General features: G+C 62.6%; 86 protein-coding genes and 4 pseudogenes (1 of these 90 cut by a window edge). 31 read left to right on the forward strand and 59 right to left on the reverse strand.

Annotation, left to right across the window (positions count from 1 at the left end):
* The 6 genes from GHK62_RS15030 to GHK62_RS15055 form a co-directional block, all read right to left on the reverse strand.
* Positions 1 to 1,272, reverse strand: the 5' portion of a protein-coding gene (locus tag GHK62_RS15030; protein WP_153439950.1) for a xanthine dehydrogenase family protein molybdopterin-binding subunit. The gene continues 981 nt to the left of window position 1, outside the view; the window shows 1,272 of its 2,253 coding nt (coding positions 1-1,272); it begins with the start codon at positions 1,270 to 1,272; its stop codon lies beyond the left edge, outside the window.
* On the reverse strand, positions 1,272 to 1,772 hold the full coding sequence (locus GHK62_RS15035) for a (2Fe-2S)-binding protein (RefSeq protein ID WP_153439951.1): 501 nt from the start codon (positions 1,770 to 1,772) through the stop codon (positions 1,272 to 1,274). The genes GHK62_RS15030 and GHK62_RS15035 overlap by 1 nt, the downstream gene beginning before the upstream one ends.
* Positions 1,772 to 3,160, reverse strand: a complete 1,389-nt coding sequence (locus GHK62_RS15040) for a cytochrome c (protein WP_153439952.1) — start codon at positions 3,158 to 3,160, stop codon at positions 1,772 to 1,774. Before GHK62_RS15040 ends, GHK62_RS15035 begins: the two co-directional genes overlap by 1 nt.
* Positions 3,161 to 3,477: 317 nt before the next feature.
* Positions 3,478 to 3,714 (reverse strand): YjiS-like domain-containing protein, encoded by a 237-nt coding sequence (locus GHK62_RS15045; RefSeq protein WP_153439953.1) that lies wholly within the window; start codon positions 3,712 to 3,714, stop codon positions 3,478 to 3,480.
* Between the two features lie 489 nt (positions 3,715 to 4,203).
* Positions 4,204 to 5,220, reverse strand: coding sequence for an aldo/keto reductase (locus GHK62_RS15050; RefSeq protein ID WP_153439954.1), 1,017 nt, complete (start codon positions 5,218 to 5,220; stop codon positions 4,204 to 4,206).
* Positions 5,221 to 5,408: 188 nt separating this feature from the next.
* Complete coding sequence (locus tag GHK62_RS15055) at positions 5,409 to 6,815, reverse strand: FAD/NAD(P)-binding protein (RefSeq protein ID WP_153439955.1); 1,407 nt, start codon at positions 6,813 to 6,815, stop codon at positions 5,409 to 5,411.
* Positions 6,816 to 7,577: 762 nt separating this feature from the next.
* Here GHK62_RS15055 and GHK62_RS15065 point away from each other — a divergent pair.
* Positions 7,578 to 8,795, forward strand: coding sequence for an SfnB family sulfur acquisition oxidoreductase (locus GHK62_RS15065; protein ID WP_153439956.1), 1,218 nt, complete (start codon positions 7,578 to 7,580; stop codon positions 8,793 to 8,795).
* A gap of 66 nt (positions 8,796 to 8,861) precedes the next feature.
* Here the strand turns inward: GHK62_RS15065 and GHK62_RS15070 are convergent, their stop codons facing one another.
* Positions 8,862 to 9,869: an MBL fold metallo-hydrolase gene (locus GHK62_RS15070; protein ID WP_167528260.1), complete on the reverse strand. Its 1,008-nt coding sequence runs from the start codon at positions 9,867 to 9,869 to the stop codon at positions 8,862 to 8,864.
* Between the two features lie 334 nt (positions 9,870 to 10,203).
* On the opposite strand from GHK62_RS15070, the gene GHK62_RS15075 reads away from it, so the two are divergent.
* On the forward strand, positions 10,204 to 10,734 hold the full coding sequence (locus tag GHK62_RS15075; protein ID WP_153440048.1) for a GXWXG domain-containing protein: 531 nt from the start codon (positions 10,204 to 10,206) through the stop codon (positions 10,732 to 10,734).
* Between the two features lie 76 nt (positions 10,735 to 10,810).
* Here GHK62_RS15075 and GHK62_RS15080 read toward each other — a convergent pair whose 3' ends face one another.
* Positions 10,811 to 11,542, reverse strand: a complete 732-nt coding sequence (locus GHK62_RS15080) for a GntR family transcriptional regulator (RefSeq protein ID WP_153439958.1) — start codon at positions 11,540 to 11,542, stop codon at positions 10,811 to 10,813.
* A gap of 233 nt (positions 11,543 to 11,775) precedes the next feature.
* On the opposite strand from GHK62_RS15080, the gene GHK62_RS15085 reads away from it, so the two are divergent.
* A complete protein-coding gene (locus GHK62_RS15085; RefSeq protein ID WP_153440049.1) occupies positions 11,776 to 12,789 on the forward strand; it encodes an SIS domain-containing protein in 1,014 nt (337 codons plus the stop codon).
* A 164-nt stretch (positions 12,790 to 12,953) separates the two neighbouring features.
* A complete protein-coding gene (locus GHK62_RS15090; RefSeq protein ID WP_153439959.1) occupies positions 12,954 to 13,766 on the forward strand; it encodes a PfkB family carbohydrate kinase in 813 nt (270 codons plus the stop codon).
* 24 nt (positions 13,767 to 13,790) lie between these two features.
* Here GHK62_RS15090 and GHK62_RS15095 read toward each other — a convergent pair whose 3' ends face one another.
* From GHK62_RS15095 to GHK62_RS15115, 5 genes are read right to left on the reverse strand one after another with little or no spacing between them, the layout of a single operon-like run.
* Positions 13,791 to 14,543, reverse strand: coding sequence for an amino acid ABC transporter ATP-binding protein (locus GHK62_RS15095; protein ID WP_153439960.1), 753 nt, complete (start codon positions 14,541 to 14,543; stop codon positions 13,791 to 13,793).
* 17 nt (positions 14,544 to 14,560) lie between these two features.
* Entirely contained in the window at positions 14,561 to 15,445 is an 885-nt protein-coding gene (locus tag GHK62_RS15100; protein WP_153439961.1) for a DMT family transporter, read from the reverse strand.
* On the reverse strand, positions 15,435 to 16,406 hold the full coding sequence (locus GHK62_RS15105) for an amino acid ABC transporter permease (protein WP_153439962.1): 972 nt from the start codon (positions 16,404 to 16,406) through the stop codon (positions 15,435 to 15,437). Before GHK62_RS15105 ends, GHK62_RS15100 begins: the two co-directional genes overlap by 11 nt.
* An 18-nt stretch (positions 16,407 to 16,424) precedes the next feature.
* A complete protein-coding gene (locus GHK62_RS15110; protein ID WP_153439963.1) occupies positions 16,425 to 17,705 on the reverse strand; it encodes an NAD(P)/FAD-dependent oxidoreductase in 1,281 nt (426 codons plus the stop codon).
* Between the two features lie 60 nt (positions 17,706 to 17,765).
* Complete coding sequence (locus GHK62_RS15115) at positions 17,766 to 18,593, reverse strand: transporter substrate-binding domain-containing protein (RefSeq protein ID WP_184108604.1); 828 nt, start codon at positions 18,591 to 18,593, stop codon at positions 17,766 to 17,768.
* A gap of 224 nt (positions 18,594 to 18,817) precedes the next feature.
* On the opposite strand from GHK62_RS15115, the pseudogene GHK62_RS34300 reads away from it, so the two are divergent.
* A pseudogene (locus tag GHK62_RS34300) lies at positions 18,818 to 18,925 on the forward strand (Rieske (2Fe-2S) domain-containing protein); the annotation flags it as partial.
* An 83-nt stretch (positions 18,926 to 19,008) separates the two neighbouring features.
* Here the strand turns inward: GHK62_RS34300 and GHK62_RS15120 are convergent.
* From GHK62_RS15120 to GHK62_RS15140, 5 genes are all read right to left on the reverse strand, one after another.
* Positions 19,009 to 19,479, reverse strand: coding sequence for an RrF2 family transcriptional regulator (locus tag GHK62_RS15120; protein ID WP_153439964.1), 471 nt, complete (start codon positions 19,477 to 19,479; stop codon positions 19,009 to 19,011).
* Between the two features lie 532 nt (positions 19,480 to 20,011).
* Positions 20,012 to 20,776, reverse strand: coding sequence for an ABC transporter ATP-binding protein (locus GHK62_RS15125; protein WP_153439965.1), 765 nt, complete (start codon positions 20,774 to 20,776; stop codon positions 20,012 to 20,014).
* Positions 20,770 to 21,840: a FecCD family ABC transporter permease gene (locus tag GHK62_RS15130; RefSeq protein WP_153439966.1), complete on the reverse strand. Its 1,071-nt coding sequence runs from the start codon at positions 21,838 to 21,840 to the stop codon at positions 20,770 to 20,772. The genes GHK62_RS15125 and GHK62_RS15130 overlap by 7 nt, the downstream gene beginning before the upstream one ends.
* A complete protein-coding gene (locus GHK62_RS15135; RefSeq protein WP_153439967.1) occupies positions 21,837 to 22,976 on the reverse strand; it encodes an ABC transporter substrate-binding protein in 1,140 nt (379 codons plus the stop codon). The genes GHK62_RS15130 and GHK62_RS15135 overlap by 4 nt, the downstream gene beginning before the upstream one ends.
* A 55-nt stretch (positions 22,977 to 23,031) precedes the next feature.
* Positions 23,032 to 24,165, reverse strand: coding sequence for an ABC transporter substrate-binding protein (locus GHK62_RS15140; RefSeq protein WP_153439968.1), 1,134 nt, complete (start codon positions 24,163 to 24,165; stop codon positions 23,032 to 23,034).
* 106 nt (positions 24,166 to 24,271) lie between these two features.
* Between GHK62_RS15140 and GHK62_RS15145 the strand changes: the two genes are divergently transcribed.
* Positions 24,272 to 25,081: a class I SAM-dependent methyltransferase gene (locus tag GHK62_RS15145; protein WP_153439969.1), complete on the forward strand. Its 810-nt coding sequence runs from the start codon at positions 24,272 to 24,274 to the stop codon at positions 25,079 to 25,081.
* Here the strand turns inward: GHK62_RS15145 and GHK62_RS15150 are convergent.
* The 3 genes from GHK62_RS15150 to nirK form a co-directional block, all read right to left on the reverse strand.
* Complete coding sequence (locus tag GHK62_RS15150; RefSeq protein WP_234886904.1) at positions 25,073 to 25,840, reverse strand: Crp/Fnr family transcriptional regulator; 768 nt, start codon at positions 25,838 to 25,840, stop codon at positions 25,073 to 25,075. The two genes, GHK62_RS15145 and GHK62_RS15150, sit on opposite strands and share 9 nt — an antisense overlap.
* A 108-nt stretch (positions 25,841 to 25,948) precedes the next feature.
* Positions 25,949 to 26,863 carry an SUMF1/EgtB/PvdO family nonheme iron enzyme gene (locus GHK62_RS15155; protein WP_153439970.1) on the reverse strand — a complete coding sequence of 305 codons (915 nt, stop codon included), beginning with the start codon at positions 26,861 to 26,863 and terminating at the stop codon, positions 25,949 to 25,951.
* Positions 26,864 to 26,945: 82 nt separating this feature from the next.
* Positions 26,946 to 28,076 carry a copper-containing nitrite reductase gene (gene nirK / locus GHK62_RS15160; RefSeq protein WP_153439971.1) on the reverse strand — a complete coding sequence of 377 codons (1,131 nt, stop codon included), beginning with the start codon at positions 28,074 to 28,076 and terminating at the stop codon, positions 26,946 to 26,948.
* Between the two features lie 361 nt (positions 28,077 to 28,437).
* Between nirK and GHK62_RS15165 the strand changes: the two genes are divergently transcribed.
* Positions 28,438 to 29,661, forward strand: a complete 1,224-nt coding sequence (locus tag GHK62_RS15165; RefSeq protein ID WP_167528261.1) for an NnrS family protein — start codon at positions 28,438 to 28,440, stop codon at positions 29,659 to 29,661.
* 66 nt (positions 29,662 to 29,727) lie between these two features.
* Here the strand turns inward: GHK62_RS15165 and GHK62_RS33590 are convergent, their stop codons facing one another.
* Positions 29,728 to 30,198, reverse strand: a complete 471-nt coding sequence (locus tag GHK62_RS33590; protein WP_167528247.1) for a hypothetical protein — start codon at positions 30,196 to 30,198, stop codon at positions 29,728 to 29,730.
* Between GHK62_RS33590 and GHK62_RS15175 the strand changes: the two genes are divergently transcribed.
* Positions 30,101 to 31,582 carry a M10 family metallopeptidase gene (locus GHK62_RS15175; RefSeq protein WP_153439972.1) on the forward strand — a complete coding sequence of 494 codons (1,482 nt, stop codon included), beginning with the start codon at positions 30,101 to 30,103 and terminating at the stop codon, positions 31,580 to 31,582. The two genes, GHK62_RS33590 and GHK62_RS15175, sit on opposite strands and share 98 nt — an antisense overlap.
* Here GHK62_RS15175 and GHK62_RS15180 read toward each other — a convergent pair.
* From GHK62_RS15180 to GHK62_RS15190, 3 genes and pseudogenes are all read right to left on the reverse strand, one after another.
* Positions 31,567 to 31,904: pseudogene (locus GHK62_RS15180) on the reverse strand (metal-sulfur cluster assembly factor). The gene GHK62_RS15175 and the pseudogene GHK62_RS15180 overlap by 16 nt on opposite strands.
* Positions 31,891 to 32,421 carry a DUF2249 domain-containing protein gene (locus tag GHK62_RS15185; protein WP_153439973.1) on the reverse strand — a complete coding sequence of 177 codons (531 nt, stop codon included), beginning with the start codon at positions 32,419 to 32,421 and terminating at the stop codon, positions 31,891 to 31,893. Before GHK62_RS15185 ends, GHK62_RS15180 begins: the two are co-directional and overlap by 14 nt.
* A pseudogene (locus GHK62_RS15190) lies at positions 32,418 to 33,651 on the reverse strand (hypothetical protein). The gene GHK62_RS15185 and the pseudogene GHK62_RS15190 overlap by 4 nt, the downstream one beginning before the upstream one ends.
* On the opposite strand from GHK62_RS15190, the gene GHK62_RS34305 reads away from it, so the two are divergent.
* Positions 33,544 to 33,801 (forward strand): hypothetical protein, encoded by a 258-nt coding sequence (locus GHK62_RS34305; protein ID WP_234886913.1) that lies wholly within the window; start codon positions 33,544 to 33,546, stop codon positions 33,799 to 33,801. The pseudogene GHK62_RS15190 and the gene GHK62_RS34305 overlap by 108 nt on opposite strands.
* A 63-nt stretch (positions 33,802 to 33,864) precedes the next feature.
* On the opposite strand, the gene GHK62_RS15195 is transcribed toward GHK62_RS34305, so the two are convergent.
* Positions 33,865 to 34,146, reverse strand: coding sequence for a DUF2249 domain-containing protein (locus GHK62_RS15195; RefSeq protein ID WP_153439974.1), 282 nt, complete (start codon positions 34,144 to 34,146; stop codon positions 33,865 to 33,867).
* A gap of 226 nt (positions 34,147 to 34,372) precedes the next feature.
* Between GHK62_RS15195 and hemN the strand changes: the two genes are divergently transcribed.
* The gene (gene hemN, locus GHK62_RS15200) at positions 34,373 to 35,725 is read left to right on the forward strand and encodes an oxygen-independent coproporphyrinogen III oxidase (protein ID WP_153439975.1); all 1,353 of its coding nucleotides are present in this window, start codon (positions 34,373 to 34,375) and stop codon (positions 35,723 to 35,725) included.
* A gap of 288 nt (positions 35,726 to 36,013) precedes the next feature.
* On the opposite strand, the gene GHK62_RS15205 is transcribed toward hemN, so the two are convergent.
* The 8 genes from GHK62_RS15205 to GHK62_RS15240 form a co-directional block, all read right to left on the reverse strand.
* Complete coding sequence (locus GHK62_RS15205; RefSeq protein WP_184108605.1) at positions 36,014 to 36,460, reverse strand: type II toxin-antitoxin system VapC family toxin; 447 nt, start codon at positions 36,458 to 36,460, stop codon at positions 36,014 to 36,016.
* Positions 36,457 to 36,723, reverse strand: coding sequence for a type II toxin-antitoxin system Phd/YefM family antitoxin (locus GHK62_RS15210; RefSeq protein WP_153439976.1), 267 nt, complete (start codon positions 36,721 to 36,723; stop codon positions 36,457 to 36,459). Before GHK62_RS15210 ends, GHK62_RS15205 begins: the two co-directional genes overlap by 4 nt.
* Positions 36,724 to 36,863: 140 nt before the next feature.
* Complete coding sequence (locus GHK62_RS15215; protein ID WP_153439977.1) at positions 36,864 to 38,765, reverse strand: nitric oxide reductase activation protein NorD; 1,902 nt, start codon at positions 38,763 to 38,765, stop codon at positions 36,864 to 36,866.
* Between the two features lie 10 nt (positions 38,766 to 38,775).
* Complete coding sequence (locus GHK62_RS15220) at positions 38,776 to 39,588, reverse strand: CbbQ/NirQ/NorQ/GpvN family protein (RefSeq protein WP_153439978.1); 813 nt, start codon at positions 39,586 to 39,588, stop codon at positions 38,776 to 38,778.
* A 70-nt stretch (positions 39,589 to 39,658) separates the two neighbouring features.
* On the reverse strand, positions 39,659 to 41,005 hold the full coding sequence (locus GHK62_RS15225) for a nitric-oxide reductase large subunit (RefSeq protein ID WP_153439979.1): 1,347 nt from the start codon (positions 41,003 to 41,005) through the stop codon (positions 39,659 to 39,661).
* 24 nt (positions 41,006 to 41,029) lie between these two features.
* Positions 41,030 to 41,482: a c-type cytochrome gene (locus tag GHK62_RS15230; protein ID WP_153439980.1), complete on the reverse strand. Its 453-nt coding sequence runs from the start codon at positions 41,480 to 41,482 to the stop codon at positions 41,030 to 41,032.
* A gap of 157 nt (positions 41,483 to 41,639) precedes the next feature.
* Positions 41,640 to 41,918 carry a cytochrome C oxidase subunit IV family protein gene (locus GHK62_RS15235; protein WP_153439981.1) on the reverse strand — a complete coding sequence of 93 codons (279 nt, stop codon included), beginning with the start codon at positions 41,916 to 41,918 and terminating at the stop codon, positions 41,640 to 41,642.
* A 3-nt stretch (positions 41,919 to 41,921) separates the two neighbouring features.
* Positions 41,922 to 42,479 carry a cytochrome c oxidase subunit 3 gene (locus GHK62_RS15240; RefSeq protein ID WP_153439982.1) on the reverse strand — a complete coding sequence of 186 codons (558 nt, stop codon included), beginning with the start codon at positions 42,477 to 42,479 and terminating at the stop codon, positions 41,922 to 41,924.
* Positions 42,480 to 42,718: 239 nt separating this feature from the next.
* Here GHK62_RS15240 and GHK62_RS15250 point away from each other — a divergent pair, with 239 nt between their 5' ends.
* The 3 genes from GHK62_RS15250 to GHK62_RS15260 all read left to right on the forward strand — a co-directional run bounded on the left by GHK62_RS15250 (position 42,719) and on the right by GHK62_RS15260 (position 44,112).
* A complete protein-coding gene (locus GHK62_RS15250; RefSeq protein ID WP_153439984.1) occupies positions 42,719 to 42,874 on the forward strand; it encodes a hypothetical protein in 156 nt (51 codons plus the stop codon).
* Positions 42,875 to 42,974: 100 nt separating this feature from the next.
* A complete protein-coding gene (locus GHK62_RS15255) occupies positions 42,975 to 43,427 on the forward strand; it encodes a hemerythrin domain-containing protein (protein WP_167528262.1) in 453 nt (150 codons plus the stop codon).
* A complete protein-coding gene (locus GHK62_RS15260; protein WP_153439986.1) occupies positions 43,420 to 44,112 on the forward strand; it encodes an NnrU family protein in 693 nt (230 codons plus the stop codon). The genes GHK62_RS15255 and GHK62_RS15260 overlap by 8 nt, the downstream gene beginning before the upstream one ends.
* A gap of 33 nt (positions 44,113 to 44,145) precedes the next feature.
* Here the strand turns inward: GHK62_RS15260 and GHK62_RS15265 are convergent, their stop codons facing one another.
* Positions 44,146 to 44,721, reverse strand: a complete 576-nt coding sequence (locus tag GHK62_RS15265) for a UbiX family flavin prenyltransferase (RefSeq protein WP_153439987.1) — start codon at positions 44,719 to 44,721, stop codon at positions 44,146 to 44,148.
* On the reverse strand, positions 44,718 to 46,226 hold the full coding sequence (locus GHK62_RS15270; RefSeq protein ID WP_153439988.1) for a UbiD family decarboxylase: 1,509 nt from the start codon (positions 46,224 to 46,226) through the stop codon (positions 44,718 to 44,720). The genes GHK62_RS15265 and GHK62_RS15270 overlap by 4 nt, the downstream gene beginning before the upstream one ends.
* 106 nt (positions 46,227 to 46,332) lie before the next feature.
* Here GHK62_RS15270 and ubiT point away from each other — a divergent pair, with 106 nt between their 5' ends.
* From ubiT to GHK62_RS15295, 5 genes are read left to right on the forward strand one after another with little or no spacing between them, the layout of a single operon-like run.
* Positions 46,333 to 46,839: a ubiquinone anaerobic biosynthesis accessory factor UbiT gene (ubiT, locus tag GHK62_RS15275; protein ID WP_153439989.1), complete on the forward strand. Its 507-nt coding sequence runs from the start codon at positions 46,333 to 46,335 to the stop codon at positions 46,837 to 46,839.
* Complete coding sequence (gene ubiU / locus GHK62_RS15280; protein ID WP_153439990.1) at positions 46,830 to 47,807, forward strand: ubiquinone anaerobic biosynthesis protein UbiU; 978 nt, start codon at positions 46,830 to 46,832, stop codon at positions 47,805 to 47,807. Before ubiT ends, ubiU begins: the two co-directional genes overlap by 10 nt.
* Positions 47,808 to 48,731 carry a ubiquinone anaerobic biosynthesis protein UbiV gene (gene ubiV, locus GHK62_RS15285; protein WP_184108615.1) on the forward strand — a complete coding sequence of 308 codons (924 nt, stop codon included), beginning with the start codon at positions 47,808 to 47,810 and terminating at the stop codon, positions 48,729 to 48,731. It abuts the gene before it with no gap.
* Positions 48,732 to 48,784: 53 nt separating this feature from the next.
* Positions 48,785 to 49,174 carry a hypothetical protein gene (locus GHK62_RS15290; protein ID WP_153439992.1) on the forward strand — a complete coding sequence of 130 codons (390 nt, stop codon included), beginning with the start codon at positions 48,785 to 48,787 and terminating at the stop codon, positions 49,172 to 49,174.
* A 42-nt stretch (positions 49,175 to 49,216) separates the two neighbouring features.
* A complete protein-coding gene (locus GHK62_RS15295; RefSeq protein WP_153439993.1) occupies positions 49,217 to 49,585 on the forward strand; it encodes a YbaN family protein in 369 nt (122 codons plus the stop codon).
* A 17-nt stretch (positions 49,586 to 49,602) separates the two neighbouring features.
* Here GHK62_RS15295 and GHK62_RS15300 read toward each other — a convergent pair whose 3' ends face one another.
* The 7 genes and pseudogenes from GHK62_RS15300 to GHK62_RS15330 form a co-directional block, all read right to left on the reverse strand.
* Complete coding sequence (locus GHK62_RS15300; RefSeq protein ID WP_153439994.1) at positions 49,603 to 50,298, reverse strand: NapC/NirT family cytochrome c; 696 nt, start codon at positions 50,296 to 50,298, stop codon at positions 49,603 to 49,605.
* Positions 50,299 to 50,302: 4 nt separating this feature from the next.
* On the reverse strand, positions 50,303 to 50,761 hold the full coding sequence (locus tag GHK62_RS15305; protein ID WP_380786594.1) for a nitrate reductase cytochrome c-type subunit: 459 nt from the start codon (positions 50,759 to 50,761) through the stop codon (positions 50,303 to 50,305).
* 17 nt (positions 50,762 to 50,778) lie between these two features.
* Complete coding sequence (gene napA, locus GHK62_RS15310) at positions 50,779 to 53,283, reverse strand: periplasmic nitrate reductase subunit alpha (RefSeq protein ID WP_153439996.1); 2,505 nt, start codon at positions 53,281 to 53,283, stop codon at positions 50,779 to 50,781.
* Positions 53,258 to 53,545: a chaperone NapD gene (locus GHK62_RS15315; RefSeq protein ID WP_153439997.1), complete on the reverse strand. Its 288-nt coding sequence runs from the start codon at positions 53,543 to 53,545 to the stop codon at positions 53,258 to 53,260. Before GHK62_RS15315 ends, napA begins: the two co-directional genes overlap by 26 nt.
* A complete protein-coding gene (locus GHK62_RS15320) occupies positions 53,538 to 54,038 on the reverse strand; it encodes a ferredoxin-type protein NapF (protein ID WP_153439998.1) in 501 nt (166 codons plus the stop codon). The genes GHK62_RS15315 and GHK62_RS15320 overlap by 8 nt, the downstream gene beginning before the upstream one ends.
* Positions 54,039 to 54,046: 8 nt before the next feature.
* Positions 54,047 to 54,241, reverse strand: a complete 195-nt coding sequence (gene napE, locus GHK62_RS15325) for a periplasmic nitrate reductase, NapE protein (protein ID WP_327791022.1) — start codon at positions 54,239 to 54,241, stop codon at positions 54,047 to 54,049.
* A 319-nt stretch (positions 54,242 to 54,560) separates the two neighbouring features.
* A pseudogene (locus tag GHK62_RS15330) lies at positions 54,561 to 55,002 on the reverse strand (pseudoazurin).
* A gap of 319 nt (positions 55,003 to 55,321) precedes the next feature.
* Between GHK62_RS15330 and GHK62_RS15335 the strand changes: the two are divergent.
* The 4 genes from GHK62_RS15335 (at position 55,322) to GHK62_RS15350 (ending at position 63,078) form a co-directional block, all read left to right on the forward strand.
* Positions 55,322 to 55,930: a TetR/AcrR family transcriptional regulator gene (locus GHK62_RS15335; RefSeq protein WP_153440000.1), complete on the forward strand. Its 609-nt coding sequence runs from the start codon at positions 55,322 to 55,324 to the stop codon at positions 55,928 to 55,930.
* Positions 55,931 to 55,981: 51 nt separating this feature from the next.
* Positions 55,982 to 57,127 (forward strand): efflux RND transporter periplasmic adaptor subunit, encoded by a 1,146-nt coding sequence (locus tag GHK62_RS15340; protein WP_153440001.1) that lies wholly within the window; start codon positions 55,982 to 55,984, stop codon positions 57,125 to 57,127.
* 35 nt (positions 57,128 to 57,162) lie between these two features.
* Positions 57,163 to 60,315, forward strand: coding sequence for an efflux RND transporter permease subunit (locus tag GHK62_RS15345; protein WP_153440002.1), 3,153 nt, complete (start codon positions 57,163 to 57,165; stop codon positions 60,313 to 60,315).
* Positions 60,316 to 61,017: 702 nt separating this feature from the next.
* On the forward strand, positions 61,018 to 63,078 hold the full coding sequence (locus GHK62_RS15350; RefSeq protein WP_153440003.1) for an ATP-dependent helicase: 2,061 nt from the start codon (positions 61,018 to 61,020) through the stop codon (positions 63,076 to 63,078).
* A 71-nt stretch (positions 63,079 to 63,149) separates the two neighbouring features.
* Here GHK62_RS15350 and GHK62_RS15355 read toward each other — a convergent pair whose 3' ends face one another.
* Positions 63,150 to 63,581 (reverse strand): EF-hand domain-containing protein, encoded by a 432-nt coding sequence (locus GHK62_RS15355; RefSeq protein WP_153440004.1) that lies wholly within the window; start codon positions 63,579 to 63,581, stop codon positions 63,150 to 63,152.
* Between the two features lie 340 nt (positions 63,582 to 63,921).
* Here GHK62_RS15355 and nuoH point away from each other — a divergent pair, with 340 nt between their 5' ends.
* The 3 genes from nuoH (at position 63,922) to GHK62_RS15370 (ending at position 66,172) form a co-directional block, all read left to right on the forward strand.
* Positions 63,922 to 64,908, forward strand: coding sequence for an NADH-quinone oxidoreductase subunit NuoH (nuoH, locus tag GHK62_RS15360; protein ID WP_153440005.1), 987 nt, complete (start codon positions 63,922 to 63,924; stop codon positions 64,906 to 64,908).
* Between the two features lie 116 nt (positions 64,909 to 65,024).
* A complete protein-coding gene (locus tag GHK62_RS15365) occupies positions 65,025 to 65,591 on the forward strand; it encodes an NADH-quinone oxidoreductase subunit I (protein WP_153440006.1) in 567 nt (188 codons plus the stop codon).
* Between the two features lie 140 nt (positions 65,592 to 65,731).
* Positions 65,732 to 66,172: a CBS domain-containing protein gene (locus tag GHK62_RS15370; protein WP_153440007.1), complete on the forward strand. Its 441-nt coding sequence runs from the start codon at positions 65,732 to 65,734 to the stop codon at positions 66,170 to 66,172.
* An 83-nt stretch (positions 66,173 to 66,255) separates the two neighbouring features.
* Here the strand turns inward: GHK62_RS15370 and nuoG are convergent, their stop codons facing one another.
* From nuoG to GHK62_RS15440, 14 genes are all read right to left on the reverse strand, one after another.
* Positions 66,256 to 68,808 (reverse strand): NADH-quinone oxidoreductase subunit NuoG, encoded by a 2,553-nt coding sequence (gene nuoG / locus GHK62_RS15375; protein WP_153440008.1) that lies wholly within the window; start codon positions 68,806 to 68,808, stop codon positions 66,256 to 66,258.
* Between the two features lie 84 nt (positions 68,809 to 68,892).
* Entirely contained in the window at positions 68,893 to 70,158 is a 1,266-nt protein-coding gene (nuoF, locus tag GHK62_RS15380) for an NADH-quinone oxidoreductase subunit NuoF (RefSeq protein ID WP_153440009.1), read from the reverse strand.
* Between the two features lie 4 nt (positions 70,159 to 70,162).
* A complete protein-coding gene (nuoE, locus tag GHK62_RS15385; protein ID WP_153440010.1) occupies positions 70,163 to 70,675 on the reverse strand; it encodes an NADH-quinone oxidoreductase subunit NuoE in 513 nt (170 codons plus the stop codon).
* Between the two features lie 14 nt (positions 70,676 to 70,689).
* Positions 70,690 to 71,904 carry an NADH dehydrogenase (quinone) subunit D gene (nuoD, locus tag GHK62_RS15390; RefSeq protein WP_153440011.1) on the reverse strand — a complete coding sequence of 405 codons (1,215 nt, stop codon included), beginning with the start codon at positions 71,902 to 71,904 and terminating at the stop codon, positions 70,690 to 70,692.
* Between the two features lie 80 nt (positions 71,905 to 71,984).
* Positions 71,985 to 72,521, reverse strand: coding sequence for an NADH-quinone oxidoreductase subunit C (locus GHK62_RS15395; RefSeq protein ID WP_153440012.1), 537 nt, complete (start codon positions 72,519 to 72,521; stop codon positions 71,985 to 71,987).
* Positions 72,518 to 73,021: a NuoB/complex I 20 kDa subunit family protein gene (locus tag GHK62_RS15400; protein ID WP_153440013.1), complete on the reverse strand. Its 504-nt coding sequence runs from the start codon at positions 73,019 to 73,021 to the stop codon at positions 72,518 to 72,520. The genes GHK62_RS15395 and GHK62_RS15400 overlap by 4 nt, the downstream gene beginning before the upstream one ends.
* A complete protein-coding gene (locus GHK62_RS15405) occupies positions 73,009 to 73,374 on the reverse strand; it encodes an NADH-quinone oxidoreductase subunit A (RefSeq protein ID WP_153440014.1) in 366 nt (121 codons plus the stop codon). Before GHK62_RS15405 ends, GHK62_RS15400 begins: the two co-directional genes overlap by 13 nt.
* A 230-nt stretch (positions 73,375 to 73,604) precedes the next feature.
* Positions 73,605 to 75,044: an NADH-quinone oxidoreductase subunit N gene (locus GHK62_RS15410; RefSeq protein WP_153440015.1), complete on the reverse strand. Its 1,440-nt coding sequence runs from the start codon at positions 75,042 to 75,044 to the stop codon at positions 73,605 to 73,607.
* Entirely contained in the window at positions 75,041 to 76,516 is a 1,476-nt protein-coding gene (locus GHK62_RS15415; protein WP_153440016.1) for an NADH-quinone oxidoreductase subunit M, read from the reverse strand. The genes GHK62_RS15410 and GHK62_RS15415 overlap by 4 nt, the downstream gene beginning before the upstream one ends.
* Positions 76,517 to 76,525: 9 nt before the next feature.
* Positions 76,526 to 78,286, reverse strand: coding sequence for a Na(+)/H(+) antiporter subunit D (locus GHK62_RS15420; protein ID WP_153440017.1), 1,761 nt, complete (start codon positions 78,284 to 78,286; stop codon positions 76,526 to 76,528).
* Positions 78,279 to 78,533, reverse strand: coding sequence for a hypothetical protein (locus GHK62_RS15425; RefSeq protein ID WP_153440018.1), 255 nt, complete (start codon positions 78,531 to 78,533; stop codon positions 78,279 to 78,281). The genes GHK62_RS15420 and GHK62_RS15425 overlap by 8 nt, the downstream gene beginning before the upstream one ends.
* Positions 78,530 to 79,993 (reverse strand): monovalent cation/H+ antiporter subunit D family protein, encoded by a 1,464-nt coding sequence (locus GHK62_RS15430; protein WP_153440019.1) that lies wholly within the window; start codon positions 79,991 to 79,993, stop codon positions 78,530 to 78,532. The genes GHK62_RS15425 and GHK62_RS15430 overlap by 4 nt, the downstream gene beginning before the upstream one ends.
* A 4-nt stretch (positions 79,994 to 79,997) precedes the next feature.
* Positions 79,998 to 80,300, reverse strand: a complete 303-nt coding sequence (gene nuoK / locus GHK62_RS15435; RefSeq protein ID WP_153440020.1) for an NADH-quinone oxidoreductase subunit NuoK — start codon at positions 80,298 to 80,300, stop codon at positions 79,998 to 80,000.
* Entirely contained in the window at positions 80,300 to 80,800 is a 501-nt protein-coding gene (locus GHK62_RS15440) for an NADH-quinone oxidoreductase subunit J (protein WP_153440021.1), read from the reverse strand. The genes nuoK and GHK62_RS15440 overlap by 1 nt, the downstream gene beginning before the upstream one ends.
* Before the next feature lie 433 nt (positions 80,801 to 81,233).
* Between GHK62_RS15440 and GHK62_RS15445 the strand changes: the two genes are divergently transcribed.
* Complete coding sequence (locus GHK62_RS15445) at positions 81,234 to 83,501, forward strand: PBP1A family penicillin-binding protein (RefSeq protein ID WP_153440022.1); 2,268 nt, start codon at positions 81,234 to 81,236, stop codon at positions 83,499 to 83,501.
* Between the two features lie 89 nt (positions 83,502 to 83,590).
* Here the strand turns inward: GHK62_RS15445 and GHK62_RS15450 are convergent, their stop codons facing one another.
* Positions 83,591 to 83,806 (reverse strand): hypothetical protein, encoded by a 216-nt coding sequence (locus GHK62_RS15450; protein ID WP_153440023.1) that lies wholly within the window; start codon positions 83,804 to 83,806, stop codon positions 83,591 to 83,593.
* A gap of 681 nt (positions 83,807 to 84,487) precedes the next feature.
* Here GHK62_RS15450 and GHK62_RS15455 point away from each other — a divergent pair.
* From GHK62_RS15455 to GHK62_RS15475, 5 genes are all read left to right on the forward strand, one after another.
* Entirely contained in the window at positions 84,488 to 84,892 is a 405-nt protein-coding gene (locus GHK62_RS15455) for a DUF1236 domain-containing protein (protein ID WP_153440024.1), read from the forward strand.
* A gap of 307 nt (positions 84,893 to 85,199) precedes the next feature.
* Complete coding sequence (locus GHK62_RS15460; protein ID WP_153440025.1) at positions 85,200 to 85,958, forward strand: Tll0287-like domain-containing protein; 759 nt, start codon at positions 85,200 to 85,202, stop codon at positions 85,956 to 85,958.
* Complete coding sequence (locus GHK62_RS15465) at positions 85,955 to 88,711, forward strand: response regulator (protein WP_153440026.1); 2,757 nt, start codon at positions 85,955 to 85,957, stop codon at positions 88,709 to 88,711. Before GHK62_RS15460 ends, GHK62_RS15465 begins: the two co-directional genes overlap by 4 nt.
* Positions 88,712 to 88,735: 24 nt before the next feature.
* Positions 88,736 to 89,101, forward strand: a complete 366-nt coding sequence (locus tag GHK62_RS15470) for a response regulator (protein ID WP_153440027.1) — start codon at positions 88,736 to 88,738, stop codon at positions 89,099 to 89,101.
* Positions 89,102 to 89,119: 18 nt separating this feature from the next.
* Positions 89,120 to 90,682, forward strand: a complete 1,563-nt coding sequence (locus tag GHK62_RS15475) for an adenylate/guanylate cyclase domain-containing protein (protein WP_153440028.1) — start codon at positions 89,120 to 89,122, stop codon at positions 90,680 to 90,682.
* Positions 90,683 to 90,775 lie beyond the last annotated feature (93 nt).

Genomic DNA, 90,775 nt, shown 5'->3' on the forward strand with positions numbered 1-90,775 from the left:
CACCGGCTTGCCGGGAATTTTGCTGGCGATGAGCGCCGCGTCGCCAGCCGCGTCGTCGGCACCGTTGTGTCCGTAGCACCCCGACCCTTCCATGTGGATGACATGGACCTTTTCTTCCGGCATCGCCAGCATCTCGGCGATCGCCCCGCGGTCGGGAAAGACCCCTTGCGTGTGCGACCAGACGTCCAGTGTCCCATCCGCCTTCATATGCGCGACCGCACAGGACGGGCCGATCGAGCCGTGGATCTGGTAGGGCCGCGTGTAGGTCGCCTCGAACACCTTGCCGTTGGACGATAGCGCACCCGCCTCTGCGACGGTACCTACCTCGCGCTCAAGCCCTTGAAGGACAGCCGGCAGGGTCGTCTGGTCGGGAAGCGTGTCGCGTTCCTGCCACCGCGCTGCCGCCGCCAGAGCCCGCATGGCGCTCACCGCCTGGAACTCTTTCTCGGCGACGACGGCGAGGAAGTTGCCGTCGCGCACGACGGAAATGACGCCGGGCATCCCCTCGGCCGCGCCTTGATCAAGTTCCGTCAGCGTCGCTGCCGGGCTCGGGGGCCGCACGACTCGCGCGTGCAGCATGCCGTCCATGCGTAGGTCATGCACATAGGCAGGCCGGCCCGTCACCTTCGCGGGGATATCGACGCGCGGAAGCGGCTTGCCCATCACGCGGAAGGTCCCGGGCTGCTTCAAGGCCGACTGTGGCTGCGCCTCCACGTGCAGCATCTGGCCCGAAACAAGCTCGCCATAGGTCGCGCTTCTCCCATCCTTTGCCAGCACCGATTTGTTTTCGGCCCTGAGTTCCGCCGGCGCTGTCCCGAAGCGCTTGGCGGCTTCCGCCAGAAGCAGCGCGCGCACCTGCGCTGCGGCGTTCCTGATGGCAGTACCGCTGTTTTGCATCGACTGGCTGCCGGCCGTGAACCCCTCGTTTGGCGTGCGACCGGTGTCGGCCGTCACAAACTTGATCTCCTGAGGGTCGACCTCCAGCTCCTCGGCGGCGACCTGCAGGAGGGCGGTGCGGATGCCTTGGCCGAGCTCCGCCTTGCCAGTGAAGACGGTTACCGAATTGTCAGGATCGATCCGGATCCAGGAATCGAGGAAACGATCGTCGTCAAGGCTGCCGGGCAGGGACGCGGGCGGTGCCGGTGGCGTCGCTGCCGGTGGCGTTGGCGCGGGCGCCTGGGCAAATGCGCGGCCGAGCGAAAAGCTGACGACGAGGCCTCCGGTGCCGGCGATCACGGTGCGGCGGGTGATTTCGTGCTGGAGAATACCCATCAGCCTGCCCTCCCTTTATCAAGTTCAGGCAGCGACGCAGCCTGCATCAGTTCGCCCGCCCGCCGGATCGCTGCCAGAATTCGCATATGCGTGCCGCAACGACAGAGATTCGTCGTCAGCGCCTCGCGGATCTCCGCGTCGCTGGGCCGCGCATTGCGGCGCAAGAGAGCGTGCGCACTCATCATCATGCCCGGGATGCAGTAACCGCATTGCGCCGCCTGCAATGCGATGAATGCCTGCTGCAACGGTCCGGGCTCGTCGATCGTGCCCAAGCCCTCGATGGTCGTGATTTCGCGGCCTTCCAGCAGCATGACCGGCACCATGCAGGAAAGCACCGCCTCGCCATCCACAACAACGGTGCAGGAACCGCACTGGCCGAGTCCGCAGCCGTATTTGGCGCCGTTCAAGGCCAGGTCATCGCGAAGTACGTAAAGCAGGGGCGTCGCCGGATCGACATCGACCTGATGCGGGCTGCCGTTGACTGTCAGCGAAATGCTCATCATCCCTCCTCGGCGCCGACATTGTGCGGCGCCCTTTCAATGCCGTCCGACGGCCGGATGGTGACCTTGTGCGCGCCGGATCGGGTATTGGCGATCAGTTCCACGAGCCCGGGCCACGGCTGCTCCTCGGAAAACCGATCGCGCATGTAGGTGAGAACGTCGGCCACCTGCTGGTCGCTGAGCAGATGCCGGAAGGCGGGCATCACCGCACTTGCCTCGCCGTCCGCCGGCGGAAGGCCGAACAGCACGACGTTGACGATATTTTGCGGGTTCGGCGCATTGACGGCGGTGCTCAGCTCGAAATTCAGGCCTCCGAACGGCTGGCGTCGCTGGCCTTCGTGACAGCTTGCACAGGCGGCAGCATAGATCGCCTCGCCGGGGCTGCCGCCGGAAGCGCTCACAGGGGTACTCTGGCTATCGGCCGCCTGTTCCCGGTAGTCCCCCCCGAACTGCTCGCGCAGTTGCGCCGCTCTTTGCCCGCGTTCGGGCGTGGGATCGCCCATGATCGAGGTGACATAGGTGGCGATCGCCATGATGTCGCTATCGGGGAGGCCCGACAGATTGCCCGTGACCTCGGCCATGGGCCCACGCGAAACGCCATGGAATTCATGCCAGCCGTTACGAAGGTAAAAGGCGAGGCTTTGCTCGTCCCATGGAATCGGCGCCTTGGAATCCTTGTTGATCGCGTAAGCCTGCCAGCCCTCCGCCTCGCCGCCGCCAAAATGCTGGTCGCGATCTTGGGCGCCGAAGGCGTTTCGGGGAGTGTGGCAGGCGCCGCAGTGGCCGAGACCCTCGACAAGATAGCGCCCGCGCGTCCATGCCTCGCTCTGGCTGGTATCCGGTTCGAGCGCACCCCTGTCGAGAAAGGCGAGCTTCCAAGCAGCAAGAAGGGGCCGGTATGTGAGTGGAAACTGGAGATCGTTCTGAGGCGCTTCGGCCTTTACCGCGGCCCGCGTCATTAGGAAGGCATAAAGGGCGCGGTTATCCTCTGCCGAGACATGCGTGAAATGATCGTAAGGAAACGCCGGATAGAGGTGGCTGCCCTTCCGATCCACGCCTTCGTTCATGGCCCGCTGGAAGGCCTCTTCGCTCCAACCGCCAATGCCGGTCTCACGATCGGGGGTGATGTTGGTGGAGTAAATCGTTCCGAACGGCGTCGGCACGGCAAGGCCACCCGAAAATGCGGGCTTTCCGGGAACGGTGTGGCAGGCGATGCAATTGCCAAGCGCCGCCAGTTGCGCTCCCTTCGCAACGAGTTCCGGAGCGAACGTCGCCTCTGCCGCGGCAGCTTCCTCGGGAATCTCGGAACGCCACGCCAGAAAAAAGAACGCGCCTGCGGCCAGAACTATGGCCGCCACGAAAACGATCAACGCCCGCAAGGCCCACATGGCAGATCTCCGCCGATTGGGGGAAACGTCGCACTTGCCGATCGGTTCCCCGGTGGTGAAATGACGTCTGCGTGAACTCTACTGCGTGTTCCCCTTAAAATCGTACCGATGCAGCAAGTCAAAGTAACGCGCGACCAATCAGACATCTGATGAGACGCGCCGCTATAAGGCTACAAATACTAGCCCCCGTCTGTACCGCTGATACTAGCCCCGTCTGTACCGCTGACCCGCGAGTGGGCGCGCGGGCATTCGGTGGAGGGGCGCGCTGGACGCCCCTCCACCCGCAATCACGATCGCCTTCCTGCTCGGACGGCACCTCAAAGCCGGACATCCCAAATCGAAAATTTGGCTTCGAGGAGCCCGCGCTCCCCGTCGGGGAGGCCGATGTCGCGGCGCATGCGATCCGACAGGTGCGAGACCTGGTTCATCGTCTGACGATGCCTCCAGGCGGCCATGATCAGCGCACGCGCGGTGTTCCGGACGCCGAATTTGCGGCACAGGTCCTCGATCGTTGCGGCAAGGGTATCAACAACTAAAAATTGTGCTTCACGCATGATTTTTCCGTCCCGGCACGACAATGCGGCCAGTCCTCTCGAAGGTCAAAGAGACGTGCGGATGCGGACGCGGAAATGCGAACAGTCGCTCCGCCAGCCGGTCACGTCAGGTCAAATGGGAAAGCGCCAATCGGCAGAAATCCGGGGTTTAGAGACCCTGGAAGCAAAATCGGCTCGAGCAAGATGTGCGATACATCGTCGTGCTGCCAGCCGTCCCGCCAGAGAGGCGCATAGTCACGAGAACAGGATTCATTTCACGCCTCCTCTGATTTGAATTGCGAGTGTGGCCACCTTACACGAGACCGGCCGATCTGCAAAGACACAATTTCGGATTGCAGAAATCACCTCGGGTCCGTTGCGGGAATGCAACACTTGTTCAAGGGCACGTTCCTCGCCGTGCCGGCGAGCCAATCTTCCGAGTGTGTCGCTCGCGGAAACGACAGCGCTCGGCCGGCTCTCACTGCCGGAGCACTGCCCTCCTCAGAGAATTCATCGGTGACCAGCGTCGTTTGCAAGGAGCGTTTTGATTTCGGCTACTGTCGCTTCCGGCAGCGGTCCCTTCTCCAGCGCCGCCAGATTTTCACGTACCTGCGCCTCCGTTTTGAAACCGGGTATCGGAAAGGTGCTGGGCGAACGGGCAAGGATCCAGCCGAGCGCGCCTTGCGCCAAGGTCCGACCACCGCTCTTAAGGAGTTCCCGCACCCGCGCGAGGCGGTCGAGGTAATCGGCACGCGGCCGTCCGTCCTCAAAGAACCGCACCCAGCTATGGCCGGCGGCGCGCACGTCGCTCGGCGGCAGCCGCATTTGCGGACCGAACTTGCCGGTCAGGAAACCCATCGCGAGCGGCGATCGATTGAGGCTGGCGAGATTGTTGCCCTCACACATTGCCAGCATCTCCGGCCCATCAATGAAGACATTCAGTTCCTGCTGAACCGCGACGAAATGCGGGAACTTCACCATACGCTTCGCCGCGGCGGCGTTGTCCGTGCTCCAGCCCCAGAAACGGATGGCACCTTTTTCCGCGAGCCTTTCAAGCGTCTCGCCGGCCGCGTCCGCCTGATCGTCCCGAAGCTCCCCGACATGAATTTGATAGAGGTCGATATGGTCGGTCGCCAAGCGCTCGCGCGATGCCGCGCAGGCCCGTTCGATGTAGGCCGGGCTGACATCGGTGCCGACAAGGGCGCGGGCAGCGCGATCGTGGGTGTATCCGAACTTGGTCGCGATGATTGCGTCACCCCGTCGCCCACGCAGCGCTCGGCCGATCACCTCCTCGCTGTGCCCGGTTCCATAGGCATCGGCCGTATCGATCAACGACGCACCCATCTCGAGCCCAAGATGAATGGCGCGGATAGACTGTTCGTCGTCAATCTCGCCCCAGCCGTCCGGCTTTCCGTTGAGCGTGAAATGGCCTCCGATCGCCCAGCAGCCTAATCCGATGGGTGCAGCCGACAGGCCGGAGCGGCCCAGTGGCCTGCGGCTGGCCGCAGAGATGTCGCTGGCAAGCATGGCATTCCTTTCCAGTCGTGGAGCAATGCTGGCCACTATGCCATTGGTCGCTTGGCGATCAGAAGCTTCGATTCCGCAGGAGATTTTTCAGCGGTGAAAAACTGTTCCGGGATTCGGCCAAGGCAAGCGCTCACGGCGCGGCTGCTCGCGCAATTGGGAAGACTGCGGCGCGGAACCGCCGGTTCGATCTATCCCGCCTTCAGTGCCATCCGTTTGCCGGCCGCGATCAGGCGTGCCGCCGCATAAGTCTGGGTGACGATCTCCGGAACGAGATCGATGTCAGGCAGGCTCCCCACGCCGAGCGGCCCGATCGCAAAGAGGTTCGGCGTGCGGCCGCTGCTGCCGAGCACTTCTCCGGTGGGGCTGACGGCAAGTCCGAGTTCGAGCTCGTCCGGCATGGCCAATCCGCCGACAAAAAGGCTTTGAAACAGCGGCGCCTGCATGTCCGGCGCCGAGCAGCGGCAGTCGATCACCTGGTCGGCGCGCAGCAATTCCTCCGCCGGCTGGCCGGACCAGCGGACCATCAGTCCTTCCGGCACGCGCCGCCCGGCCCATCCGCAGCGAAGCACGGTTCGCCCTTCGGCAAGCTCCTGCTGGAGACGCGCATGCACGGCCGCCGGCAGGCGGTTTCTATGGCTGTCGTAAATGGCGCGCAGATGCCGGTTGAACTGGCGCTTCTCCCGCGCGGGAAGCGCCTGCCAGAGCGAGCGCGCCCGGCGGCGAAGGCCGTTCATCGCCGATTGCCAGCTCTGCCCCTTGGCCTCGGCATCGGCGCAGGCCTTGCGGACGAACCGGACGATCTCCCTGAGGGTCGACGGCATCGGATCGACAGGGAAGCTCGGCGCCGCCGACAGGCGCGTATGCGACTGCGGCAGGAAACCATGTCGCGAGAGCAGCGTGATCGTGCCTGCGTACCCCCCGTCGCGCATCTGGAACAACTGGTTCACGACGCGGATGCCGCTGCCGAGCAGGACCGCATGGCGCGGATCGACGAGCCGGCGGGCTCTGACGACCGGCCGCTCTTCATCCGAAATCTCGACATTGCGTGACCTGACGCCGAAGCCCGTCGCGAGAACGACGACATCGCTTTCGTCCGTTCCGCCATCGCGAACCAGCGTGAAGCGGCCGGTGGCGAGCTTGCGCAGGGCGTGGACCGGCTCATGAGAAAACTTCACGGTGATATCGGATCGGCGCGCAAGCGCCTCGGAAAAGCGCTGATGCACATAGTCGCTGAAAATGCCCTTGGGCACGAAAATCTGCTGGAAGCCGGGAATGGCCGCCGGCACCGCCGCCCGGAATTCACCGTTGGCACAAAGCCAGTCGTTGAAATCGTCAGGCTGCCCGGCGGCGACCGACAGATCACGCACGCGGCTGTTGAGGATCTCCGTGCTCTGCGGCGACGACAGGGCCTGGCCGCCGCTGATCGACGGGTGCGGATCGTACATGGTCAAATGGAAGGAAACGCGGACCGACTTCATGAGCGCGATCGCCATCATGATGCCCGAAAATCCACGCCCGATGATGGCAATCTCGGGCCTCGACGATAGGCCGGCAGCCGCGGACGACTTGGCTGCAAACAATCCGTGCACAGTCATGTGAGCTCCTTTGCGCCCCGGCCGCAGCCGGACCAGTCATGGGCAACCCCTACGCAGGACCTTGAGACACACACATAGCTGCCGTTTGAATTTTCAGGGATGTCTGGGACTAGACGCCGCACGCCTCCCGCGAAGTCTCCGCTCCTTTGGCCAGCCTACAGCGCCGTGCGTCTAATCAAATACGCAAAGGACGCTGTAGCACTTTGAATTGCTGCATGTTCTATCCTTAAATCTCCTAGGATTTAAGGAAATATGCAGTGGCCCTTTAGCTCTTGGGCATTGTTATACGGCATAGTCTATCAAGTTAGTATTTTATGACAAAGGGGCCGATCATCAAGCATTTTGTTCAGCCGCTTGTCTCCGGCGGCCGCCACCGAAGAGCGCAGCGTGCTCTTTCCGATTGAAATCAAACGACGATTCCCCTTCATCGGTGTTGCGCCACACGAGCGTCATTTGCCGCGCGACCATAGCTCCTTTCCTGCGACCGGACCGATATTTGGCTGATGAAAGAATAAGTTTCATGCTTCATACTATGGAAAGAAGCTCGACGCGAGCGAAGCAAAGAAAGTTCAATATCCATAAATTCTATAGAACAACCTTTCTTACCCGGTGTAAGATGTTCGTTCAGTGATACCGGCCGATGCCGGAGAGGTTGCGGAACGTACGACCCAGCCTCCATCCGCAGCGAAGTTCTGGGAATCGGTCGCGATGGTCCTGGATTGATGCGATCCAGGACCTATTTGCGACCCACGGAGGATCGATATGGGAACCATCTCGCAGTTCGCCGAGAAGACGAGGCCGCCCGCGCAGCGCATCGAGAGCGAAGAAGAGGCCTTGTCGGTTGCAAGAGAGCTGGCGAGCCGTTTTGCGGCACGTGCCAGCGAACGCGACCTGGAGCGCGTTCTTCCCTATGAGGAACTCGATCAGCTTGCGCAATCCGGCCTGCTGGCGATCAGCATTCCATCCGACTATGACGGGATCGATGTCTCGAACGCCGTGCTTGCGGAGGTCGCGGCGATCCTTTCCGAGGCCGACAGTTCGATCGGCGAGATTCCCCAGAACCATTTCTATGCGCTCGAGGCCCTCCGTCACGATGGGACCGAGGAGCAGAAGAAGTTCTTTTTCGGCCGGGCGCTTGCCGGCGACCGGTTCGGCAATGCGCTTGCCGAAGACGGGACGAGGACCGGCGGCCGTTACAGCACGCGCCTTAGCGAAGATGGTGCCGGTTATCGCGTAAACGGCCGCAAATATCATTCCACCGGTGTACTCTTTGCCGACTGGATCGCCGTTTTCGCGCTCGATCCCGCCGACCAGCTCACCATGTCCTTCGTGCCGCGCAGCGCCGATGGTGTCCAGATCATCGACGACTGGGACAGTTTCGGGCAGCGCGTCACCGGCAGCGGCACGACCGTTTTGCAGAACGTCCATGTGGACCTCGGATGCGTCGTCAGGCTCGATCGCGGCTTCCAACGACCCGCCACCATCGGTTCCGTCGGCCAGATCATCCATGCCGGCGTCGACCTCGGCATCGCGCGCGCCGCCTTCCGGGAAACCGTCGATTACGTCCGCAACAAGGCCCGACCCTGGATCGACAGCGGCGTCGACAAGGCTTCGGAGGATCCGCTGACGATCGCCAGGATCGGCGAGATCGCCATCCGCCTGGAGGCGGCTACGGCGGTGGTCGAACATGCGGGACGAAAGGTCGACGTCGCCCAAATCGATCCGACCGAACAACACGCAATCGAAGCAAGCCTCGCCGTCGCCACCGCCAAGGTCCTGACGACCGAGGTGGCGCTTGACGCCAGCAACACGCTCTTCGAGCTGGCCGGCACCACCTCGACGAAGGTCGCGCTCAACCTCGACCGCTATTGGCGCAATGCGCGCACCCACACGCTGCACGATCCGGTGCGCTGGAAATATCACGTCGTCGGCAACTACCATCTCAACGACGTGGCACCGCCTCGAAACGGGGCCCTTTGACTTGCTCGAGCCGGGCGGCCGCCGTCTCTCGTTCATATCAATCGTGTCGATTGTCTTCCGTTTGCCTCAAGGACCCGCATCAGGAGCTTTGCTGGCAAGGCCTGCCCGGAACTCATCGATCAGCGATTGTTCCCGACCGAGATAGCGCGGTGAGAAATGCATAGGAACGGACCTTGCTACCCGCGCGGCTGCGGCGATGCTGCCCGCCTGCAATGCGGTCAGATGTTTTTTGGAAGCTGCAACGGCCTTGTCCTCGTCAAGGAAGCCGCCCTCGATGAAGAGGTAGTCCGACCCGTTTGCCAACTTAAGCAAGCGCGAGACGTTCGCGTCGGTGAATGCCAGGTCCGTTGCGTAACAGACTCGTTCTCCGGGGCCAGTGACGAGCGCCTTAGCATTGAGGAGATCGCCCAGTTTCATGTCGCGGTGGCCGGGAATTTGCACGATCGCGCCCGGGTCCCCGCGAGACCTCACGAGACGCTTGGCCTCCGTCAACCAGGGCCCCACCGGGAGACCAAGCCGATCCAGCACCGCCTTGTGCACGTTTACCCGCAGGCTCTCCTGAAACGCGAATGCGAGGCATGGAATCCCGTGATCGAGATCGATCGCTTCGACATGGAAGTCCGGATCCACGAGGAGATGCGGGGAAGTTAGCACCTCGACACCGAGCGTTTCGCGACCGAATCGGTTGCGTGCCCTGAACCGGGATCGCGTCAGTTCGTCCTTGAGATTCCACTCGGCCGCAACGATCGAGAAATCCTCGGAAGTCTCATTGAGAAGATTCCACGTGTAAGATCGCAGCTTTGCCTCGACGGCGTCTGTCAGGCCGGGAGGACCGAATATTTGAAACTCTGCCGTCCGGTTGAGGAGAAACCGGAGCATCCGGTCGAAGCCGGCGAAATGATCCATATGCATGTGAGACACGAATACGTGCCGGATCCTGGAAAGGGTGCCAGCCGGAAGAGGAGACAGGTCGCCGAGATCGAACAGGATCGCTCGCGACTTGAAAGTGAAATCAAGCAGCAGACCTGCATCGCCGAACGGCTCATTGACCAGCCTGGGTTGAACAAGGAACACCACATGCCGCTCCTGCGGAATCGGAAGGGCGGTAAACCGCTCTCCTGCGCGGGGGAGTGCCGCGGAGCGCAGTTCTCAAGTCATCTGACGCCCACCGCCTGGCCTCTGTCAACCGCCCGGCCCCTCAGCGCCGCGCGTCTGATCGGACCCGGAAAGACAGCTTTGGCGCCTGGTATCGCTGCATGTTTTATCCTTATTTGACGCCGCTTTGAGGAAACATGCAGTCGCAGCATGCCGCCCGATTTAACGGGAGCATGGACGTTCGTGCAGTCGCGCGCTAGGTAAACGCGGCATGTGTAATGACTTGGGCACGCCGTTGAGCAAGGGCATCGAGATGCGCTCCCAGCACGAGGCTCTCGCCTACTTCGATAGCCTGGATGCGGTGTCGGTGACCGAGATGGTCGGGCTTTGGAAAGGGCGTGGAGTTCCGACCGACCATCCGCTGGACGGGGTGCTGGAGAACCTGGGCTGGTTCGGCAAACGCTTCCGCGCCGATCTGCGCGCCGACGCTCTGTTGTTCAATACATATGGCAACCGCCTCGTGCCGGTCGATCCATCTCCAATCCCGCTTCGTCTGGCCCTTCGCTTCCATCGGCTCGGTCGTAGCACCGCCGCGCGGAATTTGTTCTCCCATTTGGTCAAATATTTGCGCGCGCAAAGCCCGACAGGCACTCTGCGGACGTCCCGCTTTCGAAACCGGACCAGCGCGGCCATGCTCTACGACCGCAAGCCCATCATCGACCATTTCCGAAGGATCGATCCGAAGAGGCTGCTCGGAGTAATGGTCCTGGAGGGAGACGACCGATATTTCTTCTTTCAACTCGACTACGTGGACGATCCCAGTCCATCGCTTTGGTACGACTAATGCGCCGCGTCCATCAGACGCGCGAAGGACATAGCAGGATCTTCCGCTTACCCGGGCAGTTTTCTGATAGCCAAGCTCACTTGCGCACGAGGCTGAAGGAGAAATGGCTGCCGCGGTGATAGTCGATCGCGTAGTTCACTGGCGTGCCGGCAGCATTGAAGCAGGTCTCGGTGATGAGCAGCGCCGGTCCGAAATCGCGCAGGTCATTGCGCTGGACAACCTCGTCGGGCAGCATGACGGCAGAGACGGTGGCAGCCGACATGCGCGGCCGGTTCTTGTATTCCTCCAGCAGGGAAAGCAGCGAACCGCTCCAGTCGATGTCATAGAGCCTGGCCGGAATGATGCTGCGCGGCACGTAATCGAGGCAATAGAGGATCGGCTCGTCGCCCTGCAGCCGCAGCCGCTCAATGCGGATGACCCGGTCTGTCGCGGTCAGTTGAAGCTGTGCGGCCACATGCTTGTCAGGAGTTTCCTCAGCGATCGAAAGCACCTTGTTGAGCGGCCTGTAGCCGTAATGGTGCGCCATGTCGGTCACGCTCTCGAAGACCGTAATAGGCCGGTCGACGTGGACGGCGGAGATCGCCGAGACGAAGCGGCCACGGCCGTGCTCGACGTAGATGAGCCCATTCTGTTCCAGCAGCTTCAGCGCCTCGCGCAGCGCAGGCCGGGAGATCTTGAAGCGCTGGGTCAGCTGCGCCTCGGTCGGCAGCTTGTCGCCCGGCTTGAGGCCCTCGCCGCGGATGAGATCGGCGATGCGGTCACGAAGCTGGATGGCCAGGGTACGCGAATCGCGAAGGGGTTCGTCCATGGCGGGCCTCCGGCAAGAAATGATCTCGGCCCTGTTCTTGTCTGACAAATTCGCGGAGGTCAAGCGAATCAAACGGCTCTCAGTCCAAAGGAGCGTTCTGCTGTCACGGGAAACTGCAACGAAAAATCAGAAGGGTGTGGCTTGACTCGTTCTCGGCAAGATGTCAGTTGTCTTACAACATTCGGAAGCTCAGGCTCCCGACGATCACCACCCATTTTACCGAGAGCAGGACCATGCTGAATTTTGACGAACAGAGATTTCTCCGCATACAGTCGGGGGCTATCGCGCTGCAGAAGCGCCTCGAAACGGTGATCGCGTCCTGCCTTTCGGCCGGCGCCGAAAATATCTTCTTTCTCGGCACGGGCGGAGCGGCGATTCTGATGCAGCCGGCTGCTCAGCTGCTGCTGCGCCGTTCGCGCTTCCCCGCCTTCCTCGACATGCCGGCCGAACTCGTCGTTACGGGCTGCGCGCATCTGACGGAGAAGTCGATCGTCGTTGTGCCGTCGCTCTCCGGCACGACGAAAGAGAGCGTCGCTTTGCTTGGCAAGCTCAAGGAGATCGGGGCGACCGTCATCACGCTCGTCGGCCATGAGGAAACGCCGTTGGGCAAGGGGGGCGATCATGTCTTCGTCAACTTCGCCGAGGACGACACGTCCTGCGAGTCCTTCTATCTGCAGTCGCTGTTCATCGCACTCGCCATCCTGAAGCAGCGCGGCGAGATCGCGAACCACGCCGAGATCGTCGCCGAATTGGCGCGGATGCCGGAACTGCTCTTGGAGGTGAAACGCGCCTACGAGCCGAAGGCCGAGACCTTCGCGGAGATCCTCGCAGGGTCCGACTATCACATCGTCACCGGCGCCGGGAACGTATGGCCGCAGGCCTTCTACTACGGCATGTGCATTTTGGAAGAGATGCAGTGGATCCGCACCCGGCCGGTGCATGCCTCCGACTTCTTCCATGGCACTCTGGAACTGGTCGAAAAGGGCGTTAGTGTCATCCTCTTCAAGGGCGAGGATGCGCTCCGTCCGCTCGCCGAACGTGTCGAGAACTTCGCGCCGAACTACACCGACAAGCTGACGGTACTCGACACGGCGGATTTTGCGCTGCCCGGCATTTCCTCCGAGGTCCGCGCGCTCGTTTCGCCGGTGTTGCTCGCCACCGTGCTCGAACGCATCAGTGCCCATCTCGAAGTCATGCGCAACCATCCGCTCACGACTCGCCGCTACTACAAGCGCGTCGCCTACTGACCGCGGATGCTAGACTCCCCGGGCCGCTACAGCGCCGCGCGTGTAATCAGACGCGCAAAGGTCGCCGTACAGCTTTGGTCTCTGCATGATTTAAGGAATCATGCAGTAGCCGCGAATGCACGTCGTCGCATTCGCGGCTTTAATGTCCGATCACGAGGGCCCGCATGAAACCCCTTCGATTCGCCACCGTCGGCGACAATTGCATCGACCGCTTCCAGCCGCCCCTGTCGCAGTCACTCGTCGGCGGCAACGCCGTGAACGTTGCCGTACAGCTCTCCCGGATGGGGCATGTCGCCTACTACTTCGGTGCCGTCGGGCGTGATGCGGACGGCGTGCGCACGCGCCGGCTGCTGCAGAACAACGGCGTCACCCTGGATCATCTTCAGGAGCGGCCGGGCATCACCGCCTACACCGATATTGACGTGCTGCCGTCGGGCGAGCGCCTCATCTCCTACGAGGATTTTGGCGTCTGTGCCGGCTATGCACCGGACGACGCGGAGGTGGCTGTGCTGAAGACGTTCGACCATGTCCATATCGGCTGGATGGACGACGGCGGCGCGCTCAGGCGCAGGCTGGTGGCGGTAGGGGTCAGCCTGTCGCAGGATATTTCGGTAAATGCCAACCCGGACGACCTCGGAGTCACGGGGCTTGCCATCGCCTTCGCCTCGGCCGGTCCCGACGAAGTGGCGGCGGAGCGGATCGCAGCCGAACTTCTGGCGCAGGGTGCCCGTGTCGCCGTCGTCACGCGCGGATCGAAGGGTTCCGTGGCAACCGACGGGATTATCCGCGTCGAAGCCGGCATCAGGCCAGTCGCGGTCGTCGACACGACGGGTGCCGGCGACAGTTTCATCGCTGCGTTTCTCGCGGCTCATGTCGCCGGAAAGCCGCTTCCCGCATGTCTGGAGGCCGGTCGGGACTGGGCCGCCGAGACCTGCACCCACGTCGGCGGCTTTCCGCAGGAGCCTTTGTCATTCTAGGCCGCGGGAGGTCCGGGGGCCGCTTCAGTGGAGAAGCTGGCTCAGGAACAGGCTCGCACGCTCCGTCCTGGGGCGCGCGAAGAACTCGTCCGGCGTCCCCTCTTCGACGATCCGGCCGCGGTCCATGAAGATCACGCGGTCGGCGACCTGACGTGCAAAGCCCATCTCGTGCGTGACGCAGACCATCGTCATGCCCTCGCCGGCAAGCGCCACCATCGTATCGAGCACTTCCTTGACCATTTCCGGATCGAGCGCGGAGGTCGGCTCATCGAAGAGCATGACGCGCGGGTTCATGCAGAGCGCCCGCGCGATCGCGACGCGCTGCTGCTGGCCGCCGGACAGTTGCCCCGGATATTTGTTCGCCTGTTCGGGAATGCGCACACGCTCAAGGAAATGCATCGCGATCTGGCGCGCCTCCTTCTTCGGCATCTTTTTCACCCACATCGGTGCCAGCGTGCAGTTTTCGAGGATTGTCAGATGCGGAAAGAGATTGAACTGCTGAAACACCATGCCGACGTCGCGGCGGATCGCCTCCACCCGCTTCTCGTCATGATCTAGCTCGACGCCGGCAACGACGATCCGGCCGCTTTCATGCGTCTCCAGACGATTGACGCAGCGGATGAGCGTCGACTTTCCTGAGCCGGAGGGGCCACAGATCACGACTTTTTCGCGTGGGGCGATCGAGAGGTTTATGTCGTCAAGCGCATGGTAGTGGCCGTACCATTTATGAACGCCACGCAGCTGGATTTCCGACAGTCCTTCGGCGGACGTGGGCATGATGAGTCTCCCGGATGTCATTTGAGCACGAACCAGCCGGACAGGACGATGATCCCGGCGCCAGCCAGCGTGTGGAATTCGAGTGGTGTTGAGAAGAGGAACACGCCGTAGAGGCCGCCCCAGACGATTTGGCTATATTGGAAGGGGGCGACAACCGAGGCTTCGCCAATGCGAAACGCCCGGACCAGCAGAGCGTGGCCGCCAAGAAGCAACGCTCCGCCGGCGAACGCGAGCGCGAAGTCTTGCGCGCTGACGGGGACGATGCCGCCGACGAGTGCCACGCCGAGCGAAAGCGGCGTCAGAACGACGAGCAGGCTCGCGACCAGCGCCTCATCGGTCTCCGCCGCCTTCGCCCGACGCAGGAGAACGAGCGAGAGCGCGAAAAGAACCGCCGAGCCGAGGGCGGCAGCATGGCCGAGGTTCAGCGGCGCGACGCCAGGCTTCAACGCCACCGCCACGCCGGCGAAACCGATCACCACGCCTGCCCAGCCGATCGGAGAAAGCCGTTCCCCAAGCAGCACAAATCCGAGCATCGCCACAAGAATCGGCGTCAGGAAGGCAAGCAGATAGGCCTCGGCGAGCGGCAGGGCCGCAAAGGCATAATGGATGAGCAAGGTGTCGCCGGCTAGAAGAAGTGCACGCAGCAGCGCGAGACCGGGCTGGCGCGGCACGAGCCGCCGGAGGCGTCCAACGACGCCAGCATGGCAGAAGAGGATCAGCAGCGCCGCCGCCGTTACCAGAAACGTCACTTGCGGCGCCGCGATTCCGGCGGCAAGCACTTTCACGATCGCATCCGTACCGGAAAAGACGGCGAAGGCAAGAAGCACCACGAGCGCGGCCCGCCCGTTGGCGGGCGCGGGCGCCGCACCGTCGGCACCCGCAGAGGAGACCTCAACGGACATCGAAGCGTCCGAAGCGTTCCTCGATGCGAGCCTGGGCGTATTCGAGGCAGATCGAGAGGATCCAGTAGATCATCGAGGCGGTGATCAGCATCTCGATGTGGCGGAACTCCGTCTGACCTTGGGTACGCGCGAGATACATGATTTCCCAGACGCCGACGACCGACACAAGTGAGGAGTCCTTCAGCATCGCGATGAACTGGTTGCCCGTCGGCGGGATGATGACCCGCATCGCCTGCGGCAGGATCACGAGGCCCATTGTCTGGGCGGGGCTGAGGCCGAGCGCGGTCGCGCCTTCCGTCTGGCCGCGTGGAATGCTCTCGATGCCGGCACGGAAGATCTCGGTCATGTAGGCGCCGTAGCAGAGCGACAGCGCCAGGATGCCGGCGGGAACAGCGCTGATCACGTAGCCGACCTGCGGCAAGCCGAGATAGATGATGTAGATTTGCATGAGCAGCGGAAGGCCGCGGAACAGCGAGGTGTAGAAAGTAGCGAGCCCGTAGACGACGCCGTTGCTGGAGAGCTTCGCAATGGCGCCGGCAAGCGCAATGACCGTCGCGATCACGATGGAGATCGCCGAGATGTAGAGCGTGGTCACCACACCCTGCGTGACGAGGAATCCGATTTTCTTTGCGATGAAGGCGAAGGATAGATCGAAGGAATAGAAGAACAGCATCAGGAGCGCGAAGAGTTCGGCCCAAACGGCGACGATCTGCTGGCGACGGGAAAGCTGGCGTAGCGCCTTCCAGTTCGCCGCCACGATCAGCGCGATCAGGAGTGCCGAAACGAGGCGGCCGGCCGCCGGATTTTCCCCGAGCCAGCCTTGCGACGCCGGCAGCAGCCGGCCGATCCAGGCGGAGCTGATCCCGAGTTGATAAAGCGCAAGTGTCACGAGCGCGAGCACGAGAAGGGCACCGGCGCGCCGGGATGCTTCCGGATAGGTAAGGATCAATCGACCGATCATGGGTGGGTCTTTCCTGTCTCAGGCGGCGCGTTCGCGCCACCAGTCCTGCGCCTGGAGTTTCCAATAGGTGAGCTGAGCGACGGCGAGCCCGGCAAGCCCGCCCGCCCAAACGAGTCCGAACGGCTGATAGAGCTTGTAGCGCTCCGATTGGCCGAGGATGCCCTCGGCGACGACCTTGCCGCCGATTGCCGTCGTGTTGAGCCCATGGCCGCCAAAGGCCGTGCAGTACCATACGCCCGGGCTCATCCGGCCGATCTGGGGCATCAGGTGCCGGGCGTAAGACATTAGGCCCGACCAGGCGAGCTCGGTCTTCAGACCGGAAAGCTGCGGATAGGTACCAACCATCTCCGCCCTCAGTTCCCGCACGAGCGCATCCGTCGAGGCGGCGCGCGTGGTGATACGCCCACCCCACAGCAGGCGCTTTCCGCCGTCGACGACGCGATAATAATCGCCGGCACGACGGTTATCGCCGATCGCGTCGCCGGTCGCGATCGCCGAAGCGACGAGATCGGGCGCTTCCTCGCTGACCATCACGTAGGTCGCGATCGGCAGGAAGGCGCGCTTGAGCCTGCCATGAAGCGATCCCGTGTAGCCGCCCGTCGTAAAGACGACGGTGCGGGCGCGGACCTCGCCACCCCCGGTCAAGACTCGCTTCTCGGCGCCGTCGAGCACCACCTTGGTCACTGCAGAGGACTCGTAGATCAGGCCGCCGAGGCGCTCGATCTCGGCGGCCAGCGCGCGCAAATAGTTGAGCGGATGCATGTGGAAGGCTCGCCTGTCGCGCAGCGCCTGGAAATAGCGCTTGGACTTCAGCACTGAACGGACCTGGTCGCGGTCGAGGTAGTCGAGTTCGTAGTCGTACAGACGACGCATTTTCTCCGCATGCGCCTTCAGGCTGGCACCGTCCTCATAGCGCAGCACGCTTGTGATTCCGCGTGTCGGCAGGGCATCGCGGATCGCCAACGCCTCGATCGTTTCGCGCACGAAGTCCATGCCTTCGATCGACAGCAGATGGAGGCGACGGGCGGCGTCCTGACCGGCGATCCGTGCGATCTCGGCGCTGCCGGTCGCATAGCCGGGACTGACGAAGCCTCCGTTACGGCCGGAAGCTCCGAAGCCGATGCTCTCGGCCTCCAGGACCGCAACCGCCTGCCCGCCCCTTGCAAGCTGCAGTGCCGTGGTGAGGCCCGCGAGGCCCCCGCCGATGATAACGGTGTCGCAGTCCACTTTGCCTGCGAGCGACCGGCGCACCGTCTGGTCCGCCATGGTTCGTCTGTAATAGCTGTCTGGGTAGGTCATGTCGTGCCGGTCCGCTGAAAACGCAAAGGGCGCGAGCGAAAAACGCCCGCGCCCATCCTGTCAGTCCGCGCTGTAGTCCTTGCCGTACCACTTGGTGGTCAGCGTCGCCAGCGTTCCGTCCTTCTTCATCTCTTCGATGATGCCGCCGACCTTCTCGGTCCACTCCGGATCGACTTTCTCGGCGATGACGACCAGCGGCTCCTTGAAGGCGTATTCGCCGTCCATTACGCGCAGCGGATAGCCGTTCTTGATCGCGTTGAGCGCGGTCTGCTCGGGTGCGATCACCGCGTCGAGGCGCACACCGTTGCCGAGGCGCAGGTCATCGAAGGGCAGCATCGAGTCGGCAAAGGTCCGCACCTCGCCCGGCTCCAGCTTGTACTTGATCGGCGGCAAGCCCGGCGCGTCGATTTCAAGTCGGCGGTTGATGAAGTCTTCCGAGGTTGTCGCCGTCTCGACGCCGATCACCTTGCCCTTCAGATCGTCGGTCGACTTCGCCTCGCTGTCCTTGTGCAGGACGTAGACGTACGGGCTGTAGTAGTAGATGCCGGCGAAATCGATGACCTGGGCGCGCGCCTTGGTGGGTGTCACCGAGCCGACGCCGAGGTCGTAGCGCCCCTGCCAACGGCCACCGGTAAGCGTCGCCCAGTCCGGCGTCTCGAAGCTCACCTCGACGCCGAGGCGCTTGGCGATCTCACGCGAGACATCGATGTCGAAGCCGACCATCTCGTTGTTGTCGTCCAGGTAGCTCTGGGGCGGCCAGCCGCTGTTGGTCGCGACGACCATCGCCTTCTTTTCCATGACGCGATCTAACGTCTCTCCGGCATGGGCAGAGACTGCAGCAGCGACGAATGCAACCCCGATGGCAAGTCGTGCGATGAGCTTTTTCACATGATCCTCCTCTTCGATCCGTCAGCCACGATCCCTCTTTATGTAAGATGTCTGACAACTCCATGTGTAAAGGTGCACCGGCAGGAGTCAAGGGCGATGCCGGATGCGAATCATGAAACGATTAGATGAGACGATGCGATTCCGTGATGAATGATGGCGAAGTTCTGCGGGGCCGAAGGGCCGGGAATCCCGAGAGAGTTTCAGTGCTGAGGAGCGGGGGAGGCCTGGTCCAGAAGGATGCGGTCGAAGGGGTCGATTACGATCTGGAAAGACGGACCAACGTCTGTCTGGCGACCATCGATCAGAACGCCCAGTGCGTTGCGCGCCGGCATCGCACCCCCGCGCCGAACGACAAAGCACGCGGCACACTTCAAACTGCAGACCATCAGTCCGGTTGTTTACGAAGGGTAAGACCTCAACCGGCTTCGCTGCGAAGCGCGGCCACGGTCTCTTTCTTCTCGCCCTCTTCCTTCTCGCCGGCGGCGAACTGTTCGAGCGTCATGTTGTCGAGAATTCCTGCCATGGCATCGCGCACGACCACCATCGAGCGCCGCACGTGACAGTTTTCCGGATCACGACAGTCGTCGCAGGCTTCGAAGGCCGTGCGGCTGGCGCAGCGGATCGGCGCGAGCGGGCCGTCGAGGGTGCGGATCACCTGGCCGACGCGGATTTCTGTTGCCGGACGCGCCAGCGAATAACCGCCGCCCGGGCCCTTCTTGGAGCGAAGGAACCCGGCGTTCCTAAGTTCCAGCATGATCGTGTCGAGGAATTTCTTCGGCAAATTGTTTCGGACGGCGATGTCGGTGATAAAGGCCGTCTCGCCCGGCTGAAGCTGGGCAAGGTCAACCATTGCCTTCAGACCGTATTTTCCTTTTTTCGTGAGCATGAGGCATCGCTTTCGAGAAGGAATTTTGCACCGCATGTTCCCTTAAATCGTAGCCGGTTTAAGGGCGAAAACTTGCGGCAATTCAACGTACTACGACGTCCTTTCGCGTCAGACAGACGCGCCGCGCGGGGGGTAGCGCCCAACACGCCGCGCATCGTGACGGCCCAGACGTTCCCTTTCTGCATGTTGCCTTTAATCGTAGCCGATTAAAGGACAAAAACATGCAGCAATTCAAAGTGCTACAGCGACCTTAGCGCGTCTGATAAGACGCGCGACGCTGTAGGCATCTTAGATATATATTATATAGATCAAGCCCATTCCGGCGGCAAGAATTCAAATCAGTTTGCAGATAGATTTACTATGAAGCTGACCGTCGAGCGTGTTGCAGAAACGGGCATTGCGGTTGCCGGACTGCTTTCGTACCGCCGATGACATCCCCGGCGACAATCGCTCCCGTCCCAGCGGCAAACCGGGTCGATCGCTGCGGCGGCAGCGATCCTCGGACGGACAGCATTTAGGTCTCGGCCGACTGTCAGGCGGCCTGGATGGAATCGTCGACGATGACGACCGGGCGGCCCATGGAGCAGGCCTCGACGCGGGCTTCGACGCGATAGACGGATTTCAGCATCGCGGCCGTGATCACGTCCGGCGTCGCGCCGCTGGCGATCACCGATCCGTTGCTGATCACGATGGTGTCGTCGCAATAGCGCAGCGCGTGGTTGAGGTCGTGAAGCGCGATCAGCACCGCCATCCCGGATTGCGCCGACAACCGCTTCATGAAGCCGAGCACCTCGATCTGGCGGAAGAGATCGAGCGCGGATGTCGGCTCGTCCATCAGCAAGACTTCGGGCTTGCGCACCAGCGCCTGCGCGATCGAGACGAGCTGGCGCTGACCGCCGGAAAGTTCGCCAAGACCGCGGAATGCCAGGTCATCGATCCTGAGTGCGGCGAGCACACGATCGATTTCGGCAAGCTCGCCGTCCTTGACCTTCCAGCCGGAGGATCCCTGCTTCGCTGAAAGCAGGACCGACTCGTAAACGGTCAGCACTGCATTCGCCCCGGTGTCCTGCGGCATATAACAGATCGCCTCCGGCCCCTTCGCCGTATCGGAGAGGTGAACGAGGCCGGGGCCGCCAGCGAGCCCGGCAATGCGCTTGAAGAGCGTCGATTTGCCGGCGGCATTCGGACCGATCACGGCAGTCAGGCCACCACCCCGCAGCATGCCCGTATTGACGTCGGACAGGACCACGCGCCGACCGTATGTCGCGCCAAGCTTTTCCAGCGTCAGGGCTACCATGAGCGTCTCCTGTTGGTGAAAATCAGGACGAAGAAGAAGGGAACGCCGACGAGCGCCGTGATGATGCCGATCGGCAGCACCGCGCCGGGGATCAGCATCTTGCTGACGACGGACGTCACCGAGAGCAGGAGCGCACCGCAAAGAACGGACGCCGGCAGGAAGAAGCGCTGATCCTCGCCGACCAGCATGCGGGCGATATGCGGCCCAACGAGACCGACGAAACCGATGGTGCCGACGAAGGAGACGGGGATTGCCGCAAGCAGGCTGACCGTCAGCATGGTTTCGAGCCGCAGGCGGCGGACATCGATGCCGAAGCTCGCCGCCTTGTCGTCGCCAAGTCTCAGCGCCGTCAGCGCCCAGGCATGGCGCGCAAAGAGCGGCACGGCGACGAGGAGCACTGCGCCAGTGATCCAGACCTTCGGCCAGGTCGCCTTGGTGAGGCTTCCCATGGTCCAGAACACGACAGCGGCAAGCGCCTGCTCCGACGCCAGATACTCAAGCAGCGACAAAGCCGCATTGAAGGTGAAGACGAGGGCGATGCCGAGGAGTACGATCGTCTCCACTGTCACGCCGCGCATGGTCGAGGCGAAGTGGATGAAGAGTGCCGCCACCATCGCCATTAGGAAGGCGTTGATCGGCACCATGTAGTGAACGGCGACTGGAAAGATCGCCACGCCGGCGACGAGGCCGAGCGCTGCGCCGAAGCCGGCGGCGGCGGAAATGCCGAGCGTGAAAGGGCTCGCCAGCGGGTTGGCAAGGATCGTCTGCATTTGCGCACCCGCCACCGAGAGCGACGCGCCGACGGTGACCGCCATCAGCGCGATCGGCATGCGGATGTCCCAGATCACCACGCGAAGCTGGTCGCCGACCGTCTCCGGCCGGAACAGGGCCGCGAGCACATCGGCGAGCGGATAGTTCGCCGGCCCGAGCGCCATGTCGACCGCGACCGACACGAAGAGCGCCGTGACGAGAGAAGAGATCAAGAGCAACCGACGCAGGACGAGGGCGCGGTAACGCCCGCGCCCCTCGACAGCGGAGAATTCTCCCACAGCCGCAACCATCATTCACCCCCTTGCCGAAGCGAAACGAAATAGCCGGGCCGGTAGGCGATCGGCAGGAATGTTTCGTGAAACTCGCGGAAGGTGCGGTCCGGATCGATGTCGGCGAAAAGCTCCGGGTGGAACCACTTGGCAAATTGCTGGATCGGCACGAACTCATAGGGTGCGCCGTAGAACTGGTGCCAAACGGCGTGCACCCTGCCCTCTTTCACCGCCTTGAGCGTCGTGAAGCCCGGCCGCTGCATCAGAGCCGCCAGCCTTTCCCGGGCCGCCGCCGGTTCGGCGCCGCGGCCGACATTGACGAACTGGTTGATGTCGGACTCGGCCGCCCAGTTGCTGCCGGTGACAATCACATGCTCCGGATCGGCGACGACGAGTTGTTCGGGGTTGAGATCGACGAAGTTTGTTGTGGTCACATCCGAGCCGATATTGTGGCCGCCCGCCTTTTCCACCATCTCGCCGAAATTGGCAGGCCCAAACGTCCTGCAGCAGGCGGTTTCGCCGGTGATGCCGGGCGAACGTTCGATGAAGACCTTCGGGCGCTTGATCGCGCCGGCTGCCGCCAGACGGTCGGTCACCAGCGCGATCTGGGCCCCACGCCACGCGATGAATTCCTTCGCGCGTTCCTTCGCGCCAAAAAGCGCGCCGAGGATTTCGACGGATTTCACGCTGTTCTTCGCCGGGTCGACGCGGAAGTCGAGAAAGACGACGGCGATACCGGCGGCGGCCGCCTTTTCGATGAAGCCGGATTCCTCGACCGCCTGCTGTGCTTCAAGGTTCAGCGTCAGCACGTCCGGCTTCAGGGCGATTGCCGCTTCGAGGCTGAAGTCGCCGCTCGGTATATAGCCGAACAGCGGCAGGTCCGCGATCGCCGGAAAGCGCTCGCGATAGGCAGCGTAGGAATCCGGATCCTTCTTGATCAGGTCATCGCGCCACCCGACGATCGTGTCGAAGACATGCTCGCCCCTCAGCGCCGCTGCCACGTGGATCTGCCGCGCCTCGCCGAGCAGCACCCGCTTGGCCGGGAGTTCGAGCTCGATCCGGCGGCCGGTGACATCGGTGATTTCCGCGGCCATCGCAGGTGCAGCGATGAACACGGCTAGGGCGGCCAGCGCCGGGAGAAGTTTCTTGAAGAGCGACATATGCAACCCTCGTGACAGGCGCGCCGGAGGCCCCTTCCCTCCGGCGCCCGATCCTTTATTGACCGACATTCAGCGAGACGAAGTAGCCACCCTTGTAAGGCAGCGGCAGGAAGCGCTCGTGCAGTTCCTTGAACGTCGCCTCGGGATCAAGATCCTTGAAAAGGTCCGGGTGCAGCCATTTGGCGATCTGCTGGACGGCGACGAACTGATAGGGGTTGTTGTAGAACTGGTGCCAGATGGCATGGACGTTGCTGTCCTTGACGGCTGTCACGCCGGTGAAGGCCGCACGCTTGGTGAGATTCTCAAGCTTCCGGCGTGCTTCCGTCTCGTCGGCGCCATAGCCGACACCGACCCAGGCGCCACCCGGCACGTAACCCTGCCAGTTGCCACCGGTGATGATGATCTGATCCGGGTTGGCGGCGATGATCTGCTCCGGATTGACCGTGCCGAACGTGCCCGGGATGATGTCCTTCGCCATGTTCACGCCGCCGGCGAGTTCGACCATCTTGCCGAAATTCTCATTGCCAAAGGACATGCAGCAATCGTCGGAATAACCGCCTGCGCGTTCAACGAAGACGAGCGGCTTTTTCGCGTCAGCCTTGGCGAGCACGTCGGTCACCCTGGCGATGTTGTCGGCGCGGAACTTGATGAACTCCTCGGCCTTTTCCTCTTTGCCGATGAGCTTGCCCATAATGCGCATGCTCGGCTCGGTGTTTTCCATCGGCTTCTCGCGGAAATCGACGTAGACGAGCGGAATGCCGACCTTGCCGAGCTTTTCGATGTACCCGGCCTCCTCCGTCGCTGTCTTGGCGTCGACATTCATGAGCACGACGTCCGGCTTCAGAGCCACGGCCTGTTCTATGTCGAAGGTTCCGTCCTTCATGCCGCCGAAAGCCGGCAGCTTGGCGATGTCGGGGTATTTTGCGAGGTAGGCGGCATAGCTTTCCGGGTCGGCCTTTGACAGGTCGTCGCGCCACCCAACGACGCGCTTGAACGGCTCTTCCCGGTCGAGCGCGGCGAGGAAATAGATCTGGCGCCCCTCGCCGAGGATCACGTGCTTGACCGGCACCTCGACCTCGACGTCCCGACCGGTGACGTCCCTGATCTTGACCGTTTCGGCTAAAGCCGGGGCCGTAAAAAGGACGCACGAAACCATGGCGGCGGTGGCCACCCTGTTGAAAAGCCTCATCGTTCTTCGCTCCGCTAAAAAATTGTGGCGATCTAATATTTCATGACTTTATCAGTCAACATTTATCTTTTAGAACGCTTCCAAACCTGCGATTTAGGGGATCGGGATGAGCGACGTGGCAGAGCGGCGGAACTATAATCTTCGCGACGAAATCAAGGCCTACTGGTCGGAACGTGCGGCAACCTTCGACCTTTCTCCCGGGCACGAAATTTTCTCCGAGGAAGAGCGCGCGGCGTGGCACCGGCTGATCCGGCACCATCTCGGAGAGGGCGAAGGCCGCATGGCGCTGGATCTCGCAAGTGGCACGGGCGTTGTCTCGCACCTGCTTGATGATCTCGGCTTCCAGGTGACCGGCCTCGACTGGGCCGAGCCCATGCTCGAGCAGGCGCGCAACAAGGCGCGCGAGCGCCGGCGCAAGATTTCGTTTCGCATGGGCGATGCCGAAAACACGATGGAGCCGGACGAGCACTACGACGCGGTGGTCAACCGGCATCTGGTCTGGACGCTGGTCGACCCGGCCGCGGCCTTTGCGGAGTGGCTGCGCGTCCTGAAACCGGGCGGCACGCTGCTTGTCGTCGACGGTGACTTCGTCAACACGAATGCACTGGAGCGGCTTTTCTCAAAGCTCAGCGCCTGGGGCCAGCGCGCCGGGCTTCTGAGGGCTGACACGCCATCCGGTTCGCGCGAGATGATGGAGACCCACAGGAGCATCCTCTCCCGCGTCCACTTCTCGCAAGGCGCGCGAGCCGAGGAGGTGGCCGAACTCCTGCGCAAGGTCGGATTCGTCGACGTCGAGATCGATACCGATCTCAGCGAAATCCATCGGACGCAGGCGAGAAACTGGAATTTTTTCAAGGCGCTCGCACGCAAGAGCCAGCACCGCTACGCAATCCGGGCAACCAAGCCGTCAAGTTGAAGGGTGCTCTTTCGGAGTGTTCCGCCCCCGATTTGCGTGAAACTGTCTTTCTTCAGCCTGCTCGGCCAAACGCTTGAGGCCGGGGATGTCACACAGGACGAGCTTCTGCCGACCGCCCTGGACAAGCCCCCGTCCTTCCCAGGCACTTAAAATCCGCGAAACGGTATGCAGCGTGGTGCCGGTCATTTCGGCGATATCCTGCCGTGAAATCGGGAAATCGATGCGCACCCCGCTCTCCTCCCGTCGGCCGGCCTTGTCGGCAAGCCGCAGCACCGCATGCGCAACCCGCCGTTCGACTTCCTCGGTCGACATTTCCCGGATTCGGGTATGCGCCTCATCCAGCCGTTGGCCGATCGTATGCATGGCGTTTACGGCGAGGTGCGGGTTCATCTCGACAAAGACGTTCCAGAGTTCCGTCGGCCAGGCAAGCACTAGACTTTCGGTCGCCGACGTCGCGGTTCCGGGATAATCGTTGCGCTGAAGGGCGCGAGCAAAACCGAAGAGATCGCCGGGATTGACGACGCGAACGATGATCTGTTGGCCGTCCCGCGTGACCTGGGTCACCTTCAGGCGTCCATGCAGCAGCAGGTAGAAGAAATCCGCCGTACCCCCCTGCTCGAACACCGCCTCGTTCTGCGGAACGCGCCGGACGGTCGCGTGGGCCAGCAACTGATCGAGCTCCTGGTCGCTCATCTTCTGAAACAATGGGAGTGATTTTACGAGTGTTCGGTCGAGCGCGGCCACGTCGTTCCTTGTCATCTGCCGTTCCGAGATGGCGGCTGCTATATCATACAGCACCTGAGCAACAAAGGACTGCCCGTCGTCCGCGCGGGCCTCAACGGCCGGCCCGGGACGGCATGTGCGCTGTCATACCGCACCCTCGCGACGACGTTCGAAGGCATAGAGCAACCGGGCATACCAGCGATCGTCGCGCACCAGGCGGAAGCCGAGATTGTCCGGCGGAACGCCGACGGCACAACCGCCGCTCTTCGGCTCGCGCACAAAGAAGCTCATCGACGCGCGGTGCTTGCCGTCGACGACATAGATGCCGCAGGCGGGCTGTTCCTTCAGCACCTCGCCGTGCTCGCCGATCGTCACACGGCGATGGCAGGTCCTGGTCCATTCCCAGACATTGCCGCCGACATCCGCCACGCCGTATTCGTTCTCGCCGAACGTGCCGCGCGGCTGGGGCCGCGGATCGGGCGACTTCTCGCGGCTCGCCTCACGCTCATAGTCGGCGAGCCAGCGGAGCGCCGGATTGCCGCTTTCGGCATCTATCCCCAACGCATCGTCGGGAAATTTGCTGCCGGCGGCGAAGGCCCATTGCTCGTCGGTCGGAAGCCGCCAGACCTGTCCCGTCTGTGCCGTAAGCCACTTGGCGTAGTTTTCTGCATCGCTGTAGTTTACGCCCGTGACAGGGACGTCCTTACCGCCATTTGCGGCCTCCGACGCCTCGCAGGCGCCATCCTCGACACAACGGCGATATTCACCGTGGCTCACCTGGTACTTGGTGATCGCGAAGGGTGCCCTGAGCGCGGCATCGACCAGAGGCGCGTCGACGGCCAATCCGCGTTTCAGGAAGTGCCCCTCGGCGCGATAGCGCATCTGCCTTGGCCCGATGACGACGGTCTCCGGCCCTTTGATCGCAAGGCCGGAGACCGGCCCCACCGGATCGAACAGGCCGAGTTTCGCCGACAGTGTGACGCCGAGCGCGACGAGCAGAGCCGCCGGTACAGTCAGCGAGAGGATCGACGGCGAGGTTTTCCGGTTCTTCTTGCTCATGGCTTGGTTTCCGGATGGGACACTTGTCATAGCCGACGCGGGAGATCTGGCAGCCCCGCGGCGGCACTTCGTAAGTATCAGCTTACATCGATGCCGGTTTGACCACCGACGTCATCAGGTCGTCGTTCCATTCGCCGGTGACCTTGAAATGGCCGGCCGCGCCGAGTTCGAACGCTTCGATCAGATTGTGGTTGACGTAGGCATAGATGCCGGGCTGCCGGAATGTGTAGAAGGCCGCGCCCGCCGTGCCGCCGGGGATGAGCCATGTCTCCTGATCGAGGTCCGGCGGGTTGCGGAACTTGCCGGTCGCCCAGACGTAGTCACCATGTCCGCCGATCAAGTGCGGCCGCGTATCGCGGTTCGCCTGCGAATGGATGATCAGCACCCGTTCGCCGACGGCAGCCGTCAGCGCGTTCTCGCCGGTAAGCGCCCCAACGGCGCCGTTGAAGACGACGTGCGTCGGGGTCAGCGTACGCATGGCCTTGACCGTGTCTTCGTAGGCATCGCCGGGCGTTTCGTATTTCTTGAAGTTGCCGGCCTCGTCGCGTGGCACGTAGAAATCCTGCTCGCCGACATAGTAGATGCGGTCATAGGTGAGCGGTTGGCCCTTTTCGTCCTTGAGGCCGTCGCGCGGCAGCACCATGATTGCGCCGTTCATGCCCGAGGTGACGTGCCAGGGCACCATGCCTTCCGGCGCGCAATGATAGACGAACACGCCCGGCTTGGTTGCCTTGAAGCGCAGAACCGCCTCTTCGCCGGGATTGACCTTCGTCAGGCCGCCACCGCCGAGCGCGCCGGTCGCGGCGTGGAAGTCGATATTGTGCAACAGCGTGTTGGTGTCCGGATTGATCAGCGTGAGTTCGACATAATCGCCCTCGTGGACGACCATCAGCGGGCCGGGGACCGAGCCGTTGAAGGTCATCGCGTTTATTTCCGTTCCGTCGCCGTCGATCACCAGCTTCTTTTCCTGAATGGTCATCGTGAATTCGACGATGCGGGGGCCGGTTTTCGCCACCTGGTCATGCGAATGGACGAACGGCGGGGTAACGAGATCCACCTTCACGCGCGGCAAGGTCGAAATGTCGACCGGCGCGGTGGCCGCGGCTGCAGGCGCCGCCTGCGCCGTCGCCGTCTGCAAGAGTGGCGTCAAGGCGCCTGCAAAAGCCGCGCCGGCAAGAACCGTCCTGCGAGTCATCTGAAGCTGTTCACTCATCATCGCTCTCCTTGAGCATGATCACGGCGCCGGGATTGGCTGCCGAAAGATCAAGCCGATATTCAACGTGTTACGGTCGCCAATACCTCTCGGCCGGCTCACCGTTGCTTTGCTCGCTGCTTTTTCAGCGTTCGTATTCCAAGTAGAACCAAATCCCATCGACATCTTTGTCTTGGAACAAACGTTTCCCGTTGGCTTGGGTATTTTGGAGAATTCACGTGCGCACTTTGTCGCACCTTCACCAATACTTGCGTATCAGCAAAGCGCCCCAATACTTGCGTTTTCGCAAAGAATGGACCTCCCCCCATGGTACTCGGTGCCATCCCGATATCGGTCGGGATCCCGCAGACAGGATCGGACAATGTTTCATATGCGCAGCAAATCGCCGCCCCCTGGCGGCATCCCGCGCGGGCTTGCCACCACCGGGCCCGTTCTCTTCTCCTATGGCTTCAGACCATTCTTTCTCGGCGCCGGTCTCTGGGCGATCGGCGCGATGGCCGCGTGGGTCGCGGGGCTGAGCACCGGCATCGACATCGCGGGGGGCTATGGCGCCGCGCACTGGCACGCCCATGAAATGTTGTTCGGCTTCTCGTCCGCCGTGCTTGCAGGCTTTCTTCTGACCGCGGTACCGAACTGGACCGGCAGGCTTCCCGTATCCGGCCTGCCGCTCGCTGGGCTCTTCGGCCTCTGGGTCGCGGGCCGGTTGGCGCTCCTCGCAACCGATCTGCTCGGCCTGATGCTGGCGGCTGTGATCGAGGCACTGTTTCTTCCGACGCTACTCGCGATCTGCGCCCGTGAAGTGATCGCGGGGCGCAAATGGAAGGACCTGAAGGTCGTCGGCGGGCTGGTGCTTCTGTCCTGCGCCAACGTGCACTTCCATCTCGCCGTGCTGGCGAACGCCAATGTCGATACGTTTGCAAGGCTGGCGATCGGGGCATACGTCATGCTGATCATGATCGTCGGGGGACGGATACTGCCGAGCTTCACGCGCAACTGGCTGAACAAGTTCGGCCGCAGCGATTTTCCGACACCTTATAATCGCTTCGACACGGCCACCATCCTGACGGGCATTGCCGCGCTCGCTTCGTGGGTGCTGACGCCGGAACATGTGCTCACCGCCGCAATCGCGACGATCGCATCCGTGCTGCACATGGCCCGCCTGCTTCGCTGGCGCGGCTGGACGACTTATCCCGAGAAGCTGCTCGTCGTGCTGCACGTCGCCTATGCCTTCGTGCCGCTGGGATTCGCCGGGATTGCCGCAGGCGCGCTTGGCGCAGTCGGGGAATATCCGGTGCTGCACATCCTGGCCGTCGGCGTCATCGCGTGTATGATGCTGGCGGTGATGACCCGCGCAAGCCGCGGACACACCGGCCGGCCGCTGACGGCGTCGCCGATCACCAGCGCATCCTACGTGGCGATCATAGGCGCGGCGCTGCTGCGGCCTCTCGCAGAAATCGTGCCGACCTACTACCACGTGCTCGCCGCCGCATCGGGCACCTTGTGGATATGCGCATTCACGCTGTTTATCCTGGAATACGGGCCGATGCTGGCGTGTAACCGCCGCTCACCGCGCGGCGCAGCCTGAGATCCGTTCGAAGCTGCGTCGAACCCCTGTGACTCTCGCCGGCGGCAGCGCCCCGCCGGTGGTTAGCTACTGCTTGAGTCGCAAGATAGCCTTCCGCGCTTCCTCAGCCAGGGCGTGGTCCGGGTGACGGCGAATGAAGCGTTCATAGGCCTCGACCGTGTTCTTCGCCTTCACCCGTTCGAACTCGGACCTGACGGCGACTTCAGGATCCGGAGGCTTCTGCATCTCTATCCCGTCTGCTTTTGTTGCGCCTTGCACGGAGGTCGACATCCCCATCACGAGGATGGCGAAACCGACCGATTTCAATAATCCATGCATGGCCACAAAAATGTCTCCAATTTTAACGATCGGCTTATGAGAATCGTATCTCGCGGCGGCTATTGTCCCGGACGCGAGCTTCCAGGCGCTCAGCGCCATCACGTCAAGATCGGGAATTTGCATGAGCGGAACGGGCAAATCCATCAAAATTGTGAAGCCAACCGGGAACAGCCTGATTGATGGAGTGCTCTCGAATGCGGCCTGGTACGGCACGATCACCTATGCCTTTCCGACAGCCGCCGGCAGCTACAGCTACAGCGGGGAAAAGAACAGCGGCTTCGCTGCCGTGTCGACCGCTCAGAAAAACGCCGCGCTCTTCGCCATGGAGCAGTCCTTCGGTTCCGCCGCCAATGACGGCTTTTCCGTCGAGGGCTTCACCAACGCCAGCTTCGCGCTTGGCAACGCCAGCACCGCGTCGGTTCGGTTCGCGCAGTCGAAGCTGCCCAGCACCGCCTATGCCTATTATCCTGGCACCTATGCCGAAGCCGGCGACGTCTGGTTCGGCACCGCCTATGCCGGCACCGTCAACGACTACCGCACGCCCGTTGCCGGAAACTACGCGTGGCACACGCTGCTGCACGAGCTTGGTCACGCCCTTGGCCTGTCGCACGGGCATGATCCCGACGACTTCGGGGCGCTGCCCGCGCAATACAATTCGATCGAATTTTCGGTCATGACCTACAGCGGCTTCATCGGCTCCGGCAACGCCTATTGGTACGAGCGCTTCGGTGCGCCGCAGACCTTCATGATGGCCGACATCGCCGCGCTGCAGGAGATGTACGGCGCCGACTTCACGACCAACAGCGGCAATACCGTCTACAAATGGACACCGGGCAGCGGCGCCACGCTGGTCAACGGCGCGACCGCCATCGCCCCAGGCGCCAACCGGATTTTCGCGACCGTCTGGGATGGCGGCGGAAACGACACCTACGACCTTTCGGCCTACAGGACCGGGCTCAAGATCGATTTGCGCCCCGGCCAGGCCTCGACCTTCAACGCCGACCAGCTCGCCTATCTCGGCGGCGGCCCGAACGACGGCTTTGCCCGCGGCAATATCTTCAATGCCCTGCTTTACCATGGCGACACGCGCTCGCTGATCGAAAACGTTCTGGGCGGATCGGCCAACGATTCGATCATCGGCAACCAAGCCGCCAACACAGTGCGCGGCTATGCCGGCAACGACGCGCTGAGCGGCGACCGCGGCAACGACTTGCTCGACGGCGGCGTCGGCAATGACAGCCTGTATGGCGGCGCCGGAGCCGACAGGCTGGTGGGCGGGACCGGAGCCGACAGGTTTCTCTTCAAGTCGCTTGCGGAAACGACCGTCGCCACCACCGGCCGCGACACGATCTACGATTTCGTCGCCTCGCAATCCGACAGGATCGACCTTTCGACGATCGACGCCAACACGACGGTGACGGGCAACCAGGCATTTGTCTTCGTTGGAACAGCCGCGTTTTCCGGCGGCAAGGGCGAGCTACGCTACGACCGCGCGGCCTCCGACACCTATATTTATGGTGACGTCAACGGCGACAGAAAGGCGGATTTTGCCATTCATCTCGATGATGCCGTCGCCATGCAGAAGGGCTACTTCATTCTCTGAGCGGGATTGCCGCTTCGATGAAGCGCCGGCGCCGTGGCCATCCTGTCCGGCGTCCAGGGCGGCTCGTAGGTCAGCCGCACCTCGGCATATTCGACGCCGGGGACGACCAGACGCAGTTCTGCACCGCCTCCTTGAGGAAGGCCGTCGCGGGGCAGCCCTTCACGGTCGTCGTCATGGTGACACGCACGACGCCGCCTTCCTGAACCTCGATGTCATAGATCAGACCGAGGTCGACGACGTTCGATCCCAGTTCCGGATCGATGACGATTCGCAATGCGTCGCGGATCCGCTCGACCAGTTCGTCGTTATCAGGCGCCGACATGATGAGCTGGCTTTCCGGCGCGAATGAGGATGCGATAGACCTCGCCGGTCACATCGAAGTTTCCGGCCCAGCGATGACCGCGCTTCGCGAGCTCGGGATAGAGGAGAAGCGGCTCGCGCGAGAGCAGCGCGAAAAGCACTTCGCCGACTTCCATCTTCTCGAGCGCGGCAAGGATGCGCACCATAGGCTCCGGCGGATCGAGGTCGGTGAGGTCGAGCTGGCGCGCCGGATCCGGCCATCCATCCAGATCCATGTCCCCGGCCGACATGCGGATGTCGTCGACCTGTCCTTCCGGGGTAAACAGCACCGCCCAGTCGCCATTGCCGAGGTCCTCCTCCTGGTGGGAAAACCCGCGCCCGGCCATGACGCTGAAAAGCGGCACCGGCCGGAACGAGGCGATGAGCCTCAGGCCTTGTCCGGGAACGAGGTTGTCGACGGCGTTCATGATCACCTGAAAAGGATCACCGCCGCCACGCAATATCGGCCGGACGTCAAGTGCATGGGGTTCAATGGTCATGGTTGTCTCCACAACGGAAGGGACGGCAGGAAAAGGTGCGGACGAACGGCACCTGTCGGCAAACGGAGAGTGGCGGGTACGTTCGAAAGCCGGCGCGCGCGGGTGAACTCAAGGACAAGCACCAAGATTGCGACCAATTGGCAAAGGCTGGCAAGCCGGAAAAGCGGTTGCGCACCGACCGAGAGACTGAGGGTTGCGACAAGCACCGATGTATAGAATGCACGAAACCAGCCAAGCGCCCGCCTTTCGACGACCAGATCCTGAACACGCGGTGTCGGGGTGCGGCCGAGCGCCGGACCATAACATTCGAGCCAGGTCATGAAGGGAATGATCTTGTAAAGCTGCGCAAGACCCATGCCCGTCAGCCATCCGAAAGCTACGAGATAAACGAGCGAACCGATACCCTGTTCCATACGGTCGGTCACGAGCAGTCCAATGAAAAGAACGGTCGCGGCTGCGAGCGCGCAGAAGGCACCGATGCCGGCGCGGGCGTTGAGTTCGATTTCCCGCCTCCTTCGCTGCCGGTAGATCCGGAGGATATCGCTGGCATAGACCACGACGGCAAGCACGCCGAGAAGGGCGGCAAGGAGCAACAGGGCGAGACGGCCGAACGAGCCCGTCAGAATGAGCGGAACGACGCCCGTTACGAGGCCAAGCGCAGCGCTGCCGGACAGCCAGACGATCCTGGTGCTGCGACGCTCGGCATCCGGCGAAAGCATGAACATGGTCAAGAGACGATAGCTGACGCCCATCGTTGTAAAGGTCAGCCAGCCGCCAAGGCCGAGTACGGCATGCAGCGAGACCCCTTCCAATGTGAGAGCGATCGCCGCGCTGGTCTCCACCACGCCGCCAAGGACAAAGGCATAGGTTCCGCCGAGCAGCACCGTTACGACCAGTGCCGCCGAGACCGACGACGACGAACCGCGCGGTGAGCGGCAGCGGACGGGCGCGCCACAGCGTCACCGCGAACGGGATTCCGACACAGGCAAAGCCGGCTATCGTCAGCACTGCCGCCACCGGAAGCACGACAGGCGGCAGATCGATGCTGCCGGAAAGCCCCGCGAAGCCGAAGACCAGGCCGGCGATGCCCGTTACAAGAAGCGCCAGCGCGGGAAAGGCGAGATGGGCGCAGCAAAGCGGCCGGCCGACAAGGACCGGCACGAACTGCAGCAGCGCGCCCGCCATCAGCAGGCTCAACCAGCCGAGCGCGATCGTGTGAACCAGCGCCAGGGTCTCGGGCGCCTCAATGGCCGCGGCCGGATATCCGTAGCCGAGCACCATCATCGCCTCGCCAATTACGAGAAAGGCGAGTGCGGCCGCAAAATAGGACATGGTCCAGCGGGAAAGCGTGGCCCCGAACATCTTCATTCACCTGGTTGACCGGATCACGTGAAGCAATCGGGGTCACGTGATCGGTTTTTATAAGGAGCGGAACTCGGTGGCTCAATGGCTACCGCAGCAGCATTCGCAACCGGAGGCCTCATGGCGCCCGATTTCGACCCGCCAGACGTCAGGTCCCTGCTCCAGATACTCCCAGAAGAATTCGCCCGGATGTCTCGCTTCGAGCTGGTAATGGAGCGGTCGCGGGTCGTGGTCATTGATGAGAATGAGAGAACCACCTGTGGCGAGAGCATTCAGCATGCCGAAAATTTTCGGGTGGCGTTCCACCGGCGGAATGGTCCGGACGTCGATGAAGGGCTTTGATTCCGTTTCTGCAGTTGTCATGAGGGATCCGTTCGCCGCCGCCGACATTGTTCAGTTCTCCAGGGCAAGGCGGCGTGACCGCCCCGGACTTGAGAAAACTAGTCGGCGCCGCAACGCGACATTTTGTCGAAGCGCAAACAAATTCCGGATTGAGCAAGACATCCGTTACTTGGCTTTTCGCAAAGAACGGTCCGGCATCGCAGCCTAGAGTCGGGTCATGAATTCCGACATGACCACAGGAGCCGCCATGCACGCCTCGATCCTTCAGAAGTACGGCGAAATGCGCCTGCCGCGTTACACAAGCTATCCGACCGCGCCGCGTTTTGCGGACACGATCGACTACGAGACCTATTCCGGATGGTTGGCGGCGATACCGCGCGAGCAAGACGTATCGCTCTATCTGCACATCCCCTTCTGCCGTTCGATGTGCTGGTATTGCGGCTGTCACACGACGATCACCCGGCAGGACGATCCGATCCTCGACTACCTCGCCGTCCTGAAGGACGAGATCCGGATGGTGGCGGGCGGCGCCCGTCAGCCGCTTCCGGTCGGCGAAGTGCATTTCGGCGGTGGCACGCCGACGATCATCGAGCCGGAGGAATTTCTCGCGCTGATGAATTTGTTGCGCGAGCATTTCTCCCTCGCCGGTTCAACCGGCATCGCAGTCGAAATCGATCCGCGCCGGCTGACGGTCGAGATGGCGGAAGCGCTTGGCGCCGGTGGCGTCACCCGCGCCAGCCTCGGCGTGCAAAGCTTCGATCCGGTCGTCCAGAAAGCCATCAACCGCATCCAGAGCGAGGCGCAGACGGCAGACGCCGTTCATCATCTGCGCCGCTCCGGCGTCGAAAACCTCAATTTCGACCTGATCTACGGTCTACCGCATCAGACCGTCGGGTCCTGCGTCGCAACCGCTAAGGCGGCCCTGGCGATGCGGCCGGAGCGCTTCGCCGTCTTCGGCTATGCGCACATCCCCTCCTTCAAGAAGCACCAGCGCATGATCGACGAGAACGCACTGCCGGATGGTGCGGCCCGTAACGCCCAGGCGATGGCGATCAGCGAGACGCTGGTTGCCGCCGGCTATCGGCAGATCGGCCTCGATCACTTCGCCCTGCCGCACGACGACCTCGTAAGAGCCCAGGATACCGGAAAGCTGCGGCGCAATTTCCAAGGCTACACCACCGACAATTGCGAGACGCTGATCGGTTTCGGCGCGTCCGCCATCGGCCGCTCGCAGGAAGGCTATGTGCAAAACGAAGTGGCACCCGGCCTCTATGCCCGCCACATCGCGTCCGGCCGCCTGGCGACCGCAAAGGGTTATCGCCTTACCGGCGAAGACCGGATGCGGGCTGAGATCATCGAAAGACTGATGTGCGACTTCACCGCCGACATTCGAGCGATCGCCGCGGCCCACGGTTTCGACGCTCGTCCGCTTATCGAGGGCAACGCCAAGCTCGCTGCGCTTGCCGAAGACGGCGTGCTGGATGTTGCAGGCGGCGTCATCCAGGTACGGCAGGATCACCGCTTCGTCATTCGTGCGGTCGCCGCCGCCTTCGACTCTTACCTCGAGCAGTCGCAAAGGACGCACAGCAAGGCTGCGTGAGGAAAGGGTGCGGCAAGCGAAAGGCTAACCCAAAGCGCGGCTAATGTTTGCCACCCGAAATGCAATCGGGTCGCCATCCGGGTCTCGCGCGATGAAGGTGCGGGCTCCCAACGGCTGTCCTCAAGCTCTGGTGGAATGTGACGCCTGCACTTTGATCACGGGAATGGCGGCTTCGCGTGGCCGAAGGGAGACATTTTCTCATGCGCGGGAGGAGCGGAGGGGACGCCCTTGCTCCGTCCTGCGCCCGCTCAACGCCGGCGTGGGACGGGGTTCCCCGGTCATTTGCCGTTAGCGGATCACTTGATCCGGTGAACTCACCTTGATTCCGAAAGGACGGAAATGTTTCAGGTTGGCCGTGATGACCGTCAGCTGGTGAACGCTGGCGGTTCCTGCAATCATGGCATCGGACGCGCCGGGATTGTGACCAGCCGCAATCGCCTTGGCTTCCAACTTACCGCCTTCGCGTGCAACGTCCGCGTCTACAGGCAAAATCCTGTCACGATAACCGGCGATCAAACCCTGTAAGAACAGCTCGATTCCGGCCGCTTTGGCCTTCGAGCCCTTAGCTTCCAAAAGCCGCACGCCCTTTTCAATTTCGTGCACGGTAACGGCAGACAGGTAGACCGCGCTAAGCTGATCCCGCTCATCCAGCCAGTCCGCAAATTCCGATGAGGCCGTAGCCTTGGAGGGCGAGAACATCGAAATTGCGTTCGTATCGAGAAGGTAGCCGGTCACAGATCGACCTCACGCGAGGGAGCCGGATTTCGGGCGAAAACATCATCGTCAAGATCGATGTCGGCCGGGAATGATCTCAGGTACTGGACGAGGCTAGGGCGCTCTTTATGAAGCGCCTTCCTTGCCGCTTCTGCGGCTCTTACAGAGACGAGGACGGCAGCAGCGCGGCCGTGCCGCGTGATCGTAACAAACTCACCAGCGGCGGCTTGATCTACGATATTCGAGAAACCAGCTTTGGCGTCCTTCAGGCTGATTGTTGACATTAGAACCTCCTAAGGGTGGTCACATATGACCACCCTAGGCATTGTAGCAGATGAAATCAAGGCAAACGGTGGGGATGGATAGAGAGCCCGGTCGCGTAGCGATCGTGAACCCTCGTCGCTGTCGACTGGTCGCTGGAGGCCTATCCGGCAAGGCCGCGATAGATGGCGGGAAGCGCGGCCGGTAGGCGGGCAATGTTGCCGACCATGGCATAGCCGTTCTGGCCGAACATCGTCGGCACATAGGATCGCGCCTCGCGATCGACCGTGACGGCAAAGGTGCTGATCCCGCTTCGGCGCGCCTCCGCCACGGCTCGCCGGCTGTCTTCCAGCGCGAAGCGTCCCTCGTAATGGTCGATGTCGTTCGGCTTGCCATCGGTGAGCACCAGAAGCAGTTTCTTGCGGTTCGGCTGCTTGCGGAGCTCAGCCGAAGCATGCCGGATCGCCGCGCCGATGCGGGTGTAATAACCGGGCTTGAGCGCGGCGATCCGCGCCTCGACGAGACCACTCATCGGCTCATCGAAAGCCTTGACGGTTTCCACCCGCACCCAGTCACGCCGCCGCGACGTGAAGGTCAGGATTGAGTGGTTGTCGCCGCAAGCCGCCAGGCCATGTGCCAGGATCGTCAACGCCTCCTTCTCGACATCGAGAACGCGGTGATTGTCCGACCAGGAATCGGTCGACAGGGACACGTCGACGAGGATGGTCACAGCGAGATCGTGCGCCTGCGGCCGGCTCATCAGGTGAATACGGTCGCTTCCCTGGCCGCCGGCCGCAAGGTCAGTGCGCGCACGAACAACAGCGTCGAGATCGAGATCGGCGCCGTCGATCTGCGCGCGCAGGATCTCGTGTCGCGGTCTGAGCACCTCGAACTGACGTCGCACACGACGAATGAGGCTTTGCGTCTCCCAGGTCAGCTCGGCCCGGTCGCCGAGTGCGGAAGCGGGAGAAGCCAATACGCGGCAATGGTCCTTGAGATAGGTGCCTGTACGGTAGTTCCACTCCGGATAAGTATGTTCGGCCGTCAACGGTGTGACGTCGACCGCCTCGGGCGGCAGGTCCAGATCGAACCGGAAGCGTGCGGACGGGCGCCCCTTCCGTTCGCCGAGCGTCATCTCGTCCAGCTCTTCCGCAGCCTTCGCATCGTGGTCGTCGCTGTCGTCGGCGGGCCGGTCGACGTTGACCATCTCCGCCATGGCAAGGATCTTCTCGAAGCGGTTGAGAATGAACAGGCTGCGGTCGCCCTTGCGGTTCCTGCGATTCTCGCGAGTCGCGACATGGCGCTCGGTCTCGGTGAGCGACGCCGCCGCCCCGCCCAACGCCGGGTCATCATCCTCGCGTCGCGTATCCGTCTCGGAGCGCACAAGCGCATCCGGCCAGAGCGGCAAAGGCAACATCGGCAGATAACCGGGCGGCGCACGATGCGGGAAGATCACCGGCAAAGTATTGCCCGGCTCCCCTGTGGCCGTCCGCAAAATGCCGAGAATGCGGTTTTCGACATGCTGCTCCACGGATGGCAGCGCGCCTCTGGTTCGCTCCGCAAGGACGGCTGCCGCGAGCCGGCGGTAACGCAGACGCATGCCCGGAAACATATCCAACACGGCCGCGACGGTTACTTCCGCACGAGTAAGTGCGGCAAGATCGCGGCGGAGCAGATCGGCCTCCGCCAGCGGCTCCAGCGACATCGTCGCCATATAGGCGACGAGCCAGAAATAGAGGTCGCGATTGAGGTCCTTGTCTGGAAAAAGATCGATTTCCGCCGGCAGCATCAGCGATGCGTGATCGCGCCCGGGCTGCGTGAGCTTCTCCTCCCCGAGGCCCACGCGCTGGCGCCATTTGAGCCTGTGGGCCGACGTGCGTCCGCGCGCCGGGGCGATCTGCACTGCGCTCTCGCCGCCGTGCCCCCGGAACGAGATCGAAAGCACCGGCAGGAGATCCGCAAGCCGAACGGCGTGCTCCGGGTAGCGCCGCCACGTGCGCGTATTGCCGATGAAGCGGTGCCAGGCACGGCCGACCGTTTCTTCCAGTTCGAGGAAATCGAGCATGGCCAGGACCTCAGGCTATCAGGGAGTCGGCCACTTCCAGAAGCGCCGCCCTGACGTCGGGCTCGTCGGTCAGGGGCTCTATCATGGCTGCGCGGACAGCTTCCTTCGCCGGCATCCCGGCGTCGATCAGGCAGGCACAGTAGACGAGCAGGCGGGTCGAAACGCCCTCTTCGAGATCGTGACCTTTAAGCGCTCTCAGGCGCACGGCGAGATCGACGAGCCGGGCCACTTGGCACTCCGCAAGCCCGCTTTCCGCCTCGACGACGGCGATTTCCTGGGCCTTCGGCAGAAAGTCGAACTCGATCGCGACGAAGCGCTGCCGCGTGCTGGGCTTCAAGCTCTTGAGAAGGTTCTGGTAGCCGGGATTGTAGGAGACGACCAGCATGAAGCCGGACGGCGCCTCGAGCATCTCGCCGGTGCGCTCCAGCGGCAGCATGCGGCGATCGTCGGTGAGCGGATGGAGGACGACGGCGACGTCCTTGCGCGCCTCGACGATCTCGTCGAGATAGCACACGCCGCCCTCGCGCACTGCGCGCGTCAGCGGCCCGTCGACCCAGACCGTGTCGCCGCCCTTCAGCAGGTAGCGGCCGGTGAGATCTGCAGCTGCAAGATCGTCATGGCAGGAAACCGTCGAGAGCGGCAGGCCGAGCCTCGCGGCCATATGGCTGACAAAACGCGTCTTGCCGCAGCCGGTCGGGCCTTTCAGCAGGAGCGGCAATTGCCTGATCCAGGCGGTCTCGAACAGCGCGCATTCGTTGCCGAGCGGACGGTAGTGCGGAATGTCGGCGGTCGGGCGAGGTGCGTTCGGCAGAACAAAGTTCATTTTGGTCTCCGTGACAAATAGTCGAAGCAAGAAGGACCGATCCCGACGTGGGCGGGATCGGTCGGGGCGATCATTCGGCGGGCTGGATCGAAGCGGCAAGCCGTTCGCTGCGCTCGCGGCCTGGAACCAGCACGGCCCAGATGAACATCAGCGCCGAGACGAGGACGACTGCACCCGAGCCGAGGCGGATCCAGTAGAACAGCGCCAGCTGGTCCTGCACGTCCATGTAGCTCTCGCCGAGGACGCGCTGCAGGTGGACCTGAAGGACGCCCGCGAAGGTGAGTGCGAAGGTCATCACCGACATGGCGGTACACATGGCCCAGAAGCTGACGATCGAGAGCCACTGGTTGTAGGGTTGGCGGCCGCGGATTTCCGGGATCGCATAGGCCATCACGGCCAGGTTCAACATCACGTAAGCGCCGAAGAAGGCGAGGTGGCCGTGGGCCGCAGTCACCTGCGTGCCGTGGGTGTAGTAGTTCACCGAGGACAGCGTGTGCAGGAAGCCCCAGACGCCGGCGCCGAAGAAGGCCATGACCGAGCAGCCGATCGACCAGAGAAGGGCCGCACGGTTCGGGTGCTTGCGCCCGGCCTTCCAGGTCATGACGAAGGCGAAGATCACCATGGTGAAGAACGGTGCGACTTCGAGCGTCGAGAAGAGCGAGCCGATCCACTGCCAATAGCCCGGCGCGCCGATCCAGTAGTAATGGTGACCGGTGCCGAGGATGCCGGAGAAGAGCGCCAGGCCGACGATGACGTAGAGCCACTTCTCGACGACCTCGCGGTCGATGCCGTTAAGCTTGATCATCAGGAAGGCGAGCACCGATGCCATGATCAGCTCCCAGACGCCTTCAACCCACAGGTGGACGACGTACCACCAGTACATCTTGTCGAGTGCCAGGTTCATCGGGTTGTAGAAGGCAAACAGGAAGAAGATCGCCACACCCCAGAGGCCGAAGATCAGGATGTTGGTCACCGTCGTCTTGCGGCCCTTGAGAACGGTGAGCGTGATGTTGTAGAGGAACATCAGCGCCACCACGACGATGCCGACCTTGATCGCGAAGGGCTGCTCGAGAAACTCACGGCCCTCGTGGATATGGAAAAGGTACCCGACCACCGCGACGGCCGCCGCGATCAGGAAGAGCCAGAACTGCGCCGCCGCGATCTTGGTGCTGTAAAGCTCCGTTTCCGCTTCCTCTGGTAGGAGATAATAAGTGGCGCCCATGAAGCCCATCAGCAGCCAGACGATCAGCGCATTGGTGTGCACCATGCGCACGATGTTGAACGGCAGGAGCTCGGAGAGCGTGTTGGGCAGGACGTAGATGGTGCCGGCGAGAACACCGAACAGCACCTGGGCGAGAAACAGGCCGAGTGCGCCATAAAAATAGAGCATCGCGACCTTCTGGGTCTGGTATTTCATGGTTCTTTACTCCAATCGCAACGCTTAGCCAGCCTCGTTCGGTGGCCAGTTCTGGGTCTTGATGCGGCTCGTCCACTCCAGGAAGTCGGCGAGGTCGTTGAGCTCCTGTTCGGTGAGACTGAATTGCGGCATCTGCCGGCGCCCTTCGACGCCGGAGGGTTGCGCCGCCATCCACGCCTTCAGCGTTTCGCGCGCGCCTTCCGGATCCTTGTCGCCACCCCAGCGCTTCCAGACATTGCCGAGCTCGGGCGCGAAATAGGCGCCTTCGCCGAGAAGCGTGTGGCAGTTGATACAGGAGTTCTTTTCCCAGACGTGCTTGCCGCGCCCGACCGAGTCCGTCAGCGTCGTCTCGTCCGTCGAGCTCGTCTTCATGTAATAGTGGCTATGGGCGGTCAGCCCGACAAATATGGCAAAGAAGAAGAAGGACCCGCCATAGAAGACGTTTCGGGCCCCGGTCTTGGTGAGGCGTTCTGCCATCACGTGGTCCTTTCGATTTCAGATGGCCGCGAAAGCGTGGCCGGCTTGATCTGATCCCCTCCCCGTTCGGCGGTGCCGACGAATGTCCGGGGCGCGATCCATGTCTATGGATTTCCCGCGCGCGTTCTTTGCGTTTCGGCAAACAAGGAAAGCGGTTTCAAACGGATGGCATGCCGGTGGCGACGAGCTTCGCCGCTGCGAGCAGCACGAGGACCAGCGGCCAGACGAAAAGCCCACGCCGCACGGCGGCCGAACCGGAGCGCAGGCCCATGAAATCCAGGATGATCAGCCTGGCTTTGATGAGCGCCAGAGTGAGGATGGCGAAAACGACGACAGAGGCGCGGCCTTGAAAGGCGACCGCCGACATGCCCGAAAGCACGATGGCAACGAGCACGATCCAGGTTCGACCGAGTTGGTTTCGAGTGCGGTCCGTCATAGGTCATACCAGATAGATGATCGGGAACATCACGATCCAGATGAGATCGATGACATGCCAGAGGGTTGTTATCAGGGTTACATTGCCGGGCGTCGGACGCCAGGCGACGAGAAGCAGGATCAGGCCACCGAAGGCCACATGCAGCAGATGGAAGCCGGTGATCAGGAAATAGAGCTCGAAGAAGGCGCCGAACCGGGCAATGTCGCCGCTTGCGAGCTCACCGCTATATTCCGTGAGCTTGATGGCAACGAAGACGAAGCCGAGCAGGGCGGCCATGACGAGGGCACGCCGGCGCTCCCCGGGTAGAGCGGATTTGCGCGCGGCGAGCGCCGCCTGCCAGCCGCTCGTCAAAAGTACCAGCGTGTTGATGCCTGCGAGCAGGGGGTTGAGTTCGTTTCGCCCGGCAGCAAATGCCTCGGCCTGCAGGACGCCGGTGACGAGAAACGCCACAAGCAGAATGCCGAAGGCCGCAAGTTCGCTCCAGACCAGAATCCAGAGCAGAAGCTCATCTGCGGGCGCTTCCTCGCCCGCCTCGATATCAGACGTTACCCGTGCATCCATGCCGCATCTCCCTTGATCGGAAACGATCGGCACTTAGGCGAGCCGGCAGAGCGATGTCTTTGACATTTCGCAAGGAAGCAGGGCCAAAAACCGGATATCGGCGAGGGCACCCAGAGCGGGATGAGGAAAAGTGTGCGCGGTTTTCCGCCCGCATCCCGCGTCTCAACTTATTAGAATCGATCACGTTTATGATTTTGGGTCGATTCGACCGAAAATCATCGTGATCTAGGAGTTCTTCGATGACAGACGCACAGATCGGCCTTTCGGTCGCTACCCCCATCATCATCGTTTTCGCCCTAGTCCTCCACCGCATGGGCGTGTTGCAGCGTGCCGGCACGGTCTCGGCCGTCCTGTTCTCGATCGCGATTGCCGTGGTGCTCTTTCTCGACCGCTAGCGCATGGCTCGTATCAATCGGGACTTGCGATATGTCAAAGAAGCGAGCCGGCTCGCCGGCTAGACGATTGCGTCAGGATCAATCGATTGGAGTCCGGCTGATGGCTGGAAAAGAGACGATGCAACCAAGCCGCATGCTGGAAAACGGCTATGACGCGCTGTTGGAATTATGTGATCGGCTGGAGGCAATCGCCGACACCTTGCCGAACGCAATCGATGTGACGCGCTACGATGAGATCGCGAACACGCTGGTACCGACGCTTGGCAACCTGCACGAACTGGAGGAGCAAGTCCTCTTTCGGCAACTTCGCTCACAACCGGACGGTCGCAACGTGACGACGTTAATCGAGCGTCTTCGCAAAGAGCACGAACACGATGAGAAAGCTGCGGCGGAAGTCGCCGATGCCCTGCGCGAGCTTCTTCACGGTCGCTGCCGGCTAAGCTGGGACGCGATCGGCTATATGCTGCGTGTCCTCTTCGAGAACCTCCGCCGCCATGTCGCGACGGAGCGTCTACTGCTTGCCGAACGCCGTCGGGGTGCCTGCAATGCGTGAATTTTTTCTGGCCTTCGCGGTCTTTCTCGCGCTGCACATGGTGCCCGCCATGCCGAAACTTCGCGAGCGGCTTATTCAGCGGCTGGGCCGCAAGGGTTATTTTGCCGGCTATTCGCTGCTGTCGATCGTAGCGCTCGTCTGGGTCTTCCACGCGGCGCTGACGCTGGATTTCATACCGCTCTGGGACCCGGCGCCTTGGCAGGCCTGGGTGACCTTCGTGCTCGCACCCCTCGGCATATTTCTTGTTCTTGCGGGCCTCTTCAGCGAGAACCCGCTTTCCGTCTCGATCTTTCAAGGCACCGGACGGACTGGAGCGATCGTCGGCATCACGCGACATCCGGTGCTCTGGGGGTTCCTCATCTGGGCGGCGGGACACGTTGTGCCGAACGGCGATCTTCGTTCGCTCGTACTTTTCGGCGGTTTTGCGCTCTTTGCCGCGGGCGGTTTCCTGATGGTCGAACGGCGCGCGCGCCGGCGCCTGGGCGACAAGTGGCCGAGCGCTGCCGCCGGCACGTCGATCTGGCCCTTCGCCGCCGTCCTCGGCGGCACCACTCGCTTCCGCCTCGATCCTGTGCTGGTGCTGTCGGCCTTCGCCACGGCAGCCATTACGCTCTGGCTGCTTGCCGGCGGCCATCACGCCCTCTTCGGTGCCGATCCTCTGCTGCAAGCCTTTGCCATGATTTGACCTTGCCGCGCGTCGCACATTCCTGACGCGGCTTTATCCCTGCCAGGTTTCGGCGAGCGGCGCGATCGGCAGCGCGAGAAGGTCGATGGCGCGCGCGGCAAGGTGATCGACGATCGCCTCGACGCTTTTCGGCCGGTGATAAAATCCTGGCACCGGCGGCATGACGATCGCCCCCATTTCCGTGACGGCGCACATGTTGCGCAGGTGCCCGAGGTGGAGCGGCGTCTCGCGCGTCATCAACACGAGACGCCGGCGCTCCTTCAGATGCACGTCTGCGGCTCTGACCAGAAGGTTGTCCGCAAGGCCGCTGGCGATCGCCGCCAGCGTGCGCATCGAGCAGGGTGAGACGATCATGCCGGCGGTCGGAAAGGATCCGCTGGCGATCGCCGCGCCGATGTTGTCGTGCTCGTAAACCCGATCGGCCTTTTCGAGCAAGCGCAGTAGCGCGTCCCGTCCGACCTCGTGGCTCAGCGTGCGATGGGCCGCCGGCGACATGACCAGATGCATCTCGACTTCGTCGATCCGCGCAAGTCGCTCGGCGATGCGCAGCGGGATCGCGCCCCCCGAAGCGCCGGTTACGCCGACGACTATCCTCGATCTTGCCGTCATCGGCTCTCTCCCAGACCCAGCTCCGCCCACATCCGATCGACATCGGCTTTCACCTCTGGCGACATGTCGAGCACCTTTCCCCATTCGCGGTCGGTCTCCGCGCCGATCTTGGTGGTCGCGTCGAGCCCGAGCTTGCCGCCGAGGCCGGAGCGCGGCGAGGCGAAATCGAGATAGTCGATCGGCGTGTCGGTGACGATGGTGACGTCGCGGCTCGCGTCGAAGCGCGTGGAAAGCGCCCAGACGACATCCGGCCAGTTGCGCACATTGATATCCGGGTCGACGACGATGATGAGCTTCACGTAGCTGAACTGCGGCAGCATCGACCAGAGCCCCATCATCAACCGCTTCGCCTGGCCCGGATACCGCTTGTCGATCGCCACGACCATCGCCCGGTAGGAGCAGGCTTCCGGCGGCAACCACAAATCGACGATCTCCGGAAACTGCTTCTTCACGAGCGGCACGAACAGCACGTTCATCGCTTCGCCAAGACGCGACGGCTCGTCGGGCGGCCGACCGGTATAGGTGGAGAGATAGATCGGATTGCGACGCATCGTGATCGCCGAAAGCGTCATCACCGGAAAGCGGTCGACGGAATTGTAATAGCCGGTATGGTCGCCGTAGGGCCCTTCATCCGCCGTCTCGGCCGCAGAAACGGTGCCTTCGAGGACGATCTCCGCGTTGGCCGGCACCGAAAGCGGTACCGTACGACCAGTCGCAACCGGTGTTCGGCGCCGGCGAATGAGCCCTGAAAAATTAAGTTCGCTCAGTCCGTCCGGCAACGGCATCACCGACGCGAGGATAGTGGCCGGATCCGCCCCGATCGCGACCGCGACCGGCATGTCCCGGCCCTGTTTCTGCCAAAGGCGATGATGGCGTGCACCGCCGCGATGGGCGAGCCAGCGGACGATCGCCCGATCTCTGCCCAGAACCTGCATGCGGTAGATGCCGACATTGATGTCGGACGGGTCGTCCGGAGCCATGGTGATCACCAGTGGCCAGGTGATGAGCGGCGCCGGTTCGCCCGGCCAGCACCACTGGATCGGCAGTTTTCCGAGATCGACATCCGGACCGCTCCAGACGATCTCCTGGCATGGCGCCCGGCTACAATGCTTCGGCCGCATCGAGAGCGCGGACCGCAGCAACGGCAGTTTCTCCCAGGCGTCACGCAGCGATCCCGGCGCGCGGGGGTCGCGCAGCTCGGCGAGTTCCGCGGCAAGGAACGGCAATCCGCCCGGCTCCAGGCCGCAGCCGCGCTCGATCCGCGCTTGCGCGCCGAAAAGATTGGCGAGCAGCGGAATCTCGTGCACACGGCCGGAAGCATCGACCGGCTTTTCGAACAACAGCGCCGGTCCGCTTGACGCAAGCACGCGCCGGTGGATCTCGGTGACTTCATGGACGAGCGAAACAGGCTGCGAAATCCGCTTCAGCTCGCCGTCGCGTTCAAGCGACGAAGCAAAATCCTGTAGCGAGGCGAAGTGCTGTGCTGTGCGGAAGGCTTTGTTCATGCCGCCTCTTTGTGCCGGTGATTTCAGCCTGTCTTTGATGTGGGACAAACACAAGAGACAGCCGCCGGCTAACATTAGGCAGATATTCACATTTTGCAGGCCCCACATGACCGTTCCCCCAGCGATGGCCGTTCCGCTCCGGCTCATCCCCCTTCCCGCCATCGAGCGGGCAACAAGGCTCGTCTTCTCCCACGTCATGACGCGGCATCCGGGCCTTTTCGGTCGCCTCGGCGAACACGCGGCCAAGCGATACGGCTTCTTCCCGTCCGACCTGCCGGTCGGCTTCCTGGTCGAGCCTGCCAAGAACCGCATATCCGTGCACCGCAAGCCCGACCTGCCTGCCACAGACGCTGCGGTCACCGGCGGTTTCGTGCTTCTGCTCGGGCTGCTTGAAGGCCGCCTTGATGGAGACGCGGTGTTCTTCTCGCGCGACCTGACGGTGACCGGCGACATGGAGGCGATGCTGGCGCTGCGCAACGCGCTCGACGACTGCAACATCGACCTGCCCTCCGACATCGGCAGCCTTGCGGGCCCCTTTGCGCCGCTGATCCGGCGGGCCGCCGCGGAGATCAGAAGCCGCGTCCTGCCCAGGGAGGCCGGCCAATGGAACTGATCTGCCCGGCCGGAACGCCGGCCGCCTTCCGCGAGGCCGTCGATGCCGGAGCCGACGCCGTCTACTGCGGTTTTCGCGACGAGACCAATGCCCGCAATTTCCCGGGGCTGAACTTTTCCCGCGATGAGTTGAAGGCGGCGATCGCCTATGCCCGCCAGCACGGAACGATGACCTTCGTCGCCATCAACACCTTCATGCGCGCCGGTCGCGAAAAACTCTGGCACGAGGCCGTGGACGACGCCGTGCGCCTCGGCGCCGACGCCGTCATCCTCGCGGATTTCGGCCTGATGGCCTATACCGCCGAGCGCTATCCCGACCAGCGCCTGCACGTGTCCGTGCAGGCTTCCGCCGCTAATACAGACGCGGTCAATTTCCTGGTCGAGACGTTTCGGGCAAAGCGGGTCGTGCTGCCGCGCATTCTCACCATTCCCGACATCGCGCGCCTTGCAAAACAGATCCGCTGCGAGATCGAGGTTTTCGTCTTCGGCGGGCTCTGTGTGATGGCGGAGGGACGTTGTTCGCTCTCCTCCTATGCCACCGGCAAGTCGCCGAACATGAACGGCGTCTGTTCTCCGGCAAGCCATGTGCGCTATCGCGAGGATGGCCGCGAACTCGTCTCGGAACTCGGCGAGTATACGATCAACCGCTTTCCCGCCGGCGAGGCAGCCGGCTATCCGACGCTCTGCAAGGGACGCTTCAACGTCGCGGACGAGCGCGGCTACGCCTTCGAGGACCCGGTTTCGCTCGACGTGATGGACCACGTCGATCTGTTGCGCGAGGCCGGCGTCAGCGCGCTGAAGATCGAGGGACGCCAGCGCGGCAAGGCTTATGTGGCGGAGGTCGTCTCGGTGATGCGCCGCGCGCTTGCCGCGAATGCCGCCGATCGACCTGCCCTCATCTCACGGCTGAGACTCTTGAGCGAAGGCCAGCGGACGACGTCCGGCGCCTATGAAAAGCGTTGGAGGTAGATCATGACTGGCGCAACGCTTCCAAGCCTTAGCCTCGGCCCCGTCCTCTACTTGTGGGACGGACCCAAATGGCGCGATTTCTATTTCCGCATCGCCGACGAAGCGCCGGTCACGCATGTCGTCATCGGAGAGACCGTCTGCTCGAAACGGCTGCATTTCATCGAGCCGCATGTCGGCGAAGTGGTCGAGCGGCTGGAGCGCGCGGGCAAGAGCGTCAGCCTCGCCTCGCTGGCGCTCGTCACGCTCGAACGCGAAAGCCAGATCGTGCGCGCTCTGGTGCGCGACAGCGCCCACCCGGTCGAAGCCAATGACCTGTCGGCGCTCGGACTGCTGGCCGGCAAGCCGCACTCCGTCGGCCCGTTGATCAACGTCTATAATGGCGCCACAGCGCGGCTGCTCGCTTCGCGCGGTGCGACGAGCATATGCCTGCCGCCCGAACTGCCCATGACATCCGTGCGCGAGATCGTTCGCGATGCGCCCGGCGTGGCCTTCGAGATATTCGCCTTCGGGCGGGTGCCGCTCGCGATCTCCGCCCGCTGTGCGCACGCCCGGTCCAAGGGGCTGGTCAAGGACAATTGTCAGTTCATCTGCGGCGACGACCCGGATGGTCTGGTCGTCGAAACGCTCGACCGGCAGCCCTTTCTTGCCCTGAATGGCGTGCAGACCGTGTCGCACACATGCCAGGCACTGATCCAGGAGCTGCCGGAATTAGCGGCCGCCGGCATTTCGCGGATCCGGCTTTCGCCGCAGGACTGCGACATGGTTGCCGTTGCACGAACCTTTGACGACGCGATCGCCGGCAGGTCCGCACCGGCCGATGCCATCGCCGGTCTTCAAGCCGCCTATCCCGCCGCAAGCCTTGCCAACGGCTTCCATTACGCCCAGCAAGGCGCCGCCTGGATTGCTGGCCACGCATCAACCTAGTGCGGGGCGTGGGCGGTTTTCGCCCGCATCCCGCTGTTAGCCGGAGTCTCGCCATGGTACGTGAAATCGACGTTCTCGCAGGTGGAAGCGCTGATGATGAAAATCTCGTGGCGGTCATCGGCCAGATCCGCAGGCTGATCGACGGTGCTGCGCTCGAATGCGGCTGCCGCGCTCGTGTCGACGACTTGCTGCTTCGCTTCGAAAGCCTGACGGCGAGGCAGCGTGAAAAGCGCATGCTCGACCAGGTCCGGCGCCGCCGGCGCCGCATCGCCACGATCATGGAACTGCTTCACGAGCTTGACGAGATCGGCTATGGGGATGCCGACCGAAGCGTGTTGGTGGAAGCGCGGCTGCTTTTCGAGGACATTGCCGAAGCCGCGCTGCAAGGTGCGCGGCTCCTCAATGTCGCCGCCTTGCCAAGCTCGAAGGCGGGTGTGCGATGAACACGGTTACCCTTTCGGGAGCGCGTGATCTGGAGACGGTGAATGAACCTTCCGTTGCGTATCCTTTGTTTGTGCCTTGGCTGGCTGATGGTCGGGTTCGCCATCGCCGGCGTGTTCCTGCCGCTATTGCCCACCACACCTTTCCTGCTCCTGGCGGCCGGCCTGTTCGCCCGGGCGTCTCCCCGGCTTGAGCGCTGGCTCGTCGAGCATCCCGTTTTCGGTCCTTCACTGCGCCTCTGGCGGGAAAAGGGTGCGATCGCGGCGAAGGCGAAGTTCACCGCCGTCGCCCTGATCGCCGCAAGCTTCGGTCTCTTCTGTCTTTTCAGCAATCCGGACGCGATGCTTGCGGCCATCGTCGCGGCCGTGATGGCACTCCCGGCCGCCTTCATTCTGACGCGCCCGAGCAATTGAGTGCCGATCCAACGGCTTTAGAAGTTGCTCGCGTGCAGCTCCTTCATCGCCTGCCGCAGTTCGTCGATCGGGGTTGAACTCGTGGTCGTCTCGCCTTCCAGTTCCGGCGGCACCTTCCAGCCTGGATCGATGCCCTGCATGTTCGGCAGCTCGTGCGCGATGCCCTTGTGGCAATCGATGCAGGTCGCCCGGCCGGGAAGCAGATAACGGGTGTGGATCGTCGCCGCCCGTTCCGTCTGCTTCTGGAGGTCCATAGCCACCGACGAATGGCAATTGCGGCATTCGAGACTGTCGTTTGCCTTCAGCCGCGCCCATTCATGCTGGGCGAGTTCCAGCCGATGCTCGAGGAATTTCGGGCGGGTGTTGATCGTCCCGAAGATCTTGCCCCAGACCTCCTTCGATGCCTGCATCTTGCGGGCGATCTTGTCCGTCCAGTCATGCGGAACGTGGCAGTCCGGGCAGGTGGCCCTGACGCCGGAGCGATTGGAGAAATGGATCGTCCGCGTCAGCTCCTGATAGACGTTGTCGCGCATCTCGTGGCAAGAGGTGCAGAAGGCCTCGGTGTTGGTGAGCTCGAGCGCGGTGTTGAAGGCACCCCAGAACATCACGCCGCCGACGAAGCCGCCGAGCGTCAGGAAGCCGAGGCTCAGCGTTCCCGCCGGCGTGCTGACAATGCGCCACGCCCAAAGGACGAGTTTCCTGATCCATGCCATGGCGTCACTCGCTCCCCGCGGGCTTGACGCCCAGCTCGCTCATATCCTTGAAGGTATTGCCGACGAGCGGCTTGACGTTCGCCTGCGGCACGTGGCAGGCGGTGCAGAAGTAGCGCCGTGGCGACACGTCCGCGAGCATCTGGCCTTCACGCGTCATATAATGGGTGACGCTGATCATCGGCGCACCCGACTCCTCGGTAAGCTCGCGCTTGTGGCAGGAGAGGCAGCGGTTGGTGTTGACCGAAAGCTGATAGCCCTCGATCGAGTGCGGGATCACCGGCGGCTGGTCAGGATAATTGCGCTCCTTGCGAACGTCATCGACCACCCATTTCGGTATCGGGGGCGCCCCTGGCTCGGTCATCTCCTGCGGGGGACCGGAGAGTTCCGGCACCCTTTCTTCGGGCGCCATCTGGGCGATCGCCGCGCTGCTGACGAACAGCAGCGCGAGCAGCGCACCAAACATCCATACGGGGCTTCGCATCATGCGACAGAGACGATCTTGACCGCGCATTTCTTGAAATCCGTCTGTTTGGAGATGGGATCGGTGGCATCCAGCGTCACCTTGTTGATGAGCTTGCTGGCGTCGAACCAGGGGACGAAGATGACGCCCGGCGGCATGCGATTGCGGCCGCGCGTCTCGACGCGGGCACGGATCTCGCCGCGCCGGGAAATGATCCTGACCTCGGCACCCTGATTGAGGTTGCGCTTGCGTGCGTCGTCAGCATTCACGAAACAGACGGCGCCCGGGAAGGCCCGGTACAGTTCCGGCACCCGCATCGTCATCGATCCGGAATGCCAATGTTCGAGCACGCGACCGGTGACGAGCCAGATATCGAATTCCTCGTCCGGCGACTCGGCCGGAGGCTCGTAGGGAACGGCGAGGATCACCGCCCTGCCGTCCGGACGGCCGTAGAACTTCACGTCCTCGCCCGGCTTCACATAGGGGTCGTAGCCCTCGCGGTAGCGCCAGAGCGTCTCCTTGCCGTCGACCACGGGCCAGCGCAGGCCGCGCACCTCGTGGTAGCGGTCATAGGGCGCGAGGTCGTGTCCATGGCCGCGCCCGAAGGAGGCATATTCCTCGAACAAGCCCTTCTGGATGTAGAAGCCGAAGGCCTCGGCTTCCCGGTTCGCGTAGTCCTTGTTGATCTCGCTCGCGGCGAAACGATCGACATTGCCGTTCTTGAAGAGCACGTCGTAGAGCGTCTTGCCGCGATAGCCGGGATTGGCGTCGAGGGTTTCCGCGGGCCACACCTCGTCGGTGGTGAAGCGCTTGGAGAACTCCACCATCTGCCAGAGATCGGAACGCGCCTCGCCGGGCGCATTGACGAGTTGGTGCCATACGTGTGTGCGCCGCTCGGCATTGCCGTAAGCGCCCTCCTTCTCCACCCACATCGCGGCCGGCAGAATGAGGTCGGCGCTCATCGCCGTGATCGTCGGATAGACATCGGAGACGACGATGAAATTGTCGGGGTTGCGGTAGCCCTGATAGGTCTCGTTGCTGGTGTTGGGCGCCGCCTGGATGTTGTTGTTGACCTGCACCCAATAGAAATTGAGCTTGCCGTCCTTCAACATGCGGTCCTGCTCGACGGCATGGTAACCCGGCTTTTCCGGGATGATGCCGTGCGGCACCCGCCAGATTTCCTCGGCGTGCTTGCGGTGCTCGGGATTGGTCACTGTCATGTCGGCCGGCAGCCGGTGCGCGAAGGTGCCGACCTCGCGTGCCGTGCCGCAGGCCGAAGGCTGCCCGGTAAGTGAGAACGGGCTGTTGCCCGGCTCCGAAATCTTCCCCGTCAGGAGATGGAGGTTGTAGACCATGTGGTTGACCCAGACGCCGCGCACATGCTGGTTGAACCCCATGGTCCAGAGCGACATCACCTTGCGGTTCGGGTCGGCGTAAAGATCGGCCAGTTGTTCGAGGAAACCGACCTCGACCCCGGTCAGCTCCACTGTCTTGTCGAGCGTGTACTCCGAGACGAACTTCTTGAAGTCCTCGAAAGTGCTCGGCGTCATCTTGGCGGCGTCCTTGGCGTTCACTGCCTTGACCTCGAGCGGATTGTCCGGCCTCAGGCCGTAGCCGATGTCGGTCGCGCCGACCATGAAGGTCGTGTGCTTGTCGACAAACTCCTGATTGACGCGCCCCGTTTGAATGATGTGGTTGGCGATGTAATTGAGGATCGCGAGATCCGTGCCCGGCTTGAAGACGATCGGGATGTCGGCGAGGTCCATGCTGCGGTGGGTGAAGGTCGACAACACCGCCACCTTGACATGCTCCTGCCCCAGCCGGCGATCCGCAAGCCGCGTCCACAGGATCGGGTGCATCTCCGCCATGTTCGAGCCCCAGAGGACAAAGGCGTCGGCATGCTCGAAATCGTCGTAGCATCCCATCGGCTCGTCCATGCCGAAGGTGCGCATGAAGGCATAGGCGGCGGACGCCATGCAATGGCGGGCATTGGGGTCGAGATTGTTGGAGCGGAAGCCGGCGCGCATCAGTTTCGTCGCCGCATAGCCCTCGAAGATCGTCCACTGCCCGGATCCGAACATGCCGACAGCCGTTGGCCCCTTTTCCTTCAGGACTCTCTTCGCCTGCTCGGCCATCACGTCGAAGGCCTCGTCCCAGCTCACCGGTTCGAACTCGCCGTCCTTGGCAAAGGCGCCGTTCCGCTTGCGCAGAAGCGGCGTCTTTAGCCGGTCGGCGCCATACATGATCTTCGAGAGGAAGTAGCCCTTGATGCAGTTGAGGCCGCGATTGACCTCCGCCTGCATATCGCCATGGGTGGCAACGACCTGGCCTTCCTTGACGCCCACCATCACGCCGCAGCCGGTGCCGCAGAAGCGGCACGGCGCCTTCGACCATTTTATCTGCAGTGCTTCGACACCGCCCGGCACCGGCTGTGCCGCGGCGGGGAGCGCAATGCCCGCGGTCGCCGCCGCTATGCCGGCCGCATGGGCCTTGAGGATGTCACGCCGCGTCAGTTCGTCGGTCATTGCCGATCGTCTCCTCTTTCTCGACATGCTCGAACACCATGTTGGCCGCGACCACGCCTTCGAGCGTAGAAACCTGCGACAGGCACTCGCCGAGCATGCCCGTGCTCGTTCCTTCGATGACCACCACGATCTTGCCGCCCTGGTGGCCGTGCACCTCGACATTGTTCATGCCGGAAAGCGCCGCCAGAACCTTGTCCTCCATCGCCGGAACGGCGACGATGACGGCGCTCGAGATATGATATTCGCTCGGTTTGTCAGGCATTGGCGCCTTCCTGATGTCGCGCAGAGACGTGAACGGCGCCGACCGGACAGATGCTGACGCAGGCGCCGCAGCCGCTGCAGGCGTCTTCATCGACGACCGGCAGGAAAGGCCCGCCGATCCGCGGCTGGAAGCGGATCGCCTGTTTCGGACAACTGTCGCGGCAGGACTGACAGGCGACATTGTTCTTCGCCAGGCAAGGATCGGCGATCGCCGCCACATGGGCAAAGCGCGTTACCTCGGCAAGCTGGAAGACCGGCTCCGGACAGGCGCGCCGGCACTCACCGCAGAAGGTGCACTCGCCAATGGAAAAATCGAGCGACGGCCGGTTGCCGGCAAGGCTGATGATATGCGTAGGACAGGCGTCCACGCAGCGGCCGCAACCGGTGCAGGCGGCGAGGCTCTCGGGCGTCACGCCCGGCGGACAGATCCGTTCGGGCCGAGACGCGCCGCGTCCGAAGAGCAGGTCTCGTCTGGAAGTCGTCGCAACCGCCATGACAAGCCTCAATGCGGCGCCGGCGGCGGACCGGGCGGTCCGAAGACGAGCTGAAACATCCAGACCAGGAAGCCATAGCCGCCGACGACAGCGACGGCGAGCAGCGGCCAGATGCCGAAGGCCAGCACCAGAAATGTCAGAAGTTCGCGTCGTCGGGATGGCGGCGGTGGCGCCGTCACCTGCTGAGGAGATAACTCTGACACGCTAACGTCCCCCGTTGATGCACTCGCCAACATAGTAACAATCCTTGACGGGAAAGAAAGGAAAATAAACTAAACTCTTTTCCTCAAGAACAGAGATAACATCTGTCAATTCAATGGGATATATTACCCGGGCAAAATATCGGGTTTCTCTTGGAGTGAGCGTCTGCAGCATTTCGCATTTTCGAAAAAATGCATATCCTACAACGCCAGCGCGTGGAAACATCGATTGCGGCACCGAAGAAAGGCCGATGGGGCGTGGCGCCGCATCGGCCTTTATCATTCTGCCAGAATGTCGCCCGCTATCGACGGGCGCCGCCGCTTACAATGCCAGAGCCGCAAGGGCGGCATCGAGGCGCTCCTGCGCCTTCTTCGGGTTCTTCGCCCCCTTCACCACGTCGATTGGCCGGGCTGTCGCCGACCTGCACGACGCCGATCATGCCCATGCCGTAATGCGGCGGGCACTTCACGCCATAGAGGCCCGGCGTGGTGAACGTGACCTTGTAGTTCTCGTTGACCTTGCTCTTCAGCGCTTCGGCGCCATCCGGCAGCATGCCCTTGATCGTCTCGACATTGTGGCCCTTGTCGGTCGGGATGAAGGTCACGGTATCGCCTGCGGCGATCTTCAGCGAAGCCGGCTCGAAGACCATTACGCCGTCCTTGCCCTTGTTGAGCATGCGCACTTCAAAGTCCGCCGCAAGCGCGGGCGTGGTGATCAGCATTGCCGCTGCCGCGAGCCCAAGGCCCTTCTTCATCATTGTCAGCATTTCATCTTCTCCGTTGAACCTACCGGACCCCTGCCCGTGGTTGTCGCTCCCGGAAATAGGCCGATGCCGACCTGTCGACTTTGACGCGCGTCAAATAACGCGCACATGACAGCCGATTGCCGCAGCCTTCTTGTTACCGCGTGCACCTGAACTTCGACATGATCGTCGGTGCCTTGCGGCCCTTCCGACCCCGACATCTGCGCCGCGAACCCGATTTTAGGCGGGAGTTCCGTCGTCGAGGATCATTGACAGGTTACGTTTGTCGGATTAATACTGACGAAATTCGAAAATCGTCACTCGTAATTCGTGAGAAGAAATGAGCGAACTCGCAGACACCGGCGTCGATGCAACCAGACAGGAAAACGTGACGCGGATCCTCGATACCGCCGAGCGGCTGTTTAGGCATTACGGCTACAGCAAGACAAATGTGGCCGACATCGCCCGCGACCTCGAAATGTCACCGGCCAATATCTACCGCTTCTTCGCTTCGAAGACGGAGATCCACCAGGCGCTTTGCGCGCGCATGCTGGCCGCGAGCTACCAGCAGGCCTTCGAGACCTCCCGCCTCCCGTTGAGCGCCTCCGAGCGGCTGCGGCGCTATGCGCAGGGGCAGCACAAGATGACGGTCGAGACCATGCTCGACGAGAAGAAAGTCCACGAAATGGTCGTAGTCGCGATCGAGCGGGACTGGCACGTCATCGAAAAGCACATCGACCGTATGGATGGGTTGCTGGCCGAGATCATCCGCGACGGCATCAAGGCCGGCGAATTCGCCGATCAGGATCCGGAAAAGGCCGCGCGCTGCTTCGGCGCCAGTATCGTCACGCTCTGTCATCCGCAGATCGTGGCCCAGTGTCTCGCGAAGGAAAACCGCGCGACTCCCGAAGAGCTGATCGAATTCGCGATCAGAGCGCTGAAGAAATAATCGAACCATACTCGAGCCGCGTGGCGGCAGACAGGATCAGGAGTGCCAGAGATGTTTTCACCAAAGGCCCTCGCAATGAGAACCCCGGTCGCCGCCAAGCTCGCGGCCGCGTTTGCCATCGCCGTCGCCCTCTCCGCCTGCTCGGAAGAGAAGGTGGAGACCAAGGAGATCATCCGGCCAGTCAAGGTCGTCGAGATCGCCGCCGCCGGCAATCAGCGCGAGCTCGACTATTCCGGTTCGGTGAAGGCGCGCACGGAGATGAATCTCGGCTTCCGTGTGGGCGGCAAGATCACTGAAAGGCTTGTCAATATCGGCGACCGGGTAAAGCCGGGCGACCTGCTCGCGCGCATCGACCCGACCGATTACGAGCTCGCCGTCAAAAGCGCCGAGGCAAGCCTCGCTGCCGCCGAAAAGCAGGTGGAAACGACGGCGCTCACCAAGATGCGGGCCGAGCAGCTCTTCACCAGGGAATTCTCGTCCAAGGCTGAGCTCGACCAGGCGACGCTTCTCTACGATCAGGCGGTCTCCACGCGGGACGCCGCCGCCTCCTCGCTCGACCAGGCCAGGAACCAGGTCATCTACACGGATCTGAAGTCCGACCAGAACGGCATCGTCACCGCGATCAATGCCGACATCGGCCAGGTCGTCGGTACCGGCACGCCGGTCGTGACCGTCGCCGTCGATGGCGAGAAAGAAGTGCAGATCGCGGTGCCCGAGATGGATATATCCGAGTTCAAACCGGGCAAGACGGTCAAGGCGCGCTTCTGGTCGGACGAAGCGCTTGTGCTCGACGGCAAGGTGCGCGAGGTTTCCGGCAGCGCCGACCAGCAGTCGCGGACCTTTTCCGTGCGCGTCAGCCTGCCGACAGACCCGCGCGTGCTGCTGGGCATGACCGCCACGATCGAGGCGGTCGCCGCCAATGCCGGGCCGTCGGTCTCCATCCCGCTGAGCGCGCTTGCCGAAAAGGACGGGCGGAAGCTCGTCTGGGTGGTCAATCGCGACAGCTCGACGGTGCATGCGCGCGACGTGAAACTCGGCGAATTCACCGGCGATGGCATCCGCGTCGCCGAAGGGCTTCAGCCGGGTGATCTCGTCGTTGCCGCCGGCACGCAATTCATGACGGAAGACCTGAAGGTGAAGCTGCCGGCGGCCGAACAACAGTCAGCGCTTGCCGAAACCGGCGAAGTCCTTCGCTAACCCTCTCCATTTACCGATAGAACGGAACGACGGCCATGCACGCCTCCACTGAGGACAGGAAACTGTTCAACCTTTCGCGCTGGGCGATCGGCCACCCGAGCATCGCGCGCTTTCTTTTCGCGCTGATCATCATCACCGGCGCGCTTGGCCTCGTACGCATGGGCCAGCGCGAAGATCCGGAATTCACCTTCCGTGTCATGGTCATCCAGGCCGTCTGGCCGGGCGCATCGATCGAGGAGATGCAGGACCAGGTCGTCAACAAGATCGAGCGCAAGCTGCAGGAAACGCCGCACCTCGATTTCGTGCGCTCCTACACACGCGCCGGCAGCGCCATCATCACGCTGCAGGTCGAAGGCGACACCAATGCCGAAGAGGTGGCCGACGCCTTCTACCAGGTGCGCAAGAAAGTCGGCGACATCGCCAACGAGCTGCCGGAAGGGCTGCTCGGCCCCTATTTCAACGACGAGTTCGGCGACACCTTCATCACGCTCCATTCGATCAGTGGCGACGGCTACAGCTATCCCGAACTGAAGAAGTTCGCGATCCAGGGCCGTGACATGCTGCTGACGACGCCCGGTGTAGAGAAAGTGTCGATCATCGGCGACCAGCCGGAGAAGATCTATATCGACGTCTCTTCCAAGGCGCTCGCAGAACGCGGGCTGACGCTCAACGATCTGCGCAGCGCGATTGTCGGCCAGAACAATGTCGATCTCGCCGGCTCCGTCGATACCGGCACGCGCTCCGTCCGCATTTCGGTCGAAGGCGGCGTCGATCGGGCCGAGGATATCCGCCAGCTGAGATTGCGCGCCGGTAACCAGGTCATCCGGCTCGGCGACATCGCGACCGTTACCTCGGGACTGGAGGACCCTTACTCGCGCAAGTTCCGCTTCAACGGTCACGACGGCGTCCAGATCGGCGTGGTCATGGCGAAGGGCTACAACGTCACCGACGTCGGCAAGGCTGTGGAAGCGACTTATGAACGCTTCGAGTCCGCGCTCCCCTACGGCGTTTCTGTTGACCAGATTGCTAACCAGCCGGAAGTGGTGACCGACGCGATCAGCGAGTTCATGCATGCGCTCGTCGAGGCGTTGATCATCGTGCTCATCGTCTCCTTCGTGTCGATCGGCTGGCGCTCGGGCCTGGTGATCGCGATCGCCATCCCGCTCGTGCTCGCCGCCACCTTCGCGATCATGTACGAGCTCGGCATCGACCTGCAGCGCATCTCGCTCGGAGCGCTGATCATCGCGCTCGGACTGCTCGTCGACGATGCGATGATCGTGGTCGAGATGATGGAGCGCAAGCTTGAGGAAGGCCTCGTAAAAATCGAGGCGGCGAGTTTCGCCTATTCCTCGACCGCCTTCCCGATGCTGACTGGCACGCTGATCACGACCGCGGGCTTCATTCCGGTCGGCTTCGCGGAATCGACTGCGGGCGAATATGTGCGCTCGCTCTTTTATGTCGTCGGCATCGCGCTGGTGGTCTCCTGGTTCGTCGCCGTCTATTTCACGCCTTGGCTCGGCTACATGATCCTGAAGCAGCGCCACCATGCAGGCAACCATCACGACGTCTTCGACACGCGCTTTTACCGGCGCTTGCGCGCGACGGTCGGCTGGGCCGTGCGCCATCGGGTCATCGTGCTCGTCATGACGCTTGCGACCTTCATGGCAAGCCTCTGGGCGTTCCAGTTCATCCCGAAGAACTTCTTCCCGCAGTCTTCGCGGCCGGAAATCCTGGTCGATCTGTGGCTGCCCGAAGGAACCAGCATCAAGGAGGTCGAGAAGCAGGCCAAGGCGCTCGAGGCCCGGATGATGGACGACGAGGACAAGCGCTTCATCGCCACCTATATCGGTGAAGGCGCGCCGCGCTTCTTCCTGCCGCTCGACCAGCAGCTTCGCAATCCGAATTTCGCCCAGCTCCTCGTCATGGCGAAGGACGAGCCGGCCCGCGAACGGCTGATTACAAAGCTGCGCACGGTTCTCGCCGAAGACTTCCCGTCGATCCGCGCCAAGGTCGACCGGCTGTTCCTCGGCCCGCCGACCGGCTGGCCCGTGCAGTTGCGCGTGATGGGTCCGGACCGCGCCGAAGTGCGCCGCATCGCCGATGAGGTGAAGGCGAAGTTCAATGAAAACCCGCTGCTCGGTGCAGTTCACGACGACTGGCTGGAGCCGGTGCCGGCGATGAAGCTGGTGATCGACCAGGACCGCGCGCGGGCGCTGGGCGTCACCTCGCAACGTATCCGCCAGATGCTGCAGGCATCGATGTCCGGCGTGCCGCTCGACAATTTCCGCGATGGTGAGGAAACCGTCTCGATCGTCGCGCGGGAGCCGGACGGCAATCGCCAGCTGCTTTCGGCCGTCAACTCGGTCTATGTCCCGACCGATTTCGGCGGCTTCGTGCCCGTCTCGCAGGTCGCCAAGGTCGTCCCGGTCATGGAACAAGGCATCGAGTGGCGCCGCGACCGCCTGCCGACGATCACGGTCCGCGCGACGCTCCCCGACGGCGTGCAGTCGAACGACGTGACGGTGAAGCTCTATGATGAGCTTCAGGGCCTGAGAGACAGCCTTGCTCCCGGCTACAAGATCGAAGTCCAGGGCGGTGCCGAAGACAGCGCCGAAAGCCAGGCCTCGATCGCCGCCAAGGCGCCGATCATGCTGGTCGTGATCGTCGTGCTGCTGATGGCGCAGCTCCAGCACTTCGGCAAGGCGATGCTGGTGCTCGCGACCGGCCCGCTCGGCATCATCGGTGCTGCCGCGGCACTGCTCATCAGCGGCGCGCCCTTCGGCTTCGTCGCGATCCTCGGCGTCATCGCGCTCCTCGGCATCATCATCCGCAACTCGATCATCCTCGTCGACCAGATCGATCAGGACATCGCGGCCGGCATGGAGCGCGCCGAGGCGATCATCGGCGCGGCGGTCCGCCGCTTCCGTCCGATCATGCTCACCGCACTGACGGCAGTGCTGGCGCTGATCCCGATCTCGCGCGGCGTGTTCTGGGGTCCGCTCGCCTACGCCATGATGGGCGGCATCCTCGTTGCGACGGTGCTCACGATCCTGGTGCTGCCGGCCGGCTACGCTCTGTTCTTCGGCCGCGAGCCGAAGTCGCGGAAGACGGAGCCGGAAGCAGCAACGCCGCAAGACGACGCGGTCGAGGAGCGCGAGGGTTTTGCAACGCCGATCGCGGCGGAGTAAGCTCTAGGTCGCGTGGGAACGGCCTTCAGGTCGAAGCCGTCCCGGCAGGCATGCAAAGGCCGAAGTCACAAACCTGCCTCGCAGATTGCAGGGACCTGCGCCGCCGGCAGGTCTCTCGCGCGGCAACCGCGGTTTGACGCGCGGCGGCCATGCGTTGATGAATGACGATGCGGCATCGGAGAGGAATCGACTTGGCACCGCCCGGGGAAGCCGCGGAATGCGCCTCGACCCTGGAGACGCTGCCCGAATGGTATGTGCTCGTTGCCAAGTGCGGGAAGTGCCTGCACCAGGCTCCCATTGATCGTCGCCAGATTGCCCGAAGGCGCGGTGGCCGCACGTCCCTGATGGCCATCGCAGGCATGCTGCAATGTCGGCGATGCGGAAACGCCGAGGGAAATGATCTGTTGCTCGGCAGGCTGCCGCGCGATTGAGGTCGGGAAGATACGTGCACGCATGTCGGTTCCGCCCAATGCGGCGAAGGAGGGCTGGCCCTTGAGACAACGGCCTGCCGCACAATGGCAGCAAGTCAGGGGGTGACCACGACCTTCATGCGTCTTCAAAAGCCGTGCGGCGCTGCCGAAATGTTCATTTGCTGGGGGCTTTTGCCACTCTTGTCCTTTTTCAGCTTGACCTCACCCGCCGCCGACGGCGATCTGCTATGTGCAGAGCCGGACTCATTGCGGAACGAACGTGACAGGGCGAATGAGCGCAGCTTACCTTGAAAAACTGAACGACAGGCAGCGCAGTGCCGTCGAGCATGGCATCGGACCGGACCACGGCCTTGTCGGCGGACCATTGCTGATCATTGCCGGAGCGGGATCGGGGAAGACCAACACGCTGGCCCACCGGGTCGCTCACCTCATCGTCAATGGAGCCGATCCCCGCCGCATCCTTCTGATGACCTTTTCACGCAGGGCCGCCGCTGAAATGTCGCGCCGAGTCGAGCGCATCTGTACCCAGGTGCTTGGTGCCGGCTCCGGCGTGATGACGGACGCCCTCGCCTGGGCCGGAACCTTTCACGGCATCGGGGCGCGCCTGCTCAGGATCTACGCCGAACAGATCGGCCTGAACGTGGATTTCACCATCCATGACCGCGAGGACAGCGCCGACCTGATGAACCTCGTCCGGCACGAGCTCGGATTCTCGAAAACCGAAAGCAGGTTTCCGACGAAGGGCACGTGCCTGGCGATCTATTCGCGGACGGTGAATTCGCAGACGCCGCTGAACGATGTGCTGCGGAACTGGTACCCTTGGGTTTCCGGCTGGGAGAGCCAGTTGAAGGCGCTGTTCGCCGGATACGTCGAAGCCAAGCAGGCGCAGAACGTTCTCGATTACGACGACCTGCTTCTTTATTGGGCGCAGATGGTGAGCGACCCGTTGCTCGCCGCCGACATCGGCGGCCGGTTCGACCATGTGCTGGTGGACGAATACCAGGACACCAACAAGCTGCAGTCCTCAGTCCTGATGGCGCTGAAGCCCGGCGGCCGCGGCCTGACGGTCGTCGGCGACGATGCCCAGTCCATCTATTCCTTTCGCGCCGCTACCGTTCGCAACATCCTCGATTTTCCCAAGGAGTTTTCCCCGCCTGCCGACGTCATCACGCTCGACCGGAACTATCGTTCGACGCAGACGATCCTCGCGGCTGCCAATGGCGTCATCGAGCTTGCACGCGAGCGCTTCACCAAGAATCTCTGGACGGACAGACAGTCGGCCGAGCGTCCGAAGCTGCTGACGGTCAGGGACGAGAGCGATCAGGCGAACTATATCGTCGAGCAGGTCCTCGCCAACCGCGAGACCGGAATGCGTTTGAAGCAGCAGGCCGTCCTGTTCCGTGCCTCGAACCACAGCGGCCCCCTTGAGGTGGAACTCACCCGTCGCAACATTCCCTTCGTGAAGTTCGGCGGCCTGAAATTCCTCGACTCGGCCCATGTGAAGGACATGCTTGCGGTGCTGCGTTTCGCCCAGAACCCGCGTGACCGCGTCGCCGGATTTAGGCTGCTTCAGATGCTCCCCGGAATCGGCCCGCAAACCGCCGGCAAGATCCTGGACGCGATTGCGGCCGACCCCGAACCGCTGATGACGCTTGCCGAAATCCCTTCCCCGCCGAAAAGCGGGGACGACTGGGTGCGCCTCGTAGAATTGCTGCAGGGTCTCCGCAGGTCCGGATGGCCTGCGGAAATCGCCATGGTGCGCACCTGGTACGAGCCGCATCTCGACCGCATCCACGAGGACGCCGAGACCCGGAAGGCCGACCTTCTGCAACTTGAACAGATCGCTTCCGGCTATCCGAGCCGCGAGCGTTTTCTGACCGAACTGACGCTCGATCCACCGGATGCGACCAGCGACCAGGCGGGCGTGCCGCTCCTCGACGAAGACTATCTGATCCTGTCGACAATCCATTCAGCCAAGGGGCAGGAATGGCGCGCCGTTTTCATGCTCAATGTGGTCGACGGCTGCATTCCGTCCGACCTCGGAACCGGGACGACGCATGATCTCGAAGAGGAGCGGCGGCTGCTCTATGTCGGCATGACGCGCGCCAAGGACAGTCTGACGCTGATGGTGCCGCAGCGCTTTTTCACCGGTGGCCAGCATGCCCAGGGCGACCGCCACGTCTATGCGAGCCGGACGCGCTTTATTCCCGCGACGCTCCTGCAATTCTTCGAAACCGGAACCTGGCCTCTGGCCAATCCGACGACCGCCGAGCGTAACGCCCAGCAGATCCGCATCGACGTCGCCGCGCGCATGCGCGACATGTGGCGATAGGGCCGGCCCGCAAAAAGCATGCGGCCCTGTAGGTGCAGCGACCGTCACCAGGGGGACGGGGTGTCCTTCGGCTAAGGCCGCAGGAATGCCTGAATCTCTTCGGTAGAAACTTTCCCGTCCTTGTTGGCATCCACCTTGTCGAAGATTCGTTTGTGGATGGCCGTCACCTCATCGAAAGAGAGGCTGCCGTCCCCGACAGCATCGGCAATGGCGAACATTATCTTCATCATGTGCCCGCGCATGGCCATCATAGGCATGCGGCCCATCATGTCCTGACCCATCATCCCTTGGCCCATCATACCCGGGCCCATCATACCCGGCTGGCCAGGCTGTTCGCTCTGCCCGGCCGCGCCGTCCGGGCTGGAAGACTGCGCCTGCGACTCGGGTGAAGGGTCGGGATGGTGCGTGTCGCTTTGGGTTGTTTGCGCGCCGGCCCCGGCAGTCATGCCAAGCGCGACAAGACCGGCAAGCATAACCGGACGCAGGAATGCATTGAGTGTCATGAGGAGTCCTCCTTCCGTGAGGGAGCGCCGTCAGAACCGCTCGAAGCCATCAGCGTTCCCAACCAATCGTTTGATAACTATTATATCCTAGGGCAGCGACAGCCCCGCGACCTTGCACTGGATCAAATTGTCGGGAAACTCGCCCATGGGAACGTTGGCTCCGGGCGCTGATGACGCTGGACCGGCGCATACCGCGGCAGCCGCGGCCGAACTGTGATGGCATTGTGTGTCGTGCGCCACCGTTGTACCGTACAGATAGACAAGCGCCCAGATTGCCAGTGCACGGCCGGCGCCAAAGTCCGGCCACGTGTTTCAACCCGTTGGATAAGCAGCCGCGGACATGGAACTTATCGTCGCTCTTGGCCTGATCGTCTTGAAGGTCGCGTTGCTGATCGCAATGCTGCTGCTCTTGCCCTTGCCGCTGACCTGGCTGGAGCGCAAGATTGCAGGCCATATGCAGCAGCGGATGGGGCCGATGCGCGTGGGGTGGCACGGGATGCTGCAACCGGTGGCGGACGGCATCAAGCTGCTCACCAAAGAGGACCACATCCCGGCCGAAGCCGACCGCTTCCTGTTCAAGCTGGCGCCGATCCTGGCGCTCGCACCGCCCTTTGTGGTGTTCGTCGCGATCCCCTTCGGCGAGACCGTCTCGGTGCTCGGCAACGAGATCTCCCTCTACGTTGCCAATATGAACGTGGCGCTGCTCTTCGTGTTCGCGGTGATCGGGCTCGAGGTTTATGGCGTCATCTTCGGCGGCTGGGCCGCGAATAGCAAATACGCGGTGCTGGGCAGCCTCAGGACCTGCGCGCAGATGATCAGCTACGAGATCCCGATGGGCTTTGCTGTCATCGGCGTGGTGATGCTGGCGCAATCCATGAGCCTTCTGGACATCGTCCGCTCTCAGGCCGATGTCTGGAACATCGTTTACCAGCCGGTCGGCTTCTTCGTATTCTTCGTCGCAGGGCTTGCTGAAGCGCAGCGCATCCCCTTCGATCTGGCGGAAGCGGAAGGCGATCTCGGGGCCGGATTCCACACCGAATACAGCGGCATCCGCTTCGCATTTTTCATGGTCAGCGAATACGTCATCATGCTGCTCGTGTCGGTCCTTTCGGTGATCCTGTTCTTCGGCGGCTGGAACGGCGTGCTGATCCCCTTACCGCCGCTCGTCTGGTTCGGGCTCAAGGTGGCGTTCTTCGTCTATCTGTTCATGTGGTTTCGCTTCACCTTCCCGCGCTATCGCTACGACCAGCTGATGGCGATCGGGTGGAAGGTCTTGCTTCCTCTGTCGATGGCGAACATAATTATTACCGGTATGGTTTTCTCCTAGGGGCCGAGAGCGGCTCCCTACAGCGTCCTGCGTCTCCGGCGCAACAAGGCCGCTGTGGTATTTTGAGAGGCCGCATAGCTTCTCCTTGATCGGAGACAGGCGGCAGCGGGGCGGCGATGTCGCGCACATGGGACAGAACTGGAACCTGGATCGGCTGGGCGTTCTTCTCCGATCTGTCGAGCGCCCTGGCGCTGACCCTTGGCTACATGTTCTCCAGAACCGTGACCATGCAGTATCCGGACAAGGAGAAATGGCTGCCCTATTCGCGTTACCGCGGTCATCACTTCCTGAAGCGTGACGACGAGGGCGAGATCAAGTGCGTGGCCTGCGAACTCTGCGCGCGGATCTGTCCCTGCGACTGCATCGAAGTCGTTCCCTACGAGGACGAGAAGGGCAACCGACGCCCGGCCAAATTCGAGATCGACACCGCCCGCTGCCTGTTCTGCGGGCTGTGCGAGGACGCCTGCCCGGCGGATGCGATCGCCCTTGGCCAACAATATGAATTCTCGAGTTTTTCCTCGCACGACCTAGTGATCGGGCGTGACGACCTGCTCGCCAAGCCCGGCAAGGCGGCGACCGGCGGCGGCGTGGTTGCCGCCCGCCTTGACACGAAAAAGGACGTTCTGGTGGAGGCGAGCGAGCCGCAGGGTTACAACTGGTGGCGAAATATCCGCCGAACGTGAACACGCCAGCTGTCAATCCCGGGGCGACCGCACGACTTCTTAAATCGCACGCGATTTAGGGGTAAAATCGTGCGCCAGTTCAAAGTGCTACGGCGACCTTTGTGCGTCTGAGGCACGGCGCTGCAGGGCAGGAGGCTCAAATGTTTGTCGGCGATATCGTGAAGAACAAGGGCGTCGGGGTTATTGCGGTCACCCCTTCTCACACCATGGTAGAAGTGCTGCGGCTGTTTCGCGAAAGCAATATCGGTTTCGTGGTCGTCAGCCGCGCCCCTGGCGAGTACCTGGGTACGCTTTCGGAACGGGATTGCTGCAACGCATTGGCGGAATACGGAGCCGAGGCGGCGATGATGCGCGCTGTCGACATCATGAACCGCAGCGTGGCGACCTGCTCGACACAGGATTTGCTTCCCTACGTGATGGCGATGATGACCCAGCGGCGTACCCGCCATGTGCTGGTGCTCGAAGGCGATTCCGTTGTCGGCGTAGTCAGCATCGGCGACGTGGTCAAGCACAGGCTCGACGAAGCGCTGCGCACGGAGCAGGACCTGCACGACTACATTTGCGGGACCCACTATCACTGACGAGATCAGCCGCTGCACGTCTCCCTCGAGAGGAGCCACATCAACGGCAGAGGGGGGTGCATACCCCACAGAGCTGGATCCGCTCAAATCCGATTCTGCTCAAAGGCTGAACCAGTGGAAGCGGCGCTCTCGAAGGTCGGTGCGGCCTCGCGCACCTCCACCGGGCAAGGATATTCACCGCGCCGCATCAGGCTGTTGAGGCGCAGCGTCCTGTAGTTTTCGGGAACAAACACGAGGCCGCTCGGGAAGTGCCGGTTGACCTTGAGCTTCGCAGTCAATTCGCCCCACGCGGATCGCACCACCACCTGAGCGCCATCCGGAAGACCGAGCTCGGCGGCATCCTCGCCGCTCGTTTCGACATAGGGATCGTCTGCAACGGTATTCAGGATTTCCGAGCGCTCGGAAAGATATCCGTTGTGGAACAGGCCATTGCCGGTCACCAGCACCAGCCCGTCTGTTGCTTTCAGGGCAGGCGGCGCCGGGAAGAACCCGCCAGCCGCCGGTGTCGGCGCCGCCTTGGTGAAGGCGCCGTCCGGACCAAGCCCCTCCTGCGTCAGTCCGTGGTAGGCTGGAACAAGCCGGGCAATCTCGTCGAAAATCTCACCTTGCGTCGACGGCTGCAGCGGTTCCTTGCGGAGCGCCGCGACGAAATCGAAGATCGCCAGATTGCTTCGCGCCTCGAAGGCTGGTTCGCGGAATTTGCGGACCGTCTGAAGCCGGCCCTCGTTGTTGGTGAATGTGCCGGCTTCCTCGCCGAAACCCGCCGCAGGCAGGACGACCTCTGCCAGGCCTGCCGTTTCGGTAAGGAATGTGTCCTGCACGATCAGGAGGTCGGCGGCGCCAAGCGCACGCGTCACGAAGTCCCGGTCGGGATAGGCAATCAGGGAATCGGTTCCGGCGATGTAGAGCGCGCCCATCCGCCCGTCGACGCAAAGCTCCAGCATGGCGTCGAGATCGGCGCCCGGCTCGGACGGGATCGCGGCGCCCCAGGCCCGTTCGAGAGCTGTACGCGCCGCATCGTCGGCGACGGCGCTTAAGCCCGGCAGCACCGCCGGCAGAACCCCCATGTCCCAGGCGCCCATCTGGTTGGCGCGGTCGAACAGGAACTGCATCGCCGGGCTCTTGCCGAGCAGATGGAGAACGTTGAGCAGATTATTGATCTGCTGCAGCGTCGCGCGCGCTTCGGGTGATCGCAACAGGTCGATGCTGACAAGCACGGTGACACTGCGGCTCTCCTTGAGTGCGGAGGCCAGACGATCCGATCCCGCACGGTTGGTGGTCATGGCAGAAACGTCGCCCGCCTGACCGTCCGCCGCCACGAGCGCGGCCGCTACCGCCGCAAGGCTCGCCGCTTCTCCGCCCGGCCGCACGCGAACCACTGCACGCGCATCGGCGTCGAGACGGGATGGTCGCGCCGAGAGCATGAGCAATCTTGTCTGCCGCCGCCGCGCGGCATCCCTGAGCAGGTATTCGGTAACCGGATTTTCTTCCGTCACGTTTCCGCCGACCACGAGCACACAGTCGCTAGCGACCACCTCATCCAACGGCGCGCGGGCATGGAAACCCGCCACCAGCGGGCCGAGCGCATCGAAAGGCGTCGACCAGCGCGACGAGCAGTCGATATTGTTCGTGCGGAACACCGTCCGCATCAGCTTCTGGAACTGATAGAGCACTTCGTTGGGCAGGCGCGCGGACGCGAGCCCTCCGGCAGCCTTGCCCTCGACAGCCGACAGGCGCCGGCGCAGGTAGTCGCCAGCCTCATCCCAGGAGACCGGAGTGAGCGCGCCGTCACGACGGATCATCGGTCGCTTGATCCGGTCCCGGCTTTCGATGAAGTCGAGGCCGAAACGCCCGCGCACGCAGAGCGTTTCGCGGTTGACCCCGTGCTCCCAGTCCGAGCGGACACGCATGAACTCGCCCTTGCGTGCGCCGACCGTCAGTTGGCAGCCGGTGCCGCAATGCGGGCAGATGGTATCGGTCTCGGCGAGATCCCACGGCCGTGCCTTGTAGCGGTAGGGGAAACTCATCAGCGCGCCGACGGGGCAGACCTCGACGCAGTTGCCGCACTGGTCGCAGCTTGCAAGACTGCCCTCGAAGCCGGTGACAGCGGTGTCCATGCCCTTCTCGACCGTCCCCAGGGCGACTGCGCCAACGACCTCTTCACACATCCTGACGCAGCGCTGGCACTGAATGCAGCGGTTGACGTTCATGATGATGACCGGGCTCAGACGGATGTCCTTCGAGTGGAAAACGCGTTTGGGATCGCGGAACTCGCTTTTGCGGGGACCGTAGGCCATCACCATGTCCTGCAGCTCGCACTCTCCACCCTTGTCGCAGATCGGGCAGTCGAGCGGGTGGTTGGCGAGCAGCATGTCTAGCATGGACGAGCGCGTCTCCTCGATCAGGGGCGTGTTCGTCCTGACCACCATGCCGTCGGTGACCACGGTCGCGCAGGACGGTTGCAACCGCCTGAGCCCCTCGATCTCCACCAGGCACATGCGGCATGAGGCGAGTGCCGGCAGCCGCTTCCAATAGCAGAAGGTCGGTATGTCGATGCCCAAACGCTCGGCCGCGTTGAGCACCGTAGAGCCAGCCTCAACTTCCAGCATTTGTCCGTCGATCGTGATGCTAACCATATTTCCTCTCAGCCCTGTCCCGCAGGCCTTGTTTTCATGCATGTCGTTGTCCCAAAACCGCTGAACACTTTTGGGCGACATGCATTAGTGGTACGGGCACCTCCCCTCCTCGATATGGGCGACGAACTCGTCGCGGAAATGCTTCAATGCGGCCCGCAATCCCATCGCGGCGCCGTCACCCAAGGCGCAGAAGGTATTGCCGAAAATGCCCTTGCAGAGCATGTCCAGCTGCTCCAGGTCACCGGGCGCGCCCTCCCCGGCCTCGATCCGGCGCAGCACCTTGACGACCCAGTTCAAGCCCTCCCGGCATGGCGTGCACTTGCCGCAGGACTCATGGTGGAAGAACTCGATGATCCGGGTCGCGACCTTGACCATGCAGGTGGAATCGTCGACCACGATCACGCCGGCCGAACCGAGCATCGAACCGGCGGCGGCGAGTGAGTCGAAATCCATCCCCACCTCCAGCTCGCGCTCCGGGATGACCGGCGCCGAAACTCCGCCCGGGATCACCGCCTTGATCTTGCGTCCCGGCAGCGGGCCGCCGGCGTGCTCCTCGACCAGTTCCTTGAGCGGTATGCCCATCGGCAGCTCGTAGAGTCCGGGTTTCTTCACCTGCCCGCTCACGCAATAGAGCTTCGGGCCAGGGCTCTTGTCGGGGCCGATGCCGCGAAACCAGGCAGCCCCCCGTGTCACGATGTGCGGCACGCAGGCGAGCGTCTCGACATTGTTGATCACCGTCGGGCTGGCGTAGAGCCCGGCCACGGCCGGAAACGGCGGTTTCAATCGCGGCTGCGCCCGCTTGCCCTCGAGCGACTCGAGCATCGCGGTCTCCTCGCCGCAGATATAGGCGCCCGCGCCGCAGTGGATGTAGACGGCGAAATTGAAATCCGAACCCAGAATACCCTTTCCGAGGTATCCTCTTTCGTGGGCTTCCGCGATCGCCTGCTCCAGGCGACGGATCGCCGTGACATATTCTCCGCGCACGTAGACATAGGCGGTTTCCGCCCCGATCGCGTAGCCGCTCACCGCCAGCCCCTCGATGAGCTGGTGGGGGTCGCGCTCCATGATGATCCGGTCCTTGAAGGTGCCGGGCTCCCCTTCGTCCGCGTTGCAACACAGATATTTCGGCTTGTCGCCCCCCTTCGGCACGAAGCTCCACTTCATTCCCGTCGGGAACCCGGCGCCACCGCGACCGCGCAGGTTGGATTGTTTCACGAGCTCGACGACTTCGTCCGGCGTGTATTCGCTGAGCACCTTCCTGAGCGCCTGATAGCCGCCTCCGGCCTCGTAGGCCGAAAGCAGATGGCCGTTCGCGACCTCGATATTCTTGAGAAGGACCGGCTCGAACATGGCGCTACTTTCCCGGCACTGACTGAGAGGCGTGCTCATCGCCTGCTGGCAGCCCCGCTGCGGCGCGAAGGCTATCCAGGAGCGCGTCCAGCCGCGCGACGTCAAGATTGCCGTGGTAATAGTCACCGACCTGCATCACCGGAGCCATCTCGCAGGCACCAAGGCACTCGACGGTCGAAAGAGTGAACAGCCCGTCCGCTGTGGTGTCGCCCTTCCTGATCTCGAGCGCCGTTTCCAGATGGGTCAGCAGGCTTTCCGATCCGCACAGCATGCACGAGACGTTGTCGCAAAGCTGCAAATGGAACATGCCCACCGGCTCGGTATGGAAGAGCGTGTAAAAGGTCGCCAGCTCGTAGACCCAGATCCGCTCGACACCGAGGATGTCGGCGACCTCCTCCAGCACGGGTCCGGGCAGGTGGCCGTGTTCCTTCTGTGCGATCACAAGTGCCGGCATGATCGCCGAGCGCTGGTCCGGATAGGCCGCTGCTGCCTGTTCGATTTTTTCGCGCATGCTCATCGCGTCCAAATCTCCTACTTGTCCACCTCAGCCATTACCGGGTCGAGGCTGCCGAGCACGGCGATCATGTCCGCCAGGTAGCGGGCGTTGGTGACCCCGAAGAGCGCCTGCAGATTGACGAACGAAGGGGCCCGCACCTTCATGCGGAACGGTTTTGGCGACCCGTCGCTGATGATGTAGAAGCCGAGCTCGCCCTTTGGCGCCTCGATAGCCGAGTAAACTTCGCCGGCCGGCACGTTGAAGCCATAGGCCGACAGGTCGAAATGCTGGATCAGCGCCTCCATCGAACAGTGCACCCGTTCCTTGTCCACCGGAAAGGCGATCGTCGGCATGTCGATCTGGAACGGCCCTTCGGGCATCTGGGCGATACATTGCTCGATGATGCGGATGCTTTCACGCATCTCGTCGACCCGGCACCGCCAGCGCGCGTAGCAATCGCCCTCGTCGCGGGTGATGACGTTGAAATCGAGCCGGTCGTAGATTTCGTAAGGCTCGTCGCGCCGGATGTCCCAGTCGACCCCGGAAGCACGCAGATTTGGACCGCTTAGGCCAAGGTCGATCGCGTCCTCGCCGGAGATCACGCCGATGCCTTCCGTGCGATTGAGGAACACCCGGTTATCTTCGAGCAATCGCTCATAATCGCGGATCCGGCTCGGGAAGATATCGCAGAACTCCCTGATTTTCAGAAAGAACCCCTCAGGCAGGTCTTCACGCACGCCGCCAACCCTGCAGAAGGAGGTGTGCATGCGGGCGCCGGTGATCATTTCCAGAAGGTCCATGATCATTTCACGTTCGCGCATGACGTAAAGCAGCGCGGTCATGGCGCCGAGATCCATCGGCAGCGCCCCGGTGATGAGGAGATGTCCGGAGATCCGCGCCAGTTCGGCCATCAGCACGCGGATATACTGCGCGCGGATCGGCGCTTCGATCCCGAGGAGCTTTTCCACCGCCAGCGCGAAGGCCAGGTTGTTCGAAGGCGGGCAGAGATAGTCGAGCCGGTCGGTCAGCGGGAAAATCTGGGTATAGGTGAAACTCTCCGCCAATTTTTCGGTGCCGCGATGGAGATAGCCGACATGCGGATCCACGCGCTCGACATATTCGCCATCGAGTTCGAGCACGAGCCTCAGCACCCCGTGGGTGCTGGGGTGCTGTGGACCGAGGTTGAGCAGCACTTCCTTGGTATTGAGCGCTTCACCTTCCGGTCTCATGAGCTCGGTGACTTCGGTCATCTCAACTCTCCGGCGTCAACGGCCTCCTTCAATTCAGTTCGAGCGGAATGCGGGCGGAAAACCGCTTACTTTTCCTCGCTCTAGGGAATCTCCCTGGTGGCAAGGTCGGGCTGCGTCGGCGGCGGGCCTTCGGCGCCAAACGGGTTCAGCTTGTCCTTGTAGCCACGGAGCGGAAAATCCTTGCGCTGCGGGAAGCCCTCGAAGCCTTCCCACATGTAGATCCGGCGCAGGTCAGGATGCCCGGTAAACCGGATGCCGTACATGTCCCAGGCCTCGCGCTCGTGCCAGTTGGCGGTGCGCCAGACTCCCGTGACCGAGGGAACCTCCGGGGGATCGCCAAGCCGGCACTTGATGCGGATCCGCCATTTATTCGGCAGCGAATAGAGGTGGTACACCGCCTCGTAGCGCGGCGTCTCCGGATAATGATCGACCCCGCAGATGTCCGAGAGGAAATTGAATTTGAATGCCGGATCTTCTTTCAGGAACCGACAGAACTCGACGATCTTCTCGGGAGGAACAGCAAAGACTTCAATACCATGCGCGGTGCCGAGATCTTCGATTGCTTGTCCGAAGCGCTCCAGGATCGGAGCGCGGTTGAGGGACGGTTCCACACTCATGACGCTACAACCCGATCGAGAGGCGTTCCCGTCAACGCGCGGGACTTCTTGATCTTCTCCTGCAGCAGCAGGAAGCCGTGCATCAACGCCTCCGGCCGCGGCGGACAGCCGGGCACATGCACGTCGACGGGCACGAAAGTTTCCGATCCCTGCACCACGGCGTAGGTGTTGTAGACGCCACCCGAAATGGCGCAGGTGCCCATGGCGATCACCCAGCGCGGCTCCGGCATCTGGTCATAGAGCCGCCTGACGACCGGCGCGAATTTCCGGGTGACCGTGCCGGCGATGATCATCACGTCGGACTGGCGGGGCGACGGGCGGAACACCACGCCGAACCGGTCGAGATCATAGCGGGCGCAACCGGCCGAGATCATCTCGATGGCGCAGCAGGCGATGCCGAAGGTCTCCGGCCACAATGCCGACCTTCGGCTCCATCTGATGACGCTGTCGGCCGTGGTGAACAGGACGCTGTCGCGGATCGCGTTTCCTACTCCTCCCATTCAAGCGCTCCTTTCAGCCAGGCGTAGGCGAAGCCTACGAGAAGCAGCACGATAAAAACGAACATCTCGACGAAACCGACCAGCCCGATCTCTTTCAGGACGACGGCCCAGGGAAAGAGGAACATCGTCTCGACATCGAAGACGACGAGCAGGATCGCAAGGATATAGAACTGAACCCGGAAGCGGCCCCCCGCGGCCTCACCCGCCGGATCCATGCCGCATTCATAGGGCATGTTCTTTGCCGGGTAAGGATTGGAGGGGCGCAGCAGCGAGGAAACAAAAAGCGTCACCCCTGCCACCAGAACAACTCCGGCGACCATGAGAAGAACCGGCAGGAATTCCATTGCTGCCATATCGTTACGCCCCGCTTAACCAACGAGGGCCTTGCTCAGTCGCGATATGGGGCCGGTAATGTCGTCGCCCCGAAAAAGCAACCTGGGCAATCCTCTTAAGACTCTATTCCGTCGGGCGGATCATTGCAAATCCAATCGATTAGGCGGGATCGGGTCGAATGGGATCGTTTCGGGGTCGTGACGGCGTGTGCGCCGAGGGGGTATCAACGCCCGCTATGTCGGCATCCCGCTTAACCCCCAGATGCCGACTGTTGTGCAAGCCCAAGGAACCACGCCGGGAAAAGGCCGATGCCGATGGTGCCGAGGGCCGTGAAGGCGAGCGTGGCGCGCACCATGGGCGTCAGTGCCGGCTCGAACGCCCTCTCCGGCTCGCGCATGTAGATCACCATGACGATGCGGATATAGAAGTAGGCGGCGACCGCGCTCAGGAGCACGGCGATCACCGCCAGCAGGACGAAACCGCGCTCGACGAGTGCCACGAGCACGTAGAACTTGGCGAAGAAGCCGGCCGTCGGCGGAATGCCGGCGAGCGAGAACAGATAGAGGAGCATCAGAAGCGCGAGCCCCGGATGCGACTTGGCGAAACCCGCGTAGTCGTCGATGACCTCGCCCGAGAAATCGCCGTTCCGCATCATGATGACCGCGCCGAAAATACCGAGGTTCATGAAAGCGTAGATCAGCATGTAGAGCATCACGCTGGCGATTCCGTCCTGACCGCCGGCCACCACGCCGAAAATGGCGAACCCGGCATGGGCGATGCTGGAATAGGCAAGCAGCCGCTTGAAATTGTCCTGCACCAGCGCGACGAAACTGCCGAGTGCCATGGTCACGACTGCGATGACCGCGACGATGATCCAGACGTCCGAGGCGGCGACCAGAGGGTTGAGGAAGACCCTGAGGATCACCGCAAACCCTGCCGCCTTCGGCCCCACCGACATGAAGGCGGTGATCGTCGTCGGCGCGCCTTCGTAGACGTCCGGCAGCCACATATGGAACGGCACGGCGCCGACCTTGAAGACCAGCCCCGCAACGATGAAGACCACCGCCAGCAGCAATCCGGGATCGAGCGGATCGCCGGTCACCGCCTGAGCCATCGCATCGAGTTGCGTCGTGCCGGTCAGCCCGTAGACCAGCGAGACACCGTACAGGAAAATCCCGGTCGAGACCGCGCCGAGGATCACGTATTTCAAAGCGGCTTCGTTCGAGCGCCGCTCGCGCCGCATGAAGCCTGTCAGCACATAGGTGCAGAGCACCATCAGTTCGAGGCCCACATAGATCGACAGAAGATCCGTCGCCGAGGCCATGATCATCATGCCGAAAAGCGCAAAGAGCAGCAGGACATAGTATTCGCTGCTCGCGATCCCTTCGATATCGGCATATTTCCGCGACAGAAGGAACGTCAGGACGGTGGCCACGTAGAACACGAGCTTGAAGAAGACCGCGAAACGGTCGGCGATGAACATGCCGGAATAGGCCGGTCGCACCTCATTCGCCAGCAGGAGCGTCGCCAGGGCGGCGATCAGCACGATCCCGACGGAAGCCGAGACGAGGAAATGTTCCTGCCCCTTGCGCACAAGCTGGCCCAGGATCAGCAGGATACAGGCCCCGGTGACCACCACGATCTCGGGCAGGCTTGCGATGATCGATTGGAGAAGCGCGGCGGCGGTCATTGGCCCCTCTCCCTGCCATGCACCTCAGTCAGCAGATGCGTCACCGAGGCATCAATGATATCGAGAAAGGGCTTTGGATAGAGCCCGACCCAAAGCACGAAGACGGCGAGCGGCAGGATCGCAACCATCTCGCGGGCGTTCACGTCGCGGATCTTGAACCGGGCGCCGACGCTCGCCGGACCAAGCGCGACCCTTCCATACATGCCGAGAAGATAGGCCGCGCCCAGCATTGCGCCCAAAACGGCGGCCGCGCCGACGGCGAGGTTGGCCGCAAACCCGCCCGACAGCACCAAGAGCTCACCCACGAACGAATTCGTTCCCGGCAGCGCCATCGACGAGAGCGTGAAGAGCGCAAGAAACACCGTATAGACCGGCGCGACCTTCATCAGCCCGCCGTAGTCGGCGATGCTGCGGGTATGGGTCCGCTCGTAGATCAGGCCGACGAAGAGGAACAGAGCGCCCGTCGTCACCCCATGATTGAACATCTGCAGGATGCCGCCTTCGAGCCCGCGGGGGTTCAGCGCAAAGATTCCCATCGTCACGAACCCCATGTGGCTGATGCTGGAATAGGCGACCAGCTTCTTCAGGTCATCCTGCGCAAGCGCAAGCAGCCCGCCATAGACGATGGCGAGCGCCGATAGCGCCAGCATCAGCGGCGAAAAATATACCGAGGCCTCCGGCAGCATCGGCAGCGAGAAGCGCAGGAATCCGTAGGCGCCCATCTTCAGGAGCACGCCGGCAAGAATGATGCTGCCCGCCGTCGGCGCCTGCACATGGGCGTCCGGCAGCCATGTGTGGACCGGGACCATCGGCACCTTGACGGCGAAGGCGACCAGGAAGGCGAAGAACAGCCAGGACTGGACCCGGAACGGCAAATCCTGCGCCGTCAGGGCGAGGATGTCGAAGGTCTCCCCGCCCCGAAAAAAGAGTGTAATGACGCCGACCAGGAACAGGAGGCTGCCCGCCAGCGTGTACAGGAAGAACTTGAACGCCGCATAGACCCGGCCCTCGCCGCCCCAGACGCCGATGATCAGGTACATGGGGATCAGCATCGCTTCCCAGAAGACATAGAACAGGAAGAGGTCGAGCGCCGAGAACACCCCGAGCATCAGCGCCTGCATGGCAAGCAGGCTCGCCATGAACGCCTTGACCCTGCGCTCGATCGCGACCCACGAGGCGAGCACCGAGACCGCGCCCAAGAGCGTGGTCAGGAACACGAAGAGCGCGCTGATCCCGTCGACGCCGAGTGCATAGGTGATCCCGAGCGCGGGCACCCACGGTACCCTTTCGGTGAACTGCATCTCGTGGGTCGTCGTGTCGAAACCAGCCAGCAGTACGATCGAGAGAGCGAGATCGAGGAGCGTGACAACAAGCGCTGTCCACCGCACCGCGTCGTCGCTGCGGAGAAACATCAGAACCGCCGCCCCGGCGGCCGGCGTGAATATGATGAGGCTCAGCAGCGGGAATCCCATCGCGCCCCCCTACCGCCACACCACGGCAAAAACAACGATAGTCGCGATCACACCGGCGATCATCGCCAGCGCGTAATGAGTCACGACGCCGGTCTGCAGCCGCCTCAGCGCGCCGCCGCCGTTGAGGATCGAACGGGCTACGCCGTTTACGACGCCATCCACACCATTGAGGTCGAGCTGCAGCCCCGCCCGCGCCGAACCGTGCAGGAAGGGCAGCACCGCAGTCTCCGATACGTCGCTCACCGCCTTCTCGTAGCGCGCCAGCGGTTTTTCGGCGAGCCACATGAAGCCTCGCGCGCCCTTGCGGTAGAACCAGTCGGTATCGAGGCTGATCGTGTTCTCGGGATCGAGTGCCTTGAGGAAAATGACGAAGCCCAATGCCGTGAACATCAGGATTCCGAGGCTCTCGGTGACATGGGCGCCCGTATAGGCGTCGAAGTCGACCGGATAGGGCAGGAGCGCATAAAGCGGCCCGGGATAGACGCCGATCGCAATGCAGAGCGCCGCCGCCATTCCCATCGCAACGAGCATGTTGCGGGGCGGCTCCTGCGCTTCCAGTTTCCGGTCCGTGCCGAAAAACATGTAATAGGGCAGCTTGAGCCCGGTATGCAGGAACGTTCCCGGCGATGCCATCGTGAGTGCCAGCATCACCAGCGCGCGGTGATCCTGGCCGGCCGCCGCCACCACCATCGACTTGGTGACGAAGCCCGAGAAGAAGGGAAATGCCGAGATCGCAAAGGCGCCGACCATGTAGAGCGCCACGGTCAGCGGCATCGTCTTGTAGAGCCCGCCGAGCTCGGTAAGCTTGCGCCGCCCGGTGACGTGGATCACCGCGCCCGCCCCCATGAACAGCAGCCCCTTGTAGAGGATATGGGCGAAGGCATGGCTGGTGGCTCCGTTCACCGCCATTTCGGTCCCGATGCCGACGCCCGCCACCATGTAGCCCACCTGGCTGACGATGTGATAGGCGAGCAGCCGCCGACAATCATTCTCAAGTACCGCATAGACGACACCGTAAAGCGCCATCACCGTGCCGAGCCAGACCAGAAGCTCAGTCCCGGGAAAGGCGCGCGCCAGCACATAGACGGCGGTCTTGGTGGTAAATGCGCTCATGAACACCGCCCCCGTGACGGTCGCCTCCGGATAGGCGTCGGTGAGCCAGGCGTTGAGCGGCGGCACGGCGGCATTGAGCAGGAAGCCCGCGAGGATCACATAGGCGCCCGGGCCCATATCGCTCTCGATCGGGCCGAAGAGCAGCGATCCGGTGGCGGCCGAATGGACAAGGATGCCACCGAGCAGGGCGACGCCGCCAGTGACGTGGACCATGAGGTAGCGGAATGCGGCGCGGACTGCCTTCTCGCCACCTTGAGCGAAAACCAGGTAGGCCGAGGCGAACGCCATGCCCTCCCAGAAGAGGTAGAGCGTCAGGTAGTCGCCGGCGAAGACTACGCCGAGCGCGCTGCCGACATAGACGAAGGCCGCCACATGTTGGCCCGGGCGCGTCAGATGCAGCGCGTAGATCATGCCGATCAGTGCCATGATGGTGAAAACCGTGGCAAAGACGATGCTGAGCCTGTCGACCTTCGCGATCAGGATTTCCTGCCCGATGAAGCTCGCCGCGCCGTAACTACCCGGCTCCATGGCGAGCACGGCGAGGAACGCGAGCAGCGGGATCAACACCAGATAGGCCTTGCGGATTGTCTCCTTCAGGAAGGGGATCGGCACGGCACCAAGGATGAACAGGAGGGCGGGATGGACAAAGTCAATCATAATAGTCCTCGCGCCGCATGAGCCCGCCCTGATGGCCGAGGAACTTGGAAACGAAAATCAAGATCACACAGGAGCCGAAGCCGTAGACGGCCGACCATCCTGGCAGACGCTCCCATAGATATTCGGCATGCTCGCGGGAGACCAGAAAATCGGCGACGACGATCAGAGCGAGCACCAGATAGAACAACCGGCGGCGGCGTATTGCATAGGTCTCGTCGCCAAAGAAATCGACGATGCGCTCGATCATCTGACCACTCCTTCCGCCAACGTGAGGAAATAACCGGGAAAGACGCCCATCAACACCGACAGGATGGCGGTCGCAACCAGCGGGATCGTCACCAGCGGAATCTCACGAACCTTTGCCGAGCTCTCCGGCGCCGGCGCCCCGAAAAAGGCGACATAGCTGACCGGCAGGAAATAGGCGGCATTCAGCACCGAGCTTGCCAGGAGCACGATCAGGAACGCCGTCTCCCCCGCCTGGACCGATCCAAGCGTCAGATACCACTTGCTGACGAAGCCTGCGGTCGGCGGCACCCCGATCATGCTGAGCGAGGCGACGAAGAACGCCCCCATCGTCCAGGGCAGCCTGCGGCCGATGCCGGCCATGTCGCTGATGTTGCGCTTGCCGGAGGCGCAATAGATTGACCCGGCGCAGAAGAAGAGCGTGATCTTGGAAAAGGCGTGCGCGGCGATGTGGATGATCCCGCCAACCATGGCGACCGGCGACAATAAAACCGCGCCCAGCACCACGTAGGAGAGCTGGCTGACCGTCGAATAGGCGAGCCGCGCCTTCAAGTCGTCCCGCGTCAGCGCATAGACGGACGCCATCAGGATCGTGAACGAAACCAGATAGGCCGTTGCGATGCCCAGCCCCAACCCGCCGACCAGCCCCGCGCCGAAGACGTGGAACACCACCCGGAGCACACAGAAGACGCCCATCTTGACCACGGCCACTGCATGCAGCAGAGCGCTTACCGGTGTCGGCGCCACCATCGCGGCGGGCAGCCAGGCGTGCATCGGCATCACCGCGGCCTTGGCGAAGCCGAACAGATAGCAGAAATAGACGACCGTCAGCAGTGCCGCCGGGGCGTTGGCGCCAGCAAGCAGTCCCCCGGGCACGAAGTCGAGCGATCCCGCTATGGCATAGGTTAGCGCCAGCGCGGCAAGAAGCACGCTTTTCGATGCGCCCATCAGATAGACGAGGTACTTGCGGCTGCCCTTCCACCCCTCTTCGTCCTCGTGGTGGTAAACGAGCGGATAGGTGACGAGGCTCAGCACCTCGTAGAAGATCACCAGCGTGAAGAGATTGGCGGCAAAGGCGCCCCCGACGGCCGCCGCGAGGCTCAATGCAAAGCATGCGAAGAACCTAGTCTGCGCATGCTCGTGCAAGTGCCGCATATAGCCGATGGAATAGATCGCCGCGACGATCCACAACAGCGACGAGACGGTGGCAAACACCATACCGAGCGCATCGACCCGGAACGCGAAATCGATGCCAGGCAGGATCTCGAAGAGACGTAGTTCGACAGTCCCGCCCGAAAGCACCGTGGGGGCCATCGAGGCGACGATTGCGAACATGGCGACCGCGGCCACCGGCGAGACGAGATCGCGGAGTTTTTCGCGCTTGTTCAACAGGAGAACTGAAAGGGCCGCCAGGCCGGCAATGGCGACGGCAAGCAGCGGCCGGATCGAGATCACCGGTTCCAAGCCGCTATCCTTTCATCACGGTCACGTCGTCGACCTTGAGAGTGGCCTTGTTCCTCACGAGGGCGACCAGAATGCCAAGGGCGACGGCGACCTCCGCAGCGGTGGTTGCGATGACGAAGATCGCGAAGATCTGCCCGCGGAAATCAGCGTAGTAGCGCCCGAAGGCGATGAAATTGATGTTGACCGAGTTGAGCAACAATTCGAGCGACATCAGCACGACCAGAATATTGCGCCTGAGCAGCACGCCCGCCGCCCCGATCACGAACAGAACCACTCCAAGCAAAATGGACCATGAGAGCGGAACCATCAGCCCGGCTCCTTCCGCGCCAGTACGATCGCGCCGACAAGGGCGGCCAGGAGAATGACGGAGGCGGCTTCGAACGGCAGGAGATAGTCGGTGAAAATTGCCCTGCTAAGCTCTCTCACCTGATCGCCGTCACGGGCGGCGGCGGGTTCGGTGGCCGAAAAGCGGTCGCTCCAGAGCACCAGTGCGAGCATCTCGAGCCCGAGCAGGACGAGCAACACCAGAGCCGGCAGGTTGCCGCCCGGTAGGAACCGCTGCAACACCGCTTCGCGCACATCGATCATCATGATCACGAACAGGAACAGGACCATGATCGCGCCAACATAGACGAAGATCTGGATGACCGCGAGCAATGGCGCCCCGAGCAGGACGAAGATTGCCGAGACCTGCAGGAAACACGCCATCAGTGCCAATGCGCTGTGAACGGGATTGCGCGCCAGGACCACAGTCAGGGCCGTGATCACGGACACCGCAGCGAACAGAAGAAAGAACCCCTGATCCATCGACGCCGACCCCTCCCACGCGAACTGTCACTCGGCGCGAGTGCGGCCGGACTGCGATAGCTCCGCACTTCGGGTGCATTCACAAATTGTGCCCTAGTATCGGTTTTTTCACAAGATTATTGACATCGGCCGAGCAACCCGAGGCCGTCGTCGCAAAGGCGGCGTTTCTCGAACGGACGCTCGATTTCGCCAGCCGGTGCCCTGCAAGCCAATGGGATGTCGGATAGCATCAGTCGAAACGCGGCTCGCAATTTCTGCTATAGAGTTCCAATAGTGTATTGTCACACTCGCCAGCGGCGCACCGGTCGTTGGCAACCTCTTGCCCGGCCAATGCGTTCTGCGTGACAAGCAAGGCGGCGAACCGAAGATATCGGGAGGGTCGCGGTCGCGCGCCTCATGGCGTTGGCGTATTCGTTTGGAAAAGAGTTCACGTATGGCGGACAACAACGCCGCTCCGGGTGGAGGCGCGAAAACCCAAGAACCAGAGTCATCCGGGCCCGGTATTAAAGGGACCGAAGGCTCCGATGACGCAGCGTTTGCGCGTACGGGCAGCGCGCTTGCAGAAATCGGCCGGGCGTTGCTGACCTTCGGGCAGGCAGTCCGTCACGATGCGGTTGGCTGGAGCTCCCAACTCGCTAAAAGGCTTGGCGGCGGCGACAAGCTCCAGCGGCGGCAAGCGACCGAGAGCTCGGAAGCAACGCACAACACCGCCGGCTTGACTGGAAAGATCCGGGCAGGCCTCCGGCGCCGGCGTTCGAGAGACATGCCCGCTGGACCAGCCGGCGCACGCAGCAGGCGCGGCATCCTCGTGCGGAGTGCGGCAATTGCGAGCGTGGTATTGCTTGCCTCGCTGATCGCTCTTTTCTCATGGGCATTGAGGGACGTGCCGTGGAACGAGATAGCCGATGGTTCGCTGAAGCCGGTGGTGGTGCTTGAAACGGCTGCCGGCAAGCCGCTGGTGACCCAAGGACCGCTTCAGGGGTCCTATGCGGCCCGAGCAGATTTCCCGCCGCACCTCATCGATGCCGTGCTTACGAGAGAGGACCGGCGCTTCTATGAGCACTTCGGTATCGATCTAAGGGGCATTCTTCGTGCCCTTTACACCAATGTCGGAGCAGGCGAAGTCGTGCAAGGCGGCAGCACGATCACGCAGCAACTGGTCAAGATCCTCTATCTGGAGCGAGACCGCACCTGGAAGCGGAAGATCCAGGAAGCAGTGATCGCCTTCTGGCTGGAACGCAAGCTTGGCAAGGACGAGATCCTCACGCGATACCTGAACAACATCTATCTTGGTGCCGGCGCAACGGGCGTCCCGGCAGCTGCCCGTATCTATTTCGACAAGGACGTGCACGAACTCAATGTGAGTGAATCGGCGATGCTCGCGGGCATTATCCGCGCGCCGTCGCAGCTCAATCCCATAAGCAACCCGGACGGTGCGCGCCGGCAGGCCGAACTCGTGCTCGATGCCATGATCAAGAGCGGCAAGGTGACCGCAGAGCAGGCCAGGACCGCGACCGCGGAGCTTCGTCCGGTAAAGCCGGCAATACGATCAGGCAGTTGGTTTGCCGACTGGGTGATGCAGGAGGCGCGCGAGCTTGCAGGCCCTTACCGGGGCACGATCAAGGTCAGGACGACTATGGTGCCCCGGCTGCAAGCGATCGCCGAAAAGGTGGTTGCCGAAGCGCTCGAGCAGGAAGGCGCCAAAGCGGGTGTGCAGCAGGCCGCCTTGGTGGCGATGACGCCAGAGGGCGCTGTGGTCGCCATGGTCGGCGGGCGTGATTACTCGAAAAGCACGTTCAACCGCGCGGTCTCGGCGATGCGCCAGCCGGGCTCTGCCTTCAAGCTCTTTGTCTACTATGCCGCATTGAAGGCCGGCCTCACGCCTTTCGACTGGGTTGAAGATGCGCCGATCGAGATCGACGGCTGGTCTCCGGAAAACTATGAGGGCGACTATCGCGGCCCGGTCAGTATAGCGGAGGCCTTCGCGCGATCACTGAACGCCGCGACGGTGGCTCTGGCGATGGAGGTCGGGATCGACAAGGTTATCGCCGCCGCTCGCGAATTGGGGATCGATGCCAAACTTTCCGAAACGCCGAGCCTGGCGCTCGGTTCGTCAGAGGTGAACCTGCTTGATCTTACCGGCGCCTACGCCTCGGTACGGGCGGGCGCGGCCCCGGTCGAGCCGTGGGGCATTGTATCCTTCCGAGCCGAGGGCGAGCCCCGCGCGTTCCGTTTGGGAGCCACGAAGCAGCCCACCACCGATCTTCGCCAATACCAGCCGGATCTCGTTGATCTGTTGCGGTTGGTAGTCGAGCGAGGGACGGGCCGGGAGGCTGACCTTGGGATGTTTGCAGCCGGCAAGACGGGCACCAGCCAGAACCACCGCGATGCCTGGTTCATCGGCTTCAACGAGCGGCTGGTCGTTGGCGTTTGGGTCGGTAATGACGACGAGATGCCGATGAACGAGGTAACAGGCGGCAAGCTGCCGGCGCGGATCTGGCGGAGCTTCATGACGGCGGCGTCGGCCAAGGGTGGCGAAAATGCGCCAGGCGAGCCCGATGCGACGATGAGTTCCGCAGATGGCGGCGGAGCGTCTGCTTCCTGCAATGTTAACGCCTGCGCGCGCGCCTATCGCTCGTTCCGGCCGTACGACTGCACCTTTCAGCCGTACACAGGGCCGCGTCGGCTTTGCGAAAAATAGCCTCGCAACCTCGCAACCGGCTGCGGGAAATGGGTCGAAGTCTCGAAATCAGCAGCCAGGCGACGCTCTGCCATCCGCAATTGCGTCATTCAGGATTTCCGCCTGGCGATGGCTTGCATGTCCTCCAGTTTAAGGTCATCGATCGCCGATAATGCCTCTTCGGCCGACCAGCCGGCGCGCAAGGCCGCCGCGACGAGCTTGGCCTCGGCTTCCTGCTCAAGGTGCAGATATAGCGGCTCCAATGCCTCGCGGGCGGTCACAACGTGCTCGTCAGGAGTGGCAACGGAGTGAGGCTGCAGTGACATCGCACTTCCTCCCTTGGTGGCTTATCGTCCCTACCATTGTCGCCGATAATGCAATTAATGCAACGCTTGGGCGGCGCTTCGCTTTCCTCGACCGCCGTGGAGTGTCGGTCCGTCAAAATGGAATAGGGCGCTCGACCCGCTGAGGGGAGCGCCCTATTCGACCCGGAGATGCTTACCGGCCAGACCATCCGTCGGCTCGAAAGCGCCTCGATACGGGCAGTGTGCGATAGATGGGTCTTGGACAGCAGGTTTCAAGGCCTGACCGACCAGATTGCTTCCCAGACCCACACGTCCTTGAAGGTCGAGACAGTCCCACTGGTGCCTCTTTCCCGGACCCGCGCTCGGGATCCGGTCGAAATCGAACGCAAAGGGGGTTCTGCATTGTCGTGTCGCCGCCAAGCACGTCAAGAAAGCGGCGGTGGAGATTGCTGCGGGAACGTATCGTCTTGAGCTGGGTCGTTGCCTGCACCCCATCGATCGTCAAACTCGCGCGATGCAGGCGTTGTATTATGTAATGCTCGGGAAAATGAGCGTCATTTTACGCGCACAGGCGAATACAGCGCGCGCGATTTTTCAAAATATAGTTTTCACGTTTTATTTTATTCTTTAACATTCCGGAAATATGCGGAACCAATCCACTTGCATCACGTTCAATCTTTCACAGAAGAAGGAGGATTGATCATGAGTGCTAAAATTCTTCTGGTTCCTGCCCTTGCAGCCGGGCTTATGGCAACGCCTGCGATGGCAAATGACAACAATGACGCCGCCGTGACCGGCGCGGCCGGCGGCGCCGTGACCGGTGCGATTGTCGGAGGCCCGGTGGGCGCTGCTGTCGGCGGCGCGGTTGGTCTCATCGCCGGTGCCGTCATCTCGCCTCCGCCGCAACAGGTGGTCACGTACGTACAGCAACAGCCGATGCCGGCCGGTGTCGTTGTCCGCGAGCGTATTGCAGTCGGTCGGCCGCTTCCACGAACGGTTGCTCTGACGCCGATACCCGAGAACCCGACCTATGCCTACGCGGTCGTGAACAATCAGCGCGTCATCGTTGATCCAAGGACCTATACGGTAGTTCAGGTTATCCAGTAGGTCAGGTTACCCAATAGGTGACCGGAGCTCCCCGCTTTCAGCAGCGGGGAGCTCCTTTGTTTCCGTCTTTCCCGCACTGATCAAGTTCCGGCGTGCGCCGCTTTTCAACAGTCGATGCGAATACGGAAGCGGCTCATGAAGTCGCCCTCCCACCACATCGGGAAATTGGTGCCCCATTTATTGTTGTGGAGATTGAACGCGAACCCTGCCTCCGGCAACGATTGCCAAGCCCTGTTCCATAGATGACTCCTTCCACCGGTCTTGCTGTGGTATCTTTGCTGCTTGCTTCCTCTCGGGGGGAAAGAAAATGGAAGCCCTTGTAGCATTGGCGCGAAACCGGGTTTTCACCGTTTTGTGCGGTTGCATGCTCTTGTCGTCTTCGGCGGCGGCTCAAGAGGCCGTCGATGTGGCGACCGGGGAGCGGCTCGCCGAATTGCTGAGGTCCGCCCGAAGCGTCCTTTCGAATTATCAGTCGCTCATCAATGATCCGGCCGTCGGCGACAAACATCTCGACGGCGAGCGCTTCACGGCAGAGGCGATTGCCCTTTATGCCAAACGCACCGGCCATCCTCTGATGTCCGATGGCCTGGCGGAGCGCGATCGCAAACTGCTGCAGGCGCAGGTCGAGGCCATGCGCGAGGTCGTCGACGAAGAGCAGAATGACATCAATCGCCCCGGCATCGGGTTCAAGGGCTTTGTGCCCGCCGTTTTCGCGCGCCTGATGAATGAGAAGTTTGCCGCAAAAGTGGGAAACGAGGCGCTGGTCCGCGTGACCGCGCCGGAAGTGCTCGTGCGTAACCGCAAGTCGCTTCCCGATGACTGGGAGACCCGGGTCATCAATGAAATCTTCTCGACTCCGCAGAAGCAGAAGGGCGAGGCCCATACGGAAGTGACGAAGGTAAACGGCCGCCCTGCCTTCCGCATGCTGCTGCCGGAATACTACACGGAGTCCTGTCTTTCCTGTCACGGTTCGCCCAAGGGCGAGATCGACGTCACCGGCTACCCGAAGGAAGGGGGCAAGGCGGGTGATCTGGGCGGTGCTATCAGCATCGTCTTGTTCAAATGAGCGCGTTGGGGCAGCAGCGGTCGATCGAGGCTGCCCCGGCGCCGGCCAGGAGCCTCGCCAGCCGGCTTGCCAATCTGCCAATTTCCGCCCGCGTGGCGGCGCTAACCGCCGCCGGCCTGATAAGTCTGATCCTCTCTTCGGTCTTTCTCACCCAGGCGCTCTACCGCAGCGCCGAGCGGATGGCGGAGACCAGGGAACTGTTCGATCGCGCCGATTCGGCGGCTGCGGCGCATGTCGCCTTCGGAGACCTCAGATACTGGCTGACCGATCTCTCCGTCAGTCTGCTGATGAATTCAGAACGCAACGCCGACGAGGCCCGCAAACGCCTGCAGGTTCAACTGGAGCGTCTTGCAGAGCATTCGCCCGACGCGGTCAGGAAGATCCGCACCGAGGTCGATGCCTATGTCGAGACGGCGCTCCAGGCAACCGACAGCTATACTCAGGACAACCGCATCGTCGGTAACGCCTTCCTGGCAAAGGCGCGCACTCACAGCGGCAACGTCGACGCGGACCTCAACAGGCTCGTCGAGCAGGTAAGAGCCGATGCGGATGCCGCCCGCAACGAGGTCGTCGCGCAAACACAGAAAACCGCGACGGCGGCCGCCATCCTTGTCGGCGTCGTGGTTCTGGTCGGCTCGCTCCTTACTCTTCTTGTCCTGCGCTCGATCGTCGGCCCGCTCCGGCGCCTCAGTCGTGTGGTCGGTGAGCTGACGGAAGGACGCTATGACGTCGAGATCCCGCAGGAGGGCGGCGAGGACTTTGGAGCGATGGCGAAGACGCTCTCGCTTTTCCGAGAAAGCGCGATCGAGAAGAGAAAGCTCGAGGACGAGGCCGAGCGGCAGCGGCGGACGATCTCCGCGGCGCTCGAAGTGATTTCCGACGGATTCGTCCTCTACGATCCGGATGATCGGATCCTGATCGCCAACAGCAAATATTGCGAAATCTTCCCCAGCCACAGGCCGTCGACGCTTCGTGGCAAGAGCTTCCGCGAAATCGTGGAGCAGAACCTGGAAAGGGGGCAAGTCGACCTCGAAGGCAAAACGCGGGAGGAGTGGATCGAGGAACGGCTGCGCCTTCACAGGGATCCCGCAGGCCTGGTCGACGAGAGGCGGTTCGGCGACAAGTGGGTCCGGATCAGCAAGCGCAAGATCCCTGATGGCGGTACCGTCGCGGTCTATACCGACATCACCGAACTCAAGCAGAGGCAAGTCGAGCTCGAGCGTGCAAAGAGCCATGCGGAATCGGCAAACGAGGCCAAGAGCCGTTTTCTCGCCTCGATGAGCCACGAGTTGCGCACGCCGCTGAACGCGATCATCGGCTACAGCGAAATGCTGATCGAAGAGGCCCGCGACCACGAAGACAACGAGCTTGTCCCGGATCTCGAGAAAATAGCGTCCGCCGGCCGGCATCTTCTCACGCTCATCAACGACATCCTCGACCTGTCGAAGATCGAGGCGAACAAGATGGAGGTTTTTCTCGAGACTTTCGACGTCGCCGAACTGCTCCGCGACGTGGCCGCCACCGTCGCACCGCTGATGGCGCGGAACCGGAACGAATTCGTCGAGGACCTTGGAGCCGATCTTGGGCAGATGCACTCCGACCAGACCAAGCTACGCCAGAATCTTTTCAACCTGCTCAGCAATGCGGCCAAGTTCACCAATGGCGGCCGCGTCACGCTCTCGGTCCGGCGCGAGGGACGCGCCGACGGCGATTGGCTTCTGTTCAAGGTATCCGATACCGGGATCGGCATGACGCCGGAGCAGCGGGAACGGCTCTTCAACGCCTTCACCCAGGCGGACGCTTCCACCACCCGCAACTACGGCGGCACGGGACTGGGCCTGAGCATCACCCGCAGCTTCAGCCACATGATCGGCGGCGCCGTCACCGTCGAAAGCGAAGTCGGCAAAGGCTCGGTCTTCACGATGGAAGTACCGGCGCAGTGCAGGCGAGAAGCCGAGGAGCCTCAAGTCGCCGTGCCGGCGCCGGCTTTGCAGCCAGGTCGCACCGCTCTCATCATTGACGACGAACCGGCTGCCCGAACGCTGATCGCCAGGGCACTCGCCGACGCGGGACTCGCCTCGATCGAGGCTGCAAGCGGGGCGGAAGGAATAGCCGCCGCTCGAAAGCATCGGCCAGCCGCGATCATCCTCGACATCATCATGCCCCATCAGGACGGCTGGTCGGTGTTGCGCACGCTGAAGAGCGATCCCGAACTCTGCACGATCCCCGTTATCCTGGCGACGATCCTGGCGGATCGCGAACTCGGCCTCTCGCTCGGCGCCGTCGAATACCTGACCAAGCCCATCGACACCGACAAGCTGATCCGGACGATAGAGGCTCACGGCGGCGGCAACCGCGACGTACTGGTCATCGACGACGATCAGGCGTCACGCGACTTTCTCCGCCGCATTCTGGTGAAGAGGAACTGGACCGTCCACGAGGCGGGTGACGGTGTTCGCGGGCTGGAAATGATGAAGCGGCTCCTGCCGCGCCTCGTCCTGCTGGATCTTCTGATGCCGGAGATGGACGGATTCCAAACCCTGAGTGAGATGCAGAGGATCCCGGAGCTGCAGAACATCCCGGTGGTGGTGGTCACGTCGAAGGACCTCTCTTCGAACGAGTTGATATGGCTGCGCGATCGAGCGGTCGCGGTCGTAAACAAGGGCGCAAACAGCAGGTCCCAATTGGTCAAGGCGCTCGAGCGCCAGATCGCAATGCAGGAAACTGTCGGCAAGGCCGTTGCCGAGGGCTGAAAAGCATGACCGGAGGAAACCGAAATGACGAGAATCCTTCTGGTGGAAGACAATGAAATGAACCGAGACATGCTTTCGCGACGATTGTCTCGTCGCGGCTTCGACGTGCTGATCGCCGAGAATGGCAAGGCCGGTGTCGAGCTTGCCGCATCGGAAAGGCCCGACCTCATACTCATGGACATGAGCCTACCCGTGATGGACGGATGGGAGGCGACGCGACGGATCAAGGCCAATCCGGCGACGTCTGGAATACCGGTCATCGCGCTCACTGCGCACGCAATGGCGAGCGATCGGGAGATGGCGCTCGAGGCTGGCTGCGACGACTATGACAGCAAGCCGGTCGATCTGCCGCAGCTCGTCCGGAAGATCGAGCAGTTGCTCGCGACCTAGGCTCAGGACACCTGCAGGATGAGTATCGGCAACGAATTCCAGCGCCAGGCGATCGCCGCACATGTGGCCCAGCGGTTGGCCGGCCCCGCTCGCGCCATTTTGGGTTTTCAGGAGCTGCTTGTCGAGCAGGCGCGGGATCTCAGCTTGCCCGACATGCAGCCCGATCTGGAGCGGATCGGCACCGCCGCCAGGCAACTGAACGGTCTCATCGATCACCTCCTCGACGGCACGGCCTGCTCTGAGGAAGTCCCGTTGACGGAGGCGGAGGCGAGGCTCCGCCATGACCTGCGCACACCGCTCAATGCCATCATCGGCTATTCGGAAATGCTCCTTGAAGACGCAAGGGATGTGCACGAGCATCCGCTAACGGAGGATCTCGGCGTCATACTTGCGGCGGCGGCCGAGCTTTTGAAGCAGGTCGACGCCATTGCGGGCCTTTCGCGCGGGCACGCCATCGAGATGCTCCAGTCGGCGGAGCAAAGCGGAATCGACGCGGCGGGGCTTGAACGGCTCCTGTTCACGACCGAGCGCGAGGCCTGGACGGATCAGGGCGGCAGAATTCTCGTCGTCGACGACGTCGCCAGCAATCGTGACCTTCTGTCCCGACGGCTGCGGCGCGAAGGTCATCGCGTCGTCACCGCCGAATCCGGACTGTCGGCGCTTGCGAGGCTGGCGGAGGACGAGTTCGATCTTATCCTGCTCGATATCCTGATGCCCGACATGAACGGCATAGAAATGCTCTCGCGACTGAAGTCGGAGGACCGATGGCGGCACGTCCCGGTGATCATGATATCAGGCTTGAGCGAAGTGGCGGCGGTGGCGAAATGCATCGAAGCGGGAGCCGACGACTATCTGACAAAGCCGTTCAACCCGGTCCTGCTGCGCGCACGCATCAACTCCACGCTCGAGAAGAAACGCTGGCTCGACCGCGAGCACCACTATCTTCAGCAGATAGAAGCGGAGAAGCGACGTGGCGATACGCTCATTCACGCGATCCTGCCCGACCAGATCGTTAGCCGATTGCAGGATGGCGAAGAGATCATCGCCGACCGCTTCGAAGAGGTTTCCATTCTCTTTGCAGACATCGTCGGCTTCTCCGCCATCGCGACAAGGCTGCCACCGTCCGATCTCGTCAGCCGGCTGGACGGGATGTTCAGCCGGTTCGACCTCCTGACGGAACAGCACCGGGTGGAGAAGATCAAGACAATCGGCGATGCCTATATGGCCGCTTGCGGGATACCGGAACCCGCAGCGGATCACGCCGACAGGATCGTGGCTCTCGCGAAATCCATGCTTCAATCGTTGCGGGACATGCCTCCCGAACGCGATCGATTTCGCGTTCGGATCGGAATCCATTCGGGACCGGTTGTGGCCGGGCTGATCGGCCGGCTTCGTTTTGTCTACGACGTGTGGGGAGAAACCGTAAACATTGCAAGCCGCCTCGAGTCGCAGGGCATTGCCGATGGCATACAGATCTCCGAGGCGACCAGGCGCTCGCTTCGAGGCCAATGGACGCTCGAGCCGCGCTGCGCCTTGGATCTGCGCGGCATCGGCACGATCGAAACCTACCTTGTGCAATAGGCTCCTGTGATCCGGCCGATGCATTTCATCTCGATGTTCGTACCGCATTACAGCGCCGTGCGTCCTTTAGGACGCACAAAGGACGCTGTAACT

Origin of the sequence: Sinorhizobium terangae (genome assembly GCF_009601505.1) — a bacterium.
GTDB classification, from domain to species: domain Bacteria; phylum Pseudomonadota; class Alphaproteobacteria; order Rhizobiales; family Rhizobiaceae; genus Sinorhizobium; species Sinorhizobium terangae.

Bases quoted from the DNA above. Each gene is read 5' to 3' on its own strand.
- GHK62_RS15465 (WP_153440026.1), top strand. From the start codon at position 85,955: ATGAGCGCGTTGGGGCAGCAGCGGTCGATCGAGGCTGCCCCGGCGCCG.
- GHK62_RS15475 (WP_153440028.1), top strand. From the start codon at position 89,120: ATGAGTATCGGCAACGAATTCCAGCGCCAGGCGATCGCCGCACATGTG.
- GHK62_RS15315 (WP_153439997.1), bottom strand. From the start codon at position 53,545: ATGCCTGACAAACCGAGCGAATATCATATCTCGAGCGCCGTCATCGTC.
- nuoK (WP_153440020.1), bottom strand. From the start codon at position 80,300: ATGGTTCCGCTCTCATGGTCCATTTTGCTTGGAGTGGTTCTGTTCGTG.
- GHK62_RS15440 (WP_153440021.1), bottom strand. From the start codon at position 80,800: ATGGATCAGGGGTTCTTTCTTCTGTTCGCTGCGGTGTCCGTGATCACG.
- GHK62_RS15100 (WP_153439961.1), bottom strand. From the start codon at position 15,445: ATGTCCGTTGAGGTCTCCTCTGCGGGTGCCGACGGTGCGGCGCCCGCG.
- hemN (WP_153439975.1), top strand. From the start codon at position 34,373: ATGCACGCCTCGATCCTTCAGAAGTACGGCGAAATGCGCCTGCCGCGT.
- GHK62_RS15335 (WP_153440000.1), top strand. From the start codon at position 55,322: ATGAGCGAACTCGCAGACACCGGCGTCGATGCAACCAGACAGGAAAAC.
- GHK62_RS15460 (WP_153440025.1), top strand. From the start codon at position 85,200: ATGGAAGCCCTTGTAGCATTGGCGCGAAACCGGGTTTTCACCGTTTTG.
- GHK62_RS15340 (WP_153440001.1), top strand. From the start codon at position 55,982: ATGTTTTCACCAAAGGCCCTCGCAATGAGAACCCCGGTCGCCGCCAAG.
- GHK62_RS15215 (WP_153439977.1), bottom strand. From the start codon at position 38,765: ATGCTCGATTTCCTCGAACTGGAAGAAACGGTCGGCCGTGCCTGGCAC.
- GHK62_RS15095 (WP_153439960.1), bottom strand. From the start codon at position 14,543: ATGCCCACGTCCGCCGAAGGACTGTCGGAAATCCAGCTGCGTGGCGTT.
- GHK62_RS15155 (WP_153439970.1), bottom strand. From the start codon at position 26,863: ATGAGCAAGAAGAACCGGAAAACCTCGCCGTCGATCCTCTCGCTGACT.
- GHK62_RS15110 (WP_153439963.1), bottom strand. From the start codon at position 17,705: ATGACCTACCCAGACAGCTATTACAGACGAACCATGGCGGACCAGACG.
- GHK62_RS15145 (WP_153439969.1), top strand. From the start codon at position 24,272: ATGAGCGACGTGGCAGAGCGGCGGAACTATAATCTTCGCGACGAAATC.
- GHK62_RS15085 (WP_153440049.1), top strand. From the start codon at position 11,776: ATGCTGAATTTTGACGAACAGAGATTTCTCCGCATACAGTCGGGGGCT.
- GHK62_RS15210 (WP_153439976.1), bottom strand. From the start codon at position 36,723: ATGTCAACAATCAGCCTGAAGGACGCCAAAGCTGGTTTCTCGAATATC.
- GHK62_RS15165 (WP_167528261.1), top strand. From the start codon at position 28,438: ATGTTTCATATGCGCAGCAAATCGCCGCCCCCTGGCGGCATCCCGCGC.
- GHK62_RS15370 (WP_153440007.1), top strand. From the start codon at position 65,732: ATGTTTGTCGGCGATATCGTGAAGAACAAGGGCGTCGGGGTTATTGCG.
- GHK62_RS15265 (WP_153439987.1), bottom strand. From the start codon at position 44,721: ATGACGGCAAGATCGAGGATAGTCGTCGGCGTAACCGGCGCTTCGGGG.
- GHK62_RS15455 (WP_153440024.1), top strand. From the start codon at position 84,488: ATGAGTGCTAAAATTCTTCTGGTTCCTGCCCTTGCAGCCGGGCTTATG.
- GHK62_RS15415 (WP_153440016.1), bottom strand. From the start codon at position 76,516: ATGGGATTCCCGCTGCTGAGCCTCATCATATTCACGCCGGCCGCCGGG.
- GHK62_RS15420 (WP_153440017.1), bottom strand. From the start codon at position 78,286: ATGATTGACTTTGTCCATCCCGCCCTCCTGTTCATCCTTGGTGCCGTG.
- GHK62_RS15470 (WP_153440027.1), top strand. From the start codon at position 88,736: ATGACGAGAATCCTTCTGGTGGAAGACAATGAAATGAACCGAGACATG.
- GHK62_RS34305 (WP_234886913.1), top strand. From the start codon at position 33,544: ATGGGCGCAGCAAAGCGGCCGGCCGACAAGGACCGGCACGAACTGCAG.
- nuoD (WP_153440011.1), bottom strand. From the start codon at position 71,904: ATGACCGAAGTCACCGAGCTCATGAGACCGGAAGGTGAAGCGCTCAAT.
- GHK62_RS15345 (WP_153440002.1), top strand. From the start codon at position 57,163: ATGCACGCCTCCACTGAGGACAGGAAACTGTTCAACCTTTCGCGCTGG.
- GHK62_RS15270 (WP_153439988.1), bottom strand. From the start codon at position 46,226: ATGAACAAAGCCTTCCGCACAGCACAGCACTTCGCCTCGCTACAGGAT.
- GHK62_RS15350 (WP_153440003.1), top strand. From the start codon at position 61,018: ATGAGCGCAGCTTACCTTGAAAAACTGAACGACAGGCAGCGCAGTGCC.
- GHK62_RS15055 (WP_153439955.1), bottom strand. From the start codon at position 6,815: ATGACTGTGCACGGATTGTTTGCAGCCAAGTCGTCCGCGGCTGCCGGC.
- GHK62_RS15075 (WP_153440048.1), top strand. From the start codon at position 10,204: ATGCGCTCCCAGCACGAGGCTCTCGCCTACTTCGATAGCCTGGATGCG.
- GHK62_RS15445 (WP_153440022.1), top strand. From the start codon at position 81,234: ATGGCGGACAACAACGCCGCTCCGGGTGGAGGCGCGAAAACCCAAGAA.
- nuoF (WP_153440009.1), bottom strand. From the start codon at position 70,158: ATGTTCGAGCCGGTCCTTCTCAAGAATATCGAGGTCGCGAACGGCCAT.
- nuoH (WP_153440005.1), top strand. From the start codon at position 63,922: ATGGAACTTATCGTCGCTCTTGGCCTGATCGTCTTGAAGGTCGCGTTG.
- GHK62_RS15125 (WP_153439965.1), bottom strand. From the start codon at position 20,776: ATGGTAGCCCTGACGCTGGAAAAGCTTGGCGCGACATACGGTCGGCGC.
- GHK62_RS15305 (WP_380786594.1), bottom strand. From the start codon at position 50,761: ATGTTTGGTGCGCTGCTCGCGCTGCTGTTCGTCAGCAGCGCGGCGATC.
- GHK62_RS15130 (WP_153439966.1), bottom strand. From the start codon at position 21,840: ATGATGGTTGCGGCTGTGGGAGAATTCTCCGCTGTCGAGGGGCGCGGG.
- GHK62_RS15450 (WP_153440023.1), bottom strand. From the start codon at position 83,806: ATGTCACTGCAGCCTCACTCCGTTGCCACTCCTGACGAGCACGTTGTG.
- GHK62_RS15140 (WP_153439968.1), bottom strand. From the start codon at position 24,165: ATGAGGCTTTTCAACAGGGTGGCCACCGCCGCCATGGTTTCGTGCGTC.
- GHK62_RS15400 (WP_153440013.1), bottom strand. From the start codon at position 73,021: ATGGGAGGAGTAGGAAACGCGATCCGCGACAGCGTCCTGTTCACCACG.
- ubiU (WP_153439990.1), top strand. From the start codon at position 46,830: ATGGAACTGATCTGCCCGGCCGGAACGCCGGCCGCCTTCCGCGAGGCC.
- GHK62_RS15105 (WP_153439962.1), bottom strand. From the start codon at position 16,406: ATGATCGGTCGATTGATCCTTACCTATCCGGAAGCATCCCGGCGCGCC.
- GHK62_RS15290 (WP_153439992.1), top strand. From the start codon at position 48,785: ATGGTACGTGAAATCGACGTTCTCGCAGGTGGAAGCGCTGATGATGAA.
- GHK62_RS15395 (WP_153440012.1), bottom strand. From the start codon at position 72,521: ATGAGTGTGGAACCGTCCCTCAACCGCGCTCCGATCCTGGAGCGCTTC.
- GHK62_RS15235 (WP_153439981.1), bottom strand. From the start codon at position 41,918: ATGACGGACCGCACTCGAAACCAACTCGGTCGAACCTGGATCGTGCTC.
- GHK62_RS15405 (WP_153440014.1), bottom strand. From the start codon at position 73,374: ATGGCAGCAATGGAATTCCTGCCGGTTCTTCTCATGGTCGCCGGAGTT.
- nirK (WP_153439971.1), bottom strand. From the start codon at position 28,076: ATGAGTGAACAGCTTCAGATGACTCGCAGGACGGTTCTTGCCGGCGCG.
- ubiT (WP_153439989.1), top strand. From the start codon at position 46,333: ATGACCGTTCCCCCAGCGATGGCCGTTCCGCTCCGGCTCATCCCCCTT.
- GHK62_RS15090 (WP_153439959.1), top strand. From the start codon at position 12,954: ATGAAACCCCTTCGATTCGCCACCGTCGGCGACAATTGCATCGACCGC.
- GHK62_RS15150 (WP_234886904.1), bottom strand. From the start codon at position 25,840: ATGACAAGGAACGACGTGGCCGCGCTCGACCGAACACTCGTAAAATCA.
- GHK62_RS15080 (WP_153439958.1), bottom strand. From the start codon at position 11,542: ATGGACGAACCCCTTCGCGATTCGCGTACCCTGGCCATCCAGCTTCGT.
- GHK62_RS15295 (WP_153439993.1), top strand. From the start codon at position 49,217: ATGAACCTTCCGTTGCGTATCCTTTGTTTGTGCCTTGGCTGGCTGATG.
- GHK62_RS15230 (WP_153439980.1), bottom strand. From the start codon at position 41,482: ATGGCAGAACGCCTCACCAAGACCGGGGCCCGAAACGTCTTCTATGGC.
- GHK62_RS15365 (WP_153440006.1), top strand. From the start codon at position 65,025: ATGTCGCGCACATGGGACAGAACTGGAACCTGGATCGGCTGGGCGTTC.
- GHK62_RS15320 (WP_153439998.1), bottom strand. From the start codon at position 54,038: ATGGCGGTTGCGACGACTTCCAGACGAGACCTGCTCTTCGGACGCGGC.
- GHK62_RS15175 (WP_153439972.1), top strand. From the start codon at position 30,101: ATGAGCGGAACGGGCAAATCCATCAAAATTGTGAAGCCAACCGGGAAC.
- GHK62_RS15300 (WP_153439994.1), bottom strand. From the start codon at position 50,298: ATGGCATGGATCAGGAAACTCGTCCTTTGGGCGTGGCGCATTGTCAGC.
- GHK62_RS15240 (WP_153439982.1), bottom strand. From the start codon at position 42,479: ATGGATGCACGGGTAACGTCTGATATCGAGGCGGGCGAGGAAGCGCCC.
- GHK62_RS15065 (WP_153439956.1), top strand. From the start codon at position 7,578: ATGGGAACCATCTCGCAGTTCGCCGAGAAGACGAGGCCGCCCGCGCAG.
- GHK62_RS15040 (WP_153439952.1), bottom strand. From the start codon at position 3,160: ATGTGGGCCTTGCGGGCGTTGATCGTTTTCGTGGCGGCCATAGTTCTG.
- GHK62_RS15225 (WP_153439979.1), bottom strand. From the start codon at position 41,005: ATGAAATACCAGACCCAGAAGGTCGCGATGCTCTATTTTTATGGCGCA.
- GHK62_RS15255 (WP_167528262.1), top strand. From the start codon at position 42,975: ATGGCTGGAAAAGAGACGATGCAACCAAGCCGCATGCTGGAAAACGGC.
- GHK62_RS15250 (WP_153439984.1), top strand. From the start codon at position 42,719: ATGACAGACGCACAGATCGGCCTTTCGGTCGCTACCCCCATCATCATC.
- GHK62_RS15410 (WP_153440015.1), bottom strand. From the start codon at position 75,044: ATGACCGCCGCCGCGCTTCTCCAATCGATCATCGCAAGCCTGCCCGAG.
- GHK62_RS15355 (WP_153440004.1), bottom strand. From the start codon at position 63,581: ATGACACTCAATGCATTCCTGCGTCCGGTTATGCTTGCCGGTCTTGTC.
- GHK62_RS15120 (WP_153439964.1), bottom strand. From the start codon at position 19,479: ATGCTCACGAAAAAAGGAAAATACGGTCTGAAGGCAATGGTTGACCTT.
- GHK62_RS15260 (WP_153439986.1), top strand. From the start codon at position 43,420: ATGCGTGAATTTTTTCTGGCCTTCGCGGTCTTTCTCGCGCTGCACATG.
- nuoG (WP_153440008.1), bottom strand. From the start codon at position 68,808: ATGGTTAGCATCACGATCGACGGACAAATGCTGGAAGTTGAGGCTGGC.
- GHK62_RS15425 (WP_153440018.1), bottom strand. From the start codon at position 78,533: ATGATCGAGCGCATCGTCGATTTCTTTGGCGACGAGACCTATGCAATA.
- GHK62_RS15195 (WP_153439974.1), bottom strand. From the start codon at position 34,146: ATGACAACTGCAGAAACGGAATCAAAGCCCTTCATCGACGTCCGGACC.
- GHK62_RS15220 (WP_153439978.1), bottom strand. From the start codon at position 39,588: ATGAACTTTGTTCTGCCGAACGCACCTCGCCCGACCGCCGACATTCCG.
- GHK62_RS15045 (WP_153439953.1), bottom strand. From the start codon at position 3,714: ATGCGTGAAGCACAATTTTTAGTTGTTGATACCCTTGCCGCAACGATC.
- nuoE (WP_153440010.1), bottom strand. From the start codon at position 70,675: ATGAGCATGCGCGAAAAAATCGAACAGGCAGCAGCGGCCTATCCGGAC.
- napA (WP_153439996.1), bottom strand. From the start codon at position 53,283: ATGACCGACGAACTGACGCGGCGTGACATCCTCAAGGCCCATGCGGCC.
- GHK62_RS15135 (WP_153439967.1), bottom strand. From the start codon at position 22,976: ATGTCGCTCTTCAAGAAACTTCTCCCGGCGCTGGCCGCCCTAGCCGTG.
- GHK62_RS15035 (WP_153439951.1), bottom strand. From the start codon at position 1,772: ATGAGCATTTCGCTGACAGTCAACGGCAGCCCGCATCAGGTCGATGTC.
- GHK62_RS15050 (WP_153439954.1), bottom strand. From the start codon at position 5,220: ATGCTTGCCAGCGACATCTCTGCGGCCAGCCGCAGGCCACTGGGCCGC.
- GHK62_RS15185 (WP_153439973.1), bottom strand. From the start codon at position 32,421: ATGACCATTGAACCCCATGCACTTGACGTCCGGCCGATATTGCGTGGC.